This is a genomic window from Modicisalibacter radicis, assembly GCF_900961225.1.
Classification (GTDB): domain Bacteria; phylum Pseudomonadota; class Gammaproteobacteria; order Pseudomonadales; family Halomonadaceae; genus Modicisalibacter.
Genome location: NZ_CAAHFN010000131.1, coordinates 1 through 111568 on the forward strand (window position 1 = coordinate 1; position 111568 = coordinate 111568).

112 protein-coding genes (1 of these 112 cut by a window edge) are annotated in these 111568 nt (G+C 64.5%); 50 read left to right on the forward strand and 62 right to left on the reverse strand.

All coding sequences use genetic code 11. The features are described 5' to 3' along the window. Positions 1 to 216 precede the first annotated feature (216 nt). A complete protein-coding gene (locus HR9077_RS20065) occupies positions 217 to 945 on the reverse strand; it encodes an SDR family oxidoreductase (protein WP_136069073.1) in 729 nt (242 codons plus the stop codon). A gap of 174 nt (positions 946 to 1119) precedes the next feature. Between HR9077_RS20065 and HR9077_RS20070 the strand changes: the two genes are divergently transcribed. Further along, positions 1120 to 2013, forward strand: a complete 894-nt coding sequence (locus tag HR9077_RS20070; protein ID WP_136069074.1) for an AraC family transcriptional regulator — start codon at positions 1120 to 1122, stop codon at positions 2011 to 2013. 93 nt (positions 2014 to 2106) lie between these two features. On the opposite strand, the gene HR9077_RS20075 is transcribed toward HR9077_RS20070, so the two are convergent. After that, the gene (locus tag HR9077_RS20075; RefSeq protein WP_136069075.1) at positions 2107 to 5214 is read right to left on the reverse strand and encodes an efflux RND transporter permease subunit; all 3108 of its coding nucleotides are present in this window, start codon (positions 5212 to 5214) and stop codon (positions 2107 to 2109) included. Continuing rightward, the gene (locus HR9077_RS20080; protein ID WP_210725990.1) at positions 5211 to 6359 is read right to left on the reverse strand and encodes an efflux RND transporter periplasmic adaptor subunit; all 1149 of its coding nucleotides are present in this window, start codon (positions 6357 to 6359) and stop codon (positions 5211 to 5213) included. Before HR9077_RS20080 ends, HR9077_RS20075 begins: the two co-directional genes overlap by 4 nt. Before the next feature lie 246 nt (positions 6360 to 6605). Between HR9077_RS20080 and HR9077_RS20085 the strand changes: the two genes are divergently transcribed. From HR9077_RS20085 to HR9077_RS20100, 4 genes are all read left to right on the forward strand, one after another. Next, positions 6606 to 7424, forward strand: coding sequence for a MipA/OmpV family protein (locus tag HR9077_RS20085; protein ID WP_136069077.1), 819 nt, complete (start codon positions 6606 to 6608; stop codon positions 7422 to 7424). Next, entirely contained in the window at positions 7424 to 8110 is a 687-nt protein-coding gene (locus tag HR9077_RS20090) for a response regulator transcription factor (RefSeq protein WP_136069078.1), read from the forward strand. Before HR9077_RS20085 ends, HR9077_RS20090 begins: the two co-directional genes overlap by 1 nt. Beyond that, positions 8079 to 9452 (forward strand): sensor histidine kinase, encoded by a 1374-nt coding sequence (locus HR9077_RS20095; protein WP_136069079.1) that lies wholly within the window; start codon positions 8079 to 8081, stop codon positions 9450 to 9452. Before HR9077_RS20090 ends, HR9077_RS20095 begins: the two co-directional genes overlap by 32 nt. A gap of 176 nt (positions 9453 to 9628) precedes the next feature. Then, positions 9629 to 10168 carry an isochorismatase family protein gene (locus HR9077_RS20100; protein WP_136069080.1) on the forward strand — a complete coding sequence of 180 codons (540 nt, stop codon included), beginning with the start codon at positions 9629 to 9631 and terminating at the stop codon, positions 10166 to 10168. 72 nt (positions 10169 to 10240) lie between these two features. Here HR9077_RS20100 and map read toward each other — a convergent pair whose 3' ends face one another. The 4 genes from map to HR9077_RS20125 all read right to left on the reverse strand — a co-directional run bounded on the left by map (position 10241) and on the right by HR9077_RS20125 (position 14043). Then, positions 10241 to 10990: a type I methionyl aminopeptidase gene (gene map, locus HR9077_RS20105; protein WP_136069081.1), complete on the reverse strand. Its 750-nt coding sequence runs from the start codon at positions 10988 to 10990 to the stop codon at positions 10241 to 10243. 437 nt (positions 10991 to 11427) lie between these two features. Continuing rightward, complete coding sequence (locus tag HR9077_RS20115) at positions 11428 to 12741, reverse strand: PQQ-dependent sugar dehydrogenase (protein WP_136069082.1); 1314 nt, start codon at positions 12739 to 12741, stop codon at positions 11428 to 11430. Next, entirely contained in the window at positions 12738 to 13166 is a 429-nt protein-coding gene (locus tag HR9077_RS20120; RefSeq protein WP_136069083.1) for a DUF2231 domain-containing protein, read from the reverse strand. Before HR9077_RS20120 ends, HR9077_RS20115 begins: the two co-directional genes overlap by 4 nt. Positions 13167 to 13383: 217 nt before the next feature. Beyond that, entirely contained in the window at positions 13384 to 14043 is a 660-nt protein-coding gene (locus HR9077_RS20125; RefSeq protein WP_168381008.1) for a GntR family transcriptional regulator, read from the reverse strand. A 171-nt stretch (positions 14044 to 14214) separates the two neighbouring features. On the opposite strand from HR9077_RS20125, the gene HR9077_RS20130 reads away from it, so the two are divergent. The 4 genes from HR9077_RS20130 to HR9077_RS20145 are packed head-to-tail and all read left to right on the forward strand — an operon-like array spanning position 14215 to position 19739. Next, positions 14215 to 15585, forward strand: coding sequence for a glutamine synthetase family protein (locus HR9077_RS20130; protein ID WP_136069085.1), 1371 nt, complete (start codon positions 14215 to 14217; stop codon positions 15583 to 15585). 9 nt (positions 15586 to 15594) lie between these two features. Next, on the forward strand, positions 15595 to 16884 hold the full coding sequence (locus HR9077_RS20135; RefSeq protein WP_136069086.1) for an NAD(P)/FAD-dependent oxidoreductase: 1290 nt from the start codon (positions 15595 to 15597) through the stop codon (positions 16882 to 16884). 57 nt (positions 16885 to 16941) lie between these two features. After that, a complete protein-coding gene (locus HR9077_RS20140) occupies positions 16942 to 18306 on the forward strand; it encodes a Na+/H+ antiporter NhaC family protein (protein WP_136069087.1) in 1365 nt (454 codons plus the stop codon). A gap of 23 nt (positions 18307 to 18329) precedes the next feature. Further along, on the forward strand, positions 18330 to 19739 hold the full coding sequence (locus tag HR9077_RS20145; protein ID WP_136069088.1) for an NAD(P)/FAD-dependent oxidoreductase: 1410 nt from the start codon (positions 18330 to 18332) through the stop codon (positions 19737 to 19739). 69 nt (positions 19740 to 19808) lie between these two features. On the opposite strand, the gene HR9077_RS20150 is transcribed toward HR9077_RS20145, so the two are convergent. Next, on the reverse strand, positions 19809 to 20816 hold the full coding sequence (locus HR9077_RS20150) for an NAD(P)-dependent oxidoreductase (RefSeq protein WP_136069089.1): 1008 nt from the start codon (positions 20814 to 20816) through the stop codon (positions 19809 to 19811). Between the two features lie 106 nt (positions 20817 to 20922). Here HR9077_RS20150 and HR9077_RS20155 point away from each other — a divergent pair, with 106 nt between their 5' ends. The 4 genes from HR9077_RS20155 to HR9077_RS20170 all read left to right on the forward strand — a co-directional run bounded on the left by HR9077_RS20155 (position 20923) and on the right by HR9077_RS20170 (position 24845). Further along, positions 20923 to 21528 (forward strand): TetR/AcrR family transcriptional regulator, encoded by a 606-nt coding sequence (locus tag HR9077_RS20155; protein ID WP_136069090.1) that lies wholly within the window; start codon positions 20923 to 20925, stop codon positions 21526 to 21528. Between the two features lie 252 nt (positions 21529 to 21780). After that, positions 21781 to 22272 (forward strand): 2-thiouracil desulfurase family protein, encoded by a 492-nt coding sequence (locus tag HR9077_RS20160; protein WP_136069091.1) that lies wholly within the window; start codon positions 21781 to 21783, stop codon positions 22270 to 22272. A gap of 43 nt (positions 22273 to 22315) precedes the next feature. Further along, positions 22316 to 24049, forward strand: coding sequence for a mechanosensitive ion channel family protein (locus HR9077_RS20165; RefSeq protein ID WP_136069092.1), 1734 nt, complete (start codon positions 22316 to 22318; stop codon positions 24047 to 24049). A 34-nt stretch (positions 24050 to 24083) separates the two neighbouring features. Beyond that, the gene (locus HR9077_RS20170; protein WP_136069093.1) at positions 24084 to 24845 is read left to right on the forward strand and encodes an alpha/beta hydrolase family protein; all 762 of its coding nucleotides are present in this window, start codon (positions 24084 to 24086) and stop codon (positions 24843 to 24845) included. A 185-nt stretch (positions 24846 to 25030) separates the two neighbouring features. On the opposite strand, the gene HR9077_RS20175 is transcribed toward HR9077_RS20170, so the two are convergent. Together HR9077_RS20175 and HR9077_RS20180 are read right to left on the reverse strand one after the other, a co-directional pair. After that, the gene (locus HR9077_RS20175; protein WP_136069094.1) at positions 25031 to 25660 is read right to left on the reverse strand and encodes a Vgb family protein; all 630 of its coding nucleotides are present in this window, start codon (positions 25658 to 25660) and stop codon (positions 25031 to 25033) included. 43 nt (positions 25661 to 25703) lie between these two features. Next, positions 25704 to 26681 carry an HTH domain-containing protein gene (locus HR9077_RS20180; protein WP_244613385.1) on the reverse strand — a complete coding sequence of 326 codons (978 nt, stop codon included), beginning with the start codon at positions 26679 to 26681 and terminating at the stop codon, positions 25704 to 25706. A gap of 593 nt (positions 26682 to 27274) precedes the next feature. Between HR9077_RS20180 and HR9077_RS20185 the strand changes: the two genes are divergently transcribed. Continuing rightward, positions 27275 to 27706, forward strand: coding sequence for a VOC family protein (locus tag HR9077_RS20185; RefSeq protein WP_168381009.1), 432 nt, complete (start codon positions 27275 to 27277; stop codon positions 27704 to 27706). A gap of 163 nt (positions 27707 to 27869) precedes the next feature. Here the strand turns inward: HR9077_RS20185 and HR9077_RS20190 are convergent, their stop codons facing one another. Genes HR9077_RS20190 through HR9077_RS20200 form a run of 3 tightly spaced genes read right to left on the reverse strand, consistent with a single transcriptional unit; the run spans position 27870 to position 30810 of the window. Then, the gene (locus HR9077_RS20190; protein WP_136069095.1) at positions 27870 to 29342 is read right to left on the reverse strand and encodes a sodium:solute symporter family protein; all 1473 of its coding nucleotides are present in this window, start codon (positions 29340 to 29342) and stop codon (positions 27870 to 27872) included. Continuing rightward, on the reverse strand, positions 29335 to 29556 hold the full coding sequence (locus tag HR9077_RS20195; protein ID WP_136069096.1) for a DUF3311 domain-containing protein: 222 nt from the start codon (positions 29554 to 29556) through the stop codon (positions 29335 to 29337). Before HR9077_RS20195 ends, HR9077_RS20190 begins: the two co-directional genes overlap by 8 nt. Before the next feature lie 48 nt (positions 29557 to 29604). Next, positions 29605 to 30810, reverse strand: a complete 1206-nt coding sequence (locus tag HR9077_RS20200; RefSeq protein WP_136069097.1) for an amidohydrolase — start codon at positions 30808 to 30810, stop codon at positions 29605 to 29607. Positions 30811 to 30942: 132 nt separating this feature from the next. Here HR9077_RS20200 and HR9077_RS20205 point away from each other — a divergent pair, with 132 nt between their 5' ends. The 3 genes from HR9077_RS20205 (at position 30943) to HR9077_RS20215 (ending at position 33146) form a co-directional block, all read left to right on the forward strand. Continuing rightward, positions 30943 to 31866: a LysR family transcriptional regulator gene (locus HR9077_RS20205; protein ID WP_136069098.1), complete on the forward strand. Its 924-nt coding sequence runs from the start codon at positions 30943 to 30945 to the stop codon at positions 31864 to 31866. Between the two features lie 135 nt (positions 31867 to 32001). Next, positions 32002 to 32397: a hypothetical protein gene (locus HR9077_RS20210; protein ID WP_136069099.1), complete on the forward strand. Its 396-nt coding sequence runs from the start codon at positions 32002 to 32004 to the stop codon at positions 32395 to 32397. Positions 32398 to 32603: 206 nt separating this feature from the next. Continuing rightward, entirely contained in the window at positions 32604 to 33146 is a 543-nt protein-coding gene (locus HR9077_RS20215; RefSeq protein ID WP_136069100.1) for an ATP-binding protein, read from the forward strand. A gap of 573 nt (positions 33147 to 33719) precedes the next feature. Here the strand turns inward: HR9077_RS20215 and phnP are convergent. The 13 genes from phnP to phnC form a co-directional block, all read right to left on the reverse strand. After that, entirely contained in the window at positions 33720 to 34475 is a 756-nt protein-coding gene (phnP, locus tag HR9077_RS20225) for a phosphonate metabolism protein PhnP (RefSeq protein ID WP_136069102.1), read from the reverse strand. Further along, positions 34472 to 35089: a ribose 1,5-bisphosphokinase gene (gene phnN / locus HR9077_RS20230; RefSeq protein WP_136069103.1), complete on the reverse strand. Its 618-nt coding sequence runs from the start codon at positions 35087 to 35089 to the stop codon at positions 34472 to 34474. Before phnN ends, phnP begins: the two co-directional genes overlap by 4 nt. After that, positions 35089 to 36231, reverse strand: coding sequence for an alpha-D-ribose 1-methylphosphonate 5-triphosphate diphosphatase (locus tag HR9077_RS20235; protein ID WP_136069104.1), 1143 nt, complete (start codon positions 36229 to 36231; stop codon positions 35089 to 35091). The genes phnN and HR9077_RS20235 overlap by 1 nt, the downstream gene beginning before the upstream one ends. After that, positions 36228 to 36953: a phosphonate C-P lyase system protein PhnL gene (phnL, locus tag HR9077_RS20240; protein WP_136069105.1), complete on the reverse strand. Its 726-nt coding sequence runs from the start codon at positions 36951 to 36953 to the stop codon at positions 36228 to 36230. The genes HR9077_RS20235 and phnL overlap by 4 nt, the downstream gene beginning before the upstream one ends. An 11-nt stretch (positions 36954 to 36964) precedes the next feature. Then, complete coding sequence (gene phnK, locus HR9077_RS20245; RefSeq protein WP_136069106.1) at positions 36965 to 37771, reverse strand: phosphonate C-P lyase system protein PhnK; 807 nt, start codon at positions 37769 to 37771, stop codon at positions 36965 to 36967. After that, the gene (locus HR9077_RS20250) at positions 37768 to 38601 is read right to left on the reverse strand and encodes an alpha-D-ribose 1-methylphosphonate 5-phosphate C-P-lyase PhnJ (protein WP_136069107.1); all 834 of its coding nucleotides are present in this window, start codon (positions 38599 to 38601) and stop codon (positions 37768 to 37770) included. Before HR9077_RS20250 ends, phnK begins: the two co-directional genes overlap by 4 nt. Further along, positions 38598 to 39695, reverse strand: coding sequence for a carbon-phosphorus lyase complex subunit PhnI (locus tag HR9077_RS20255; RefSeq protein ID WP_136069108.1), 1098 nt, complete (start codon positions 39693 to 39695; stop codon positions 38598 to 38600). The genes HR9077_RS20250 and HR9077_RS20255 overlap by 4 nt, the downstream gene beginning before the upstream one ends. Next, positions 39680 to 40297, reverse strand: coding sequence for a phosphonate C-P lyase system protein PhnH (gene phnH / locus HR9077_RS20260; RefSeq protein WP_136069109.1), 618 nt, complete (start codon positions 40295 to 40297; stop codon positions 39680 to 39682). The genes HR9077_RS20255 and phnH overlap by 16 nt, the downstream gene beginning before the upstream one ends. Further along, positions 40294 to 40725: a phosphonate C-P lyase system protein PhnG gene (gene phnG / locus HR9077_RS20265; RefSeq protein WP_136069110.1), complete on the reverse strand. Its 432-nt coding sequence runs from the start codon at positions 40723 to 40725 to the stop codon at positions 40294 to 40296. The genes phnH and phnG overlap by 4 nt, the downstream gene beginning before the upstream one ends. Then, positions 40722 to 41459, reverse strand: a complete 738-nt coding sequence (gene phnF, locus HR9077_RS20270) for a phosphonate metabolism transcriptional regulator PhnF (protein WP_136069111.1) — start codon at positions 41457 to 41459, stop codon at positions 40722 to 40724. Before phnF ends, phnG begins: the two co-directional genes overlap by 4 nt. A gap of 29 nt (positions 41460 to 41488) precedes the next feature. Continuing rightward, positions 41489 to 42283 (reverse strand): phosphonate ABC transporter, permease protein PhnE, encoded by a 795-nt coding sequence (gene phnE / locus HR9077_RS20275; protein ID WP_136069112.1) that lies wholly within the window; start codon positions 42281 to 42283, stop codon positions 41489 to 41491. A 48-nt stretch (positions 42284 to 42331) separates the two neighbouring features. Beyond that, complete coding sequence (gene phnD / locus HR9077_RS20280) at positions 42332 to 43363, reverse strand: phosphonate ABC transporter substrate-binding protein (protein WP_136069113.1); 1032 nt, start codon at positions 43361 to 43363, stop codon at positions 42332 to 42334. A 73-nt stretch (positions 43364 to 43436) separates the two neighbouring features. Next, a complete protein-coding gene (gene phnC / locus HR9077_RS20285; protein WP_136069114.1) occupies positions 43437 to 44267 on the reverse strand; it encodes a phosphonate ABC transporter ATP-binding protein in 831 nt (276 codons plus the stop codon). A gap of 387 nt (positions 44268 to 44654) precedes the next feature. Between phnC and HR9077_RS20290 the strand changes: the two genes are divergently transcribed. Continuing rightward, complete coding sequence (locus HR9077_RS20290; RefSeq protein ID WP_136069115.1) at positions 44655 to 45503, forward strand: putative RNA methyltransferase; 849 nt, start codon at positions 44655 to 44657, stop codon at positions 45501 to 45503. 215 nt (positions 45504 to 45718) lie between these two features. On the opposite strand, the gene HR9077_RS20295 is transcribed toward HR9077_RS20290, so the two are convergent. Further along, positions 45719 to 46420 (reverse strand): GntR family transcriptional regulator, encoded by a 702-nt coding sequence (locus HR9077_RS20295; protein WP_136069116.1) that lies wholly within the window; start codon positions 46418 to 46420, stop codon positions 45719 to 45721. A 59-nt stretch (positions 46421 to 46479) separates the two neighbouring features. Continuing rightward, positions 46480 to 48279, reverse strand: a complete 1800-nt coding sequence (locus HR9077_RS20300) for an IlvD/Edd family dehydratase (RefSeq protein WP_136069117.1) — start codon at positions 48277 to 48279, stop codon at positions 46480 to 46482. A 195-nt stretch (positions 48280 to 48474) separates the two neighbouring features. On the opposite strand from HR9077_RS20300, the gene HR9077_RS20305 reads away from it, so the two are divergent. The 9 genes from HR9077_RS20305 to HR9077_RS20345 all read left to right on the forward strand — a co-directional run bounded on the left by HR9077_RS20305 (position 48475) and on the right by HR9077_RS20345 (position 57436). Beyond that, positions 48475 to 49446, forward strand: a complete 972-nt coding sequence (locus HR9077_RS20305) for a tripartite tricarboxylate transporter substrate binding protein (protein ID WP_136069118.1) — start codon at positions 48475 to 48477, stop codon at positions 49444 to 49446. Between the two features lie 46 nt (positions 49447 to 49492). Next, positions 49493 to 49999, forward strand: a complete 507-nt coding sequence (locus HR9077_RS20310) for a tripartite tricarboxylate transporter TctB family protein (protein ID WP_136069119.1) — start codon at positions 49493 to 49495, stop codon at positions 49997 to 49999. A gap of 102 nt (positions 50000 to 50101) precedes the next feature. Beyond that, positions 50102 to 51607 (forward strand): tripartite tricarboxylate transporter permease, encoded by a 1506-nt coding sequence (locus HR9077_RS20315; protein ID WP_136069120.1) that lies wholly within the window; start codon positions 50102 to 50104, stop codon positions 51605 to 51607. A 24-nt stretch (positions 51608 to 51631) separates the two neighbouring features. Further along, positions 51632 to 52753 carry a mandelate racemase/muconate lactonizing enzyme family protein gene (locus HR9077_RS20320; protein WP_136069121.1) on the forward strand — a complete coding sequence of 374 codons (1122 nt, stop codon included), beginning with the start codon at positions 51632 to 51634 and terminating at the stop codon, positions 52751 to 52753. A 25-nt stretch (positions 52754 to 52778) separates the two neighbouring features. After that, a complete protein-coding gene (locus HR9077_RS20325; RefSeq protein ID WP_136069122.1) occupies positions 52779 to 53708 on the forward strand; it encodes a dihydrodipicolinate synthase family protein in 930 nt (309 codons plus the stop codon). Next, on the forward strand, positions 53701 to 54717 hold the full coding sequence (locus tag HR9077_RS20330; RefSeq protein ID WP_136069123.1) for a 2-hydroxyacid dehydrogenase: 1017 nt from the start codon (positions 53701 to 53703) through the stop codon (positions 54715 to 54717). Before HR9077_RS20325 ends, HR9077_RS20330 begins: the two co-directional genes overlap by 8 nt. Beyond that, positions 54717 to 55874, forward strand: coding sequence for an alpha-hydroxy acid oxidase (locus HR9077_RS20335; RefSeq protein WP_244613387.1), 1158 nt, complete (start codon positions 54717 to 54719; stop codon positions 55872 to 55874). The genes HR9077_RS20330 and HR9077_RS20335 overlap by 1 nt, the downstream gene beginning before the upstream one ends. 82 nt (positions 55875 to 55956) lie before the next feature. Continuing rightward, entirely contained in the window at positions 55957 to 56406 is a 450-nt protein-coding gene (locus HR9077_RS20340) for an Rrf2 family transcriptional regulator (protein ID WP_348532939.1), read from the forward strand. A 127-nt stretch (positions 56407 to 56533) separates the two neighbouring features. Continuing rightward, positions 56534 to 57436 (forward strand): NAD(P)/FAD-dependent oxidoreductase, encoded by a 903-nt coding sequence (locus HR9077_RS20345; protein WP_136069227.1) that lies wholly within the window; start codon positions 56534 to 56536, stop codon positions 57434 to 57436. Positions 57437 to 57791: 355 nt separating this feature from the next. Here the strand turns inward: HR9077_RS20345 and HR9077_RS20350 are convergent, their stop codons facing one another. Next, on the reverse strand, positions 57792 to 58415 hold the full coding sequence (locus HR9077_RS20350) for an MSMEG_1061 family FMN-dependent PPOX-type flavoprotein (protein ID WP_136069126.1): 624 nt from the start codon (positions 58413 to 58415) through the stop codon (positions 57792 to 57794). 91 nt (positions 58416 to 58506) lie between these two features. Between HR9077_RS20350 and HR9077_RS20355 the strand changes: the two genes are divergently transcribed. After that, the gene (locus HR9077_RS20355; RefSeq protein ID WP_136069127.1) at positions 58507 to 59280 is read left to right on the forward strand and encodes an AraC family transcriptional regulator; all 774 of its coding nucleotides are present in this window, start codon (positions 58507 to 58509) and stop codon (positions 59278 to 59280) included. Between the two features lie 268 nt (positions 59281 to 59548). Then, positions 59549 to 60439: a DMT family transporter gene (locus HR9077_RS20360; protein ID WP_136069128.1), complete on the forward strand. Its 891-nt coding sequence runs from the start codon at positions 59549 to 59551 to the stop codon at positions 60437 to 60439. 63 nt (positions 60440 to 60502) lie between these two features. Here HR9077_RS20360 and HR9077_RS20365 read toward each other — a convergent pair whose 3' ends face one another. From HR9077_RS20365 to HR9077_RS20375, 3 genes are all read right to left on the reverse strand, one after another. Further along, the gene (locus HR9077_RS20365) at positions 60503 to 60700 is read right to left on the reverse strand and encodes a LysR substrate-binding domain-containing protein (protein WP_244613389.1); all 198 of its coding nucleotides are present in this window, start codon (positions 60698 to 60700) and stop codon (positions 60503 to 60505) included. Positions 60701 to 60805: 105 nt separating this feature from the next. After that, the gene (locus tag HR9077_RS22400; protein ID WP_348532941.1) at positions 60806 to 61033 is read right to left on the reverse strand and encodes an RES family NAD+ phosphorylase; all 228 of its coding nucleotides are present in this window, start codon (positions 61031 to 61033) and stop codon (positions 60806 to 60808) included. 39 nt (positions 61034 to 61072) lie between these two features. After that, on the reverse strand, positions 61073 to 61492 hold the full coding sequence (locus HR9077_RS20375; protein ID WP_136069130.1) for a DUF2384 domain-containing protein: 420 nt from the start codon (positions 61490 to 61492) through the stop codon (positions 61073 to 61075). Between the two features lie 136 nt (positions 61493 to 61628). Here HR9077_RS20375 and HR9077_RS20380 point away from each other — a divergent pair, with 136 nt between their 5' ends. After that, entirely contained in the window at positions 61629 to 61937 is a 309-nt protein-coding gene (locus HR9077_RS20380; protein ID WP_136069131.1) for a class I SAM-dependent methyltransferase, read from the forward strand. Here the strand turns inward: HR9077_RS20380 and HR9077_RS20385 are convergent. Continuing rightward, positions 61853 to 62815 (reverse strand): LysR family transcriptional regulator, encoded by a 963-nt coding sequence (locus HR9077_RS20385; RefSeq protein ID WP_136069132.1) that lies wholly within the window; start codon positions 62813 to 62815, stop codon positions 61853 to 61855. The two genes, HR9077_RS20380 and HR9077_RS20385, sit on opposite strands and share 85 nt — an antisense overlap. 138 nt (positions 62816 to 62953) lie before the next feature. Between HR9077_RS20385 and HR9077_RS20390 the strand changes: the two genes are divergently transcribed. Continuing rightward, a complete protein-coding gene (locus tag HR9077_RS20390) occupies positions 62954 to 63694 on the forward strand; it encodes an SDR family oxidoreductase (protein ID WP_136069133.1) in 741 nt (246 codons plus the stop codon). Positions 63695 to 63720: 26 nt separating this feature from the next. Continuing rightward, on the forward strand, positions 63721 to 63939 hold the full coding sequence (locus HR9077_RS20395; RefSeq protein WP_136069134.1) for a tautomerase family protein: 219 nt from the start codon (positions 63721 to 63723) through the stop codon (positions 63937 to 63939). Between the two features lie 69 nt (positions 63940 to 64008). Here the strand turns inward: HR9077_RS20395 and HR9077_RS20400 are convergent, their stop codons facing one another. Beyond that, positions 64009 to 65235 carry an MFS transporter gene (locus HR9077_RS20400; RefSeq protein WP_136069135.1) on the reverse strand — a complete coding sequence of 409 codons (1227 nt, stop codon included), beginning with the start codon at positions 65233 to 65235 and terminating at the stop codon, positions 64009 to 64011. A gap of 403 nt (positions 65236 to 65638) precedes the next feature. Here HR9077_RS20400 and tmpT point away from each other — a divergent pair, with 403 nt between their 5' ends. The 3 genes from tmpT (at position 65639) to HR9077_RS20415 (ending at position 67951) form a co-directional block, all read left to right on the forward strand. After that, positions 65639 to 66307: a thiopurine S-methyltransferase gene (tmpT, locus tag HR9077_RS20405; protein ID WP_136069136.1), complete on the forward strand. Its 669-nt coding sequence runs from the start codon at positions 65639 to 65641 to the stop codon at positions 66305 to 66307. Positions 66308 to 66660: 353 nt separating this feature from the next. Continuing rightward, positions 66661 to 67446 carry a hypothetical protein gene (locus HR9077_RS20410; protein ID WP_136069137.1) on the forward strand — a complete coding sequence of 262 codons (786 nt, stop codon included), beginning with the start codon at positions 66661 to 66663 and terminating at the stop codon, positions 67444 to 67446. A 211-nt stretch (positions 67447 to 67657) separates the two neighbouring features. Next, positions 67658 to 67951 carry a hypothetical protein gene (locus HR9077_RS20415; protein WP_168381010.1) on the forward strand — a complete coding sequence of 98 codons (294 nt, stop codon included), beginning with the start codon at positions 67658 to 67660 and terminating at the stop codon, positions 67949 to 67951. Between the two features lie 238 nt (positions 67952 to 68189). Here HR9077_RS20415 and HR9077_RS20420 read toward each other — a convergent pair whose 3' ends face one another. Continuing rightward, complete coding sequence (locus HR9077_RS20420) at positions 68190 to 68591, reverse strand: hypothetical protein (RefSeq protein ID WP_136069139.1); 402 nt, start codon at positions 68589 to 68591, stop codon at positions 68190 to 68192. Positions 68592 to 68833: 242 nt separating this feature from the next. Here HR9077_RS20420 and HR9077_RS20425 point away from each other — a divergent pair, with 242 nt between their 5' ends. Beyond that, positions 68834 to 70111: a dicarboxylate/amino acid:cation symporter gene (locus HR9077_RS20425; RefSeq protein ID WP_136069140.1), complete on the forward strand. Its 1278-nt coding sequence runs from the start codon at positions 68834 to 68836 to the stop codon at positions 70109 to 70111. Between the two features lie 35 nt (positions 70112 to 70146). Here HR9077_RS20425 and HR9077_RS20430 read toward each other — a convergent pair whose 3' ends face one another. The 6 genes from HR9077_RS20430 to HR9077_RS20455 all read right to left on the reverse strand — a co-directional run bounded on the left by HR9077_RS20430 (position 70147) and on the right by HR9077_RS20455 (position 76173). Next, positions 70147 to 70917 carry an HAD-IIA family hydrolase gene (locus tag HR9077_RS20430; RefSeq protein ID WP_136069141.1) on the reverse strand — a complete coding sequence of 257 codons (771 nt, stop codon included), beginning with the start codon at positions 70915 to 70917 and terminating at the stop codon, positions 70147 to 70149. Positions 70918 to 71119: 202 nt separating this feature from the next. Further along, the gene (locus HR9077_RS20435; RefSeq protein ID WP_136069142.1) at positions 71120 to 72136 is read right to left on the reverse strand and encodes a proline racemase family protein; all 1017 of its coding nucleotides are present in this window, start codon (positions 72134 to 72136) and stop codon (positions 71120 to 71122) included. A gap of 69 nt (positions 72137 to 72205) precedes the next feature. Continuing rightward, complete coding sequence (locus HR9077_RS20440; protein WP_136069143.1) at positions 72206 to 73486, reverse strand: TRAP transporter large permease; 1281 nt, start codon at positions 73484 to 73486, stop codon at positions 72206 to 72208. Beyond that, positions 73483 to 73980 carry a TRAP transporter small permease gene (locus HR9077_RS20445; protein WP_136069144.1) on the reverse strand — a complete coding sequence of 166 codons (498 nt, stop codon included), beginning with the start codon at positions 73978 to 73980 and terminating at the stop codon, positions 73483 to 73485. The genes HR9077_RS20440 and HR9077_RS20445 overlap by 4 nt, the downstream gene beginning before the upstream one ends. Positions 73981 to 74040: 60 nt before the next feature. Further along, on the reverse strand, positions 74041 to 75027 hold the full coding sequence (locus HR9077_RS20450; RefSeq protein ID WP_136069145.1) for a TRAP transporter substrate-binding protein: 987 nt from the start codon (positions 75025 to 75027) through the stop codon (positions 74041 to 74043). Positions 75028 to 75177: 150 nt separating this feature from the next. Then, positions 75178 to 76173 carry a GlxA family transcriptional regulator gene (locus tag HR9077_RS20455; RefSeq protein ID WP_244613390.1) on the reverse strand — a complete coding sequence of 332 codons (996 nt, stop codon included), beginning with the start codon at positions 76171 to 76173 and terminating at the stop codon, positions 75178 to 75180. Between the two features lie 213 nt (positions 76174 to 76386). On the opposite strand from HR9077_RS20455, the gene HR9077_RS20460 reads away from it, so the two are divergent. After that, entirely contained in the window at positions 76387 to 77007 is a 621-nt protein-coding gene (locus HR9077_RS20460; protein WP_136069146.1) for an NUDIX hydrolase, read from the forward strand. Positions 77008 to 77041: 34 nt separating this feature from the next. Here HR9077_RS20460 and bglB read toward each other — a convergent pair whose 3' ends face one another. The 3 genes from bglB to HR9077_RS20475 are packed head-to-tail and all read right to left on the reverse strand — an operon-like array spanning position 77042 to position 80288. Further along, entirely contained in the window at positions 77042 to 78139 is a 1098-nt protein-coding gene (gene bglB / locus HR9077_RS20465; RefSeq protein ID WP_210725991.1) for a beta-galactosidase BglB, read from the reverse strand. Positions 78140 to 78154: 15 nt separating this feature from the next. Then, positions 78155 to 79279, reverse strand: coding sequence for a TRAP transporter substrate-binding protein (locus HR9077_RS20470; protein ID WP_136069147.1), 1125 nt, complete (start codon positions 79277 to 79279; stop codon positions 78155 to 78157). Next, positions 79254 to 80288: a LacI family DNA-binding transcriptional regulator gene (locus HR9077_RS20475; protein WP_136069148.1), complete on the reverse strand. Its 1035-nt coding sequence runs from the start codon at positions 80286 to 80288 to the stop codon at positions 79254 to 79256. The genes HR9077_RS20470 and HR9077_RS20475 overlap by 26 nt, the downstream gene beginning before the upstream one ends. Before the next feature lie 121 nt (positions 80289 to 80409). Between HR9077_RS20475 and HR9077_RS20480 the strand changes: the two genes are divergently transcribed. The 6 genes from HR9077_RS20480 (at position 80410) to yghU (ending at position 87351) form a co-directional block, all read left to right on the forward strand. Beyond that, the gene (locus tag HR9077_RS20480; protein ID WP_136069149.1) at positions 80410 to 80919 is read left to right on the forward strand and encodes a TRAP transporter small permease; all 510 of its coding nucleotides are present in this window, start codon (positions 80410 to 80412) and stop codon (positions 80917 to 80919) included. 1 nt (position 80920) lies between these two features. Continuing rightward, a complete protein-coding gene (locus tag HR9077_RS20485; protein WP_244613391.1) occupies positions 80921 to 82243 on the forward strand; it encodes a TRAP transporter large permease in 1323 nt (440 codons plus the stop codon). A 27-nt stretch (positions 82244 to 82270) separates the two neighbouring features. Further along, complete coding sequence (gene kduD, locus HR9077_RS20490; RefSeq protein ID WP_136069150.1) at positions 82271 to 83011, forward strand: 2-dehydro-3-deoxy-D-gluconate 5-dehydrogenase KduD; 741 nt, start codon at positions 82271 to 82273, stop codon at positions 83009 to 83011. 32 nt (positions 83012 to 83043) lie between these two features. Next, positions 83044 to 83880: a 5-dehydro-4-deoxy-D-glucuronate isomerase gene (kduI, locus tag HR9077_RS20495; RefSeq protein ID WP_136069151.1), complete on the forward strand. Its 837-nt coding sequence runs from the start codon at positions 83044 to 83046 to the stop codon at positions 83878 to 83880. A gap of 2 nt (positions 83881 to 83882) precedes the next feature. Then, positions 83883 to 86336, forward strand: coding sequence for a hypothetical protein (locus HR9077_RS20500; RefSeq protein WP_136069152.1), 2454 nt, complete (start codon positions 83883 to 83885; stop codon positions 86334 to 86336). Between the two features lie 139 nt (positions 86337 to 86475). Then, complete coding sequence (gene yghU, locus HR9077_RS20505) at positions 86476 to 87351, forward strand: glutathione-dependent disulfide-bond oxidoreductase (protein ID WP_136069153.1); 876 nt, start codon at positions 86476 to 86478, stop codon at positions 87349 to 87351. 159 nt (positions 87352 to 87510) lie between these two features. Here yghU and HR9077_RS20510 read toward each other — a convergent pair whose 3' ends face one another. Continuing rightward, the gene (locus HR9077_RS20510) at positions 87511 to 87897 is read right to left on the reverse strand and encodes a septal ring lytic transglycosylase RlpA family protein (protein WP_136069154.1); all 387 of its coding nucleotides are present in this window, start codon (positions 87895 to 87897) and stop codon (positions 87511 to 87513) included. A 306-nt stretch (positions 87898 to 88203) separates the two neighbouring features. Between HR9077_RS20510 and HR9077_RS20515 the strand changes: the two genes are divergently transcribed. Next, positions 88204 to 88959, forward strand: a complete 756-nt coding sequence (locus tag HR9077_RS20515; protein ID WP_244613400.1) for an RsiV family protein — start codon at positions 88204 to 88206, stop codon at positions 88957 to 88959. A 40-nt stretch (positions 88960 to 88999) separates the two neighbouring features. Here HR9077_RS20515 and HR9077_RS20520 read toward each other — a convergent pair whose 3' ends face one another. Beyond that, positions 89000 to 89254 carry a hypothetical protein gene (locus HR9077_RS20520; protein ID WP_136069156.1) on the reverse strand — a complete coding sequence of 85 codons (255 nt, stop codon included), beginning with the start codon at positions 89252 to 89254 and terminating at the stop codon, positions 89000 to 89002. 514 nt (positions 89255 to 89768) lie between these two features. Here HR9077_RS20520 and HR9077_RS20525 point away from each other — a divergent pair. Beyond that, positions 89769 to 91223 (forward strand): catalase, encoded by a 1455-nt coding sequence (locus HR9077_RS20525; RefSeq protein ID WP_136069157.1) that lies wholly within the window; start codon positions 89769 to 89771, stop codon positions 91221 to 91223. 92 nt (positions 91224 to 91315) lie between these two features. Here HR9077_RS20525 and yejK read toward each other — a convergent pair whose 3' ends face one another. From yejK to HR9077_RS20540, 3 genes are all read right to left on the reverse strand, one after another. Further along, positions 91316 to 92323 (reverse strand): nucleoid-associated protein YejK, encoded by a 1008-nt coding sequence (gene yejK, locus HR9077_RS20530; RefSeq protein WP_136069158.1) that lies wholly within the window; start codon positions 92321 to 92323, stop codon positions 91316 to 91318. A gap of 155 nt (positions 92324 to 92478) precedes the next feature. After that, positions 92479 to 92796, reverse strand: coding sequence for a hypothetical protein (locus HR9077_RS20535; protein WP_136069159.1), 318 nt, complete (start codon positions 92794 to 92796; stop codon positions 92479 to 92481). Between the two features lie 368 nt (positions 92797 to 93164). Next, entirely contained in the window at positions 93165 to 93767 is a 603-nt protein-coding gene (locus HR9077_RS20540; RefSeq protein ID WP_136069160.1) for a class I SAM-dependent methyltransferase, read from the reverse strand. A gap of 658 nt (positions 93768 to 94425) precedes the next feature. Between HR9077_RS20540 and HR9077_RS20545 the strand changes: the two genes are divergently transcribed. Beyond that, positions 94426 to 94548 carry a maltose acetyltransferase domain-containing protein gene (locus HR9077_RS20545; protein ID WP_136069161.1) on the forward strand — a complete coding sequence of 41 codons (123 nt, stop codon included), beginning with the start codon at positions 94426 to 94428 and terminating at the stop codon, positions 94546 to 94548. 206 nt (positions 94549 to 94754) lie between these two features. On the opposite strand, the gene HR9077_RS20555 is transcribed toward HR9077_RS20545, so the two are convergent. The 3 genes from HR9077_RS20555 to HR9077_RS20565 form a co-directional block, all read right to left on the reverse strand. Next, positions 94755 to 95801 (reverse strand): aldo/keto reductase, encoded by a 1047-nt coding sequence (locus HR9077_RS20555; protein ID WP_136069162.1) that lies wholly within the window; start codon positions 95799 to 95801, stop codon positions 94755 to 94757. A 194-nt stretch (positions 95802 to 95995) separates the two neighbouring features. Next, positions 95996 to 96184, reverse strand: a complete 189-nt coding sequence (locus tag HR9077_RS20560; RefSeq protein ID WP_136069163.1) for a DUF3008 family protein — start codon at positions 96182 to 96184, stop codon at positions 95996 to 95998. 234 nt (positions 96185 to 96418) lie between these two features. Then, the gene (locus HR9077_RS20565; RefSeq protein ID WP_136069164.1) at positions 96419 to 97147 is read right to left on the reverse strand and encodes a YebC/PmpR family DNA-binding transcriptional regulator; all 729 of its coding nucleotides are present in this window, start codon (positions 97145 to 97147) and stop codon (positions 96419 to 96421) included. A gap of 272 nt (positions 97148 to 97419) precedes the next feature. Between HR9077_RS20565 and dbpA the strand changes: the two genes are divergently transcribed. The 3 genes from dbpA (at position 97420) to HR9077_RS20580 (ending at position 100830) form a co-directional block, all read left to right on the forward strand. Continuing rightward, complete coding sequence (gene dbpA / locus HR9077_RS20570; RefSeq protein ID WP_136069165.1) at positions 97420 to 98817, forward strand: ATP-dependent RNA helicase DbpA; 1398 nt, start codon at positions 97420 to 97422, stop codon at positions 98815 to 98817. A gap of 205 nt (positions 98818 to 99022) precedes the next feature. Further along, positions 99023 to 99886, forward strand: a complete 864-nt coding sequence (locus HR9077_RS20575) for a PA4780 family RIO1-like protein kinase (protein ID WP_136069166.1) — start codon at positions 99023 to 99025, stop codon at positions 99884 to 99886. Between the two features lie 80 nt (positions 99887 to 99966). Further along, positions 99967 to 100830: an urea carboxylase-associated family protein gene (locus HR9077_RS20580; protein WP_136069167.1), complete on the forward strand. Its 864-nt coding sequence runs from the start codon at positions 99967 to 99969 to the stop codon at positions 100828 to 100830. A 59-nt stretch (positions 100831 to 100889) separates the two neighbouring features. On the opposite strand, the gene HR9077_RS20585 is transcribed toward HR9077_RS20580, so the two are convergent. The 10 genes from HR9077_RS20585 to rhmD form a co-directional block, all read right to left on the reverse strand. Beyond that, positions 100890 to 101504, reverse strand: coding sequence for a hypothetical protein (locus HR9077_RS20585; protein WP_136069168.1), 615 nt, complete (start codon positions 101502 to 101504; stop codon positions 100890 to 100892). A 112-nt stretch (positions 101505 to 101616) separates the two neighbouring features. Next, on the reverse strand, positions 101617 to 102981 hold the full coding sequence (locus HR9077_RS20590) for a GntP family permease (RefSeq protein ID WP_136069169.1): 1365 nt from the start codon (positions 102979 to 102981) through the stop codon (positions 101617 to 101619). 183 nt (positions 102982 to 103164) lie between these two features. Continuing rightward, the gene (locus tag HR9077_RS21950) at positions 103165 to 103341 is read right to left on the reverse strand and encodes a hypothetical protein (RefSeq protein WP_168381011.1); all 177 of its coding nucleotides are present in this window, start codon (positions 103339 to 103341) and stop codon (positions 103165 to 103167) included. A 5-nt stretch (positions 103342 to 103346) separates the two neighbouring features. Beyond that, positions 103347 to 104879: a purine-cytosine permease family protein gene (locus HR9077_RS20595; RefSeq protein ID WP_244613392.1), complete on the reverse strand. Its 1533-nt coding sequence runs from the start codon at positions 104877 to 104879 to the stop codon at positions 103347 to 103349. A 35-nt stretch (positions 104880 to 104914) separates the two neighbouring features. Next, positions 104915 to 106354: an aldehyde dehydrogenase gene (gene aldA, locus HR9077_RS20600; RefSeq protein WP_136069170.1), complete on the reverse strand. Its 1440-nt coding sequence runs from the start codon at positions 106352 to 106354 to the stop codon at positions 104915 to 104917. Between the two features lie 46 nt (positions 106355 to 106400). Next, positions 106401 to 107198, reverse strand: coding sequence for an HpcH/HpaI aldolase family protein (locus tag HR9077_RS20605; RefSeq protein ID WP_136069171.1), 798 nt, complete (start codon positions 107196 to 107198; stop codon positions 106401 to 106403). A 9-nt stretch (positions 107199 to 107207) separates the two neighbouring features. Then, on the reverse strand, positions 107208 to 107996 hold the full coding sequence (locus HR9077_RS20610) for an SDR family NAD(P)-dependent oxidoreductase (protein ID WP_280178457.1): 789 nt from the start codon (positions 107994 to 107996) through the stop codon (positions 107208 to 107210). Beyond that, on the reverse strand, positions 107993 to 108898 hold the full coding sequence (locus HR9077_RS20615; RefSeq protein WP_136069172.1) for an amidohydrolase family protein: 906 nt from the start codon (positions 108896 to 108898) through the stop codon (positions 107993 to 107995). Before HR9077_RS20615 ends, HR9077_RS20610 begins: the two co-directional genes overlap by 4 nt. Before the next feature lie 5 nt (positions 108899 to 108903). Continuing rightward, complete coding sequence (gene rhaM, locus HR9077_RS20620) at positions 108904 to 109227, reverse strand: L-rhamnose mutarotase (RefSeq protein WP_136069173.1); 324 nt, start codon at positions 109225 to 109227, stop codon at positions 108904 to 108906. Positions 109228 to 109243: 16 nt separating this feature from the next. Beyond that, positions 109244 to 110428 carry an L-rhamnonate dehydratase gene (gene rhmD, locus HR9077_RS20625; RefSeq protein ID WP_136069174.1) on the reverse strand — a complete coding sequence of 395 codons (1185 nt, stop codon included), beginning with the start codon at positions 110426 to 110428 and terminating at the stop codon, positions 109244 to 109246. Between the two features lie 277 nt (positions 110429 to 110705). On the opposite strand from rhmD, the gene HR9077_RS20630 reads away from it, so the two are divergent. Beyond that, on the forward strand, positions 110706 to 111568 hold the 5' portion of the coding sequence (locus HR9077_RS20630; protein ID WP_136069175.1) for a LysR family transcriptional regulator. 103 nt of this gene lie beyond the right edge of the window; the window shows 863 of its 966 coding nt (coding positions 1-863); it begins with the start codon at positions 110706 to 110708; the stop codon falls past the right edge of the window.

Sequence of the window (111568 nt, forward strand, 5' to 3'; positions counted from 1 at the left end):
CGGGCATCTTCCAGTCGAACCTCGGCGGTGGCGGCAACGACGCCTACGCGGGCAACGCGAACCGCGGCGCCCTGGAGGCGGCCTTGCAAGGCAAGGTCCATGATGAGCTCGAACTCTACGCCGAGCGCGAACGGGCCTCGTTGCAAGCGGCGCTGCAGATGTTGCCGCGCTGACCCGGCTGTCCGGCCCTGGCGGCGGGGCATGCCCGCCGTCAGCTCAAGTGCTGCTGGCGCTAGGGCGAACGACGATCTCGTTCACGTCGACATCCCGGGGCTGTTCGATCGCGTAGCGAATGGCGCGCGCGATCGCGTCGGGCTTCAGGGCGATGGCCCGATAGGTGTTCATCGCCTCGGCGGCGACCGGATCGGTAATCGTCGAGGCGAGTTCGCTCTCCACCACGCCGGGGTGGATGCAGGTGACCCGGAGCTTGTCGTTTTCCTGCCGCAGGCCGTCGGAAATCGCACGGACGGCGAATTTCGTGGCGCAATAGACGGCTGCCGTCGGCACGACGCTCAAGGCGCCGACAGAGGCGATGTTGATGATGTGGCCCGCGCCCCGTTCGTTCATCTCGGGCAGCACGGCGGCGATGCCGTTCAACACGCCCTTGATGTTGACGTTGACCATCCGGTCCCATTCGTCGACCTTCATCGAGCTCATGAGAGACAGCGGCATGATGCCCGCGTTGTTGACGATGACGTCGACGCGCCCCCAGGCCTTGCGGGCGGCGTCGGCGAAGGCACGGACACTGTCGCGGTCGGTAACGTCGAGGGCGCGGGCGAGGGCGATGCCGCCGCTTGCCTCGATCTCCGCGGCAAGGTCACGAAGCCGGTCCATGCGTCGGGCACCCAGCATGACCCTGGCCCCCGCGCCACCCAGTTCGCGTGCGATACCCGCGCCGATACCGCTGGAGGCGCCCGTGATCAGAATCACTTTGTCGGAAAGCATCGTATAGTCTCCATTCCGTGTGTCGAGGTCGGCGGCCCTTGATTAAGCCGCAGACATCACTATCGGAGGAAAGGAGGGGCCGGCAGTAGTCCGTGTTTCCGGATTTCTTGCACGATTCTCCAAGCCGTCTACCCGGGGGTGGAAAAGCACAGCGGCCTGAAAAAGGATTGCGCCATGCAGGATCTTCACGAACTTTCCGGCCTCATCGAGCGTCATGCATCGGCTGACGGGGTGACCGCGACACCTGTTCCACGGGTCGCGCTCTTGCGCTCCAGCGCCCCGACCACGCCATTGCACACGCTGTACGACCCGTCCATCTGTCTTGTCGCGCAGGGGCGCAAGCGTGCCTGTCTCGCGGGTGTCGAATATCTTTACCGGGCCTGCGAATACCTCATCGTGGGCGTCGATCTGCCGGTCATCGGGGCCGTCATCGAAGCGAGCGCGAATGCGCCCTATCTCTGCTTCAAGCTGCAGCTGGACCGAAGCGTGCTCGTCGACATGCTGCCCGGCCAGCAGGGGGAGCGTTCCGGCCCGCCGATCTCGATCGCCCCGGCGACGCCGGAGCTGATCGATGCGGCCGTTCGGATGCTGCGATTGCTGGATACGCCCGACGATATCGGCGCCTTGGCGCCGCTGATCGAGCGCGAGATCCTGCATCGTCTGCTGAACGGGCCGCAGGGCGCCATCCTGCGCCAGATCGCCGTCGTCGAAAGCCGGCTTTCGCGAATGCGCGACGCCATCCAGTATCTCGCGGAGCATTTTCACGAGCCGTTTTCCGTCGAGGACCTGGCGGGGCGAGTGGGCATGAGCCTGTCGTCCTTCCATGATCAGTTTCGCCAGACGACGATGATGACCCCGCTCCAGTTCCGCAATCACCTGCGCTTTCAGGAAGTCCGCCGGCTCATGCTGAGCGAAGGGCTGAGCGCCGCCGAGGCCGGGTTTCGTGTGGGCTACGAGAGTCCCTCGCAACTCAGCCGCGATTATGCCCGGATACACGGCATGCCGCCGAAGCAGGATGTCGCGCGGCTGAAACGCCTGCTGACCGCCGAGGCGGCTGTCGGTGTATGAAGCAGGCGTGGCGGCGGGCAGGGATGATGCGCTGGCTCTTCTTCCTCTTTGCAAAATCCACTCTACAGCGTCAAGAGCGCCGTAAAACGGTGTTCATCGAAGCGGACTATCTGCTCGGCTGGGTACCGGATGCTTGCTGCCAAAGTGCCGGACAGTCCATTGCACGATGTCATCCACGTAGCTATACACCACCGGGATCACGAGCAGGCTCAGCAACGTCGAGGTGAGCAGGCCGCCGATCACGACGATCGCCATCGGCGCGCGGAAGCTGGGGTCGGCGCCCCAGCCGAGCGCGATCGGCAGCATGCCGGCGCCCATGGCGATGGTCGTCATCACGATCGGGCGGGCGCGCTTGCGGCAGGCGTCGATGATCGCGTCCCGGCGCGCCAAGCCATGATCGCGGCGGGCGATGACGATGTAGTCGATCAGCAGGATCGAGTTCTTGGTCGCAATGCCCATCAGCATGATCAGCCCGATCATCGAGGGCATCGACAGCGCCGAGCCCGTGACGAACAGTGCCAGGAAGGCGCCCGGGACCGAGAACACCAGCGCGGCCAGAATGGTCGCTGGCTGGACGAAGTCCTTCAGCAGCAGCACCAGCACCATGTAGATGCACAGCACGCCGGTCAGCATCGCCAGGCCGAAGCCGGACGCGAGCTCGTCCATCTCTTCGGCGTCACCGCTCGATGCCCGCGTCACCCCCGGCGGCAGTATCTGCAGACTGGGCAGCGCGAGTGCCGCCTGTTCCACCTCACCCAGCTCCCGGCCGTTCAATTCGACCTCGAAGTTGATGTTGCGCATGCGGTCGTATCGCGTGATCTGCGAAGGGCCGCTGCCGATTTCGAGGGTGGCGACGTTCTCCAGCGGTACCGCTCCACGCGCACCGGGTACCGGGAGCTGCTTGAGCGTCTGAAGGTCCTCGCGGGCGGCATCGGCGAGCCTGACGACGATGGGCACCTGGCGCTCGCTCAGGTTGAGCTTGGCGAGATCCTGGTCGTAGTCGCCCAGCGTGGCGACGCGCAGTGTTTCGGCGATCGCCGCCGAGGTGACGCCCAGGTCGGCGGCGCGCGCGAAATCGGGCCGCACGAGAAGTTCGGGGCGTGCCAGGCCCGCGCTCGAGATGACCGCGCCGATGCCGGGAATCGTGCGCAATTCGCGCTCCACCCGCTGCGCATGCTGCTCGAGTATTCGGCTGTCTTCGCCGGCGAGTACCAGCTCATAATTCTCGCTCGAGTCGCCCTCGCCGACGTTCACGCGCACGCCGGGCAGCGTTGCAAGCTCATCGCGGAACTGTGCCTCGATCGCCTGTCTTTTCAAGCCCGGGCGGTCGTCGCGGTGGGTCAGGTTTATCGTCAGCACGGCGGTGCGGACATCAGCGCCTGAAGCGCCCGCCGACTCGGTCGGATCGTCGCCTGAGTTGCCCGCGCCGATCGCCGTGTAGACCCTTTTCACGTGCTCGTGGTGCTGGAGAATGTTCCGCGCCCGTTCGGTGAGCGAGAGCGTGTCGCGCAGCTTGCTGCCGGGCGGCAGCGTGAGGGTCACCTGGGTTTGCGAATTGTCTTCGGGGGGAATGAAGGCACCGGGAAGCGTCGCGGCGATCGCCAGCCCGCCGACGAAGAAAGCCGAGGAGCCGACGATCACCAGCAGGCGATGGCGCAGGCACCAGCGCGCCCCCGCCAGGTAGACACTCATCCAGCGCGGCTCGCGCTTGGCGTGCGGCTTCGGCGCACGCAGCAGGTAGGCCGCCATCATCGGCGTCAGCAGGCGGGCGACGACCAGCGAGAAGAACACCGCGGTCGCCGCCGTCCAGCCGAACTGCACGAAGAACTTGCCGACGATGCCGCTCATGAACGCCGTCGGCAGGAACACCGCGATCAACGCGAAGGTGGTCGCGACGACCGCCAGGCCTATCTCGGCGGCGGCATCCATCGCCGCCTGGTAGGGCCTCTTGCCCATCAGCAGGTGGCGCTCGATGTTCTCGACCTCGACGATGGCGTCGTCGACCAGGATGCCGATCACCAGTGACAGCGACAGCAGCGTCACGATGTTGATCGTGAAGCCCATCAGGTACATCGCCGCGAAGGTGGGGATCGCCGACAGCGGCAACGCGACCGCCGCCACGAAGGTCGCCCGCCAGTCGCGCAGGAACAGGAACACCACCAACACCGCCAGCGCCGCCCCCTCGTAGAGCAGCCACATCGAGCCCTGGTAGTTCTCGACGACGGGGTCGACGAGGTTGAGCGCCTCGGTGACGGTGACGTCGGGGTGCCTTGCCTTCAGCTCATCGAGCGCGGCGCGCGCCCCTTCGGCGACCTCGATCTCGCCGAAACCCCGCGCACGCGCGATCTCGAAGCCGACCACCGGTTCGCCGTTCAGGAGTGCGGCCGAACGTGGTTCGGCGACCGTGTCGGAGACGGCGGCCACCCGGCCGAGCTTGATGCTTCGGCCGTCGCCCAGGGTGATGTCGAGATCGGCCAATTGCTCGGCGGTCTGCACGGTGGCGATCGTGCGCACGGAATGCTCGGCATCGCCGAGATCGACACGCCCGCCCGACGCCTCCTGCTGCACCTGGCTCAGCTGTTGCGAGATGTCCGCCGCCGTCGTGCCCAGTGAGAACACCCGCGCCGGATCGAGATCGATATGCACCTCGCGGGTGACGCCGCCGACCCGCGAGACGGCGCCGACGCCAGGGACCGCGAGCAGGGTCCGGCTGAGCGTGTCGTCGACGAACCACGATAGCGCCTCGTCGTCCATGCGCGACGAGGCGACCGTATAGGTCAGGATCGGCCTGCCGGAGAATTCCACCTTCTCGATCACCGGGTCGCGCAGGTCGGCCGGAAGGTCGGCGCGTACGCGGGCGACGGCGTCGCGAACGTCGTCGAGGGCCTCCTGCAGCGGCTTCTCGAGGCGAAACTCGACCGTGACGATCGCGTTGCCGTCGGTCAGGGTGCTCGTGATGTGATCGACCCCCTGCATCGTCGCGATCGAATCCTCGATCCTGCGCACCACATCGGTTTCGAGCTGCGCGGGCGAGGCGCCGGGTAGCGAAACCGTCACGCTGACTGCGGGTATCTCGACGTCGGGGAATTCCTGGATCTTCATCGTGTGAAAGGCCATCAGGCCGGCGAATGTGAGCACGATGAACAGCAGCACGACCGGGGTGGGATTGCGGATCGACCAGGCGGAAACGTTGAGGTTCATGGCGTTTCCTCTGCTCGGTTCATGGCATCCAGCGATGATGGATCCTCGACCACGCGAACCAGATCGCCATCGCCGAGGAAGGCGCCTCCGGAGGCGACCACTGGAGCCGACGCCTCGATGCCGCCGGCGATCTCGATGCGCTCTCCCACACGCCGGCCCGTCGTCACCTTGGTCTGTACGACCCGGGAGTCCGTGCCGAGACGCATCACGTAGCTGAAGCCGTCACGCAGCAGCACCGCGCTTTGCGGCAGGGTCATGGCCCGGCTTGTGCCGAGTTCGAACTCACCGCGTGCGAACATGCCCGCCCGAGCGACGTCGCTTGCCGGTAGATCGACATAGACCGTGCCGTTCCGGGTGGATACGTCCACGAGCGGAGCGATCGTGCGTACACGCCCCTCCAACTCGCCGCCTCCCGGCAGGGTGAGCCTGGCGACCTGACCGGGTTGCAGCTTGGCGAGGTCGGACGCTGCGACTTCCGCGCGCCATTCGAGCCGGCCACCCCGGACCAGTCGGAACAGTTCCTGACCGGCGGGAAGCACCGCGCCGAGCGTGGCACTGCGGGACGAAATCACGCCATCGTCGGGGGCGAGAACCTGGGTCTGGGCCATGCGCAGCTGCTGCGTCCTTTCGTCCGCCTGCGCTGCCTCCAGGCGTGCCTGCGCGGTGCGCTCCGAGGTGAGGTATTGTTGGATCTGCTGCGCCGTCATCGCGCCGCTCGCCTGCAACTTGCGGGCGCGCTGTGCGTTCTCCCTGGCTTCGGCCAGTGCAGCCTCGGCCTCGGCGACGGCGGCGCGGCTCCGCGCGAGTTCGGCGCTGACCATGTCGGATGCGAAAGTGGCAAGCACCTGGCCGCGCCGGACGACATCGCCGACGTTGACCTCGACGCTGGCCAGACGCAGGCCGTCCGTCTCGTTGCCGATGATGGCCTCCTGCCAGGCCATGATGTTGCCATTGGCGGGTAGCCGGATCGGCAGCGTGGCGGGGCGTAGTGTCGTGACCGCCACGCTCAGGGCGGGCTGCGTGACCGTCGCTGTGGCCTGCTCTTCACCTGCGGCGTCGCGGGTGGCATGCAGAGTCCATGCGACAGCGACGAACAGGATCGCAGCGATCACCACGGCGGCCGCGAATGCGCGTAGTCTACTCATCATTGCGCTCCCTGCTTGTCACGCAGCATTGCCGAGCACCGGCGGGACAAGAAGGCAACGGGAATGAAACCGGGGTATGAAATCATGCGGTGTCCTCGTCTCTCATGGGACGGGACTATCCGGCAATGCGTCTTGCGGAAGACTTACCGGCAGCTCGCAGCGATCGATAGACTTTCGGTAAGTTCCCAGTAAGAGGGCGGCTGCGAAAGTGGAGCTGTATCTTTCAACATCATGCGAGAAAACCTCATGCCTCTATCGTACCTGCCTGCCTCGATCTTCCCTGGTTCCGCCTCGCGCAAGGCGGCCGTATCAATGCTTGCCGTCGGGCTCTGCGCACCGATGACGACCTTCGCCGGGGAGCCGGCCGAGGACGGGTCGACATCCTGGGCGCTGGGCCTCGGCGTGATGAGCGAGCAGGAGCCTTACACCGATATCGATCGGGAAAACACCCCGGTACCGTTGCTCGAGGTCGAGAACCGCTACATCCATCTGTTCGGCCCGCAGATCGAATTCAAGCTGCCGAGTGTCGATATCAATGACTCCCAAGCGCTCAACTTCGGCATCGTCGCCGAGTACGATGAAAGCGGCTACGAGGAGGGCGACGCCGATATCCTCGATGACATGAGCGATCGCGATGGTGGCTTCTGGGCGGGCGCCAAGATGGAGTGGGAAAGCGAGCTGTTCGAGGTCAGCGCCGAATGGCTCGCCGACGTCTCCGGCAACAGCGACGGACAGCGCTTCGATCTTGGCCTGGAGAGGACGTGGCAATTCGGTGAACACGTGATGCTCACTCCGCGCCTAGGGGCTACTTGGCATGACGATAAGTACATTGACTATTATTTCGGGGTACGCGACAGCGAGGCCCGCGCTGGCCGTCCCGCCTACTCGGGAGAGTCCGGCGTCAGCACCGAGCTGGGCGTGCGTGGCGCCTATCGGTTCAATAGCCGCCATGCCGTGCTCATGGATGTCGAGGTGACGAGCCTCGCTGACGAAATCAAGGACAGCCCGCTGGTGGATCGCTCGACCACCAACGCCGTGTTCGTTGGCTATATCTACAGTTTCTGATGAGCCGAGTACTTCTGATCGAGGACCATGACCGGCTGGCCGGGCTGGTGTGCAAGGGGCTGGCGGCCGCCGGCATCGCCGTCGATGTGGCCGGCCGCATCGACACCGCCTGGGCGGCCATCCAGCAGATGCCCTATCAGGGCTTGATCCTAGATCGAGGGTTGCCGGACGGTGACGGCCTCATCCTGCTGCAGAAGATGCGCCACGCCGGTCTTGGCGTGCCGTGCCTGGTGCTGACGGCACGCGATGCGCTGCATGACCGCGTGGCGGGCCTCGAAGCCGGCGCCGACGACTATCTGCCCAAGCCGTTCGCCATGGACGAGATGGTAGCGCGCGTGCGGGCCTTGCTGCGCCGCCCCGTGGCACTCCACGCGCTCGATCCCAGTCACGACGACCTGACGCTGCGTTCCGAGACCGGCGTGCTGTGCAGCGGCGAAGAGAGCGTCACCCTGGCCCCGGCGGAACTGCACATCATGCAACTGCTCTTGCACAAGCACGATGAGGTCGTGCGGCGCGGCGCGCTGGAAGCGGCGGCCTGGGGGCTGAGCGAGGCGGTCACGCCCAACGCCCTGGACGTGGCCCTGCATCGACTACGTCGCAAGCTGCTCGCCATCGGATCGCGCCAGCGGATCGTCAACGTCAGAGGGCTGGGGTATGCGCTTCGCGAAGGTGATGCCACTGAATAGTCTGCGATTCAAGGTCCTGCTGGCCTATGTGGCGGGCCTGGTGCTCAGCATCACGCTGCTCGTGATCGCGGCGACTGCGTTGCTGCAGAGCAACTTGCTGGCGCGGATGGACCTGGCCGATGCGGCCGAGGGGCTGGTGGACAATGTCCAGTTCGACAGTCGCGGTCGGCCCGTCGGCTTCGACGCCAGCATGAACGACCGCGCCTGGCTGTACGAAGGCCCGCAGAGTGAAACGGCCTATCGGATACTGGATGACGCCGGGAACGTGGCCGTCTTTTCGAGCGCAGGAGAGGCGTTCTGGCCGGTCGACGGCGATCCTCAGCGATTGGCGCGGGGCAACTTCACCTTCGAGCATGAGGGAAAGACCTACTACGGCGCCACACAGCCCCTCGCGCATGAGGGGCGAAGGTGGTATCTGCAATTCGCGGTCAGTGCGAGGTTCCTGGATGTCGTCTATATCGTGGCCTTGCCGCAGGTGGTCGCTGGCGTGGCGGTGTTCAGCGTCGTCTTGTTCGTCGCCTTCGGGTTGTGTGCCTATATCACCCTGCGCTATACCCTCAAGCCGTTGCGCGACGTCTCGGAGTCCGCGGCGGCCATCTCGCCGCGTTCGATCAACGCCCGACTGAAGACGGACGCGGTGCCCGCGGAGATCACGCCGCTCGTCGACAGCTTCAATCGCGCCCTGGAGCATCTCGAACGGGGCTATCGCGTGCAGCAGGAGTTTCTTGCCAACGCGGCACACGAATTGAAGACGCCACTGGCGTTGATCCGTGCCCAGATCGAGTTGAGAGAGGATGCCGGGAACGACCGCGACTCGCTGTTGAGCGACGTCGAATACATGACGCGGCAGGTTCAGCAGCTTCTGCTCCTGGCCGAAGCGAGCGAGGCGCACAACTATAGCTTTGCCGTCGTTTCGGTGCAGGAGATCGCCCACGAGGCTGCCGCCTACCTGCAGCGCATGGCCGAATCAGCCGACGTGCACCTGACGGTGCGCGCTGTCGGGGACGTGAAGTGGAGGGCCGATCGCGCCGCCTGCTTCACCCTGCTGAAGAACCTGCTGGAAAACGCCATTCAGCATGCGCCGGCCAAGACATCGGTCTGCGTGGAGATCCAGGGCGAGACGATAACGGTGCGGGACAGGGGGCCGGGTGTTGATGTCGCACAACTTCCCCTGTTGTCCGAGCGGTTCTGGCGTGCCGCGCATCGGCGAGATATCGGGGCCGGACTCGGCCTGTCGATTTGCCAGGAGATCGCTTCGGCGCATGGCTGGCTGCTGGCGGCCGAACGGGCCGAGCCGGGGCTGAGGTTCCGGGTGTCGAATGGAAAGGGGGCAGCGACCTAGCATGCACTGCCAGAATGGCACGTGCAGTTTGTCGATCGTCGTCATGGCCTGATACCGGGCGACCAGCCGCTGTCTGGAGTCACCGGCCCGCGGTGGTTGAACGATTTCAATATGCAGGCTATTTGTCCTTGGCAGCCTGCTCCCTCTAGCCCATCCGAAAACGAACCGGAAACGATATGCCAACGTTATGCGATGCTGCGCGCTCCGTGCTAATCCTCGTCGACTTTCAGGAAGGGCTGTTGCCGGTTATCCAAGAGGGCGAGGCCGTCGTCGAGCGAGCGGTGATTCTCGCCAGGGCGGGGAGAGAACTGGGCGTACCCGTCCTGGCGACCGAACAGAATCCCGAAGGCCTGGGCGCGAACCATCCCCGGATTCGTCAGACGAGCGATCGCACGCTGGCCAAGACCTGCTTCGATGCCAGCAGCCAGCCCGGCTTCTTGTCCAATATCGAGCCGCATCGGGACGAGCTGATCGTTGCGGGTTGTGAAGCCCATGTCTGCGTACTGCAGACCGCACTCGGGCTAATCGAGCACGGCTACCGCGTCCGGCTGGTGGCAGATGCCGTTGGCTCACGGCGCTCGTCGGACCGGGAGCTGGCAATCGCTAGAGCCGGGGCCGCCGGTGCCACGGTGGTGACGAGTGAAATGGTTATCTTCGAATGGATGCGGCATAGCGAGCACCCGGCATTCCGCTCGGTGCTACGACTCGTGAAGTGAGGGATACCGACGCGATTCCTGGTCGCTCGGCTCGACATGCCAGTGATTGGCTTCCAGGCGAACGGAGGGGGATCACCCCGGCAGTGTAACGACGATGGCCCTGCGCTCCGTGGCGACGACCGTGTGCTCATACTGCACGACGGGGGCACGGGGCTCGCTGTAGAGTGTCCATCCGTCATCCCCTTCGGCGGCCCGGAGCCCGCCCCTGGACAGGAACGGCTCGACGGTCAGCACGAGCCCCTTGTTGATACGCCGCTTGTCGCCCCGGGTGGGCCAGGTCGCGATCTCTTGGGGATATTCGTGCAGCGATCGACCCACACCGTGGCTGGCGAGATTGCGGATCAGCGTGTAGCCCCGCTCCGAGGCAAAGCGCCCGATGGCCTTGCCGATGCCCGCCAGCGGCTTGTCGCTGCCGACCCTGGCAATGCCGATCTGCATGGCGCGCTTGCCGTCATGGCAGAGACGCTCCAGCGCGGGATCCACCGGCGCGACACGATAGGTAGACCCGGTATCCGCGAAATAGCCGTTCTTCGAGGCCGATACGTCGATGTTGACTAGGTCGCCCGGCGCGATGACTCTCTCGCCCGGGATGCCGTGGGCGATCTGCTCGTTGACGCTGATGCAGGTCGTTCCCGGAAAGCCGTAGCAGGATTGCGGCGCCGACACGGCGCCCTCACGCTCCAGTAGCGCCTTGCCGATCTCATCCAGCTCCCGCGTCGTCATGCCGGGCTCCATCGCCTTCGCCATGGCGCGCATGGTGTTGGCGACGATACGGCCGATTTCCTTCAGCCCGTCCAGTTCGGCTTGCTTGGTGATCGTCATTCTGCGGTCTCTTTCGAAGTCGAAGCCAGTTTACCGGCTAACGCCGGGGATGTGCCGTAAAAACCGTCATCGTCGCGAGCCGGGCCGGCGGTTGGCCTCGGGGTACTGCATCATGATCATGGCGGTGATCGCGCATTTCCATTGCTGAAGTGAAGCGCCGGAATACAGGATAGGCAGGGTGCCGCCCGGGACTGATCCGGTGTCATTCAACAAGCGGGCTCGGGCGGTGCGCGCAAGGGCGCGCTCAGCTGCACGGTGAAAGGTGAACGCGTCATCATCAAGGGGCGTGTTGCGCCTTACCTGAAGGGTATGCTGACGCTGCCCGATTCACTACAGGCTCGGTAGCGTTACTGCCTCGAACGCCCTCATCGGCTTCTGCGCCAAGCCAGCGAGATGACGCGGCGCGTCATCTCGCTGTTCGCTTCACGCCATGCAATTCACTGCTCGCCCTCCCGCGTCACTCGCCAGATGGTGTTGGCAAGATCGTCGGCGATGATGACGGCGCCGTCCGGGGCGACGGTAACGCCGACGGGCCGGCCGCGCGTTCTGCTGTCGCTGGTGAGAAATCCGGTCACGAAATCGATGGGATCGCCGTCAGGTCGGCCGTTGCTGAAAGGCACGAAGACGACCTTGTAGCCGACGGGATCGGAGCGGTTCCAGCTGCCATGCTCGCCGATGAACACACCTTCCGTGAAGTCGCCGCCCACGGCGGGTGTGGCGAAGTCGAGGCCGAGCGGGGCGACGTGCGAACTCAGGCTGTAGTCGGGCATGATCGCCGACGCCACCTTTTCGGGTTTCTGCGGACGCACGCGCGGGTCGACATGCTGCCCCCAGTAACTATAGGGCCAGCCGTAGAAACCGCCTTCCTGCACGGCGGTGAGGTAGTCGGGGACCAGGTTCGGTCCAAGTTCGTCGCGCTCGTTGACCACCGTCCAGAGCTGATCCGTGTCCGGCTGGATGGTCAGCGCCGTGGGGTTGCGCAGACCGGTCGCGTAAGGCTTGTGCGCGCCGGTCTCGGCGTCGATCTGCCAGATCTCGGCCCGGTCGACCTCCGCCGCCATGCCGCGCTCGGTGATGTTGCTGTTGGAACCGATGCCGACATAGAGAAATTGCCCGTCGGCGCTCGCGGTCAGCGACTTGGTCCAGTGGTGGTTGATCCGCGAGGGGAGCTGCGCGACCACCTCCGGCGGGCCACTGGCCTGGGTCTGGCCCCGCTGGTAGTCGAACTGCACCAGCGCATCCTGATTGGCGACATACAGAGCGTCGTCCACCAGGGCGAGCCCGTACGGCGCGTTCAAGTTGTCGGCGAAAACCAGCTGATTCTCATAGGTGCCGTCATCGTTGCTGTCGCGCAGCAGGGTCAAGCGATCGCCGCTCTCGACCGAGGCGCTGCCTTGCGACTGGATAATGCCGGCAATGAAGTCCTTCGGCCTGGATTTCGGGGCATTGCCGCCGCCTTTGCCTTCGGCCACCAGGATGTCGCCGTTGGGCAGCACCAGTGTCTGGCGCGGTATCTTCAGGTCGGTGGCGATGGCCGTGATCGTGAAGCCGTCGGGCACCGTCGGTTTCCGGTCGCCCCATGGCGCCGGCTCGGGCACCGTCATGTCGGGCAGCAGCCCTCGCTGCGGCTCGGGCAGGGTCGGGTCGGCCCCGTACTGGCGTTGCGACTCGGCGGCTTGGGCGATTCCGGCGGCCAGAACAATCGACAGGCTCGAGAGAGAGGCGGCATGACGGATGCTGGAAAGCTTCATTTCCGACCTCCGGTTTCACGGCTGGCAAACCCGATCCAGATCGCGGCAAACGCGAGTACCGCAACGACCATCGAGAGCACGAAACCCGTGGGCATCATGCCCCAGGCATCCCTGGCATGAACCAGGGCATTGACGAAGCTCAGTATCCAGGTCACCAGCAGCAGCACGAAATAGGCGACGGCAAGACCGCGGCTAGCGGCGGGGCGGAATATTCCGATGAGAGCGGCTATCAGTGCGAAGCCGTTGAAGACGAGGCCGCCGGCGATCAGCCAGGAGGCGAAATGGCTCCACTGGACGTTGTAACTCGTCGAGTAGGCGTAATCGCTCAACGCGGCGCCCAGAAAGAGCGGGAAGGCTCCGGCGAGTAGTAGGCCATGAAATGGATTCTGCCCGCTCCGAGCCGGTCGTTCGGCAGTGGCGACCATGGCAAGCTCCTTTTGCTGATCAAGCGAAGACGCGCCGCCGGGGTGGCTGGGGTCTTCTCCTGGCGGTCCATTCGGCTGGAGTGTAGTCGACGCGTTGAGCATCCAACAAAGTGCCGTGCGATTCGCTCCAGGCGCTGGTGCCTGCAATGTATCGGCCAGTGGACCGGCATGCGCTCCGAGCCACTTTCTTGCGGAAGCAGGCTTGCGGAAGTACGCGCTATCCCAGCAGCATCATGCCTTGTTCGATATCGGCAGCGATCGCCCGACAGAAAGCCTCGCGATCGTCGCGTTTGAGCGCCTCGGTCACTTCGCGATGATGATCGTCGGCGATGCTCGACGCTCCCCAGCGCATGCAGATGTAGCGCATGCTTGGCCCGTACTGCAGCCAGAGGATCTCGACCAGCGGCAACAGCACCCGCGAGTGGCTGAGGCGGTAGATATGGAAGTGGAACTGGTAGTTGCCGCGCATGTAACGCACGAGATCGCCCTGTTCGATGGCGGCGTTGATCCCGGCGTCGATTCGCTCCAGGGCCTCGATATCGGCAGCGGCGATGTTGACGAATGCCTGGCGCGAGATTTCGGTTTCCAGGTTCTGGCGCGCATACAGCACTTCGTGGAAGCGCTCGCGGCTCAACTCGGGGACGATGATCTTGCGGCTGTCGGAGAACACCAGTGCTCCCTCCGTGACCAGCCAGCGCACTGCCTCCCGTGCCGGCATGGCACTGGTGCCGTATTCCGCGGCTATACGCCGGATCGAGATCACCTCGCCGGGCGAGAAGTCTCCCTCGCATAACCGCACGCGCAAGGCCCGGTGCAGGCGGGTCGAAGCGGTGTCGGGCGAAAACGCATCGCGATGGGCGGTCACTGCTGTGGTCATGCCGTTGGCCATTGTCATTTCGCTTGTTGCGGGTCAGCGGTGCTGGCTAGGCAGCCTATCCTAACTCAGCCACGCGATCACGACGCCTTGTGAGCATTGCAGGCCTTTGCTAGTGTGATCACACGCGTGTGATCACACTGACTCCTAACAATACAATAGCGAGAGCGATCCATGTCGCAACCTTCACCCTCGCATGCCGTTCACGATGCCGAGCGCCTCAACGGACACGCTGCCAGTCAGCGGATCGACGTGCTCTGTGTCGACATGAACGGCATCCCGCGCGGCAAGTGGGTACCCGCCGCGCAGCTCGACAAGGTGCTGGCCGGGCAGGTTCGCCTGCCGCTTTCGACCCAGTCGCTGGATATCTGGGGCGAGGACAACGATGCCCTCACCGGGCTATCGCAGTCCATCGGCGACCCGGATGGCGTCTGCCGCGCAGACGAGCGCACCTTGTCCCCGCTACCGTGGGCCAACGGTCATCAGGTTCTCGCCACCCTGCACGACCTGGACGGCACACCGAGTTTCATGGATCCGCGTGCCATCCTGAGCGCCGTGACCGAGCGATTCCGCAAGCACGGCTGGACGCCGGTGGTCGCCATCGAGCTGGAGTTCTACCTGCTCGACGCCAGTGAACGGCAGGCACTGAGACTCATGCCGCCTGCCTCGCTGTGTCCTGGTGGCGTGCCCCGGGGGCAGCAACTCTATGAAATGGACGCGATGGAATCGCTGAGCGAGGTGCTCGGCACCATCCGCGCCTTTGCCGAGGCCCAGCAGATACCGGCGGACACCTTGATCGCCGAGTTCGGCCCCGGTCAGTATGAGGTCAATCTGTGGCACCGCCCGGATGCCCTGGCCGCCGCCGACGATGCGCTCTGCTTCAAGCGCCTGGTGGCTCAGGCCGCCAAGCGCCACGGACTGGCCAGCACTTTCATGGCCAAGCCCTACACCGAGCAGGCGGGGTCTGGCATGCACCTGCATATCAGCGTGATCGACGATGCCGGGAACAACGTCCTGGACGAAGCCAACGGCGCCGGGCATCTCGAGACCGCCATCGGGGGCGTGATGAGCAGTCTGCTCGATGCCCAGGCGATCCTCGCCCCACACGCCAATTCCTATCGGCGCTTTCAGCCGGACTGCTTCGCACCGATCGAGTGCAACTGGGGCCGCGACCATCGCGGCGCGGCGGTGCGCGTACCGGAATGGCGCGGTTCCGGCGCGCGACTGGAACATCGCGTGGCCGGCGCCGACGCCAACCCCTACCTGGTTGCCGCGGCACTGCTCGGCGGTGTCCTGCAGGGGCTCGAGCAACGCATCGTGCCGCCGCCCGCCATCGAGGACGAAGCCAGCTCGCCGCAGCGTCCCGAGTGCCTCACCCACGACTGGCTCGCCGCCATCGAGCGCTTCGCCGTCTCGCCGGCCATGGCCGACATCTTCGGCGCCGAGTATCGCGATCTCTACGCCAAGGTGAAGCGACACGAGGCCCAGCGCACGTTGGCCATGGTCACCGACATCGATCGCCAGATCTATCTCACTCGGTTCTAAGGAGAAGACATGAACCAGGCACGCTGCGCTTCCTACTATGCCGCGTCGATCGTCGAGGAGTCCGACTATCCGCGCCTGGAAGGCGAGCACCGGGTCGACGTGGCGATCGTCGGCGGCGGCTTCACCGGCGTGGCCACCGCGGTGGAGCTGGCCGAGCGCGGCTACCGCGTCGCCGTCGTCGAGGCTCACAAGATCGGCTGGGGCGCCAGCGGGCGCAACGGCGGCCAGGTCACCGGCAGCCTCTCCGGGCAGGACGCCATGGCCCGGCAGATGCCGCGCACGCTGGGCGACGCCGCCGGCGACTTCGTCTGGAACCTGCGCTGGCGGGGCCATCGAATCATCCGCGAACGCGTCGCGAAGTACGCCATTGCCTGCGATCTCAAGCACGGCCACCTGCAGGCAGCCTACAAGCCCGGCCACATCAAGGCGTTGCGCCAGGATTTCGAGGAGTCCAAGCGCCATGCCATCGGCGAGCACATCCATTGGCTGGACGGGGACGCGGTGCGCGACGTGATCGGCACCGGGCTCTACCACGGCGCGATCCGCAACGATTACAACATGCACCTGCACCCGCTGAACCTGTGTCTCGGCGAGGCGCGTGCCGCGGCAAGCCAGGGCGCGCTGATCTTCGAGCGCTCGCCGGTGGTGCGCATCGATCACGGCGAACGCCCCGCCGTGATCGGCGAGCATGGCCGCGTCAGGGCGGACAGCGTGATCCTCGCCGGCAACGCCTATCACCGCCTCGAGCGCAAGCAGCTGAAGGGCAAGTTGTTTCCGGCATCGCTGGGCATCGTCACCACCGCTCCGCTGTCGGACGAGCAGGTCCAGGCAATCAACCCGGAGGACCTGGCCGTCTACGACACTCGCTTCGTGCTCGACTACTACCGCCTGACCGCCGACAAGCGACTGCTGTTCGGCGGCGGCGCCAACTACTCGGGCCGCGATTCGGAGGACATCGCTTCTGAGCTGCGCCCGCGCCTGGCGCACACCTTCCCTCGGTTGAAGAACATCGCCATCGATTTTCAGTGGCAGGGCATGGCGGGCATCGTCATCAACCGGGTTCCCCAGCTCGGCAAGCTCTCCGACAACGTCTACTACGCCCAGGGCTACTCCGGCCACGGCATCGCCACCTCGCACATCGTCGGCGAGATCATGGCCAACGCCGTGGCCGGCAGCCTCGAGGAGTTCGATGCCTTCGCCAAGGTCCGCCATATCCGCGTTCCGCTCAACGAGCGGCTGGGCAATGCCCTGCTGGCCACCGGCATGTGGTATTACCAGCTGCTCGAGAAGCTGAGATAGCAGCTCTTCCCCGTCATTCACACAGTGCACAACAACAATTCACTAAGGTGAAACACGATGGAATATGACAATTTTCTGGTCCTGCTGCCCACGGCGATCGTTCTGATACTCGCGCTGTGGACGCGACGCGCCCTCGAACCCCTGGTCCTGGGGGCCTTCATCGGTACCTTGATGATCGACCCCGGCAATGCCTTGAGCAGCCTCACCGAGGATCTGCTCACGGTGATGACCGATGAAGATGTCGCCTGGGTCATCATGGTCTGCGGCCTGATGGGCAGTATCATCGCGTTACTGCTCAAGTCCGGTTCCTCCCGGGCCTTCGCCGACAAGCTGATGCGCTATACCACCAGCAAGCCCCGCGCGCTGCTGGGCTGCTGGATAATGGGCATCATCCTGTTCGTCGACGATTACCTGAATTCGTTGGCCGTCGGCACTTCCATGCGCAAGGTCACCGACCGCTTCAAGACATCCCGTGAGATGCTGGCCTACGTCATCGACTCCACCGCGGCGCCCATCAGCGTGCTGATTCCGATCTCGACCTGGGCGGTCTTCTTTGGTGCGCTGCTCGAGACCAACGGGGTCGCGGAGGATGGTCAGGGCGTCTGGACCTATATCCAGGCCATCCCTTTCATGTTCTATCCCTGGGTCGCCGTGATCCTGGTGCCGCTTTTCATCTTCCGCTGGATTCCCGCATTCGGCCCCATGAAGAAGGCCGAGCGGCGTGCCGAGGAGAAGGGCCAGTGCGTGCCGCCCGGTGCAGAACACATCGACGATGAAATCGCCCACCTCGAAGCGGACACCCGGACTAAAGGCAGCATATGGTCCTTCCTGCTGCCCATGGCCTCGCTGGCCTTCTTCACCTGGTGGTTCGATCTCGACTTCCTGATGGGCATCTTCGTGACCCTGGCCGGGATGATCGTGGCTTTCATCGGGCTGAGGAAACTGACCCCCAGCCAGACCTTCGACAACATCCTGGAAGGCTTCAAGTCGATGATGGATGCCCTGGCGGTACTGGTCGCCGCCTTTCTGTTCAATGAGGTGAATACCTCGCTAGGGCTGGCCGACTACGTCATAACCACGGTCGAGCCGCTGGTCAGCGCCGAGATGCTGCCGTTCATCATCTTTACCGTGATGGGCTTCGTCTCCTTCGCCACTGGTTCCAACTGGGGCGTGTTCGTGATCGTTCTGCCGATCGTCGCCGTGCTGGGCCAGAACCTGGGCGCCGACATGACCCTGGTGATAGGCGCCACGCTCTCCGCCAGCACCTTCGGCAGCCACGCGTGCTTTTATTCCGATGCCACGGTGCTGACCGCTCAAGCCAGCGGCTGCACGCCGTTCCAGCATGCCTTTACCCAGTTGCCCTATGCGGCCCTGGCGGGATGTATCGCCGCCGCGGGTTACCTGGCGCTGGGATACATGTGATCACCGACCTTGGCAGGTACTCCATGCGCGAAGACGCGAGTTGCAACTTCTGGACCTCCATGCTGCCCGAACGGCCCTCATCGCGTCCGCGCCTGGCCGAAGATGTACAGGCCGATGTCGTCATCGTCGGTGCCGGTTTTACCGGGCTATGGACCGCTTACTACCTGAAGCGCCTTGCTCCCGAGCGGGAGATCGTCGTGCTCGAGGCCGAGCGTGTCGGTCATGGCGCCTCGGGGCGCAATGGTGGCTGGGTAATAGGCAACCTCGCCGGACTGGAGCGGCATATCGGTAGCTTGCCACGCGAGGAGCGCCGTGGCTGCTGTGCCCTGGTCGCCGACAATGTCGACGAGATCGGCCGGGTGCTGGCGCGCGAGCAGATCGACGCCGACTACAACAAGGACGGCGCGATCTATGCGGCGGCTCGCTATCGGGACCAGATCGCCATCCAGCGGGGCTATCTGCGGCAACTGCACGAACTCGGCCACAGCGAGGCGGACTGCATGTGGCTCGACGCCCGGCAGCTCGAGGAGAGGGTCCGCTTCCGCGACGGCTACGGCGGCATCTACCATCGCCAGGTAGCCACCGTGAACCCGGGCAGGCTGGTCACCGGCCTGGCCGAGGTCGTCGAACGCCTGGGCGTGACGATCCACGAGCACAGTCGCGCCACCGCCCTGGGACGACACGAAGTGAGAACCCGTGATGGCAGCGTCGAGGCGGCGACGATCGTCTGCGCCACCGAAGGCTACGCCGACCGCTTTCATGACTTCAAGCGTCACGTCATTCCGGTGCAGAGTCTCGTCATCGCCACCGAACCGCTTTCGCAAGCCACGTGGGAAGCGGTCGGCATGTCCGAGCGACTCGCCTTTTCCGACGCCAGCCGCCTGATCAATTACGGCCATCGCACGGCCGACGGGCGCATCGTTTTCGGCGCCCGCGGCAACTATCGGTTCGGCGCCAGGCCCAAGGACGACCAGGCGATCAGCGACGACGCCATACGCATGCGGCGCGACCTGCTGGTGGATCTCCTGCCTGCACTGGAGGGGGTCAGGATCGATTACGGCTGGGGTGGTTCGCTGGGGCTGTCGCGCAACTTCCGCCCGCATGCGATTTTCGACCGCGCCAGCGGTCTTGCCACGGCGGGCGGCTATGCCGGCGAAGGCGTGGCCGCCTCGCATCTGTTCGGGCGTACCCTGGCGGACCTGATCCTGGGGCGCGATACCGAACTGGTGCACATGCCGTGGGCCTTCATCGACGCGAGTCACCGCCAACTGATCAAGCGCTGGGAGGGCGAGCCGCTGCGTTGGCTCGCCGCCCAGGCGATCACCTACAGCTACGCCGGGGAAGAAGCGTTGATGCGTCGCGACCGGCCGGCGCCGCTGATCAAGCCGGCAATGAAACGCGTGAACGATTACTTCGCCTCGATCATCGAGTAAGAGGCCGAAGCCTGGAGTCCGCTTGCGCCGGCGAGGCGAAACAGGCCCGGCGTCGCGCCGGCGCAAGCGTCACGATGCCTCGAGTTGCAGAATCTCTCCGCCAGCCTGCTGGAACCGATCAAAATAATACCGCGAGTCCAGTAGCTGACAGGGAAAATAGAGCCCCGGCGGCGTAGCCGGCTTGCCGTCGAGCCCGGTGAGCCGCTCGAGCACCAGGGCGACGCCGAGCCCCGTCAACGGCATCTGTCCTTGCGGGTGAACGACCGCATGGCGGGTGGTGAGAGGCTGGCCATCGAGATCGATGCCGCGGATCTCGATCAGAATCTCGGTCGACATCGGCTCGCCACCGGCGTGTTTCGAGTCCTCCCTGATCGCCAGATTGAATTCGACGTTGGATGCACTGGTCTCGGTCGCGAGCGCCACGACATCGTGCGGCGAGAGCGCCATGGCGGTCAGCGTCGTGCCGTCGATGGTCTGCAGCTCAGCCTCGAGATCGTCACCGTGACGCCAGACCCAGAGGTCATTGCGACGTGCTTGAATGGCAGGGACCGTCCGTGTCTGGCGCTCGAGATCGTCAAACCCGGCAGGCCCGGTTTCGTCCCGTTCGCCGAGAACTGCCCCCAAGCGAATGGTAGCGACTCGCCTGAACGACTTGGCGAATTCGAGTGTGGGAATCGTCGTCGCACCCACCAGCCACTCGGTGCCGAGCACGACCGGCGCAACATCCGGCTTGTGCATGTATGCCGCGACTTCGGGGCCGACCTCGTGAATGGCCGGCGAAATACTGAGGTAGGGCACGCCGCGCGTCTGGGCGAAACGCAGCGCGGCGGTGGTCGTGTCGGTGAAAAAGATCGCGACGGCGCCGACCGGGCGTTCACCGAGCCCGAGGTCGGCGGCAGTCAGGTCGATCTTTACGCCCTCGGCATTGCCGATCTCGGCCGCGACTTGCTCGGCCCTGGCGAGATCGCGACCGCCGATCAATAGCGGTGCCTGGGGATGAGCGGTACGCAGAAATCGAGCCGTCCAGCGGCCGACGATGCCCGAGCCGCCGAGAAGCAGAATGGGATCCTGTAACATGGTCGAACCTCCCTGAGGATGAAACCTACCATTGGTAGCTATAAGCTACTTTCAGTAGGTTTTCAACATCGAGAGACAACGTGGCGAACGAGATGAGACGAACGACATGAGAAACGCAGCCAGGGAAACGGCCTCCCGCAGGCTTTCCAGAGCCGAGCGTCGGCGTCAGCTGCTCGACACGGCGCTGGCGATCGTCCGGGAAGAGGGGGCGGATCGCTTGACGCTGGGGCATCTGGCCGCGCGTGCCGGGGTCTCCAAGCCGGTCGCCTACGATCATTTCGGCAGCCGCTCGGGTTTGTTGATCGAGCTCTACAAGCTGATCGACGCGCAGCAGTCGAGTGCGCTTCGCGACGCGCTGACCGCCGGAGAGCGGAGCCTCGAGGAAACCGCCGAAATGCTCGCCGCCGCTCACGTCCACTGTCATGCCGACACCAGCGGGGAGTGGCACGCCATCGGCGCGGCGCTGGCGGGAAGCGAGGAAAAGGAGGCGGTCTATCAGGAGCTGCTCGACGGCTACGTCCAGCTGTTCGCCGCGGTGTTGAAGCCGTACTGCGGGCTGGCCGATGGCGAACTCGAACGACGCTGTATCGGATTGATCGGCGCGGGGGACGCACTCTCGGCGGCGATGGTGCGCGGTAACTGCAGCGAGGCCGAAGCGGCAAAAGCGCTTGCCGCCCTGATCCGGGGTGGGCTGTACGCGCCTGCGCGTTGATGCCACGCCCCCGGTTGCTGAACGCGCTTGCCCCGGCCAGCAGCCAATCACTGGACGAGCCGATACCCGGTGCGCTGTACTGGACCGATCACTGCCCCGGGAAGCCTGTGGCCCGGATCGGAGCGAGCCGGTGGCGGGAATCCGGCGGGCCGTGGTTCAGCCAACTGGCGGAGGGGCTTGCAAGTGATAGGTGCGCCAACGTTCCGGGCCGGAGGCCTGGCTGTCCGGTGATAGTGATTGCGGAGAGATTGCATGCAAAAAGTGCTGGTCAGTGCTTGCCTTTTGGGCAGTCGCGTACGTTATGACGCCGGGTCGCTGACGGCGTCTTCGGAGATTCTCGATCGCTGGATCGGCGAGGGACGCGTGGTGTCCGTGTGTCCTGAAGTGATGGCGGGCATGAGCATTCCTCGACCCGCCGCCGAGATCGCGGGCGGCGACGGCACGAGGGTGCTGGCCGGCCGGGCGCGGGTGATCGAGGAGACGGGCGGTGAGGTGACCGAGGCTTTCAGGGCAGGTGCCGAGATGGCGCTGGCCTTGTGCCGTCGGCACGCCATACGTGTCGCGGTGCTGGCCGAGAAGAGCCCCTCCTGCGGCAGTCGCGAAATCTACGCTGGCGATTTCTCGGGGCGTCGGCTGCCTGGCATGGGTGTCACGACTGCCCTGCTAACGGCGCAGGGTATCGCTGTGTTCAGCCAGCATGAGATCGCTGCCGCGCAGCGTGCGCTGAGCCTGGCTGCCTCATGACCGAACAATGCCATGGATGACCCACTGAATCGGTAAGGGACGTATGAAGAAAAATGGCTCATGGCGACTATGGCTGGTGACCGTGGTGGCGCTCGCCGTTACCAGCCCGTGTGTGGCGCAAACGCAGGGCGAAGAGAGCGAGGCGACGCGCTGGTTTACCGTCGAATCGCTGAACCCGGGACTGGGCGATCCCCCCGAGGCGGTCAAGCGAGCAACGCCTCGGGAGACGATCCGGAGCTTTCTGGAACTCACCGAAAAGGACGACCTCGCCACGGCGGCCCATTTTCTCAACCTTTCCGAGCTGACCCCGGCGGAGCAGCGCAAGCGGGGAGGGCAGTTGGCCAGACAACTGGCCGAGGTGCTCACACGCGGCGAGTGGCTCAATGTTTCCAGCCTTCCCGGGCGCCAGGATGCGGCCATCGAGGACCCGTCGGGCCAGCATCCCCAGGCGGGAGAGCCGCGCCGGAACATCAAGCTGGCCTCGCTCACGGCCAAGGGCGAGATCTACGACATCCGCCTGGGCCGGTACCGGGAGGGCAACGAGGAGCCGGTCTGGCTGATCATGCCGGACAGTGTCTCGTCAGTCCCGTTGCTCTATGAGGAATACGGCCCTTCCCTGCTGGAGGAGTATATCCCGGGGCGCTTCAAGGCCTCGTTCGGGGTGCTCAAGATCTGGGAATGGATAGCCATTCCGCTGGTTCTGCTGGCGGTTGGTCTGGTGGGGCTGTGGGTCTACAAGCTGGTCGGAGTCGCGGCACGCTGGTTGCCTTCCGGCGCACCCAGCATCTTCGCCGGTCGAATCAAGATGCCCACGGCGCTTATCGTCATGTCGCTGGTCACCCAGATGCTGCTCGACTATGTGGTGTCCTTCTCGGCGGTGGCGACCACCTCGTTTCGGGTGCTGTTGATCGCCATTCTGGCCTGGGGGGCCGGTACGGTAGCGCTGCGCCTCGTCGATACCCTCATGCTGAGGCTGACGCGGCGTCTCATGGGTCAGATCGATGACACCAAGCCCAGGGACGAGCGCAAGTTGCTGACGACGCTATACGCGTTGCGGCGGATCATCATCCTGGTCGCGGTTACCGCTGTTTCGGTCTATGTGCTGAGCCAGGTCCGGCTCTTCGAGACGCTGGGGATAACCCTGCTGGCCTCGGCCAGTGTGCTGACGGTGCTGGTGGGGATCGCGGGCCAGGCCGTGATCAGCAATATCCTCTCTTCATTTCAGCTGTCGTTGGCGAAGCCCATACGCATCGGCGACCTGGTGATGTTCGAGGGCCAGTGGTGTTACGTGGAGGGTATCTTTTATACCTTCATCCGCTTGCGGGTCTGGAACGACCGGCGCCTGATCGTGCCGGTCACGTACTTCGTCTCGAGGCCCTTCGAGAACCTGTCGGTCAAGAGCACCAAGGAGTACAGGAGCCTGGAGCTGGTCCTTCATCTGAGTGCCGATATCCAGTGCATCAGGGAGAAGTTCCTGGAGTATGCCCAGGCAGAGGACAGCGTCATCGAGCATCATAAGCTCTGTTGTTACGTGACGGGGCAGACCGAGAGAGCCCAGACGGTCGTCTGCTACCTCATGACGTCGGACCCCTTCGCCGGCTGGATCGCCGAGATGCATGTCCGGGAGAAGCTGATGGCCTTCATCCGCGATGACCATCCCGAGTGGTGGCCGAGAGAGGTGACGGTCATCAGCGAACGGGACGTCGCGCTTGGCGAGACGCCAGGCAACCGCGCGGCAACGGCCGCGGACAGAGCCGATGAAAGGCCATCCGAATGAGTAACCAGCAACGTATGAACTGGCGAGGTCGAGCATGACATTGAACATCGTCCGACGGTTGATCCCCGACTGGGGCACGACCTACGGGCCGCCCGGCGACGGCCCCTTTCCGGGCGTCATGATTCTGCATGGTTCCGAAGGCGCGTGGTCGGGCTGGAGCCACCGCAATGCGGTGATCCTGGCGGCGCACGGCTTCCTGGCCTTTCCGTTCGGCTACTCCCGGGGCGGCAATGCCTGGAACGCCGGCAGCATCGGCGAGGTGCCACTGGACCGCAGCGTGGAGGCGCTCGATGCCCTGCGTGCCTTTCGCTTCGTCGGTGACCGGGTAGGGCTTTATGGCGTCTCCCGGGGTGCCGAGCATGCCTTGCTGCTGACCTCGCTGATGCTTCGCGATGGATTGCCGGGTGTAGCCGATGCGGTGGCCGCCCATAGCCCCCCGGATGTGATCTGCGGCGCTTTCGACGCTCGTGTCTTTCGCGATGCGGGCGACCCCGGCTGGCAGGCCTGGGACGGCGCCCAGCGCGCCTGGACATGGCGCGGCTCGTCCGAAACGCTGCTGCCCACCACGCCGATCGAGATCGAGCGTCATGCCGGCCCGCTGTTTCTCAGCCATGGAACGGCTGACAGAGTCTGGTCGGTGGAGATGACCCGTCGGCTCGAAGCGCGGCTGCGCGCCCACGGTCGTGCCCCCGAGGTTCATTACTACGAGGGTGAGGACCACATACCCCGCAGCGAAGCCGAGAATGAGCACCACGCCCACCTGGTGGACTTCTTCGAGCGCCACCTGAGGTCTTGAATCATCCGTGCCCGCGGGATTGGCACCGGCTGCAGTCGAAAGAGCGCTTGCGCAGCCAACTGGGGGAAAAGGCTCATGTACCAGGCTAAGTCGACCGCGGGCAGAGCCGATGAAAAGCCATCCGAATGAGGCCGACCGTCAGGCGGTGGCGAACGCCACCCCTGACGCCATCGACGTGAGTCGTCTTATCGGGGGCGGCGGACGCTTCGCACCATCCCGCTGTTGCCGCCGCCAAAGAAGAACTGGTCGACGCCATTGGACTCGAGCCCCGAGACCTCCGCGCCGGTCGGCATCTCCAGCATCGCCAGGACCTCTCCCGTCCCGGGATCGATGTGCCTGAGCTCGCTCTCGTCGCCTTCCCAGGTGCCATGCCAGAGTTCCCCGTCGACCCAGGTGACGCCGGTCACGAAGCGGTTGGATTCGAGGGTGTGAAGAATTTCCCCGGTTTGCGGGTCGATTTGCTGGATTCTCCTGTTCCGATACTGCCCGACCCAGAGCGCGCCTTCGGCCCACGCCAGTCCCGAGTTGCCGCCTTGGGGGGCCGGTATCGTGGCGACGACACGGCCGGTTTCCGGATCGATCTTCTGGATGCGGTCTTCCGCGATCTGAAACAGATGCTGGCCGTCGAAGGCGGTACCCGCATGCGCGACGACATCGATCGAGCGTAGTGTCTTCCCGCTCGCCGGATCGAGCGCGTTCAGCTTGTCTCCGGTGGCGAACCAGACATGCTGGCCGTCATAGGTGACGCCACTTATGCCCTCGACGCCGGGGAAGGGGCCATATTCACGAAGAACTTCGGCTGTTGAACGATTCATGGTTTTATCCTTGCAGGTCTAATGGCTCAGTACAGACCTCAGCCTAGTGACCCGGTAGCGGAGCCGGGAGTAACAAGGTTGTCGTGAATCCCGGCACCGGTGGCGTTATCCAGCGCCTTGCCCGCCCGCGACCGAACGACTGAACCTTGCCTGATGCCGCCAATGCGTCGAGTGCCCGCTGCACGGTGCGCTGGCTGACGCCGAGCGCCAGCGCCAAGGCCGCGCTCGACCACGGCTCGCCGTCGGCAAGCAGGGCGAGCACTGTGGCATGCTTTTCTTCGATCGGCCGCGCCAGTACGACCACCTCGCGTGCACCCTGCGGTGCCAGCACGAACCCTCGCGTCGTCGCACTCACGGTGGCCAGTCCATCCAGCGCCGAGCGGAGTCGTCCTATTTCGACCCGTAACCGCACGCGATGCGACGCGTCGGCGAACTTCGTTCGAAACGCCCGCTCGATGAGCATGGCCCTGGGCACGTCGTCAGGCCAGGCCTCGCCCAGCAGGCGCGCGAGCGCGAACAGCACCGGGCGCCTTGCGAGCGAGACCTCGCCATGGCCATCACGCACGCGATGGCGGCAGGCATCCACGACCAGTGCCTTCGAGGCCAGCAACGCTTCGACCTCTTCGAGCAGCAGGGATCGCGCTTCGCCGTGTGCAATCAGGCGTGCTGCGGGGGCGATCAAGACCCGGGCAGCGCATTCCACCTCGGCCGTCAGCGCAGCGATGCCGGCTTCGTGAGCGGCACGTTCGGCCCGGACGAGTGCGGTGCGCGCTGTATCCGTGCGCAGGCGGCGTAGCGCGATGCCCGCCACCACGAGCTCGTGGGCCGCGCTCAGTGCGGGTGGCAAAGCCCCGGAGTCGAGCCCGGCCAGCATTTTCTCCGCGGAGCCAAGGCAGCCGATCAGCAGAAGGCGCCGGGCCTCGAGATACCGTGCATGGGCGGCGTTTACCCGGTCGCCATGGGCTTCGAGGGTCGCCTGCGCCGTTCTCGGGCCAGTCGAGATCGCGACAAGCGAGCGCAATCTCGGTCTCGGCGACGACGCATCGCGCGCGGGCCACGACCTCCTTGGGGCCGAAGGCGCGTGCCGCGCGCCGCAGGAGACGTTTCGCGCGTGCAAGATCGCCCAGCTGCGCCATCGCGATGCCGCGGAGCGCGAGTGCAGGCGCATCGTCGCGCAGCGCGACCCGGTTCAATGCACCGAGAGGATCACCCGCCGCGAGCGCATGCGCGGCGGCCGTGATCAGCGAGTCCATGGGGATTTTGCCACGCCAGTTGCTCCGTCTTTCGATCGCCCGGTATTCACTGTATCTCATGGTCACGAGGCACTGACCACAGCGGGAACAGAACGAACCAGGGCATTTGGCGAAAGGCGAGGGTGAACGGTCCATGGGACGCGGAGACCATGGGGATCAGGGTATTCGTGCTGCCGATCTCTCTCGAATGGCCTACCCTTCTGGGGCCGATAGGATGCGTCTGGCTGACCGCCGCCGCCGTATCGTTTGCCGGGCTGCCTGCGAATGCTGCAGGTGGCATCTTGCGTGCGCCTGTTCGATCCGCGCACCGATGACGGAGCAAGGAAGGACGATTGGACATCGACTTACAGGGGGTGGCGTCATGGAACAGCGCGTGAGCCTGGTCACGCTGGGCGTATCCGATCTGGCGCGAGCGCGCCGTTTCTACGAGGCCGGGCTGGGCTGGCGGGTCGGGCAGGCGGTCGAGGGCGAGGTGGTCTTCTTTCAGCTCAATGGCCTGATCCTGTCGTTGTTTCACCGCGATGCCCTGGCAAGGGATGCCGGTATCACTCGCCCCGGGGCCGGGTTCGGCGGTATCGCGCTCGCCTACAATGCCCGCAGTCGCGAGGACGTGGACGGTGTGCTGGCCGAGGCCAGACGGGCCGGCGGAAACTTGATAAAGCCCGCGCAGGAAACCAGTTGGGGCGGCTACTCCGGCTACTTCACCGATCCTGACGGCCACCTCTGGGAAGTGGCCCACAATCCCTATTTCCCCATCGACTCCGAGGGGCGAATCTCGCTGGGCAGTGAATAGCCGAACGCCTTGTTGGCGTGGTCCATCCCGGCGGTCTTTACCCCTGGCGCCGGGATGGCTTGTCGGGTCGTGCTTGAGCGAACCCGCATCGTCGTGATCCGGACGTCGCGCCATGGCCGGCGAAGCCCACAGCCGTCGCGGCGGGCTCGCGCGGGATGGTGCGTTACTGCGGCGTCAGGGATTCGGCGGGCGAACGCGTCTCGACGCGCTTCGAAGCGAAGCTGACCCCGATGAAGAAGGCCGTGTTGACGACCAGCCCGCAAAAGCCCGGATGCCAGCCGAAAGGCGCGCCGCCGACGAACTGGTAATACAGGGTGACCACGGCGCCGATGGCCAGGCCCGTGAAAGCCGCCATGCGCGAGGCGCGTCGCCAGAACAGCGCGCCCAGCAGCATGGGCAGCAATTGCACCACGATGCCGTAGGCGCCGAGCAGCAGCGAGACCAGCGAGGCGGGATTGACCAGCGCCAGCAGGTAGGCGGCCAGCGAGATGACCACCACGCCGGAACGGGTCAGCTTCAATACCTGCGCCTCGGGCAGGTCGCGACCGACGGGGAGGTTCTGGCCGATGTCCCGGACCAGGATCGTCGCCGAGGTATGGGCGAGATTGGCCGCGGTCGACATGGCGGCGGCCAGTGCGCCGGACAGGGCCAGGCCAATCAGCCAGGGCGGGAAGTCCGCCATCTCCACGACCAGCGTCAACAGCACCTCGTCAGGTGAGTCGAGCGGCCGATCGGCCAGAAGAACGACCCCGGCGAAGCCGATGAACAGCAGCGGGATCAGCAGGTAGCTGTACAGCGGGTAGAGAATGAAGACCCGCTTGAGGGTGCGTTCGCTGCGCGCACTGTAGAATTTCATGAAGATGTGCGGCCACATCACGCATCCCAGCGCGCTGACCAGGATAGCGGTGGAGAAGGCCCCCCAGCCCATGCCCTGGGCGCCCGGCATGGTCAGGTACTCCGGTGCTTCCCGCTGGATCTGGCGGAACATCTCGCCGACCCCGCCGAAGAACTGATCGGCCGTCGCTAGGCCCAGGAACCACGCGATGATGACCATCATCACGCCCTGCAGCAGGTTGGTCCAGCCGATGCCCTGCAGGCCGCTGGCATAGACATACGCGGCGACCACGCCACAGGCCAGCAGGCTGCCCAGCCAGAAGGGGACGATCCCCGAGGTGGCGGCCTCGAACAGCATGCCGGCGCCGGCGATCTGGATGGTCAGGTAGGGGATCATCGCCAGCACGCTGATGATGCCGATGAACAGCCCGAGCAGATTGCCGCGGGTGGGGTAGCAGGCCGCCAGGAACTCGGCCTGGGTCAGAAAGCCATGCCGGCGGCCCAGCCGCGAGATGTAAGGGGCGATGAGCCACCATACGATGACCGCCAGGGTCAGGTAGGCGATGATGTAGAGTGCCGGGACCCCCTTGCCGTATGCCCATCCTGGCGCGCCGAGAAAGGCGAACGCGGAGAAGATCTCCGCACCCAGGATGAAGAACAGCACCAGCAGCCCCACATGACGCCCGCCCGCGACGTAGCCTTCGAGCGAGGAGCTCTGGCCCGCGTTGGCGCGCAGTCCGACGACCAGCACGAGGAGCAGATAGCCCAGGGTCAGGCCGGTGATGATGACGGAGTCACTCATCTTCCACCTCCTCGCCGGCTTCCTGACGATAGGCGATCACCAGCCCGACGAACAGGATGAAGACCCAGGCTATGTACCAGAAGATGAAGAAGGGCAGGCCCATCACCATCGGCTCGATGCGATTGGCGATCAGGGCGCCTGGCCACACCATGGCGAGTGTGCAGACGCTGAAATAGAGGAGCATGCCCTTCGAGGGCAGAGAGTTTCGAGACATCGTGACGACCTCATTGTTGTTGGCGACGAGGGTTTGGCGCGTGATGCTTCAGGTATCGCTGTTCGGCTCCGCCAGCGACGCGAGGGCGATCGCCGTGAGTAGCCGGCAGCCAGTGGGAATCATGGCGTCGTTGAAGTCGAAGCGGGCATTGTGCAGGGGCGGGGTGTCCTCGCCCTGGCCGGTGCCGAGGAAAAAGTAGGCGCCGGGACAGTGCTCCAGCATGAAGGAGAAATCTTCGCCACCCAGGCTGGGCGCGACGTCGCGGATGAGCGAATCCTCGCCCAGCGTCGCGCCGACCAGGTTCTCCACATGGTGGACGGCGGGCTCGGCATTGATCGTGGCGGGAAAGATGCGCTGGTAGTCGAGTTCTATTTCGCCGCCATGGGCCGTCGCCACGCCCGCGCAGGTGCGGCGAACCGCCTCTTCCAGGCGCTGCTGCGTGGCCGTGTCGAGGGTACGGGCCGTGCCGCTGATCCGGACCTCGTCGGGGATGATGGCGAACCCATCGAGATCACCCCCCTGAAGGCCGCACAGGCTGAGGGCGGCCGGCGAGAGCGGGTCGATGTCCCGCGAGACGATGCTGTGCAGTGCCTGGATCAGCGCGCCGGCCATGCGGACCGGATCCGTCGAAAGATGCGGGTTGACCCCGCCATGCCCCCCTCGACCACGCACGGTCATGTCGAGGCGATCGGTGGCGGCCATGATGGCGCCGGTACGTATGGCGACCTTGCCGGCCGGCAGGGCGGGCCAGTTGTGCAGGGCGTAGATGGCGTCCATGGGGAAACGCGCGAAGAGGCCATCCTCGACCATCGCCCTGCCACCGCCGAGCCCCTCCTCGGCGGGCTGGAACACCAGGTGCACGGTACCCGAGAAATCGCGATGCTCGGCCAGGTAGGCGGCCACGCCAAGCAGCATGGTGGTATGGCCGTCGTGTCCGCAGGCGTGCATGACGCCGGGCTGCCGGGAGGTGTGGTCGTGGCTCGACTGCTCGTGAATGGGCAGGGCATCCATGTCGGCCCGCAAACCGACGCGACGTCCGTTGTCGGGGCCTCGTCCGGTGACGGTAGCCACGATGCCCGTCTGGCCGATCCCGCTCTCGAACGGGAGTTCCAGTCGTTTCAGTTCGTCGGCGACGCGGGCGGCGGTGCCGTGTTCCTGAAAGCCCAGCTCGGGGTTGCGGTGCAGATCCTGGCGAATCCGGGCCAGTCGGGGGTGCTGCTCGTCGAAGAAGCGGGGATCGAGAAAGTCGGTCATGACGCCGTCTGTTGTTGTGGGTGGCAACGTCAGCGTGGCGTATTGCCAGCCATCGTTAAAATCGTTTTATTGTCAGGTTTCCATGCTATTTTTTGATGGCAGGCAAAATGTCGGCGACACAGCAGGCCCCTGATGGATTTCAAGCAGCTACGTTACTTCATGGCGGTCGTGGAGGAGGGCAAGATATCAGCGGCCGCCGCTTCCCTGCCGCTGGCCCAGCCGGCGTTGACCCGGCAGCTTCAGCTACTCGAGGAGAGCGTGGGGGCTGCATTGCTTCGCCGGTCTCGTCAGGGCGTGACGCTGACCGCGGCGGGAGAGGCCTTTCATCGCGATGTGGGGCGGTTGCTGAGCGATTTCGAGCAGGCGAAGCGCAACGCCCGGCGCGTCGCGGACGGGCAGTTGGGCCAGCTGCGCCTGGGCGTGACGGTCATGCATCTCTGGGTGCCCAAGATCACGCAACTGCTCAATGCCTTTCGGCACCACTATCCCGAGGTGACCCTGAAAGTGGTGTCGCTGCTGTCGGGGCCGCAGATCGACGCGCTGCGTCGGGACCAACTGGATGCGGGGATCCTGTTCTTCCCCCCGGAAGACGATGTCAGTCTCTGTTACCACCGTCTCTATGACGACCGCCTCGTCCTGGTCACCCGCGCCGGGTCGCGCCTGGCCGAACGACCGCCGCGCCGCCTGGCGGAACTCGACGGCGAGGATTTCATCTGGTTCGATCGCAGCGCGACACCCACCTATCATGACCGATTGATCCACGCCTTTCAGCGTGCCGGGTTTACGCCCCATGTCGTTCAGGAGGGGACCGACAATGCCACCATGCTCTGCCTGGTCGCCGCCGGCATGGGCTGCACCATCCTGCCGGAAATGACCATGGCGGGGGCGCCCGCGGGCGTGGTCTGCCATCGACTGGAGGACCTCGAGCTGTCGCTGCCCCTGATGCTGGTGTGGCGTCGGGATGCGAGCCTGCCCGCGGTACATCGGCTGATCGAAGTGGCGGAATCGCATGACCTGCTGTTCGTCGGGCCTGATGCCGCCGACGCGACGCGTTAGCGCGCTCATCGCCGCGGCGGTCGGTTCGGGGGCCGAGGCACCTGCCGGACATTGCCGCTGCCAGCGGTAGTGATCTGGATTCATCCGTTACGGGGCCGCCGGTGGCCGACAAACACTCATGCCCTGGAGATTCGCATGTTCTTCACGCTACTGCTGGCCACCCTGGGTATCGCCATCGCCGTATCGACGGGGGCGGTGATGCTGTTCAACAAGCCTGTCGGCAAGATCCTCGCGCGAATCGTGAAGGACGAAATCAGTGCCGCCTGGCATCGGTACATCACCTTCGCCGGCTTCGTGGTCGGGGTTTCAGGCGGGGTGCGAATCTACGACCTCGAGCGGTACATCAGCGCGCCTCACCGGGATGCCGAGGTACTGACGCTCACCGCCGAGCGCTGGACCCTGGAGGTCTACCGCACGATCATCGAGACGCTCCAGAGCATCGCCTGGGTGTATCTGGTCGTGTTCATCGTGGCCCTGCTCGCCTATGTGATCGTCAGGGGCCTGGAGCTGCGCCGTGGCCCGGAGGAGTAGCGAGCCATCTATCCTTCCGTGTCACTGCGGTGCGTGGAGGGACCGGCACGGGGGCGTAGCAGGCCGAAGGGCGTAAACGCCATGGCGGTCCGGAGACTAGGTGTCGGCTCGCGCTTTCGCTACGCTTGCCGACAAGCGTGGCGAAAGCGCGACGATCATGAACATGCAGGAGCGTTTATCCGATCACTGTCAGTAGGCGGTTGAGCATGGCCCATCGCATTCACATATTTGGTGCATCAGGTTCCGGGACGTCGACGCTGGGGGCGAACCTTGCGAAGGAGATTGGCGGGTGCCATCTCGATACGGACTCGTACTACTGGCACAAGACCGATCCACCCTATACGCACAAGCGCGAGCCATCAGAGCGCGTGGCCATGATCGAGCGCGACATTCAGGGCAAGGAACACTGGGTCCTGTCTGGCTCGATCTGTAGCTGGGGTGATCCTCTGCTGCATCACTTCACACTCGCCGTATTCCTCTATCTTGATCCGGCCGTTCGGATGGCTCGAATAGCTGAGCGCGAGCGAGCGCGGTACGGCAATCGGCTTCTACCGGGGGGCGATATGCACGGACAACATCTCGAGTTTATGGACTGGGCAGCCAGCTACGATCATGCGAAGGCGCCAATCCGTAGTCTTGATCTGCATGAGCGCTGGATGTCGGGATTGACCTGCCCGGTCTTGCGCTTGAACTCCGATAGTCGAGTCGAGGAGTTGTGCGACGAGATCGTTAACCGGGTGGCCGCCTGAGATGGAACTGACTTGTGACTGTAAAAACATCACGATCAACGTGGTGAAGCCTTCCCAGGTGACGATCTGCAATTGCTGCATATGCAGTCGTTACCAATCCTTATGGGGCTATTATTCACCCGATGACGTGCAAGTCACAATCGGGAGACTCGGCATACAGGGATACTTCCGCGGAGACCGGGAGATTGAATTTGTGCGCTGTGCAAGCTGTGGCTGCGTGACTCACTATCGTACCCTTCCGGAAGACAGCGACCCCTTGGTAGCCGTGAACTTCCGCATGATGGCTGAAGATCAGCTGAAAGATATTCCGATAAGATATCATAATGGAAAAGATGCCGACTAAAGGCTGATACAGGCAACACCGACGTCGAGTGTCACAAGGGGCGATTCAGCTCAATCATCGAGCCACAATGCCATTGCGGACGTAGAGTTGGAGCTTGACCTTCCTGTACCAATGAGTGGTCTATGCATCGTCAAGGGCGCGGAGTATCCAAAGTCCTATCAATTCAACACTCACACCGGCAAGCGTTATTTTTGTGTCGATTGCGGCATCTACAGTTCAGAGCCGGAGGATCAGAATTCGATTTCCAGGCCGTCCGCCGCCAATGACACGTTTGGCGGCAGATGCAGTGGCTCATGCATGGCACAGGCGTCGAGTTCGTGGCTGAGGTGGGTCAGCCAGGCCTGGCCGGGGGCCAGGCGGTCGACGATGGCCAGCGCCATGTCGAGGTTGTTGTGGTTGCGCGGTGCCTGATGGCCGGCGGGGTGGGTGGCGTCGAGGATCACCGCATCCGGTTGCCACTGGCGCAGGAAACGCTCGGTATCACCGGGCAGGCCGAGTGTATCGGTCAGGTAGGCCAGCTTCGTACCGAGCCCGGCGATGCAGTAGCCCAAGGTGGGTTTGCTGTGGTTGAGGGGCACGGGAGTGACTTCAAGGCCATTGAGCGACAGTGGCCGAAAAGGCTTCAGTCCGGGCTGGAAGGCCAGGATTCCCGGATTCTTGTGCAGGTCGGCGCAACCCTGGGCATCCTTGGGGCCATGGACGGGAATCGGTGCGCCCGTGCCCCAGCGCAGGTGGAACAGTCCCTGGACGTGATCGGCATGGTAGTGGGTCAACAGGACGGCCGCGGGGCGCTCGCGCTCGCAACTCTCGGCGAGATCCATGCGCCCGGCATCCAGCAGGATGCGGGCCCCGTCGACACGGATTTCAGCGCAGCACGGGCCGCGCCGGTGACAGCTCAACACACGGGCCCGCTGGCAGGCCGGGCAATCACAGCCGAATCGCGGTACCTGTGCGCTGTCCCCGGTGCCCACGAAGCGCAACCTCATGCCGGGCACTCCGCCAAGAGCAAGGCCTGAAGTGCTGCAACGGTATGCGGCAGTTCACGGCTGTTATCGATGCGGGCGATTCCGTCGAGCGTCGCCTCCAGTTGCCGATGACGGCGCAAGCGCGCCTCGATCTCGTGCCGCGTCTCTCTGCCGCGCCGGATCAGGCGTTCCCGCAGCACCGAGGGTTGCGCGGTCACCAGCACCGGCAGCAATCGGTCGCCGAAGCGCTCGCGTGCCGTGGCCAGGGCACGCCGACTGCCGTTGACGATCACCACCTGGTCGCGCTCCAGCCAGGCCGGGATCTCGATGCCCAGGCCATAGTCGAGACCATGCGCGTGCCAGTCGAGGCAGAACAGGCCCAGGCGCCGCCGTCGTTCGAATTCTTCCGCCGTCAGACTCACGCAATTCTCGCTCGTGCCGCTGGGGCGCGTGATATAGCGGTGGGCCACCAGCCATTCGGGGCGATGCCGGCGCACTTCGTCGAGCAGGCTGTCCTTGCCGACCCCGCTGGCGCCCATCAGATAAACGAGGCGGGCTCTTTTCGCACCCGTTTCCGTGCGTGTTTCGGCACCTGCTTCTGTGCTTACTTCAGAATCTGGATCCTTGCGAAGCATCAATGCACCTGTCGTCCGCGAGACCATGCCCGTTGCAGCATCGGGTGGCCGTCGATCAGTCGCACGCGCAACAGGTCGGCACGCAGCCCCGGGGCGAGACGCCCCCGGTCGGTGAGGCCCACGGCCTCGGCCGGTTGGCGCGCCGCCGTCGCGACCGCGCGGGGCAGGGTATAGCCGCCTTCCATCCGAGCGACCCTGAACACGGCATCGAGCAGCGCCGCCGGGTAGTAATCGGAGGACAAAATGTCGAGCACGTCGAGTTCGACCAGTGTCGCCGCCGCGATGTTGCCGGAGTGCGAGCCGCCGCGCACGACGTTGGGCGCACCCATCATCACCGCCATGCCGGCGCGATGCGAGGCCTCGGCGGCTTCGCGGGTGGTCGGGAATTCGGCCACGCGCGTGCCGTACTCCCGGCTCTCGGCGACGTGCTCCAGGGTCGCGTCGTCGTGACTGGCCAGCGCCAGGCCTCGCTTGTGGCATTCGCCGGCGATGGCCTGGCGGTGCTCGGCACTGTAGCGGCGGCTGTTGGCGAGCTGTTCCGCGACGAACGCTTCGAGCTCGGCGTCGTCGAGGCCGTACTTGCCCTGGTAGTAGGTGCGGTAGGCGTCGAACGAGGCGAACTGGCGCTGGCCCGGGGCATGATCCATCAGCGACACCAGGCCGAGCAGCGGCAGGTCGGCCAGCTCCTGGAAGCGCCGCAGGGTCTCGGGCTGGCTGACCTCGCAGCGCAGGTGCAGGCGATGGTCGACCCGGGCCAGCCCGTCGTCGACGATGTCGCCGATGGCGGTGCACATCTCGTGCAGCGCAAGATGACGCATGCCGTCCTTGTTGACGTCGCCGATCGACACGGCATCGAACACCGTGGTGATGCCGCTGGCCGCCATCTGCGCGTCATGGGCGAGTGCCGCCTGACGGCTCGGCCAGGCGACCCTGGGGCGGGGCTGGAAGTACTTTTCCATGTTGTCTGTGTGCAGTTCGACCAGGCCGGGCAGCAGATAGTCGCCATCACAGTCGATCGCTGCCGAAAGCTGGCTGGGCGCGGTATCGATACCGACGATCATGCCGTCGCGGATCACCAGGCTGCCCGAGACGACTTCGTCGTCGAGCACCAGTCGGGCGTGGGTAAGGATCTGTTCGCTCATGAGTGCTGCCCCGGAAAACAGGTGGTCTTGGCCATCAGGTGGTCGTCGAGTGGCAGCAGGCGATCCGCCACCTGGCTGCGCACGTCCTCGTCGTGAAAGATGCCGAGCATGGCGGTGCCGCGCGCCTTGGCCTCCTTGATCAGTGCGACCACTTCGGCGCGGTTGGCGGCATCGAGCGAGGCGGTGGGTTCGTCGAGCAACAGCAGGGGATGCTCGCCGATGAAGCCGCGGGCGATGTTGACGCGCTGCTGTTCACCGCCCGAGAAGGTGCCGGGCGGTAGTTGCCAGAGCCGTTCCGGCAGGTTGAGGCGGGCCAGCAGCGTCTCGGCCTTGAGACGTGACTCCCGGGCATCGGCGCCGCGCGCCAGCAATGGCTCCATTACCACCTCGCAGGCCGAGACTCGGGGTACCACGCGCAGGAACTGACTGACATAGCCGATCACGTCACGCCGCAGCGGGTGCCAGGCGTGAGCGGGGAGTTCGGTCAATTCCAGCGGGCCGTCGCTGAAGTGCAGTTGGATACGGCCGCGCCGGGCCAGGTAGTTGCCGTAGAGCATCTTGAGCAGCGTGCTCTTGCCGATGCCGCTGCGCCCGGCCAGCACCAGGCATTCGCCGGCTCGCAGTTCGAGCGACAGGTCGTGCATGACTTCCAGGGCGGTACCGCCCTGGCCATGCAGCACGAATCCCTTGTGCAGATTCTCGACGGTGAGTAAGGCATTCATGATCGGGCTCCTCAGGGGGTCAGCACCGACGACACCAGCAACTGCGTATAGGCATGCTGCGGGTCGTCGAGAATCTGATCGGTCAGGCCGGCTTCCACCACCCGGCTGCGGCGCATCACCAGCAGGCGATGCGAGAGCAGGCGCGCCACGGCGAGATCGTGGGTGACCAGCACCACCGACAGGCCGAGCTGGCGTACCAGGGTGCGGATCATGTCGAGCAGGCGTGCCTGCACGGAGACGTCGAGTCCGCCGGTGGGCTCGTCCATGAACACCAGTCGCGGTCGGGTGACCAGGGTGCGGGCGATCTGCAGGCGCTGCTGCATGCCGCCCGAGAAGGTGTGCGGCGCGTCGTCGATGCGCGCGGGGTCGAGCTCGACCTGACCCATCCAGTCCTGGCCGGTGACACGCAACTGCCCGTAGTGACGCTGGCCCAGGGCCATCAGGCGCTCGCCGATATTGGCGCCGGCGGACACGTCCATGCGCAGGCCGTCGCGGGGATTCTGCTGGATCAGTCCCCACTCCAGGCGCAGCAGCGCGCGGCGGCGCGCCTCGCTGATCGCGTAGAGGTCCAGCGTGTCGTCGTTCTCGGGGTAGTAGGTCACATGGCCGGTATCGGGGGCTTCCAGGCCGGCCAGCACCCGCAGCAGCGTCGACTTGCCGGAGCCGGACTCGCCGACGATGCCCAGCACTTCCCCGGCATGCAGGCGAAAATCGATCGCCTGGCAGCCCTTGTCGGGGCCATAGAGCCGGCTGACGTCGTGCACATCCAGCAGGGCGGGACGCTCCAGGTCGGGCCTGGAAAGAACGGAACGCTTCATGCCACCTCCCCGCGGCGTGTCAGGCAGTGATCGGTATCGGAACAGACGAACATGCGGCTGCCGGCATCGTCGGTGATGACCTCGTCGAGGAAGCTGGTTTCGCTGCCGCACAGCGCGCAGCACTCGTTCCAGGACTGGATCTCGAAGGGGTGGTCCTCGAAGTCGAGGCTTTCCACCCGGGTATGGGGCGGAATGGCGTAGAGTCGCTTCTCGCGGCCGGCACCGAACAGCATCAGGGCCTCGTTCATGTGCAGCTTGGGGTTGTCGAACTTGGGGATGGGCGAGGGGTCCATCACGTAGCGATCGTCGACCTTGACCGGGTAGGCATAGGTGGTGGCGATATGACCGTAGCGGGCGATGTCCTCGTAGAGCTTGACGTGCATCACCCCGTACTCCTCGAGGGCATGCATGAGCCGGGTCTCCTGCTCGCTGGGTTCGATGAAGCGCAGCGGCTCGGGAATCGGCACCTGGAAGACCAGGATCTGGCCATGGCGCAGCGTCGCTTCGGGGATGCGGTGACGGGTCTGGATGACGTCGGCCTGTGCCGTCGCCGTGGTGGTCTCGACTCCGGCAACACGCTGGAAGAAGGCGCGGATGCTGACCGCGTTGGTGGTGTCGTCGGCGCCCTGGTCGATCACCTTGAGCACGTCGTCGCCGCCCAGGATGCTGGCGGTGAGCTGCATGCCGCCGGTGCCCCAGCCGTAGGGCATGGGCATCTCGCGGCCGCCGAAGGGTACCTGATAGCCGGGGATCGCCACCGCCTTGAGCAGCGCGCGGCGGATCATGCGCTTGGTCTGTTCGTCCAGGTAGGCGAAGTTGTAGCCGTTCACTGGCTATCCTCCTCGTCGGGTGCCGCTTTCTGGCCTTCCGCATGGGCACGTCGCAGCCGGCGCAGCAGCTCCAGTTCGGATTGAAAATCGACGTAGTGCGGCAGCTTGAGGTGCGAGACGAAGCCCGAGGCCTCCACGCTGTCGGCATGGGCAAGCACGAACTCGGCCTGCTGGGCCGGGCTGCCGATGGGTTCGCCGAGTTCCTCGGCACGCAGGGCGCGATCGACCAGTGCCATGGCCATGGTCTTGCGTTCGTTGTGGCCGAAGGCCAGCCCGTAGCCACGCGTGAACTGGGGCGCGGCCTCGCGGGAGCCGCCGAACTGGTTGATCATCTGGCACTCGCTGACCGGGATTTCGCCGATGCAGACGCACTCGCCGAGTTCCTCGACGAAGATCTCGACCTCCACCTGGCCGAGGCGGATCTCGCCGGCGAAGGGATGGTTGCGCCCATAGCCGCGCTGGGTGGAATAGGCCAGCGAGAGCAGGTAGCCCTCGTCGCCACGCGCCAGCATCTGCAGGCGGGTGGCACGGTCGAGGGGGTAATCCGGCGGGTCGCGGGTGATGTCGCCGGGCTCGAGGCCGTCATCGGTTTCCTGCTCGATCAGCCCTTCGGCATCGAGCAGTTCGAGGATCTGCGGGCAGTGTTCCAGCGCCTGTTCGGCACGTGCCGGCGTCGCTACCTCGCCCTCGGCCAGTTGCATGAAATCCAGCAGTCGGTGGGTATAGTCGTAGGTCGGGCCGAGGATCTGGCCGCCGGGAATATCCTTGTAGGTGGCGCTGATCCGGCGCTCGACGCGCATCGCGCTGGTATCGAGCGGTTCGCTCACCGCCAGCCGCGGCAGGGTGGTGCGATAGGCGCGCAGCAGGAACACCGCCTCGATGGTGTCGCCACTGGCCTGCTTGAGTGCCAGGGCGGCGAGCTCCGGGTCGAACAGCGAGGCCTCGCTCATCACGCGGTCGATGGCCAGGCGAAGCTGCTGCTGGATCTGCGCGACCGACAGTTCTGCCAGGTCACGATCGCCACGCCGGCGATCGGCGAGCGACCGATGGGCATTGGCGATCGCCTTTTCGCCGCCTTTCACTGCGACATACATGGGCGATCCTCCGTCAGGCGTTTTTCGATCCGGGTACTGCGGGGAATGGCCGTCAGCCGGGTGTCACAGGTCAGCAGGGCATCGAGGCCCCGGGGAAACCGGGTGCGATTGCGCGCCAGGCATTCCATCAAGGCCTCGTCATCGCCGACATCGAGCCGGCGCCATCCGGGAATGCCGGGGCCGCTGAGCTGCCACGGGCCGTGATCCGCCAGGCGGTCGAGCGCGACAAGCAGGGTCGTGCTGCGGTCGGGATACTCGTCGCTGCCGGTGGCGAAGGCGATGCCTTCGACCAGGGCGGTGGGCGTGACCAGGGCGAAGTCGGCGCTGGCCGGGTCGTCGGTCAGGCGACAGCCGGCATGGAAGGCGAGCGCTTCGCGCAGCGCCGGCGAGTCGAGCTCGCGAGCGATCCAGACGCGGGTGTCGAGATCGCACAGCGTGAGCATCGCGCCCCACAGTGCGGCGCCGATCGGGCCATCTTCCGGCGGGGCGGCGACGTCCAGGAGGTGCAGCGTGCCGGGTTCCGACATCGCTTGGAGAAGCTGGCGGAACAGCCGCTGGCTATCGTGTACGGGATCGTTCAGGCCGGGCCAGAGCATGCTCATTCCCCCCTTACCATGGTGAAGAAATCCACGCGGGTCGCGGCGGCGGTGCGTGAGGCCTCGGCGTGGCGGTTGGCGATTTCGTCGGCGAGCGGGGCGATGAGTTCGCCGTCGATTCGCTCGCGAAGGTCCTCCTGTTGCGCGCAGGCGTCGATGAGTGCGATCAGCTCGGCGTGGCGCAGGTCGCGACCGCGCACCCAGCCGTGCCCCAGGGCACCGTCCTCCAGCGTCACGCTGGCGCGGGTCAGGGTCATCTCCCCCAGGTTGAAGGCATTGCCGGTGGCGCCCACGCGCCCGCGGACCATGGCCATGCCGATTTCCGGACCGCGTACGCAGCGATGGGGTCGGGCGATGCCGAGCGCGCTCCAGCGGGGCTCCAGACGCTCGCGGGGTGTCAGCGACAGTACCCGCTGACGTTGGGATCGAGTCATTGAGAGACCTCGTCGATGTCGTTGAAATCGATGTGATAGGCGAGTCGGTCGGCGCGGGCCCGGCCGACCGAAATTTCCACCAGCGTGCCCTCGGCATCGACGTTGTCGCTGGCGAGTTGCAGAAGCGGGGCGTTGAGCGGGCAGTGCAGCAGGCGTGTATCGTCGCGGTTGGCACGGTCGGCCTCGATTCGCACACGGCGGCGATACAGGCGCAGGTCGTAGTGCTGCTTGAGCAGCGTCCGGGTCGAGCCGCCGCGGTAACGGTGCGTCCAGTCCGGCAGGCGGCGATCGTCGAACCAGTGGCGCAGCAACAGCACGGGCGAATCGTCGACATGGCGCAGGGTGTCCACGCACAGCAGCGGTTCGTCGGGACGCCGGCCGAAGCGCTGGGCGATGGCCTCGGGGGGCACGCACAGGCCCTGCTTCAGGCACTGGGTTCGCGTGGCGATGCCCTGTTCGGCGAGATTCTGGGTGACCTTGCTGCCGGCATTGACGGCGTAGTCGAGCCGACGGTCGACGACCTGGGTGCCACGACCCTGATGGCGGGTCACCATGCCCGCGGCGACCAGTTCGTCCAGCGCCCGGCGAACGGTATGGCGATTGACGTCGAAGCGCCTGGCCAGCGCCGCCTCTGCGGGCAGCAGGTCGCCGGGCCGATAGCTGGCGCGGACCTCGCGCGCCAGGGTGTCGGCGAGGGTGCGGTAACGCGGTGCCTGGGTGAGTTGTCTAGACATGTTGCTCCCTGAAAAAGCGCGGCCGACGTTCAGATGAAGCGCTTGCGCACGGTCTGTGAAGCCATGTCCAGCACCGTCACGGCGACGATGATCACCAGCATGATCGTGGCGGTCTCGGTGTACTGGAAACCGCGCATGGTTTCCCACAGCGACACGCCGATGCCGCCGGCACCGACCATGCCGAGCACCGTGGCCGAGCGGATGTTCGACTCGAAGCGGTAGAGGCTGACCGATATCCACAGCGGCAGGACCTGGGGGATCAGGCCGAAGACGATCTCCTCGATCCGGCCGGCACCGGTCACCCGGATGCCCTCCATGGGGCCGGCCTCGGTGGCCTCGACGGCCTCGGAGAACAGCTTGGCGAGCACGCCGGTGGTGTGGACGAAAAGCGCCAGCGTGCCGGCGAACGGGCCGAGCCCGACGGCGACCACGAACAGCATGGCGAAGACCAGTTCATTGATGGCGCGGCAGGCATCCATCAGCCGGCGCATTGGCTGGTAGACCCACCAGGGCACGAGGTTGTCGGAGGACAGCAGGCTGCACGGGACGGCAAACACGATGGCCAGCAGCGTGCCCCAGATGGCGATCTGTATGGTGACCAGCATCTGGTCGATGTAGTAGCCGAGGTTGGCGAAGCTGGGCGGCACGAAGTCGTTGGCCAGCGTGGCCATGTTGCCGGCGTTCTCGATCAGCAGCCCCGGCTGCATCTCGGTGCCTTGCCACGCCCAGCCGAGCACGGCCAGGGCAATGCCCCAACCGGCCAGGTTGAGCCAGCTGCGCTTGCCCGGGGTGCTGGCGGTCATCGAAGGTGTCTGGCTGTTCATGAGGGCTCCGGGCGAAGGGCGCGTGGCCCTTCGCATCGCTCGCTGGGGTTACTGGGTCGCCATGGCCGTGGTGTTTTCGCCGGCTTGCTGTTTTGCGGCTTCGCGGGCCTGCAGGCGTTCGTCGAGTGACGCCAGCTCGGCATCCAGTTCGGCGAGGCGGGCCTGCCTGTCGTCGGCGTCCAGCGAATCATCCGCGGCCACCTGGGCGCGCTGCTTGAACAGTTCCAGTTGGCGGATCGGCAGCAACTGATCGTTATCGGACGGATCGAAGTGCGACCACTGCAGCGGGGCGAGCTTCTCCTGCTCTGCCGGTGTGTCGCCGTAGGCCATGAAGAATTCGCGCATGCGGGTCTTCAGGTCCTCGGGCAGATCCTTGCGCCAGACCAGCGGATCGGATGGAATCAACGGGGATTTCCAGATTACCTTGAGCTGCTCGGCCTTTTCGGGATGCGCCATCTCGAGGCGCTCCATGCTTTCGGTGTTGAACGTGGCGACGTCGACCTGCTTGTTGGCCACCGACAGCGCGTTGGTCTCGTGGTTGGAGTTCAGGGTGCGCTTGAAGGCCCGGGTCGGGTCGACGCCATTCTTGGCGAAGATGTAGTAGCCGGGTACCAGGTACCCCGAGGTCGAGTTGGGATCGCCATTGCCGAAGGTCAGCTCGGAGGCATTGGCGAGAATCTCGTCGACGCTGTCGTAGGGGCTGTCCTGGTGGACGATCATCAGGCTCCAGTAGCCTGGCTGGCCGTTTTCCGGCACGGTCTGGGCGAAGATCTCGCCGTTGGCACGGTCGACCGCTTCCATGGCGGACTTGTTGCCATACCAGGCCAGGTCGATCTTGTCGAAGCGCATGGCCTGGATCACCGCGGCGTAGTCGGTGGCGAAGAACGGCTTGACCTCGACGCCGAGCGCTTCGGACATGTCGGCCAGGAACGGCTTCCACAGCGGTGCCTGGTTCTGGCTCGATTCCGTGGAGATGATGCCGAAATTGAGCGTGTCGTCGGCAGCCAGGGCCTGCTGGCCGATCAGGCCAAGGCCGGCTATCAGGGGAAGGGCCATACGGCCAAGGGAACGCATCTTCATGTTCGGACTCCGGGGTCGGGGGTGGCGAAGTGTGAGTTCGGGGTGAATGGCCGGGCAGGCCGTGGCATGACGCCTAGCTCGCAGCGGCGCGCAGCGTTGCTGGCTGCACGGGCGTGGCCGATGGCCGGTGGAGCGCGTTAAGCCCTGCGTTTTCGTAGAGCGTCTGCAGGCGGGCGTCGGTGAGCTGGGCGATCGGGCCGTCGTAGTAAAGGCGGCCCTGCATGAGAGCGATCGCTCGCTGGCAATATTCGCGGGCGTACTCGACCTGATGCAGGGTAATCACGACGGTGCGACCGTCTTCTTCATTGATGCGCTTGAGCATGTCCATGACTTCTCGCGCGCTGCGCGGGTCGAGGGAAGCGATCGGCTCGTCGGCGAGAATCAGCTCGGCTTCCTGCATCAGGGCGCGGGCGATGGCGACGCGCTGCATCTGACCGCCCGAGAGGGTATTGGCGCGCTGGCCGGCGAGCTCCTCGAGGCCGACACGCTTCAGGGCACGCAGGGCCATGGCTCGCTCCTCGACCGAGAATCGACCCAGCAAAGCCCGCCAGCGCGGCATGCGACCCAGGCGACCCACCAGCACGTTGGTCAGGACACTGAGGCGCCCGGCGAGGTTGAACTGTTGAAAGATATACCCGGTGCGGCAGCGTTCGGCGCGGCTGGCGCGAACGAGCTTTCCGCCGCGCTGAATGTCGCGCCCCAGTACGTGAATGCAGCTCTCGCCCTGTCGGTTGGCACGCGTGAGCCCGACCAGATGACGCATCAGGGTGGATTTGCCCGATCCGGACGGCCCGATGAGTGCCACCCGCTCGCCCTGACGAATCTCGAAGCCGACATCCTGCAGGACCGGGTGATGGCCGAACGTCTTGCTGAGCTGTTGTACTGCGATGGTGATCAGCGACATAACGCCTCCTTGATCTGTCAGGCGCTAGTCTGGCGGCGTTATATGAAGAGGGGTTGTCTAGACAATTTCGGTTTGATGAAAAGATGGAGGGCGATTACGTCGAGCCAGTGGCGGCCCCGATTTCATGGGTAATGAAAATAACGGGTTACGGAAAATGTTATAAACTTGTTATCCAACTGAAAGCGTCGCGTCATAACCGGGCCGCTGCGAAGCGGTGTCGTGACATTGCCTCCCTCCCGGATCGTCACGCATCACCCGAGCAGCTTGCCACGTCGAGTTCAATAGCGAGTGATCGGGAAGATGAGGGCCCCGGCTGCTGTGGTAGGCTGGTTTCATGTCAGCCACGCCGTATCCACCGACCCTCCAGACAAGTGCGCTTGAGCGACCATGAGCATGACGCCTTTTCAGGCGCTGGCCTGTCCCCTGGACGGCGAGCCCCTGCAGAAAAATGACACCTCCTGGCGGTGTGCCAGTGGCCACAGTTTCGATATCGCTCGCCAGGGCTACGTGCATCTGCTGCCGGTGCAGAACAAGCGCTCGCGGGACCCGGGCGACAGCAAGGAGATGGTGGCGGCGCGTCAGCGCTTTCTGAATGCCGGCCATTACCGGCCGATCGCCGAGGCGGTCAGCCGGGCCGCGCTGGCGGGGCTGCCGACCGATGCCACGGCCCACTGCCTCGATGCCGGTTGCGGGGAGGGCTATTACCTGCGCGAACTGGCCGATGCCGCCGGCGAGCAACCGCTGGCACTGCTGGGGCTGGACATCTCCAAGTGGGCAGTGCTTGCCGCCGCGAAGCAGGACAAGCGCGCCAGCTGGGTGGTGGGCAGCAACGCCAGGCTGCCCGTGCAGCCGGGCACGCTCGACCGGCTGCTGTGTCTGTTCGGTTTCCCCGTGCACGGCGAATTCACCCGGGCGCTGAAGCCGGGCGGCCAATTGCTGCAGGTCGATGCCGGGCCAGATCACCTGCGTGAACTGCGCGAGATCATCTACCCGACCCTGAAACCTGAACGCACGAGCGAGACGGCCGCGCCGGAAGGCTTTACGCCGCTGGCCACCGAGACGATCCGCTATTCATTGGCACTCAGCGGTGCGCAACCGATCGCCGATCTATTGGCGATGACGCCGCATCTCCATCGCGCCAGTCACGAGGGCCGGGAAAGGGCGGCGTCCCTGGAGTCGCTGACGGTCGGCGTGGACGTGCGCCTGAAGCGTTTCGTGCGCGATGCGGCGGACTGATCGCCGCCATGGCTGGTCATGGCGTGGCGCCGGGACCAAGCCGGCCTGGCGAGCGAAGTCGTTCTCCCGCTCGAAGCCGGTCAGTGTGCGCTGACCGGGATCGTCGGTCGTGGTGGACCGCTCCGGAGCCGGGCTTTGATATGCCCGCTCGGGGAAATAGGCCTGCTTCGGACCGATAGCGATGCCCACGTTGCTGATGAGTTCATGACCGATCGTCATGAATAAGTGTGTTGGTAAAGTTCCAAGTAGCGATTTTTGGAGGGTAGCAGGTGCTGGCGGCACAGCTCGGCCAAGCGTTGGCGGTCTTCGTCACGAATGGCGTCGATCATGGCTTGATGCTCGTCGCGGGCCTGGACCAGGGAGTCGCGGTCGGTGATGGCGATAAAGCGGATGCCATGGGCCTTCTGAGCGAATTCGTTGATGGTGGCGTAGAGGTAAGCGTTTCCACAGACCCGGAACAGGGTGCGGTGGAAGGCGATGTTCATATGAAATACCTGTCGTAGGTCGTGGGCATCCACGGCCTCGCTGTGGCGTCGATGGACCGCTTCCAGTTCTGCAAGCCATTCAGGGGGAGCCGGTAGGGGGAGCGCGTTTACCGCGGCCAGCTCGAGGATCTCGCGCATGGCGTAGATATCCTCGACCTCTTCCGGCGGGTAGCTCCTGACGAACGCGCCACGGTTTTTGATGCGTTCGGTCAGGCCGATGCTGTCGAGTTGGAAGAGGGCCTGGCGGACGACATGCCGTTTGCAGTCGAAGCGCTCCATCATGGCCTCCTCGACGAGCCGCTCACGTGGGTGCAGGCGGCCGAGTACAATGTCCTCTTCTACTGCGGCCACGATGTCATCGACACCGTTTGCGGGTGCAGAGGCTTGGGTTTCGGCGTCGTCTGAGGTGAACGGCTGTACGGTTCGGCTCATTATCGCTTTCTCACCATTCATTGCAGGACGGAGGAAAGGAAAGTGTATCAAGCTCGCCTTCAGGCTTCATGCTGCCTCGGTACCCGGCAGGTGGGTTCCGGGCGGCAGGCGCGGAAGTCACAGCCCTGCTCGGCTTGAAGGATCTGCTCCATGAACAGGCGTCGATAGCCCAGCAGTGGAGTGCCACTCTCCTCGGCCTGAAAAGCCTGGCGTCGTGAGTCGAGTTCCGCCTCGTCCACCTCCAGGTCTAAACGGTTGTTGGCGACGTCCAGCGAAATGAAATCTCCGTTGCGCACCAATCCCAGCGGGCCGCCCTCGTAGGATTCCGGGGAGACGTGGAGCACGATGGTGCCTGCCGCCGTGCCGCTCATGCGCCCGTCCGAGATGCGCACCATATCCTTGACACCCTGGGCGGCGAGCTTCTTGGGTATCGGTATGTAGCCCGCCTCGGGCATGCCCGGCGCTCCTTTTGGCCCGATGTTTTGCAACACCAGCACATCGTCGGCCTGTACATCCAGGGCCGGGTCATCGATACGCTTGGCCAGATCCTCCAGCCCGGTGAACACCACGGCGCGGCCGCGGTGTGTCATCAGCTCGGCCGAGGCAGCCGACTGCTTGATGATGGCGCCGGCAGGGGCCAGGTTGCCACGCAATACGGCGATACCGCCCTGGGCGTAGATGGGATCCTTCCTGGGGCGCACGACTTTCTGATCGATGAGATGCACGGCGGCATCGATGTTCTCACCCAGGGTGAGGCCGTTGATGGTCTTGGCTTCCAGATGCAGCAGCGGTTTTAGCTCGCGCAGCAGGGTGGGCAGGCCGCCGGCTCGGTGCAGATCCTCCATGTAACCCTCTCCCGAGGGTTTGAGATCCATCAGTACGGGGGTCTCCTGGCTCATGCGATCGAACGCTTCAAGGTCGATATCGATGCCCAGGCGACCCGCAATGGCGGTCAGGTGAATCAGGGCATTGGTTGAACCTCCCAGCGCAAGCAGTACGCGCAAGGCGTTTTCGAAGGCCTCGGGCGTGAGGATCTGGTCAGGAGTAATGCCGGCATGGGCGAGTGCCACGGCCCGGGCCCCGGACTGCTCGGCGATGCGTTGACGGTCGGCATAGACGGCCGGCGCGGTGGCACTGTTGGGCAGCATCATGCCCAGGGTCTCGGCAAGGCAGGCCATGGTGCTGGCGGTGCCCATCACCGAGCAGGTGCCCACTGTGGGGACCAGTTTGTCGTTGACTTCATTGATCTCCGTCTTATCGATGTCCTTACCACGATAGGCGGCCCAGTAGCGGCGGCAGTCGGTGCAGGCGCCGACACGCGTACCACGGTGCGAACCAGCGAGCATGGGGCCGGTGACCACCTGTACCGTCGGGACACCGGCGCTGGCGGCGGCCATCAACTGGGCGGGGACGGTCTTGTCGCAGCCGCCGATCAGCACCACGGCATCCATAGGCTGGGCACGGATCATCTCTTCGGTATCCAGCGCCATGAGATTGCGCAGGTACATGCTGGTGGGGTTTGCGAAGGACTCGTGAAGGGTAATGGTGGGAAAGTCGACCGGCAGACCGCCGGCGAGCATTACGCCGCGCTTTACGCTCTCGACAAGCCCAGGGACGTTGCCGTGACAGGCGTTGTAGCCGCTGTAGGTGTTGGCGATGCCAATGACCGGGCGGGAAAGGGCGTCGTCGGTGTAGCCCATGCCCTTGATGAAGGCCTTGCGCAGGAATAGCGAGAATTCCGAGTCGCCATAGTTGGTCAAGCGGTTGGACATGCCCAATGTACGCTTGTCGGCCGGCTCCTGACGTTCGTTGTCTTCGCCGTTGCTACCGTTGTTGCCGTTATGAAAGTCCTGGCTCATCGCGGTTTCCTCTGTCTTGTTCGCGGCTTGTCGGAGGGCCCGTTGACACGGTTCTTGAACGCTAGGCTAGGCTGTTCAGAGATAATTGACAAGATTATTGACAATCTTGTTGATGACGAACTACGTTGGATCGTGCAAGCACGACTTGCGCGCCAATGTGCAGCACAACGACAAACAGCACTTGAGGTAATAACGATGAAAATGCGTGGAGCTTACGCCGCTACCCTGCTATCTACCCTGATGCTTTCCGGAGCCGCTCAGGCGGAGTATTCGGCAGCCGACGAGATCAAGGTGCTTCAAGGGTTCAAGGCGGGTGGAGGCAGCGATGCCTTGGCTCAGTTGACCCAGCCGTTCTTGCGGGAATCGCTGGGCGTAGAGTTCATCAATGAGTATCTACCCGGGGCCACCGGGGCCATCGCCTGGACCCGCCTCACCAAGCAGTCGCCTGTCGATGGCAGCGTCGTCAGCATCACCAACACCCCGATGTTGATGACGAACTACATCATGAACGACTCGATCCATTACTCGATCGACGAGCTGACACCGATCGCCAACGTGGTGACCGACCCGGGCATTATCGTGGTGCCGAAAGACAGCCCTTATAAGACCGTGGAGGACTTCTTCGCCGCAGCCAAGGAACGCCCAGGTGAAATTACGGTAGGCAACTCGGGTGTCGGCGGGGATGACTTCTTCTCCACCATCATGATCGAGAAAGCGACCGGCCTTTCCTTCCAGAAAGTACCATTCCAGGGCGATGGGCCTTCGGCCACGGCGGCCTTGGGCGGCAAGATCGATGCCAGCTTCAATAACCTCGGCAACGTCTACGGGCACATCAAATCGGGTAGCTTGAGGCCGTTGGCGGTGTTTACCCGCGAGCGTCTGGATATCCTTCCTGACGTGCCCACCGTGATGGAGAAAGACATCGACGTAGTGGCGGGCTCTTCGCGCGGGTATAGCGCACCGGCGGGCATCCCGGATGAGGCTCGCAAGGAGCTTATCGCTGCCTTCGAGGCCCTCAAGGAGAACGAAGACTTCAAGAAGACTGCTCAGGAACGTGCCATGAATCTCGACATCCAGACCGGCGACGACTACGGCCAGATGATGCAGGAGATGGAAGGGCAGTTCGAAGATATCTGGGCCGATGTCAAGGATGAGGTCAACCAGTAAGGCACTGGGCTAGCAGCGGAATACGGCGATCGACAAGGGGTGTGAGATGAATGTAAGCCGTCTGGTTCTGGGAGTATTCGCCATTGGCTTGGCAGCGACCTTCTATGTCACTGCGCTGGGTTACCCCGATAAGGCGGCGAACATGCCCCTGATCTATTCGGTGGTCGTGGCCCTGCTGGGAACGGCCATGGTGGGCCAAGAGTTGTTCAGCACCATGCGTCGCCGCCAGATGTCGGCCAATGGGACAGCGCCTTCCATCCCCGATGATGTCACCCCGGAGGAGACAACCGTCAGCGGGCGGGCCGATCGAAGCAAGCCATGGAAGGCTATGCTGGCCTTCCTGCTGGCCGCGCTCTACCTCTACAGCATTTCGATATTGGGGTATCTGGTCGCCACTGTTGGCTTCATGGTCGTGGCCCTGGCGATGATCGGACACGTCTCCTGGCGCTTCGCAGCAATAGGCATCGTGCTGCTGGTCACGGTGGTGTGCGCGGTTTTCATCGGCTTTCTGGGCCTGCCGGTGCCGCTACTGCCGCCAATGCTTTCCTTGTAACGACAAACTTGGCATGCCTTCTTCCCTGCTTCGCGTTGCCTGGACAGGGCGTCGCAGTGGTTGGGAGCGTATGTCTGACGCCGGCTCCTGGAGTCTAGCCATATGGATAACCTCGTTCTGGTGGGCCTGACCAACGTCATTACGTTCACCAATATCTCCCTGATACTAGGCGGCACCTTGCTGGGTCTGTTCGTGGGAGCCATGCCAGGGCTCTCTGCGACTATGGCACTGGCGCTATTGCTACCTTTGACCTTCGGCATGGATCCCGCTACGGGGCTAAGCATGTTGGCCGCGCTTTATGTGGGGGCTTCTTATGGTGGTTCGATCGCCGCCATTCTACTGCGCACACCTGGCACGCCTTCGGCCGCGGCTACGGTGCTCGATGGCTTTCCTCTGTCGCAACAGGGCCAGGCCGGGAGGGCGTTAGGGGTCTCGCTCTTTTCATCCTTTATCGGTGGCCTGATGAGCGGCATCGCGCTGCTCACCGCGGCGCCGTTGCTTGGGGTGCTGGTGCTCAAGTTCGGCCCGATAGAGCTGTTCGCGATCGCTGTTTTGGGCATCACCATCATTGGCTCTCTCTCCCAGGGCTCGGTAGTCAGTGGCCTGCTCTCCGGTACCTTGGGGTTACTGGTGAGCACGGTAGGCATGGATCTAATCACCGGAACGCCACGAATGACCTTCGGCATCATCAACCTGTTCTCGGGCATCGAATTTACCGTAGCGCTGATCGGCCTGTTCTCGATCCCCCAGGCGCTGATACTGATCGAGAATGCCCATGGTCCCCAGAAGGTTGCAAGCAAGATTACCGACAGGTTAGTTCCGCCATTCGCCGAGATTCGCCGCTTGCTACCCAATATTTTCCGCTCCGGCGGTATTGGCATCATCACCGGCCTTATTCCGGGAACCGGCGGCGATACTGCCAGTTGGTTCGCCTATAACGAGGCCAAGCGATTCGCCAAGGATAAGAGCCGCTTCGGCAAGGGCGACATCGCCGGGGTGGCGGCTCCTGAATCGGCCAACAATGCGGTGGTGGGGGGTGCCTTGATACCCACCATTGCCCTGGGCATCCCTGGCAGTTCCTCTACCGCGATCCTGTTGGGTGCGCTGATGGTACAGGGAATCCTGCCGGGGCCTAACTTGCTAACGGACTATGGCGATGTCACCTACACCCTGATTTGGGCGGTGATTTTCGCCAACGTTGGCCTACTGCTGGTGGGGCTGCTGTTCACCCGGCTATGTGTAAGCGTAACGCGGGTGCCTGATAGTTTCGTGGCCTGCTCCATCATCACGCTGTGCGTGATCGGCGCCTTTGCCATCAACAACAGCCTGTTCGAGGTTGGGTTGATGCTGGGGTTCGGACTGTTCGGTTACTGGATGAACAAGGCCGGCGTATCGCCGGCGCCAATGGTGATCGGGCTGATTCTGGGGCCGGTCATGGAGACCAGTTTCCAGCAATCGATGCTGATCGGTCAGAACAATCTCAGCATCTTCCTGACCAGCCCGATCGCCGTAGTGCTGCTGTGCATTGCGGTCTTTTCGGTGCTGCAGGCCACGCCATTTTTCCGCTGGTTGCGAGTCGCGCTGCGCGCGCGTACTCAGGCGGAGTGATCGCCCCCATACGAGGATTTCAGCATGACAACGATAACCGAGGTGCGTGCCCGGACGGTCAATGTGCCGCTGGACAATCCCACAAGCTTTTCCAATCGTCAGGTTCTCAAGCGCGATTACGTGTTGGTCGAAGTGGCGGGCGATGACGGGCATGTGGGCATCGGCTTCTGCTATGGCGGCAACAATGCCGGTTCGCTGGTGGCGAATGCGGTGAGGGAGCTGCTGCGTCCGGTGCTGGTAGGGGCGGACGCCCATACCACCGAGGCGCTATGGCAGGCGATGTATCAGGAATCGCTGCTGCACGGCCGCTGCGGTTCGGTGATGCGGGCGATCAGTATCCTGGATACCGCGTTGTGGGATCGTAACGCCCGAGCGGCGAACCTGCCGCTCTACAAGTATCTGGGTGCCAGCAATACGCACAGCGTGCCGGCTTATGCCAGTGGAGGCTACTACCTGGATGGCAAGTCGCCCGAGATGCTCGGTGAGGAGATGGCCGGCTACGTGGCAAAGGGCTTTGCGGCGGTAAAGATGAAGGTAGGGCGCGAGGACCTGGCCGGTGAGGAGGCACGACTGGCGGCGGTGCGCGAGGCGGTGGGTCCCAACGTGCAGGTGATGCTCGATGCCAACAATGCCTGGCGGGATCTGCCTTCGGCGCTGGTCTTCATGCGCATGGCCGAACCCTATGATCCGTTCTGGATCGAGGAGCCGTTCAGTCCCGATGACACCGACAACCATCGTCGCCTGGCGGAGCGCACACCGGTGCCGGTGGCCACCGGTGAAATCGAGGCTGGACGCTGGCGCTTCAAGGAGCTGCTCGACAAGGAAGCGGCCATGATCCTGCAGACCGATGCGGCGGTGTGCGGAGGCATCACTGAGTTTCGGCGTATTGCCGCAACGGCGGCCAGTTTCGGTGTGGACATTTATCCGCACTGGTTCCACGACCTGCATGTTCATCTGGTGGCCTCGGCGCCCAACGTGAACATGGTGGAGTTCTTTGCCGACGACCAAGTGCTCAACTTCCGACGCCTGGTGGATACACAACTGGAGTTCGCAGACGGGCACCTGATACTGCCCACCACCCCGGGGCTCGGCTTCGGCTTCGATCAGGCTGCGCTGGAGCGTTACGCCATCGAACCTTGGCACTAACGACCTTACAACAAGGAGGAATGTCATGTCCCAATCGCGTGGAGACGTCTGGTCACCAGTTATTACGCCCTTCGGCGCCGACTTGGCGCCGAACTCCCAGCGTTTTGTATCGCACTGCCAATGGCTGGCCTCGAACGGAGTCGGGCTGGCAGTGTTCGGCACCAACTCCGAGGCCAACTCAATGACGGTGGCCGAGAAAAAGGGGCTGCTGGAAGCTCTGATGGAGGGTGGTGTCGATCCCTCCAGGGTGATGCCCGGCACCGGTAACTGCGCGATCGGTGACTGTGTGTCGCTGACCCGCGAGGCGGTGGCGGCAGGCTGTGCCGGCGTGCTGATGTTGCCGCCGTTCTACTACAAGGGTGTCAGCGATGAAGGCCTGTTTCGCTACTACAGTGAAGTGATCAACCTTGTCGGAGATTCGCGCCTGCGGATCTATCTTTACCATATCCCGCCGGTCACTCAGGTGCCGCTTTCGCTCGAACTGATCGAACGGCTACGCGATGCTTTCCCAGGCATCATGGCCGGCATCAAGGACAGCGGCGGTGATTGGGCCCACACCCAAGCGCTGACCGAGCGCTTTGCCGGGCAGGATTTTGCCGTGTATGCGGGTAGCGAACGGTATCTGTTGAATACACTGCGGGCCGGCGGCGCTGGCTGCATCAGTGCCACTGCCAACGTCAATCCGGCGGCCATCGTTGAGTTGGCGCGGCATTGGCAGGAAAGCGATGCCGACGAGCGTCAGCAGCGCCTTAACGTGGTGCGAGACCTGTTTGAACAGTACCCCCTGATTCCTGCCATGAAAGCGGCGACGGCCCACTTTTCGGGAATGGACGATTGGCGGCGCTTACGCCCGCCCTTGGTAGAGCTGGAGGAGCAGCGTGCCTCTGAACTCGTGTCTTCGCTTAAAGCGACAGGTTTCCGGATGGAAGGCGTGGGTGAGGCGAGCCATGGCTGAGCAAACGAAAACGTGGCGTATTGTCGCCGTACGGCGGCTCAGTAAGGCCCACCTTGAGGCTCTTTCCGAGGTTGCCGAGGTCGACTACTTCGAGAATGTGGACGAATCAAATCGCGCTGATTTCATGGCAGCGCTTTCCAAGGCCCATGGCCTGATCGGGGGCAAGCTGGATCTTGATGAGGCGATGCTGGCCGAGGCGTCGGCACTGCAAGTAGTATCGACCATTTCGGTGGGCTATGACCACCTGCCTCTCAAGGCCATTAATCGACGTGGCATTTTACTTTGCAATACGCCAGATGTGCTTACTGAAACCACCGCCGACACGGCCTTCGCGCTGATCATGGCGACTCAGCGGCGGCTGGTGGAGCTGGCCAACCTGGTACGCGAAGGGGAGTGGAAAACGCATATCGGCCGCGAGCACTTCGGCGTCGACGTGCACGGCAAGACACTGGGCATCGTGGGAGCAGGACGTATCGGCGCGGCCATTGCCCGGCGTGGAGCGCTGGGTTTCGAGATGCCCATACTCTACACGGCCGCTTCATCCAAGCCGGCGCTTGAACGGGACCTGAGGGCGCAGCGGCGCGACCTCGATGGCCTGCTGGCTGAAGCGGATATCGTCTGCTTGAGCGTGCCCTACAACGACGCAACCCATCACCTGATTGATGCCGATGCCCTGGCGCGGATGAAGCCTTCCGCGGCACTGGTCAATGTAGCGAGAGGCAAGGTGGTCGACGAGCCGGCGCTGATCGAGGCTCTGTGCTGCGGTAGGATTCGTGCGGCAGGGCTCGATGTCTTTGCCGAGGAGCCGCTGCCGGCCGACTCGCCATTGGCGACCATGGACAATGTCGTGACCACGCCGCACATCGGCTCGGCGACCCATGAAACCCGCGAAGCCATGGCACAGCTGGCGGTCGATAACCTGGTGGGGGCATTGACCGGTAGCGGCCCGCTCAACGCCGTCAATGAGGATGTCTGGCGGCGGACTGTCGCTGAAGCCAAGGGGGTATGATGTCCCGTCGGCTGGAACAAATCCTGAGCCTCGACGATTTCGAGCGGGCTGCTCGACGGCATTTGCCACGGCCGCTCTTCGGTTACGTGGCCAGTGTGGCCGAGGATGGCGGTACCGCACGAGCCAGTCGTGAGTCCTTCGATAAGTACGCGTTTCTGCCGCGGGCACTGGTGAATGTCTCCGCAGTGTCCACCGAAACCGAGCTCTTCGGACAGCGCTATGCCTACCCTTTCGGCATCGCGCCCATGGGCATCAGTGCCCTGACGGCCTATCGCGGCGATCTTGTACTGGCGCGGGCGGCGGCCGATGCCGGGATCCCCATGATCGTTAGTGGCACCTCGCTGATTCCCATGGAGGCGCTGGTGGGGCCGGGCGGCTCGGACTGGTTCCAGGCCTACCTGCCCGGGAGCCCGGAAGGGATCGACGCCCTGCTGGCGCGCGTCGAGCGGGCCGGGTTCGGCAAGCTGGTAATCACCGTAGATTACGCCGTGCCGCCCAATCCCGAGAATCACCGGCGTGCCGGCTTCTCATCGCCGCTGAGGCCCAGTCTGCGCCTGGCCCGGGACGGCATGGTGCGACCGCGGTGGCTATTCGGGACCTTCCTGAGGACCTTGTGGCGTCATGGGGTACCGCACTTCGAGAACAACGCTGCGACACGCGGCGTGCCGGTGCTCGCAAAGAACGTCAATCGTGATTTCTCGGGCCGTCGCCATCTCGACTGGTCGACCCTTGAGCGGGTTCGGGCGCGCTGGAAGGGGGCCTTGGTGGTAAAGGGCATCCTGCACCCCGAGGATGCACGGCGTGCTGTGAACGCCGGGGCAGATGGCTTGATTGTCTCCAACCATGGGGGTCGTCAGCTCGATAACACCGTGGCACCGCTGACCATGCTGCCCGAGGTATTGGCGGCGGTAGATGGAGCCGTGCCGGTAATGATCGACGGTAGCTTTCGCCGCGGCAGCCAGGTGCTCAAGGCTCTTTCGTTGGGAGCCAGTTTCGTATTTCTGGGGCGGCCCTTTAACTACGCGGCCAGCATCGCGGGTGAATCGGGTGTGGATAGGGCCGTTTCGCTGCTTGGCGCCGAAATAGAACGCAACATGGCATTGTTGGGCGTAACAGGTGTGGAAGAATTGACTGCCGATCTGTTACGGCGACCTTGACCTATGCCCATCAAGAGATGGCCTCTGCTGTCACCGTATCGCCATGTTAATCTGCCCCTCCAGTTTTCGAATGACGAACGCCGTGAGAACCGATAGCCGTCTTTCCCGCATGCTTCACGTGCTGCTGCACATGGCACGCCAGGACCAGCCCATCAGTTCCGAGCAGATCGGGACGATGCTGGACACCAACGCCGCCGTGGTGCGGCGGACCCTGGCAGGACTGCGCAAGGCCGGCTACGTACGCGCCGAGAAGGGCCGCAACGGCGGCTGGCGGATCGGCTGCGACCTGAACCGCGTCACGCTGCTGGACGTGCACAACGCCGTTGGCGGGCCGCGCATCTTCGCCATCGGCACCGACCGCGAGAATCCCGATTGCGCGGTCGAGCAGGTGGTCAACGCGGTGATCTTCGACGCCATGCGCGAGGCGGAGGCGTTGCTGATCGCGCGCCTGGGGGCGGTCACGCTGGCCGAGCTGGCGAGTCAGTTCGACGAGATCGCCACGCGTAATGGCTATCGGTTTCCCGCTCACTGATCCTTCTACCTTACTCAAAACCGTCCCCCCTGCACCGCCCTGAAACGGCGCATTGACGTTTGTATCTTTTAATGTATCAATAAAAGATACATATTTATTTGAACGGATCGAGGGCGAGGTCATGATCATGACGTTCGATGCAGTGATTATCGGTGGCAGCTACGCGGGGATGACGGCGGGATTGCAGTTGGCGCGGGCGCGGCGGCGGGTTCTGGTCGTCGACGCCGGCGAGCCGCGCAATCGCTTCGCCTCCCACTCGCACGGCTTCCTGACCCAGGACGGCACGCCGCCGGCGGAAATTGCCGCCGAGGGGCGCAGTCAGTTGATGGAGTACGCGACGGTCGAGTGGCGCTCGGGGCGGGTGGAATCCGTCACCGGCGCGGCGGATGACTTCTCGGTGGCGCTGACCGAGGGCCACACGGTCAAGGCGCGGCGCGTCATCCTGGCGGCGGGGGTGAGCGATGAACTGCCGGATGTTCCCGGCCTGGCCGAGCAGTGGGGCCGGCGCGTCTTTCATTGCCCCTACTGTCACGGTTTCGAACTCGGACGGAGCGGCATCGGCGTGCTGGCGAGTTCCGAACTTTCGATGCATCACGGCCTGATGCTGCCGGACTGGGGCGAGACCACGCTGTTTCTCAATGATGCCTTCGAGCCCGATGCCGATCAGTTGACCCAACTGGGCGCGCGCGGCACGCGGATCGAGCGGGGCGTGGTGGAACGCCTCGCCGGACGGGACGAACCGAGCACGGGGCTCGAACTCGCGATGCGCGACGGCCGGGTCTTTGCGCTTTCCGGCCTGTTCGTGGCGCCGCGCATCCGGCTCGGTCCGCTGGTGACCCGGATCGGCTGCGAGCTGGAGGAGACGCCGATGGGCGAGGTGGTCAAGACCGATGCGATGCAGGCGACCTCGATTGCCGGCATCTTCGCCTGCGGCGATGTCGCCCGTGCGGCGGGCTCGGTCACCTTCGCCGTGGCGGATGGGGCGATGGCCGGGCTGGCGGCGCATCGCTCGCTGATGTTCGGATTGTAACTGGGGGAGGTGGCGGGTTACCTCGAGCGTGACGCAACGCCTCGCTGAACGAACGACCGTTTCCGGGAGGTGTGCCTGAATCGCTTCGTGCGTGATGCGGTATGATAAGCCGCAGGTCGTCGAGCTGTGCCGTAGTCAAGTCGTTTCCCAGGTTGAGGCTGCGTCATGCCCTTATGGCAGCAGGCCAAGGCAGTGATGCCGGGTACGGGGACGGCGCGCTCTTCCGCGAGCGCTTGGTGCTCAGTTGCGCGAACTGGCAGCAACTGGTGGAAGCGGATGAACCGAAAACCGGCGCTTGATGAAGCCGTCCGATTCAATGTCACGCCCCCCTTGGTGCATGGAGAAAGAAGGGGGCTCAGCCGTAGAGATCGTTCCGCATCGCGTGATCGTACTTCGCATCGATTGCATCGGCGATGGAAGCATCCTGCTTGGTCATGGCGGCCAGCATTTTCCCTGGCGTCGGTAGGCTCTTGCGGTCGATCAATGAAGCTGGGTTCCATAGTCGGGCCCGGTTCACCGCCTTTCCACAATGGAACAGCACTTCGTCCACCGTCACGACGATAGCGGTCTTGGGCGTCTTCGTCCCTTCCGCCAATTGGGTGCGAAGATCCACGTCATCAGTGATGCGGCCGTGTCCATTGATCCGCATGAAGACGTCAAGGCCTGGGAACAGGAACAGCATGCCCAAGCGGTCGTCTTCCCTCAGGTTTCGCATGGACTCGATGCGATTGTTGCCCGGCCAATCGGCAAAGGCGACCGTCTTTGGATCCAGCACCTTGACGAAACCCGGTGGGCCGCCGCGGGGCGAAGCATCCAGCCCCGTCTCGCAACCAGTGGCGAGGCAGAAGAAGGTCGCCTTTGCAAGATACTCGGCATGAAATGAGATGAGTTCCGGCATGACCGCCTTCTGGATGTGGTCCAGCGGCGGGTCATAAAGTCGGTCGAGATCAGGTGTGGAAAGGGGGCTCTGCTGGGTCATTTGCTGACTCCTATCTCCTGTTGCAAACATCCTAGCGGGTGACCGGAGGCGGCGCTAAGCTATGGCAGCCAATCAATAGCGAGATGATGCCATGGATGAAGAAAGGTTCGTCCTCGCCGTGAGTGATACTTGCGAACCGATCATCGTCGCCATCTATGAGACGCCGGCGGAGCATCGCGACATGGGCATGCACAGTCATCCGCGTGGCCAACTCTCCGGCCTGCGGCGGGGCCTGCTTACGATAGGCACGGAGGCTGGTGCTTGGGTCGTTCCCGCCGACCAAGCGGTCTGGCTCCCTCCCCATCAGCCGCATTATGGCTATACCCATGGCGCGGTGGAGAGCTGGAGCTGTTACATTGCCGAAACTGCCTGTTCGAAGCTGCCGGACCGACCCTGCACGATCAAGGCGTCGGGACTTTTGCGCGAGGCCGTGATCCGTGCTTCGCGTTGGCAGGGGCGGGAAATGGACGCGGGACAATGGCGACTCGCCATGGTTCTCCTCGACGAGCTTTGCGCCGCCCCCAGCGAACCCTTCAATCTACCGATGCCGAGCGATCCCCGCCTCGTCCTCATCGCGCGAGCCTTGCTTGACGATCCGGGCGATCGGCGCGGGATGGCCGCATGGGCAACATGGGCGGGGATATCGGAGCGCACAATGAGCCGCCGCTTCGTGGTAGAGACCGGTTACAGCTATACCGTCTGGCGGCAGCGGGCGCGATTGATGCGCGCGTTGGAGATGCTGGCCGAGGGCACCCCGGTCACGACCGTCGCTCTCGATCTCGGTTACGACAGTGTCAGCGCCTTCATTGCTTTGTTCAAGCGAATGCTAGGAGTGACGCCGGCAGTCTATTTCAGCACTGTCTAGAGATAAACCCAGTGCGTTGTTCAGTGGCAGCCGGATGGGGATATGGCATCCGCCGTGATCGTCTACCCCCGGTTACGGGGGAAGATGCCGAACAGATCCGCACCACGATGAGCATGAACGAGCATCGCGGCGGTGGTCAGCGGGTCGCCGACTGGCCTTAAGCTTATCGCTCCACTAACGTATCGGGCTCATCAGCGTTGGTGCAGCCATCCTTGAAGGCTTGTGTACACCGGCGCATCTCTCATGGCTTCTGCCAGGTGGCTTTCTCGTGCCCATTCGCGCCGTCATCTATCTGTGTGTGGTGATCCTGCTGTTCGCCGGCAATCTGCTGGTCGGCAAGCTGGTGACCGCCAGCTTGCCGCCGCTGACGCTGGCGCTGGGACGGATGCTGGTGGTCTTCGTCGTGGTGCTGGTCTGCTTCGGTCACGCCGCGTGGCGGCAGCGTCACGCCCTGCGACAACAGGCCAGGGCGTTGACGGTGATGGCCATCACAGGGATGGCGCTGTTCAACGCCACGCTCTACTCCGCGCTCGAGACGAGCGAAGCCACCAACGTGGCGGTGCTGGAGAGCATGATTCCGGCGGTGACGGCGCTGGTGATGGCGCTGTTCTTCCGCGAGCGCCTGGGTGGCCTCAAATGGACGGGTATCCTGATGTCCGCGTTCGGAGCGGCCTGGGTGGTGGCGGAGGGTAATCCGCTGGCGATCCTGCAGCGCCTTCAGGTCGGCGATGCCTTCGTGGTCGGGGCCATCGCTTCCTGGGTGCTCTACACGCTGGCGGTGCGCCAATGGCTGGGCCGCATTCCCTTCTATGCGTCGCTGGTGCCCATGACGGGGATCGCGGTGGCATTTCTAGCGCCGCTGGCGGTATTGGAGAATATGCTGCTGGATGCTTCGTGGCATCTCGATGGCCAGGCCCTGGCGGCGATGCTGTACCTGGGCCTCGGACCGTCGTTTGTCGCGCTGCTCTGCTACAACCGCGCGCTGCTGCTGGTCGGTCCGAGCCGTACCGCGACCTCGCTCAATCTGCTGCCGGTGGTGACGATGGTGCTCGGCTATGGACTGCTGGGTACGCCGATCACCCTCAGCCAGGTAGTGGGCGCGGCCGTGGTGATTGTCGGGGTCTCGCTGGTGACGCTCAATTTGCCCCGCGGTCGGTGAAGCAATCGCAGACGTCTCGGCGGATCGTCGCCTGGTTCGTGAGGTAGGTGTATCTCGCTTTGGCTAGATCGCTTGACGGCTATTGGCAAAGCGTTCGGCATAAAGATCGGCCAGCCAGTCGGCGAATACCCGCACCCGGGGCGAAAGCTGACGCCGGTGCGGGTAGACCAGATGGATCGGCAGCGTCGGCTTCTCCCATCTTTCCAGCACTTCCACCAGGTCGCCGTCGGCCAGCGCCTGCTCGAGATGAAAGCGGGGCACCTGAATCAGCTCGCAACCCTTGAGCGCGTTGGACGACGTAATTCTCGATGTCTTGCAGGTCTCAGGTGGAGATAGAGGACTGTGTGACAGGAAACGATGCCGCAGTTACGGCCAGGAAGTTTGGTCGACAGGCAACTGGCCGTCAGGGTCGTAAGCATCGAGCTTGTCCCGGTCGCCCAGTGCGTCGGTGTAGACCACAAGATTTACACCGCCCGGGTTGGCCATCGATGGAAACAGAATTCCGCTGGCGCCAGCCTCCATGGCCAGGTCGCCGAGCAACCAGCTGGGCGGCACCAGCCCCGCTGGTTGGCGCGATTGCCCAGCGGGGGACATGGACACGATAAGCCGGTTGGTCTGTCAGACTGGTAAGGATCATCCAGCCGCGCCCGCACCAATCGATTGGACGTAGCGCAATAGATCCTCTGTTCGGCCCTCACTGACCAACTGCTCAGGTGTCTTGTAGTCGAATGCGCTAACCGGCTCGTTGCGAAACCAGAACGCGGCATCATGAAAGCTGCCATTTATCTCGGCGGCGGCGCCCATGATGCGTACGGCGTCCCGTAGATAGGCTTGCAGCTTCTCGGCCCCTTGGGCACGGTTCACCGTTACGCGATGCACGTGAGCCCGGGCAGCCAGCGTCTGAACATCCATGCCCAGGGCAAGGCAGAACATCCTCGGACTGATGATGGGGCTCTTGGCGCGGCGTGCTCGGGCTTTCAAGTCAGCAATGAACTGGTCGAAGGTATCGGGAGCATCATAGTCAGACGGCTCGATGATTGCTTCAGCACTCATAGCCAAATCCCTCTACAGAAATGCAGCGTTTTTGCTACATATATGCATCATACCCCCGCTGTCCATCATCGTTCAACCTTTCGGCCGTGTGCTAGCGTCGGAACGCAGCCCTCAATAAGTAGGTGGCCCGGTCGACTTGGTCTATGATCGCGCCGCATTGGTTGCCTTTCCGCCCGCGATGAGGCTCGCCTACGCCGAACATGGCCTGGCGCTGACCGATGGCGCGCCGCAACTGCTGATCACTTTCGAGTATGACTCTGCCGAGAAAAATGGCCCGCCGTTTCCTGTGCCGCCCGAGGAGGTCGAACGCCACTACGCCGAGCGTTACGCGACTACCGAACTGTCGCGCAAGGACGTGCTTCAGGATTCGCTCAATTTCCGCGAAGCGGGCGTCTCACGTTTCGTGGCGGTGGCCTGGCGGTTAGTGCCAAAGCGTTCGGCATAAAGATCGGCCAGCCACTCGGCGAATACCCGCACCCGGGGTGAAAGCTGTCGCCGGTGCGGGTAGACCAGATGGATCGGCAGCGTCGGCTTCTCCCATCTTTCCAGCACTTCCACCAGGTCGCCGTCGGCCAGCGCCTTCTCGAGATGAAAGCGGGGCACCTGAATCAGCCCGCAGCCGCTTAGCGCGCTGACGACGTAATTCTCGGCGTCGTTGACGGTCATCCAGCCACCAGCGGCGAAGGCGCGGGTCCGTCCATCGACCAGCAGTTCCAGTTCGGCGTCCGGCGCCCTGTTTCCCGAGACGAAGCGGACCGCGTGGTGATCGCGCAGCGCCTCCGGCGTCTCGGGCGTGCCCATCCGGGCGAGATAAGCGGGGCTGGCGCAGATGACCTGCGGGAGCTCGGCCAGTTTTCGGGCGACGAGTGTCGAGTCGCCCGGCGTGCCGCCTCGCACCGCGCAGTCGACCCCTTCGCCGACCAGATCGACGAGCCGGTCGCCGCTGGTGACGATCAGTTCCAGGCGAGGGTAGCGAGCGTGAAAGTCATCGATGCGCGGTAGCACGATCCGGGTGGCGTGAGTGCCGTGGAGTTCGATGCGCAATACACCGCTGGGATTGCTCGCCACCGGTTGCAGGATCGCTTCGGCGTCCTCGAGTTCCGCCAATAGCTGCACGCAGCGCTCATGGTACGCCGCGCCTTCCGATGTCGGGCGCACCTGCCGCGTGGTGCGCTCCAGCAGGCGCACGCCGAGGCGGCTCTCCAGTTGCTGAATCGCCAGCGTGGCGGTCGCACGGGGGATGTCGAGCGCATTGGCCGCCTTGGTGAAGCTGCCGCGCTCGACGATGCGCACGAAAAGCGTCATGGCATCGAAACGGTCCATTCGATTGTTCATCTCCTCTGAATAGTGTTGGCAGATTAGCGGATTTATCCAGCTGGAAGAAATGCCAATACTGTCGCCACGCCACTCGGTTGCGTGGCTTCGTTTTGCCGACAACCCCATTCCTGGAGACATCGAATCATGACTGATGCAACGCAAAAGGTCGCTCTGGTAACCGGCGCCTCTCGCGGTATCGGCCGCGCCATCGCACAAAAGCTCGCCGCCGACGGCTTTGCCGTGGTGGTCAACTATGCGGGCAGCGATTCCCTCGCCGAGCAGGCCGTGGCCGATATCGAGGCCCGGGGTGGCCGGGCGCTGGCGGTGCAGGCCGACATCGCCGACCCGGATGCGGTGGGGCGCTTGTTCGCGCAGGCGCTGGAGACGTTCGGGCGGCTCGACGCGGTGGTCAACAACGCCGGGATGATGCAGATGGCGAAACTGACCACCGACAACGTCGCCGTTCTCGACAAGACATTGGCGACCAATCTGCGCGGCAGCTGGCTGGTGATGGCGAAAGCCGCCGACGTGCTCGAGGAGGGCGGCCGCATCATCGCGCTCTCTTCCTCGGTGCTGGGGAAATCGTTCCCGGGGTACGCCGCTTATATCGCCAGCAAGGCCGGCGTCGAAGGGCTGGTGAAGGTGCTGGCCAACGAGCTGCGTGGCCGGAAGATCGCGGTCAATGGCGTGGCGCCGGGGCCGGTGGCGACCGAGCTGTTCTTCGCGGGCAAGAGCGAGGAGCAGGTCCAGTCGATCGCCAACCTGGCGCCGTTCGAGCGTCTGGGCCAGCCCGATGAAATCGCCGATGTCGTGGCGTTTCTGGCCGGGCCGCAGGGCGGCTGGGTCAATGGCCAGATCCTGCGCGTCAACGGCGGCATGGTCTGAAACCGATCTTTTCGAGGATAGAAACAATGCCATTTGCCAACTACAAGTTTCCCGAGGGCATCCTGGATCACGCCCGCAAGGAAGAGATCGTCCACCGCACCACCGACCTGTTCGTCGAGTATTTCGGCGAGGCGGTGCGCCCCTACACCATGGTGCTGGTGGAGGAGGTCGCCGATGGCGGCTGGGGGCGCGCCGATGAAACGCTGACGCTGGAAAAGATGGGGTTGCCGCCCAGGAGAACGTGATCCTCGCCCGCCAGAACACGCCGCCGGTCGCGACCGGCGGCGTTTAGGAGCATGCAGACCACCATCACGTCATTCGCCACGGTCGCGCGCCCGCCGCGCCTGCAACACCAGCCATCCCCCGATCGTCGCGGCCACGATGCCGGCTGCGGCACCCACCGCCATGGCCCAACGCGGGCCGGCCTGATCGGCTATCCAGCCGACGATGGGGGCACCGATGGGCGTGCCGCCCATGGTGACGGCGATGCGCAGGGCCATGATCCGACCGCGCATCGAGGGTTCCGTGGAGAGTTGCATGAGCGCCGTGGCAGCGGTCATGAAGGTCAGTGCGGAAAGACCGATGACCGTCAGCGCCGCGGCGAACAGGTATTCGTTGGGGGCGAACGCCGCCGCTGCACAAAAAATGCCGAAGCTCAGGGTGGCGAAGCACAGCAGGCGCACCCGCGGGCGCTCGCGGCGGGCGGCCAGCAGCGCGCCGATCACCGAGCCGACCGCCAGGCAGGAGGTCAAAAGCCCGTATTGGCCCGCATCGCCGTGAAAGACGCTGACCGACATGGTCGAGATGTAAATCGGGAAGTTGAAGCCGAAGGTACCGATCAGGAACAGCATCAGCAGCATTGCCATCAGGTCCCGGCGCCGCCAGACGTAGCGGAAGCCTCCGGTCAGGTCGCCGGCCTTGCGCGGCGGGCGCGCGGCGGCGTGCAGTTCCTGGACGCGCAACAGGCACAGCGACCCGAGTACGGTGGCGAAGGAGATGGCATTGATCAGGAACACCCAGCCGGTGCCGACGGCGGCGATCAGCAGCCCGGCCACGGCGGGGCCGACCATGCGCGCGGCGTTGAACGAGGTCGAGTTGAGCGCCACCGCGTTGGAGAGGTACTGCTCGCCGACCAGGTCGTTGACGAAGGTCTGTCGCGCCGGTGCATCGAAGGCGCTGACGCAGCCCAGCCCCAGGGCGAAGGCGTAGACCTGCCACAGCGTGACCACGCCGCTGACGGTCACCAGCCCGAGCCCCAGCGCCAGGAGGCCGAGCAGGGCCTGGGTGAGCATGATCAGGCGGCGGCGATCGACATGGTCGGCCGCATAGCCGGTCAGCGGCAGCAGCAGCAGTTGCGGCCCGAACTGCAGGGCCATGGTGATGCCCACGGCACTGGCGTTGTGATCGGTGAGTACGGTGAGTACCAGCCAGTCCTGAGCGACACGCTGCATCCAGGTGCCGACGTTGGAGACCAGCGCGCCGGCGGCCCAGACCCGATAGTTGTAGATACGCAGCGAGCGGAAGAGGCGGGTGTCGCTCATGGACGGCACGGCGTTCGGGCGGCGCGGGCTCTGCTGTTTCGGGAATGACGACCGGTCGAGGGCCGGGGACTGGCGGTATCGCGGTGAATGAACGGCATGGGGCTGACGCGGGACTCCTTGTCTCGGGGCCGGCGCGTGTCTCTGCACCCGGCGCGGCATTTGATTAGTCACCTCACAGACTACCAGATTTGCTTCGGGGAGATTCGGGCCCGCCGCAGGCGTATCCCCGAGCAAGGGCACTCTGCTGATGACACCGACATGCAAGCGAGTCACTCAACCAGCGGCAGATGGTCGCGCTGATGAAGCCCTGAGGAAGGCGAGAGTCGGGGCGTTATCGCGATAAGTGCCTTCCCCGGGCGGATTGACCATAATCGGCTTTCATCCCGCCACCCGGAGTTCCTCGATGGAACAGGCGTTCTGGCACGACCGTTGGCACAATGACCAGTTGGGTTTTCATCTTCCCTTCGTTCATCCGATTCTCACGCGATTCCTCCCCGACTATGCCTTGCCCGCCGGCGCGTGCGTCTTCGTGCCGTTGTGCGGCAAGACGCTGGACATCGGCTGGCTGCTGGAACAGGGCCATCGGGTCGTCGGTGCCGAACTGAGCGAGCTGGCGGTGAGTCAGTTGTTCGCCGAACTGGGCGTCGAGCCGCAGATCGAGGCCTGGAGGGGTGGTCGGTGCTTTCGACACGGCGATCTGACGGTCTTCCAGGGCGATATCTTCGCGCTGGAGCCCGGCGAGGTGGGAACGGTGGACCTGGTCTATGACCGGGGGGCGCTGGTGGCGATGCCGGCGGCGATGCGCAAGACCTATGTCGCCCAGGTGTTGACCTTTTCCGATGACGCGCCACAGCTGTTGATCAGCTTCGAATTCGATCCGCGCGAGATGGATGGGCCGCCATTCCCGGTCTTGCCGGACGAGCTGAAGCGGCTCTATGTCGATGCCTTCGGGCTTTCCGAGCTATCGCGCAAGGACGTGATCGCGCATCAGCAGCAGTTTCGCGAGGCCGGGGTGACTCGCTTCGTGGAAGTGGCCTGGCAATTGCTCCCCACGACCGTGCGTGGCGTCTGATCGGTCGGCAGCATTCGGGAAGGCTCGATCCGCATGGTGTGGGTCCGCCCCGATCGGCTGTCAGATATCCGGTGCTTTGCCATCGTAGATGGAACCGACGAGCTGCATCGGTAGGCGTGCTTGTCACCCTCTATTTATCCGGCGTAGCACGCCCGGGTTTTCTTCAGAGCGATCGACAGTCCTTGAACGAGGTTTGTCGGTAGGATGTACACGGCCAGCGCCAGGGGGAGCAGCAGGGCAGCCAGGGCTGCCGTGGTATTGATCCGAGTGTTCCATTGCACGGCGTTATCAGGAGTGATTATATTTCTCATCGTTGGTTTTGCTGACTGTTTATCGTTGATCTGGGGGATGCCGTGAATAAACCGAAAATGCGCTATCTGTTGTCCATGGGCTTGATCGGCATCATCGGCTGTAGCCTGAATGCGACAGCGGAGGTGGGTGATCGTGTGTTGAAGTCATGCCTGGCTCCAGACTTTGATCCGGCCGACGGGGTGCCCTTCGTATCGCTGGATTCTCCCTTGTACCCGGTAATGGAGAAAAAGGTGGATCGGCTCGCCAGCCAAGACAATGCCACCTCAATGGAGGCGATCGGGGCGCAAATGGGCGAGGCGCGAATGATGACTCTGTTCGCCTCGCTGCCCATGAACGGTATCTTTTTCGCGCTGGCCACCGCCATGTGTGATCACGACCTTTATACGCAAAACGGCTGTGAAGGCATGTCGATGGCGTTTGGTGGCAAGGCGACGCTGGAAGACGTGACGATGGACGATGGGCAGCTAAGCTACGTCCTTCGTGGCCTGAAGGACGACTTGGTAGCCCGGGTCGTGATCGGAGACAGCGATTATAACAACGTCACGATGTCGGTAACGGAGGACGGCGAACGCACGGACTACGAATTGACTCGGGACGCCGATGGCACGGAACATTACCGGGCCGAAAGCAGCAGTGGCGATGCCACCCAATTCCTCGAGCGTCCGGACTGCTCCGGCACTTTTGCCCAGCGCAATACCCGGGATGGCAGCCTGGATAGCACGGTCGACTTCGAGTGGACACCCGCCAAGAGCGACGCCATGAGCATCCAGTGGACGGAGTGTCGATACGAGGATGGCGAGAAAACGTGCAGTAGCGGCGAATTCTGAGAATAAGGCTGGTTCGTTGACGGCCGGCGTCATGGCTGGCGACGTTAGTCGTCAGGGGGCATCTCATCAGGTTATCGGACTCGCGGGGTGATGGCCTCGCTCCCTGAGTCGAGACCGAGCCCGCCGATGTCCAGGATCAGGCGCCGGGGACGACAAAGGTCTTCACCTGCGCCCTGTCGGCGAGCCGGATCCCGAAGCCCGGGTGACCATCTTGCCGACGTTACCGAACGGGTGCGGTTCGTCTACCGGAATGAAGATCGGCCCGGCGCTGGATTCGTGCAGTCTGGATCGTCAAGCACGGCATCAAGATGACCGGCATGCCAGCCTGTGGACCACGCACGAGAACGAAAAACTCTGGGAGATCGTGGCGTTCCTGCAGAAACTGCCCGACCTCACCGAACGGCAATACAATGATTGGATAACCCCGCCAGAACGTCTTCAGGTCGGCAGGCCGAGCATGGACAAGCGCAGGATGATGGCCATGAGCACGAGTACGGCGACATGAGTGGCATGGCGGTGTCGTCTTCGTCTACCCAATCGCGAGCCTCTCGCGAGGACGGTCACGATCATGCTCATGGTGACACGGCGGGATCGCCGGCCAGGGCGGAGCATTCCGCCGGCGCATCGACCTCGGCCGATCGGGAAGAACCCGCGGCTGATGAGCACTACGCGGATGGCCATACTCACTGATGAACGTATCGGTCAGATCGTACTACCGAACCTGGCCCTTCTAAGGAGGGAGCTTACCAGCCCAGCCAGCTACGTAGCCGCCGACCCAGGGAGGCGGGATCGGCCACTGCGCGGTCGGCATTGCCCGATAGTCGCTCGGAGGCGAGCTTGAGCGGCGACATGATCGCCTCGAGATGGTGCTGGCAGAGCCGGTGATTGACCGAAGCGGGGCATTGCGCCATCAGCAGGCCGCAGTGATAGATGGCGGTATCCAGCGCTTGGCATACCCCCGTGAAGGGAGTGGCCTCCTGGCGGCAGCGGCGCAGTTCACCGGAGAGCATCTGCAGCATCTGTGCATCCAGCCAGCATGGCGTGTCGTCCGCCCTCGACGAGGCCGCTACCGAGGCCTGGATGGCCTGAAAGGAGACATGCAGAAAGACACAGGTGTAATACAGCTGGGAGCGTTCTGCGTTCATGGGGCACCATAGCCAGAATCAATGAGACTGATTCGCATTTTTGTTGAAAGGCGGCCTGCTGTCAAATAGTCACCGGTGCATCAACTCGTCCTGGCCGAAGATGACCGGGAACGTCTTTGAAATCTAATAGTTAACGACCTATATTGCCGTGACCAATGCGCCGGGGCGGAAGCCTCGAAAGCCATGCTCGGCAGACCGGCCATCGTTGATCTGCCGCACCCCCTAGCTGGCGGAGACCTGACATGACATCGCTTGTGACTCCCCTGTGGCGGGGCTATCGCGACAGCTCGCTGATCATGCGGGTGACCATCGCCCTGGTGCTTGGCGTGGTGGTCGGCCTGGTCGGCGGGCCGGGCGTCGCCGAGGTGCTGTCACCGCTCGGCGATCTGCTGATGCGGTTGTTGAAGTTCATCATCCTGCCCATCGTGCTGTTCACCCTGATCGTGGGCGTCAACCAGGGCAAGGCCGGCAGCCTGGGGCGGCTCGGCCGCAAGGTCTTTCTTTTCTATCTGGCGACATCGGCGCTGGCCATCGGCGTGGGCCTGCTGGTCGCCACGCTGTTCTCGCCGGGAGAGGGCATGACGCTGGATAGCGAGGCCTCGATGTCGGTACCCGACAACCCGGGCATCCTGCAGGTGGTGCTGGGCATCGTGCCGGACAACATCGTCGCCGCCTTCGCCGGGCAGGACCTGCTGGGCATCCTCTTCACCGCGCTGGTGTTCGGCCTGGCCCTGGCGCGATTGCGCCGGTCCGAGTCCCAGGGCGTGCTGGGCGAGCGGCTCTATGGCATGTTCGAGGCGCTCAATGCGGTGACTCTGAAGGTGATGGGCGGCATCCTGCACTACGTGCCGGTCGGCGTGTTCGCGATCGTCGCCGGTACCGTGGCCAACCAGGGCGTCGACACCCTGCTGTCGCTCGGTGACATGGTGGCGGTGCTGTACGTGGCTCTGGGCGTGCACCTGCTGGTGTATATCGGCCTGATGCGGCTGTTCGGCGTGCCACTGCTGGCTTTCTTCCGCGAGGCGCGCACGCCCATGGCGACCGCCTTCGCCACCCAGAGCAGTTCTGGCACGCTGCCGCTGACCCTCGACGCCGCGCAGCGCCTGGGCTTGCCGCGCAGCCTCTACGGTTTCAGCCTGCCACTGGGCGCGACGCTGAACATGGATGGCGCGGCGATCCGCATCGCCATCTCGGCAGTGTTCGCCGCCAACGTGGTGGGCGCGCCGCTGGACTGGACGAGCATGCTGCAAATCGTGGTGGTGGGAACGCTGATCTCGGTGGGCACCGCCGGGGTGCCCGGCGCGGGCATCGTGATGATCGCCACGGTATTTACCCAGGTGGGGTTGCCGATCGAGGCGGTGGCGCTGCTCACCGCCGTCGACGCGCTGGTCGGCATGGGCTGCACGGCGCTCAACGTCACCGGCGATCTGGTCGGCACGGCGATCATCGGCCGCAGCGAGGGCGAGCGCATCGATACGGCGGGCGCACAGGCGTCATCGGCATCGGGCGGCGGTGATTGAGCTGGCCGGTTTCTGAGCTGGTGCCGCTCCAGGGGCTAGGCCAGCAGATCCGCCACCGAGTCGAGAATCTCCCGCGGGCGGAAGGGGTAGTTCTGGATGTCCGCCTGGGTGGAGATGCCGGTCAGCACGAGTACCGTGTGCAGGCCGGCCTCGATGCCGGCGATCACGTCGGTGTCCATGCGGTCGCCGATCATCCCGGTGCGTTCCGAGTGCGTGCCCAGCTTGTTCATCGCCGAGCGGAACATCATCGGGTTGGGCTTGCCGACGTAGTAGGGTTCGCGCTTGGTGGCGGCGGTGATCAGCGCCGCCACCGAGCCGGTGGCGGGCAGCGGCCCTTCGGGGCTGGGCCCGGTGACGTCGGGGTTGGTGGCGATGAAGCGCGCACCGCCATTGATCAGCCGGATCGCCCGGGTGATCGCCTCGAAGGAGTAGGTGCGGGTCTCGCCGAGCACCACGAAATCCGGGGCGACGTCGGTCATCACGAAGCCGGCCTCGTGGATCGCCGTGGTCAGCCCGGCCTCGCCGATCACGAAGGCCGAGCCGCCGGGGGCCTGGTCGCGCAGGAAGGCGGCGGTTGCCAGCGCCGAGGTCCACAGGCGATCCTCGGGCACGTCGAGGCCGACGCGCGCCAGGCGGGCGCTCAGATCGCGCGGCGTATAGATGGAATTGTTGGTGAGCACCAGAAAGGGCGTGCCCGTCGTGCGCCACTGCTCGATCAGCTCGGCCGCGCCGGGCAGGGCGTGGTCCTCGCGGATCAGTACGCCATCCATGTCGGTGAGCCAGCAATCGATCGTGCGTTCGGTCATCGCCTGTGTCCCTGTCAGCTAGTGAATAGGATTCAGAATACGGATATGCAGGCCGCTCTGCAGCCATCGTGATCGCTCATTTGTCGGAAGGAGGGGACGTTGACCGGCGGGGAGCAGGGCGGGAAAGCAGGACGCGACGATTCCCTAAGGCATCGACACCACCCCCGATTGCCGGAGGTGGTGGCTTCGGTGCAGGAGCGGGTCAGCGAATCACGAACCCGCGCCCTACCGGATCGCGCTCGTCGATCAGCCACTTGGCGTAACCGACCAGCTCGGCGGTGCCTTGCACGCTGGGACGAATGGCACGGTAGCCGCCGATTTCCGTTTCGCCGAGGATCTCGCCGGTGAACCGGCCGCTGCCGAGCAGGCCCTCGGAGTAAATGGGCCGGCCGACCTCCAGCTCGTCGCGGGCATGGAACATGGCCATCATCGCGCTGGTGCCGGTGCCGCCGGGTGAGCGGTCGAGCTTGCCGCCGGAGAACACGTGCACGTTGCGGTAGAGCGAGTCGGGCTGGGAACCCTCGTGCCAGAAGGTGACGAAGTTAAGGCCGTGGATGTGCGGGTGGGTCGGGTGACGGATCTCCATGCGCTCGTTGAACTCGGCCTTTACGGCTTCTCCGGCTTGGGAGAAGTAGCTGCCGTTCTCGGCGCAGATGGGCTGCTTGTCCGAAGGCACGCGGATGATCGCGAAGAAGTTGCCGCCGAACACCAGGTCGGCCTTGAGCGTGCCGAGGCCGGGCACCTCGACCGGAATGTCCTGCTCCATGACGAACGCAGGAACGTTCTCGAAGCGGGTCCAGTGCACCTTGTCGGCATCGGCCTTCACCTCCGACACCACGGTGCCGGCGGTGGTCTCGAAGCGGATGCGGCTGATGCCGTCCTCCCGTGGCGGCGGCGCCAGGCGGTGGGCGACCATGGCCATGGAGAGGGCGATGGTGCCGTGGCCGCACATGTCGACGAACTGCTCGCCGTCGATCCACAGCATGCCGGCATCATGCTCGGCGTCGGAAGGGGGCGTGAGAAACACCCCGAACATGTGCTGATGACCGCGCGGCTCGCGCATCAGGCTCGTGCGCACGTGATCGTGGTGCTGCTGCAGGTAGCGGCGCTTGTCCAGGATGTCGCCCCCGAAGGGGTAGGGGATGCCACCATGGATGATGCAGGTGGGCTCGCCTTCGGTGTGGGTATAGATGACATCGAGGAACTGTTGGTTGTTCATGAAGCGTTTCCTGTGTGGACGACTGCGATTTGTGAGCGAGTTCTTGTACGTGCTTCGAATGGCTGTCCGCTAAAGACCGAACAAGCGGGGCACACTCATGACCAGGCCCTCGGGCCAGACGATGACGGCGAGCAGCACGAACAGCATCACGGCGATGAAGGGCAGGTTGGCGTAGGTGATGCGAATCACGTCCACCTTGGCGATCACGCTGGTGATGAACAGCGCCGCGCCCACCGGGGGCGTCTGCTGCCCGATTCCCCAGCACAGGATCACCACCATGGCGAACTGCAGCGGTTCGATACCCAGCAGTTGCACGCTGGGCAGGAACAGCGGCACGACGATGAACATCATGGCGATGCCGTCGAGGAAGGTGCCGGCGATGATCAGCACCAGGCTGAGTATGAGCAAGAATCCGATCGGCCCCAGGTCGAGCGCGGCGACGGGCCCCAGGACGAGTTCGCCGAGGCCCTGGTAGGTGAAGGTGTAGCCAAGGGTATGCGCGGCGGCGGTCACGAACATGACCGCGCCGGTCAGCACGGCGCTCTCCACCAGGGCCCGATAGATGGCGCGCAGCGACAGTGACCGGTACAACAGCGAGCCGGCGAGGATGCCGTACGCCACGGCGATGGCCGAGGCCTCGGTGGGGGTGAAGATGCCGCCCAGGATGCCGCCGAGGATGATGAACGGCATCATCAGGGCCGGCAGGGCGCTGACGAAGGTTCTGCCAAGCACCCCGAGTGAAAAGGCCGACTCCACCGGATACTGGCGTTTCACCGATATCCACCAGGCCATCGTCATCAAGCCGGCGGCGGTCAGGACGCCCGCGATCAGCCCGGCGGCGAACAGTGCCCCCGTCGACAGGCCCATGTAGGCGCTCAGCAGCACCATGGGCACGCTGGGCGGGATGATGATGCCGATGGTCGACGACGAGGCGGTGACGGCAGCGGTGAAGGGCGCCGAGTAGCCGCGCTTGACCATCTGCGGAATCATCACCCCGCCGACGGCGGCGGTATCCGACATCGAGGTGCCGCTCATGCCGGCGAAGAACATCGAGGTGAGGATGTTGACGGCGGCCAGTCCGCCGCGAATGGCGCCGACCATGGCGCGCGCCAGGTCGATCAGGCGCGCTGATATGCCGCTGTGGTTCATGATCTGGCCGGCCAGGATGAACAGCGGCACCGCCAGCAGCGGGAAGGACTCGGTGCCGCGGTACATGCGCTGAACCAGCACCAGCATGTCGATGCCCGAGTAGGCCAGTACGCAGATCGACACGAGGGTGAGGGCGAAGGCGATGGGCATCGCCAGGCCGATCAGCATCAGCAGGGCCAGCAGGATGAACAGCAGGATCATGGCGAGGTCTCCTCCAGAGCGGCCTGGTGAACGGCGTCATAGGGAGGCACCTTGGCCCTGACGGCGGCGATGCACTGGCGGATGAGTTCGAGCAGCATGCCGGCCCCGGCGATCGGCACGGCGCAGTAGAACAGCCACTGGGGAGCGCCCAGCATCAGCGTGCTGCGGTGCGCGAAGGTCAGTGTCTGTTCGATGCCCCAGATCAGCATCACCACGCACACCACGCCGATCAGCGCCTGGTTGACGAAGAACAACCCCCATTGAGCACGACCGGGCAGCCGGGCGGCGATCACGTCGATGCGCAGATGCGCGCCCTGGCGCAGGGCGAGATAGCCGCAGAAGAAGGTGACGTAGACCAGCAGGCCAATCAGTACTTCGGCACTCCACGACAGCGAGGCGTTCAGCACGTAACGCGCGACCACTGCGGTCAGGGCCAGCAGGGTAATGGCAGACAACAGAAGTGCCGCGACCGCTTCGAAAAGACGATCAAGCATTGCGAGGCTCCCGGTGAGATGGCGGGCCGGGCAGGCCCACCAGAAGAGGGACGGCGTCGATCAGGGATGGTTGGCGATGCGCTCGACCAACTCGCGGGCATCGTCCGACATGTCTTCGGTGAACGAGTCCCAGAGCGGCCTGGAGGCTTCGATGAAGGCCTCGGTGTCGACCTCGTTGACCTGCATGCCGTTTGTCTCGACCAGTTCGATGACGCGCTGATCGGCACTTTCGCCGAAGGCCACGGTTGCGTCGAAGGCCTTGCTGCCGCCCTCCAGCAGCGCCTGCTGCGCCGCTTCCGGCAGGTCCTGGAAGCGTTCCTCGTTCATCAGCAGGAAGCCGACGGTGTAGACGTGACCCGAGAGCGAGAGATAGTCCTGGACCTCGTAGAAGCGGCTGGCCTCGACCTCGACCAGCGGGTTCTCCTGGCCATCGAAGACGCCGGTCTGCAGCGCGGAGTAGAGTTCGGGATAGGGCAGGGGCGAGGCGTTGGCGCCATAGGCGTTGAACATCTCGACGCGCTGACGGCTTCCCGGGGTGCGGATGCGCAGACCGCTCAGGTCCTCGGGCGTTTCGATGGCGCGGCTATTGTTGGTGATGTGGCGAAAGCCGCCCTCGTAGAAACCGATGACGCGGTAGCCCTGCTCGTTGAGCCGGCTCTTGAGCGTGTCGCCGAGCTCTCCGTTCAGCACGCTGGCGACATGCTCGCGGTCGCGAAACAGGTAGGGCAGTGAAAGGATGCCCATGTCCTCGTCGATCGTGGTGATCGGGGTTTCGATGGTCGCGATATCCAGCGTGCGGGTATCCAGGGATTCGATGTTGCTGATCTGATCGCCCAGGGAGCCGGAGTGGAACAGCTCGATCTCCACGTTGCCCCCGCTGGCTTCGGCGACATGCTCCGAGAGTGCGGTGAGCCCGGCCATCTGGATTCCCTGCTGGCTGCCGATGGTGGTGGCCCTGAGACCGATGTCGGCTGCAGCGGCGGGGGCGGTGAATCCGATTCCCAGGGCTACGGCGGTGAATAATCGCATGGACAGTAAATGCTTCATGGTGACGCTCCAGGATTGTTGTTGAGGAAGTAGGGTCACTCACGTGATCGGTCACGTGGTGCTAGCGTAAGACGCACCCGGCACGCGTTATAGAACGTTCAAGACGTTAAGTTGAATATTCAGGACATGGGCGCTCGAAGCCGCGATGATTCAGGAAAGGGCGGCTGGCTCGGCGCGTGGCAGGTCGGCCAGGCGGGACTGTCTCGGGCTATGGCCGTAATGCGCCGAGAAATCACGCGCAAGGTGGGCGGCATCGGCAAAGCCGCAGTCGGCGGCGATCTCGGCGATCGAACTGTCGGTGTGGTGCAGCAGCCATTCGGCATAGCGCAGCCGCATGGTCTTGAAGTAGCGCATGGGCGTGGTGCCCATCTCGCGCTGGAACAGGCGATCCAGCTGCCTGGGGCTCAGGTTGATGCGCTCGGCCAGTTCCTGGCTGTCCATTCGGGTATTGAGCGATTGTTCCATGGTCAGCACGGCGACCCGTACGCGCTCGTCGCGAATCTCGCTGATGGCCTCGAAGAAGTGGGTCTGCGGGGAGTTGGAGGTGCGCATGCCGTTCAGCATCATGTGGCGAATGGCCTGCTGGGCCTTGTCCGGCCCACACTCCCGCCGGATCAGGTGCAGCGCCATGTCGGTGGCCCCCGACGAGCCGGCGCAGGTGATGACGCGGGCCGATTGCAGGAACAGCCTGTCGGGGGTGGCGTCGATTTGCGGGAATTGCTGGCGAAAGTCGTTGATGACGTTCCAGTGTACGCAGACACGCTGGCCACCGAGCAGTCCCGCCCGGGCGATGGCGAAGGTGCCTGTGCATACGCCGATCAGCTTGACACCCTGTCTGGAGGCTTCACGGAGGTAGTGAGTGAGGGCCCTGTCCTCGTGCGGGTCGAGATAGTTGTTGCCGCCGCATATCGCGATGTGGGTGAACAGCCCCGGCTCACGATAGGGTGACTGCGGATGCGCTTCCAGGCCACAGCTCGAAGTGATCGGCCCTGGCCCCATGATCTGCCAACTGCAGTGGATCTGCCGGCTGCGGCCTCCCGTGTCGGCGGCGAGCCGCAGCGAGTCGATGAAACCGGCAAAGGCGTTCATGGTAAACAGCGGCAGCAGGATGAAGCCGACACGCAGCGGTGGATTTGGCGGATACATGTCCATGGCCCTCGTCACGACACTCATCACGGTGTGTACTCCATCGACCGAACCGGCACGCCAGGCGGGCGCGACGGATGCAGGCTTGAGAATACTTGCGTGAGCTGCAATCTTTGAACGTCTTCCCGGCGCGTTCGAGCTCACGGCTGCGAGTATGCGACGGCGTCGATCGAATGCTCATGGATATCACGTTTTCAATGCAGGATGCACGGCATGGCACACGACTGGGTTACCTTCGCCAAACAGCTGCGCTCGATCGCTCAGACGGGCCAGACCTACACCACCAACAAGTATGAACTCGAGCGCTATCGGCAGCTCGAGACGTTGACCAACCGGATGTTCGCGGTGCTCGCCGACGTTTCCATCGAGCGGGTCGAGAACTTCATCATTCCCGATGCCGGTTACGCCACGCCCAAGGTGGATGTGCGCGGCGCGGTGTTCGAGAACGGCCGTGTACTGCTGGTGCGCGAGATCAAGGATGGCCGCTGGGCATTGCCGGGCGGCTGGGCGGACGTCAACGAGGGGCCATCATCCTGCGTGCTGCGCGAGATCGTCGAGGAATCCGGCCATCGTGCCGCCAACCCGCGCCTGGCGATGCTCAAGGATCGTAGCCTGCACCCCTACACGCCGGTGTCGCCGGATCACATCTACAAGCTGTTCTACCTGTGCGACCACCGGGGCGGTGAATTCGTCGCCAACAACGAGACCGACGCCGCCGAGTTCTTCGCCCTCGACGATCTGCCGCCGCTCTCCGAGGGGCGCACGCTGGCCGAGGATATCCATCAGTGCTGGGAATTCGCGCAGTCCGGCGCGGCGGGCGTGTATAGCGATTGAGAGGCTGCCCTGGGCGAAGCGACCGGGGCGGGCGTTATCGTGCGTGGGCCTCGGCCTCGATGAGGCACAGCAGCGCCATGGACTGGCCATAGGCGGTCGGGTGCAGGGGAATGTCCCGGTAGAATTGCAGGTCGTGGCCCATGCGCGTGCCGTAGGAGACGTTGGCAACCACGCCATCGGGGCCGATATTGTCGACCACGGCACCGAGGGCGCGCTCACCGGCGCGTTGCCAGCTTGCATCGCCCAATCCCAGCCGCGCGCCCTTGAGAAGGGCATAGCCGAAAGCGGCCGTGGCCGAGATCTCTTCGTAAGACTGGCGATCGTCGATCAGCGTGCGCCAGGCACCGCTCTCGCACTGGTAGTCTATCAGTGTCTCGAGCTGCGCCTTGACCACCCAGGTCAGGTAGCGTCTTACCGGCTCATCGAGATCGGCCAGTTCCAGAAGATCGAGAATGCCCGCGGAGATCCAGGAATTGCCTCGTGCCCAGCGGGCCCGCGCAAAATTGTGGTTGCCGTCGAAGGTCCAGCCGTGAAACCACAGTCCGGTCTCTCGCTCGCAGAGATAGTGCGTGTGCACCAGGAACTGGAACGACGCTTCCTCGACCAGGTCGGGGCGTTGCGCGGCCTTGCCGTAGCTGGCCAGGAACAACGCCACCATGAACAGGGTGTCGTCCCACAGTTCGTGGTCGTTGATCTTGTCGGAGACGTCGTGTTGAAAACCGCCGCTCCGGGTCCGCGGCATCTCGAGCATGATCCGCTCGGCCCAGCCCCGCAGCGCCGGTTCCCAGCGTGGGTCGCGGGTCTCGGACCATAGCAGCGACAGCGCCAGCATCGGGGCGGTGGTGTTGACGTTCAAGGGAGGCAAGCCCTGGGCGAGCTGGCGCTCGTACCATTCCTCGAGCAGTCGCTTCGCGTCAACGGAGCCGGTGCGTCGCCAGAGTTGCGCAATGCCGTAGAGCCCGACCCCTTGAGGCCATTCCCAGCTGTCGAAACTGACATAGTCGCTGGCGGTACCGTCGAGGTTGGGTTCGTCGAAACGACCGTCGTGGCGCAGTCCGGTGAGGCCCTGAATGAGCAGGCTCACCTTGTCGGTCAGGTCGGTGTCGGAGAGTCCGAGTTGCATGGTCGTCATAGCTTGCCTGTGTCGTTACTGCGCTGAGATGATCTGGTCGAGGAGCGGGCCGAGCGCCGCGTCCTGTCGATATTCATCGATCAGGGGCTGAACGGCCTTGCGGAAGGGGCCCTTGTCGGGATGCACCACGGTGACCCCCATCGCCTTGGCCTTGTCGAGGGCCTCGTCCATGGCTTGGCCCCATATCTCCCGATGGGTCTCGGTGGCGTGCCTGGCCGCTTGCTCGACGATTCGGCGCTGCTCCGCGGTGAGCTTGTCGAGCGCCGAGTTGGACATGACCAGGAAGTCGGGGATGCGCTGGTGCTGATCGAGCGAGTAATACTTCGCGACTTCGCCATGTCTGCCGATGGTCAGGGCGGTCGGGTTGTTCTCGGCGCCGTCGATCACCCCGGATTGCAGCGCCGTATAAATCTCGCCATAGGCCATGGGAGTCGGCGTGCCTCCCATCTCCTCGACCATGCGGATCGAGGTATTGGAATTGATGACACGGACCTTGAGGCCCTGTAGATCCGCCGGCGTCTCGATGGGGGTCGACTTGGTGTAGAAGGAGCGTGCTCCGCTGTCGAAGAAGGTCAGCCCTTGAAAGCCGTTGTCTTCGGTTGCCGCGTAAACGGTGTCGGCGACGGGACCGCTCATGACATCGTAGAAATGCGCTTCGTCATTGAAAATGTAGGGCAGGGTGAAAACCCGGAAAATCGGATTGAAGTTCTCCAGGTTGGCGGCGCTGACGCGGGTGATGTCCACGGCGCCGTTCTGGAGTTGCTCCAGAACTTCTCTTTCCGAACCCAGCACGCCGTTGAGGAACAAGCGGATCGACACCTCTCCGTCGGTGCGCTCCTCGATCTCGTCGGCAAACTGTTGCAGCACGACGCTGGTCGGATGATCCTTCGACAGCGCATTGGCCAGTCGCAACCGGGTTTCGGCACCGGCCTGTGGCGAGACGAGGGCTAGGATCGAGGCGGTCGTGGCAATGAAGGCAAAGGCTTTCATGTCTGACTCCTTGAGGCTGGGCCTCCTCGACAGCGCGGGAGGCGATCGGGTGGCCCCCTTGGCGGCCACGGCGTGGCACTTACTATGAAACCGGTGATTGAAAATTTCCATATGAAATAAAATTTCATGATCCGACTCGAGTCGGGGCATGGCCGGAGGAGTCGCGGATCACCAGCTTGCACGAGAGCTCGACCCGACGGGCAATGAAGTCGTCGGCCAGGCAGTGTTCGCGCATGAGATCGACCGCCGCCTCGCCGATGCTGCGCATGGGCAGGTGGACCGATGTCAACGCGGGAGCCAGCAGTTCGCCTTGCGGCAGCCCATCGATGCCGACCACCGAGATATCCTCGGGAATGCGCAGCCCGCGCTCGCGAAGCGCATGCGTCACGCCGATGGCGAGACTGTCCCCGGCACACAGGATCGCGGTGAAGTCCACGCCCTCGCGATCCAGGCGCGCCAGGATCGCCTCGCGGGCCGCTTCCGCGGTCCACTCGCCGGTATCGACGATCATTTCCTGCCAGTGCGCTCGCACGTCCTCGGGCAGCTCATCGCACCAGCCCTCGCGGCGACGCGTGATGGTGCGGCGTCCCGGGTTGGTGCAGAACAGGATCCGGCGGTGGCCGAGACCGGTCAGGTGGCGGGTCGCCAGGGCGGCGGCAACGCGGTTGTGAGGCGCGACGCTGGATAGCTGCATCGTGGGGTCGTCGCCGTTGACCAGCACGATGGGCTTGGCGACGTTGCGGGCCTGCGCCAGCACGATATCGTCATCGACGGTGAGGAACAGCAATCCCGCCACGTCTTCGTCGGCGACGGCCTCCTCGATGACGGCCAGTTCGTGCTGTGGGGCGGCCACGCTGCGCGTCACCAGTTCCATGTCCAGTGCCGCCGCACGCGCACGAATGCCCTCCAGCACATGAGCGGTGAACTGGTTGCGCTGATAGTCGAGCATGGCCGCGGTACTGGCCAGCACGATCACGCGGTGCCCGGCCATGGTGGTCGGCTGGTAATAGTTCTTTTCCCGCGCGGCCGCGAGGATCTTCTCGCGCAGTTCGGGGCGTACGCCAGGCGTTCCCGACAGGGCGCGCGAGGCGGTGCTGGGCGAGACGTTGCAGTAGGCCGCGAGATCGCTCAGGCGCAGGCGTTTTCCGGGAGTCTTCATGGCTACCTCGGGATGAAATATTTTTTCATATTGAAAAGCATTGCGCACTCATTGCAAGATCAAATTTCCAATCCGATGCATCCCCTTGCCGGGGCCGGCGGAGCCATTGGGAGTGCGCGTCATGCTGAAGAACGTGAAAGTCTGGACCGAGCGGGCACTACTCGCCGTCATGGCCGGCATGCTCACGATCATGGTGTGTCTGATGCTCTGGCAGGTTTTCACCCGCTATGCCCTGGGCGTGCCGGCACTCTACACCGAAGAGACATTGCGGTTTCTGATGATCTGGATGGCGTTGCTGGGGGCCGCCTACTGCTTCGGCGCCGAGCGCCATCTGGCGCTCGGGCTGGTGCCGGCCATGCTCGCGCCTGGCGGTCAACGCGTGCTCTATGTCTTCAACGCGCTGATCGTCATCGTGTTCGCGGTCGTGGTCCTGTTGCTGGGCGGGATCAAGGCCAGCCAATCCGCGATGAGCCAGGTCTCGCCGATCATGCAGATCCCGATCGGCTACGTGTACCTGATCCTGCCGCTCTCCGCCGTACTGACCTGCCTCCTCCAGGGCGTGAACTTGTTCCTTGTCCTGACTGGCCGGAAACGTACCCCATTCGATGCCACTGAGGTCGAGGAGGTCTAGGATGGCGTTTCTCACGGATTTGATGGCCGATCCCGTATCTGCCGCTCTTGCGCTGTTCGGCGTTTTCTTCCTGCTGCTTTTCCTCAGCACCCCGATCTCCGTGGCCATCGCGATGTCCTCGATTCTGGTGGGGATGGCCTACCTGCCGCCCGATACGCTCTTCTTCGTGGCAACGCAGAAGATGTTCTCGGGGCTCGACAGCTTCACGCTGCTGGCGATCCCTTTCTTCATCCTGGCCGGCGATATCATGAACAAGGGCGGCATAGCGATTCGCCTGATCGACCTGGCCAAGCTGATCGGGGGGCGGCTGCCGGGCGCGCTGGCCCATGCCAACGTCATTGCCAACATGCTCTTCGGCGCCATTTCAGGTTCCGCCATTGCCGCCGCGGCAGCGGTGGGCGGCGTCATGGGTCCCCTGCAGCGCAAGGAGGGCTATACGCCGGCCTTCTCGGCTTCGGTCAACATCGCTTCGGCGCCGACCGGCATCCTGATTCCGCCGAGCGGGCCGCTCATTCTCTATTCGCTGGTCTCGGGCGGCACGTCGATTTCGGCGCTGTTCGTTGCCGGCTACCTGCCCGGCATTCTCATGGGGCTGTCGGTGATGGGGGTGGCTGGCGTCGTCGCCGCCAGGCGTGGCCACCGCAGCGGCGCACGGGCCTCGCGTCGCGAGGCGGCACGTATCGTCCTCCGGGCGCTGCCGGCCGTGGCGATGATCGTGGTAGTGATTGGCGGCATCGTCATCGGCGTCTTCACCGCGACAGAAGCGGCGGCGGTCGCGGTCCTCTATGCGCTGGCCCTGTCCCTGATCTATCGCCTGGCGACCTGGCGGGAATACCTGAGGCTGCTGTGTGATTCGGCGGTGCTGACGTCATCGATCCTGTTCATGATCGCCGCTTCGGGCATCATGTCCTACGTCATGACCCTCGCCGGCATCCCCGACGTGATCGCCGACATGATAATGGTCTTCGATAGCCCCATCGCCGCTTTCCTGCTCATGAACCTGTGCCTGCTGGTCATCGGCTTCTTCATCGACCTGACGCCGGCGGTATTGATCTTCGCGCCGATCTTCTTGCCCATCGCCCAGCAGCTCGGCATGGATCCGGTCCAGTTCGGGATCATGCTGATCTTCAACCTCGGGGTCGGCTCGATGACGCCCCCGGTGGGTAGCGTGCTCTTCGTCGGCTGTTCGGTGGCCGGCGTGCCGATCGAGCGCATCATCCGTTCCATTCTGCCCTTTTTCGCGGTGCTGATCCTGGCACTGCTGCTCGTCACTTACGTTCCGTGGCTATCACTGGCCCTGCCGCGGTTCTTCGGCCTCATGTGAGGGCCCAACCTGGCAAAGGAGTCCCCTATGTCCCGCTTCTCCCTCGAAGGACGCACGGCGCTCGTCACCGGCGCCAATACCGGCATCGGGCAGGCCATTGCGGTGGCGATGGGTGCCGCCGGTGCGACGGTGATCTGCGCCGGGCGCCGCTCCACCGAAGCGACAGTGAAGGCGATCCAGGACGACGGCGGCGCGGCGGAGGCGCTGCATCTCGATCTGGCGGACCCCATGGCGGCGACTCCGCTATTCGAAGACCGCGAGATCGATGTGCTGGTCAACAATGCCGGAACCATCCGGCGTGCCGAGGTCACGGACTTCACCGAAGCCGATTGGGACGCCGTGCTCGATATCAATCTCAAGTCGCTGTTCTTTACCTCGCAGGCCTTCGGCAAGGCCATCCTGTCGCGTGGCGGTAGCGGCAAGATCGTCAACATCGCCTCCCTGCTCAGCTTTCAGGGCGGCATTCGCGTGCCGTCCTACACCGCTTCGAAGCATGGCGTGGCGGGACTGACGAAACTGCTGGCCAATGAATGGGCCGCCAAGGGCATCAACGTCAACGCCATCGCGCCGGGCTATATCGCGACGAACAATACCGAAGCGCTCAGGAACGACCCCGAACGGTCACGGGCGATCCTCGACCGCATCCCCGCCGGACGCTGGGGCGAAGCACACGATATCGCCGATAGCGCCGTGTTCCTGGCCGCGCCGGCCTCCGACTATGTCCACGGCGCCATCCTGAACGTGGATGGCGGTTGGCTGGCGCGCTGACCTACACCACTCGAATCCGCAGGAGGCAAGAGATGAGCACGATGATCAAGTATGGCGCCGGACCCGGCCAGATCGATGGCATGTCCACCAGCGCGTTGCGCGAGACGTTCATGGCCGAAGGGCTGTTCCGGGAGGGCGAGGTTCGCTTTGCCTACACCCACCTGGATCGCATGGTGGTCGGCGCGGCGGTGCCGGGCAGCGAACCGCTTCAGTTCGGCGACGGTGCCGATGTCGGCACGACGCACTTCTTCGATGCACGGGAGATGGGGATTGCCAATCTCGGCGGCGCCGGCTGGATCGACGTCGACGGCGTGCGCCACGAGCTCGCCAACCGCGACGTCCTGTACGTCGGGCGTGGCGCCAAGTGCGTCACGCTGGGCAGCGACGATGCCGCTGCGCCGGCGCGCTTCTACATGAATTCCGTGCCCGCGGGCGCCGACGTGCCGCATCGCCTGATCCGCCGCGCCGACGCCAAGGTCGTGACCATGGGCGACGAGGCCCGGAGCAACGTACGCTCGCTGGCCATGTACGTGCATCCGAAGGTCGCGCCCTCCTGCCTGCTGCTCATGGGCATCACCGATCCGGCCCCGGGCTCCATCTGGAACACCATGCCGCCTCATCTGCACGAGCGGCGCATGGAGGCCTACTGCTATTTCGAGCTGGCCGAAGAGGATCGGGTGATGCATTTCATGGGCCGCCCCGACAATACCCGTCATCTGGTGGTGGCCGATGGCGATGTCGTGCTGTCGCCGGCCTGGTCGATCCACATGGGCGCCGGAACCGGCCCTTACGCCTTTGTCTGGGGCATGACCGGCGAGAACCAGGCCTATGAAGATGTCGACCCCGTGGCCGTGCGGAGCCTGCGCTGATCATGTATCTGCACAACGGAGAGCCGCTGACCTACTGGCAGGCCATGCCACTCGAAGCCGAGCCCTATGACGTGGCCGAGGGCCCCATGGAAGGGGAGATGGATTCGACCTTCTTCCTGACCCGGGACAAGAACTGGATCCCGCATACCTATCCCTGTCGCACGGCCTACATTGCCGAGTGCCGCGACAGGGAGCCCGGGAATCGGCCGTTTCCCGACTGGTCGGCCGCGCACGACGTGCTGCCGATGGGGTCGTCGTTTCTGGACCTGTCGGGGTTCTGGTTCCGTGCCACCCGCATCGTCGGTTGGGCGCGTACCGTCGTGCATGCCCAGGCGGCGGGGCCGGCGCGCTTGCGTCTCGGTATCTGCGGGGCCGCCAAGGCGTACGTCAACGGCCAGCCCGCGGGATGGCTGGCTCCGGCCAGCCGTAACGCCCTGGGCGAGGTGGAGTTCGAGGCTGAACTCGTCGAAGGCGAGAACGAGATCGCCATTCAGTTCGAGGATCTCTGCGAACGCGATGCGGTCATCCGTGTCTCGCTGACCTGGCTTGGCGGGCCGCCGGCACGTGCCGGTTACCCATTCGCCGCCGCCTGCGAAACGGTTCGGAGCGTGGAGGCTGCGCTCGAAGCGATGCATCTGGATCGGGCCGTCTATGATGGCGAGGATGTCGTGCTGGTCTGCCCCAGGCCTTTTCCCCATGACGCCACGGCGCAGGTCGAGATCGCCGGTCATTTCATGTCCCATGGCAGGGACAGGGCTTCGCTGAGTATTCCCGCCGGCATGGAGCGGGCGCTTGTCTGCGCTTCCCGGACGTTGCCCGCTGATTATCGCTATTTCGACGTCACGGTCAGCTGCGGCGGCTTCACCACCACCGTGCGCCTGGGTGCCGAGATCTCGCATCGCTCGGCGATCGGTCCCGCCCCCGATAGCCTGGACGAACGGATCGCCGAGACGCTCTCGTGGATCGCCGCGAATGCCGAGCCCGATACCGAGCGCGCGCTCGCCTGCGCGGCCATGGGCGGCGAGGAAATGCTGGCCGCGGCCGAGCGGATCATCGCGGGTGAACTGCCGGCCATCGAAGCTTGCCACGATTGCGCCGACTTCTCCCTCATGCCGCTGCTCTGGGCGCGAATCGCTCATGCCGACGGGCTGTCCGACGAGCTGCTGGCGCGAATCGACGCGGCGATACTCGGCTACCGGTACTGGATGGACGAGCCCGGCAACGACGTCCAATGGTATTTCTCCGAAAACCATGCGCTGCTCTTCCATACGGCGTGCCATCTTGCCGGCGACCTGCTGCCCGAGGCGCGTTTCCAGCGCTCGGGACGGACGGGGGCGGCGCAGCGCGAGGCAGGTCGCGAGCGCCTGGAGCGCTGGTTCGATCATTTCGAGGCGGCGGAAATGGCCGAATTCAACTCCGCCCCCTATTTTCCCATCGACCTCAAGGGGCTTACGGCACTGCATGCACTCAGTCCCGATGCCGGCATTCGGCAACGCGCGGCGCGCGCCATTGCCCGCCTGGTCGAGGTGGTGGCCAATTCGGCGCATCACGGGGTCATGACCGGCGCGCAAGGACGCAGCTACCAGCATTCGCTGTGCGTCGCGGATACGCTGGAGCTGACGGCGCTGTCACGCCTGCTCTGGGGGAAGGGCAGCTTCGGGGCGCATGTCCATTGCCTGGTTCAGTTGGCGCTCTGTCTTCGCGATTACGGGCTCGACCTGCCGGCACTCGCCGACCAGGCCGACTGGAAGGGTACCCGGGGCAGGGAATGGACGTTCTGGCAGGGGCAGAACGGCTTCGCCAGGCTTTATCACTACAAGACCGCCGAGACCGCTCTGGGGAGCGCCGCCCTCTACCGGTGGTTCGAGTGGGGGTATCAGGAAACGCTGGTCCATGCCCGTATCGGTCGCAATGCCGATGCGCAGGTCTGGATCAACCATCCCGGCGAGATGGTGCAGGCGGGGTTCGGGCGGCCCTCCTACTGGGGCGGTTCGGCAAGCATTCCGCGGGTACAGCAATACCGGAACCTGGCGGTCGTGGTCTTTTCGGGGCACGAGGGGCAGGCCGGGTTCACGCATTGCTGGTTTCCCACGCTCGCCTTCGACGAATGGCGCCTCGGACAGCACCAGGCGGTGGCACGCTCGGGCGAGGGGCTGCTGGCCCTGCGAGCCAGCGGGTCGCTTCATCTCGTGGAAAGCGGGGGGTCGGCCAATCATGAACTGCGTCTGTCGGGTCGCAACGGCATCTGGGTGTTGCGCCTCGGCGCCCACGACACGCTGGAGACCTTCGAGTCTCGCCACGCGCTGCATGTCGAGCGCGGCGAAAAGGCCTATGTCATCGACGATGCGGAATATGGCCGTGTCGTGTTCCGTGATGACGGCACCGTCGCGGCGGAAGGGCGCGAGCTTGACCCCCGGGCCTGGACCCTGGCCGGCGAGGTCCGCGAACTCGCATGAGCCCGGGGTCGAAAGGCGGCGGGTCGATTCGTGGTCGAATGTTAATAATTACTAGGCTACCTTGATGGTCATCAAGCCGGCCGTCGGCGCCGGGCGATCGTCCGGAGCCGGGCTGGACCCTCGTCAGCAAGGAGCCACCATGAGTCAGGAAAACGCGTATACCCCGCCGAAGGTCTGGACCTGGGAGAAGGAGAGCGGCGGCAAGTTCGCCAGTACCAACCGGCCGATCGCCGGGCCGACCCACGACAAGGAACTGCCGGTCGGTGAGCATCCGTTCCAGCTCTATTCGCTGGCCACGCCCAACGGGGTCAAGGCCGGGGTGATGTTCGAGGAGCTGTTGGCGCTCGGCCACGAAGGCGCCGAATACGACGCCTGGTTGATCGATATCGGCGAGGGCGATCAGTTCGGCAGCGGCTTCGTCGCGGTCAACCCGAACTCCAAGATCCCTGCCTTGATGGACTACGGCACGCCGGAGCCCACCCGGGTGTTCGAGTCCGGCTCGATCCTGCTTTATCTCGCCGAGAAGTTCGACGCCTTCCTGCCCAGGGCACATGCCGCGCGCGCCGAAACCCTCAACTGGCTGTTCTGGCAGATGGGCAGCGCGCCGTTCCTGGGCGGCGGCTTCGGCCATTTCTACGCCTATGCCCCGGAGAAGCTCGAGTACCCCATCGACCGCTACACCATGGAGACCAAGCGCCAGCTCGACGTGCTCGATCGGCGCCTGGCCGAGAACCGCTATCTGGGCGGCGACGAGTACACCATCGCCGATATCGCCAACTGGGCGTGGTATGGCCAACTGGTACTGGGGCGGCTCTACGACGCGGCGGAGTTCCTGCAGGTGCAGGAATACGAGCACGTGATGCGTTGGGCGAAGGAGATCGACGCCCGGCCGGCGGTGCAGCGCGGTCGCATGGTCAATCGCACCTTCGGCGAGCCGGAGACCCAGCTTCACGAGCGTCACGACGCCAGCGACTTCGAGCTGAGGACCCAGGACAAGCGCGAGGCGCGGGGCTGATTCCGGCGAACCGAAGCTCGCTCGGCGAAGACCACGACGCCCGGCACCGGAGAGGAAGCCGGGCGTCTCGTTCGGAAGGCCACGAACACTGGAACGACTGCAGGCCAGGGCCTGGGCGGCGCTCCGCTGGTCGCGGTAGAGCTATCGGCTCATCGGGCGTCAGTTGATCTGGGTGATCAATACCGGGACGGTGCCCCGCTTGAGCATGCCCAGCTTCTTGGCGGCGCGCTTGGAGAGGTCGATGATCCGGCCCTCGACGAAGGGACCGCGGTCGTTGATCAGCACCTCGACTTGCTGACCGGTGTCCGCGCGGGCGACCAGTACCTTGGTGCCGAAGGGCAGGTCCGGGTGCGCCGCGGTCAGCGCCTGCTGGTCGAAGGTATCGCCGCTGGCGGTGCTGGCGCCCTGCAGACTGTCGCTATAGTAGGAAGCGATGCCGCGTTGGGTCTTGCCGTCGGCGCCGCTGGCCTGGGCGATCCCGGCCGAGCCGGCCATGATCAGGGCGGCCAGGCCGCAGCGTAGCAACAGATGGGATTTGCTTCCCATGGTTCTTGCCTCATTGTGCTCGGCTAGCGAGTCTTGCGTCCATCGATGCGATGAGGGGCCGGTTGGCGCTGGGATAGTAACCAGCTTTGCCGTTGCCGGCAACTTATTGCCGGATCGACGACATTGGCATCCTGGAAATGACGTTCGCGCAACCCTGTCGGCATGCCCCCGAGAGCGGGCTCATCGCTCGCACGTCACGGGACGCACTGACGCCAACTCAGGCGGGCCGGTCATGGGTCGGAAAGACATGGAAAGCACGGAGCGGAATCGATGGCGAGGGGATTACGACACGCGGTCTTGTTGAGTGTGGGGTGGGTGGCTCTCGGTGGCTGCCAGGCGCCGGGGGCGTCATACGATGGCGTGGGCATCGCCTACGAGCCGGTCGAGGCGAGTTTCACCGAATCGGGGTGTCCGCCGTCGCGTTGCGCCACGGTGACGGTCAGCGCGCTGCGCTTTCCCGATTTCCCGGCCTTGAGCGAACGGCTGCGCGGGGAATTGCTTGCCATGGGGATGGGCATCGGCACTGGCGAGCAGGCGCCGGCCGAATCCTGGGAGGGCTATGCACGGGACTTCATGGCCCAGGCCCAGGCCAGCCGCCGGCTGGTGCCCGCGCTGAATGCCGCCAGCCAGGCGCGGCTCGAGGCAAGCGTCTACGCGCGGCACGACGATCTGTTGATCGTCGAACTCGATGGCTATGTCTATCACACGGGCCAGGCCCACGGTCTGCCGCTGACCTCGTTCATGGTCATCGATGAGCGTCTGGGGCGGGTGGTCGATGTCGACGACATGCTGATCGACGGTCGCGAGGGGGCCTTCCAGGAGGCGTTGACCCGTGCCCACCGGCGCTGGCTCAAGCGAATCGACGCCGACGCGGCCTTCATCGAGAACTGGCCGTTGAGCGGCACCCGCAATGTCGCGCCACTCGAGACGGGCTGGGTCGTCCGCTACAACGTCTACGAGATCGCGCCCTATGCCGCCGGACAGCCGGAGCTGCGTATCCCTAACGACGAACTGGCGGGCATCGTCGAGCCGCGCTATCTGGGAAGCCGCACGGGGCGCTAGCCGGTTCGAGGGCCCGGCGCGAGCTGCGAGGTCGCTTGCCTCAGGCGCCTTGAGCCGACCCGTGCAGTCCCTGGGCGATGAATTCATCGGCCAGGGCCCGTGAGGCCAGCGCGAACTCGACCCGTGCCGCCGCCAGTGCGCTGTGGTCCTTCGAGGCAACATCACGCTCCAGCCGGTCGAGGTTGGCCTTGGCGCGTGCCAGGCGGCCAGCCAGGGCCGTGGCGAGATCGGCGTTCGCGATGTCGCTGAGCGTAGAAGGCGACATGGCAATGCCATTGGGCAGTTCGATCGACATGATGGCTCTTTCCAGGGTGCTGCTAGCGTCGCGGTCGTTAGCGTTCGAATGTAACCGATCATGCTGTCTGCGCAACGCTCGGTCCAGTCGATAGTATTAACGACTGCCGGTAAAGGATCTTGAATTCGAGCCAGCCGCACAGGGGCTGTAGACAGTCCACGGGCGATGAAATTTCATCATGGCATGGATCGGTCGAGACTATGAGGCGGCATTGTCCGCTTGGCTGACGCTATCTCCGGGCTCGCTGCATGCGCGGGCTGGCGGCTTTTCGACGCGTCGCCGGGTGGCAGGCCGGAGGCGTGTCGGTGCGGTCGCCGAGCGTTGCCGGGGTTTTTCGGTCGGTGGACAGCCGGTGCGTTTGGTCACTATACCTAGACGGGCTTGCACGGCATGGCCCGTGTGAATCAGACGTCAGACGCTCAAGGTCGCGGGGCTGTAACCCGTGCCCTCGAAAGGCGGTCTGCCAGGAGCGTGGCCGCTTGGCCGCACTCAAATACCAGGGGGGAGATTTATCGTGACGAGCGACAATAATAAGCCGACGACAACCGATGCCGGTATTCCGGTAGCCAGTGACGAGCACTCGTTGACCGTCGGCCCTGACGGCCCGATCGTGATGCACGATCACTATCTCATCGAACAGATGGCCAACTTCAATCGCGAGCGGATTCCCGAGCGCCAACCCCATGCCAAGGGCGGCGGTGCCTTCGGCCGCTTCGAGGTGACCGAAGACGTCAGCCAGTACACCAGGGCCAAGGTGTTTCAGCCGGGTGCCCGGACCGATGTGCTGATCCGCTTCTCCACCGTCGCCGGTGAGCGCGGCAGCCCCGATACCTGGCGCGACCCGCGCGGCTTCTCCATCAAGTTCTACACCAGCGAAGGCAACTACGACATGGTGGGGAACAACACGCCGGTGTTCTTCATCCGCGATCCGATGAAGTTCCAGCACTTCATCCGTTCGCAGAAGCGGCGTGCCGACAACCACCTGCGCGATCACGACATGCAGTGGGATTTCTGGACGCTGTCGCCGGAATCGGCACATCAGGTCACCTGGCTGATGGGCGATCGCGGCATCCCCAGGACCTGGCGCCACATGAACGGCTATTCCAGTCATACTTACATGTGGGCGAACGCTCAGGGCGAGAAGTTCTGGGTCAAGTATCACTTCAAGACCGACCAGGGCATCGAATGTCTGACGCAGGAGGAAGCCGACCGGCTGGCCGGTGAGGATGGCGATTACCACACTCGCGACCTGTTTGAGGCGATCGATCGTGGCGAGCATCCGAGCTGGACGCTGTACATGCAGATCATGCCGTTCGCCGAGGCTGAGACCTACCGCTACAACCCGTTCGACCTGACCAAGGTGTGGCCGCACGACGACTACCCGATGATCAAGGTCGGCAAGCTGACGCTGGACCGCAACCCCACCGACTACCATACCGAGATCGAACAGGCGGCATTCGAGCCGAACAATCTGGTGCCGGGCATCGGCATCAGTCCCGACCGGATGCTGATCGGTCGCGTGTTCGCGTATGCCGACGCCCATCGGGCGCGGCTCGGCGTGAACTACAAGCAGATCCCGGTGAACTCGCCCCAGTCACCCGTCCACAGCTACAGCAAGGATGGCGCGATGCGTGTGCAGAACGTCTCGGATCCGGTCTACGCGCCCAATTCAAAGGGCGGGCCTAGCGCCGACGGCGAGCGCTATCCCACCGATTCGACCTGGGAGACGAGCGGCAACCAGATGCGCTCCGCCTACACCCTGCGCCGCGACGACGACGATTACGGCCAGGCCAACAAGCTGATCAACGAGGTCATGGACGACGCCGCGCGTGATCGGCTGGTGGCCAACGTGGTCGGCCACGTCAAGGGCGGCGTCCAGGAACCGGTGCTGTCGCGGGTCTTCGAGTACTGGCGCAACATCGACGAGACCATCGGGCGGCGCATCGAGGAGGGCGTGAAGCAAGGCTGATCGACGGTCCGCGGCCAAGGCCCTGATGGGTCGACGAGAGCCCGCCAACCGGTGTTGGCGGGCTTTTTCGGGCTTGGCTCACGGGGCGGGGCTCATTCGCGGCGCTGCTTGATCTGCTCCCTGAGCTGGCCGGGCACTTTCTTGATGATCAGCCGGTCCTGCTGTGCGTCGTATTCGACGCTGTCGCCCAGTAGATGCGAATCGAAGCTGATCGAGACGCCGCTGGCGCGGCCGGTGAAACGCCGAAACTGCTGCAGGGTGCGCTTGTCCGGCGGGATCTCCGGCGACAGGCCGTAGTCCTGATTGCGAATGTAGTCGTAGAAGGCCTTGGGCTGTTGTTCGTCGACCAGTTCGGAGAGCTGGTCCAGGGTGATCGGTTCGCCGCTGCGCGCCTGGTCGTTGGCATAGTCGATCAGTGCGTCGGTCTTCTCGCGACTGGCCTCCTCGGGCAGGTCCTCGCTCTCGACGTAATCGCTGAAGGCCTTGAGCAGAGTGCGCGTCTCGCTGGTGGCGTCCACGCCTTCCTCGCAGCCCAGCCAGTCGCGAAAGCCCTCGGCGAGTTTCTTGCCGCCGCGGTCCTTGTTGTAGGACACATACTGGCGCGAGGTGCCGGCCCGCATCTGGGTGAGGTCGACCCGCGCCGCCAGGGTCAGCTGGCCGAGGTTGATCTGACGTACGGGAACGACGCCGAGCGAGGCGTCGATGCCGTAACCCTCGCGATGATGCAGCAGTGCCAAGGTCAGATACTCGGCGTCGCCCTGGCGGGTGTGGGCGAACAGTACGTGGCCGCCCACGGGCAGGTGGTCGTCGACCAGCGTCTTGAGCCCCTCCGCCGCCTGGCGGGTGAAGGCGACGAAATCCCAGGTGGCCGCGTCGCCGCCCAGGTAGTTGGCTAGCATGGCGCCGAGCGTGTGAGCCGCTGCGTCGTCGGCGAAATATCCCCAGGCCTTGGTCTTGGCGTGGTAGCTGCCGTTCAGGCTGGCCAGCATCTCGTCCAGTGCCGGCGACGCGGACAGGGTTTCATCGGCCGCCGCGAGCGTGGCGGGCCGGTCGCTCGAGGACTTGTCGATGCGGTGAACGATGCTGTTGAGTGTCGGCATGGCGATCGCCTGGGCTGAACATGAGTCGGCGATGGTAACGCGCCGGCGGCGCGATCAGTAGTCATGGGGGGCGACTTCGGCCCACGTGAAAACACCCCAGACGGCCGAGGCCGAGTGGGGTGAGGTGCTCTTGCGACGCTACGCTCGATACCGGGCTACCGCTGGCGCTGGCAATCCTCCTCGAACAGGTCCGCCTTGGCGTGACGCATGACGTCTTCGCAGGCGGCTTGATGCGCGAGTTGGGTGAGCAGGCCCTGGGCCACTTCGAAACCCTTGCCCAGGCAGGTGTCGATATCCTGGCGGCTCACCTGAGGGGAGATGCTGCAATCGATCTTGAGCGTTCTACCGCCACCATCCAGCTTGTCGGCCAGCGCTCGAATGTGCCAGGCGATGCGCACTTTCCAGCTGGCCGATTCTTCCGCGCCGTCGTTTACGTTAAACGTGCACTGCCATTCAGGTCTGTATACCTTCATGAGAACCTCCGGTGCTGGCTTGGCAAGAATGATTGCTCGTGGTGTCCGCTCCGCTAAAAAGAATGATGCACCCCGATCATACCGGGTTTCAGCGCGGTGGCCAGGTTCCACGTTGCTGCGGCCGGGGCATGCCGCTGATTCCCGGCTTGTCGACCAGTCTGCCTGACGGTCCGGGCCGTCGGTTCGATGAATAGCGCACGAGGATGCCGCCATGCCCGGGTTTAGACCGCCCGCCGGCTGCGGCGAGCTAATCGCCGGTCGTCTCGTTTCCGCCATTCGCTGGCATGCTGCAGGTCGCCGGGGTTGTTGCAACGCGCTATGACGGGGGGTGCACCCCGGTAGCCGATGGCTCCAAGGCGCTCGGCGCGTTAAGGGCTGCAGCGATAGAAATGCGCGGGCAGGAAGTTCATCGGCTCGAACTCCCGCGTCACCTTGGAGAAGGTCTTGCGTAGCGAGGGCAGGATGTTGGGCGAGAACTGGTAGAGCAGGAAGGTGCCATCCGGCGAGATGACCTGCCGCGTTGCATCCAGGATGTTCTCCCGCGCCTCGTCGGGCAGCGTGCTGAAGGGGATGCCGGCGATCACGTAGTCGACCGGGCCGAGCCCGCGTTCGCTCAGGACTTGCTGGATATCGGCTGCCGAGCCATGTATGACCTGCATCCGCGGATCCGAGTAGGCGCTGTTGATGTAATCGACGAAATCCTTGTTGGTTTCGAGCACCAGCAGAATCGCCTCGGGATGCATCTGGCGCAGGATCTCCTTGGTGAAAGTACCGATGCCCGGGCCGTACTCGACCAGCACCCGGGTGCGTGCCCAGTCGACGTGACTCAGCATGCGCCTGACCAGAAAGGGCGAGCTGGGGATGATCGAGCCCAGCATCTTCGGGTGCTTGAAGAAATTGCTGGCAAACAGGGCGAATTGGCGACGCCGGGATTGTTGGGTGCTGCTTGCTGTCTGCTGCTGCTCGTCCATGGCTTACTCGTCTCGTCAGGGGAACTGGGTGCTTATCGTTATCTCACGGTATAGCACCGCTTCGGTGAGTAAAAGAATAGCAAGTCTCCGGCGTGCCGGCGTCGGCATCCAGGGGGCGCCCGAGAGAGGCCCGAACGGCGCAGATAAAGGGCGGGGTAGAAAACGGGCGCAAAAAAATGGGCCGCAGGGCGGCCCAAGGTACGCAGGGAACTGAAGGATCTTGCTGGCTGGTCGCCATGATGCTCGGCGGCCAGCGATAAGAGGAGGCGTCCTTGCCGGGTTCCATCCCTGCCTCGCCAATCCCTGGCGGGGTCAAGGACCTCCTGTCTGGAAAAGTGCCACTGGAAGGCGACTTTTTCAGTCTCATCTTATAGGGTGCGAAATTGATGCCAGAAACCATCGATTGTCTTTAAAAACAGTTGCTTAAAGGTTGTTCGGTGGGGGCGCTGCAGAAAATGGCGGGATTTGAGCCACGCAAGGGCGCCGGATCGTCTCCAAAAGCAGACGCCAAGGTGGGTGTTTTTTGAAAACTCATTAAAATCATTGGTTTGCAGTGTTGCCATAAAGAGACGGGGGTGGCGATGGAAAGGCATCCTCGTCGTGCGATCCGGAAGAATTGCGATAGAGTGCGCCTTGACGAGTCCAGCGGAGCGAGGCGATGACACAAGGTGACGAGTTGGCGAAGATGCTGGCGGGCGTACTCTACAACGCCGAGGACTCCCGCTTGCTGGCAGCACGCTTGAATGCCCAGGGAATACTGGCCACGTTTGTCCGGGCGTGAGCATCGGCGAGAACACCGTGGTGGGGGCCGGGCGCGTGGTCACCAAGGACCTGCCGGCCAATGTCGTGACCGCGGGCAACCCCTGCCGGGTCATCCGGCCGTTGCCTTGAGCGCGGGACTGGCCCTCGCCCGGCCCGGTTCTTCGCGCGACACCTGGACGCGAACGCCCGGCTCGTATTCGAACTGGGCGTTCGCGGGCGTGCCGTTCAGCGCTGGCGGGATTGGTCGATCTGCTGGCGGCGGTAGTCGCCCTGACGTTCGAACATCCATCCGGGGTACTCGGGGGGCAGCGCGCTGACGGCCTGCAGTTCGGCGAGTTCCTCATCGCTCAGCCTAACCTCGGAGGCGGCGATGTTGTCGTCGAGTTGGTCGATGCGCTTGGCGCCGACGATCACACTGGTCACCGCGCGCTGATGAAGCAGCCAGGCGAGCGCGATCTGTGCGACGGAGACGCCCTTCGCTCCGGCGATGCCTTGCATCACCTCGATACAGTCGTAGGCGCGCTCGACAGCGACCGGCGGGAAGTCGAAGGTGGTCCGGCGGCTGCCGGCTTCGGCCTGCTTGTCGCGACCGTACTTGCCGCTCAGCAAGCCGCCGGCGAGCGGGCTCCAGACCATCAGGCCGAGACTCTCGCTCTCCAGCAGCGGTACGATTTCGCGCTCCAGGTCGCGCCCGGCCAGCGTATAGTACGCCTGCAGCGATTCGAAGCGTGCCAGGCCATGGCGCTCGGCGATGCCCAGCGCCTTCATGATCTGCCAGGCCGCCCAGTTGGAGACGCCGATGTAACGCACGTGGCCATGCTCGACCAGCGTATTGAGCGCTCGAAGGGTCTCCTCGATCGGCGTGGCCGGATCGAAGCCATGTACCTGGTAGAGATCGATATGATCGAGCTGAAGCCGCTTCAGGCTGGCCTTCACGCCCTCCATGATGTGATAGCGCGTCAGGCCGCGGGCATTCACGCCAGGCCCGGTCTCGCCGAACACCTTGGTGGCCACGACCACCTCATCGCGTGCGATGTCAAGGTTTTTCAGGGCCTGGCCGGTGATCACTTCCGACTGGCCCTGCGAGTAGACGTCGGCGGTATCGATGAAGTTGATGCCGGCGTCGAAGGCGCGGCCGATCAGCTTGTCGGCATCGGCCTGCTGCAGATCGCCGATCTGGTTCCACATCTCCCCTTCGCCGCCGAAGGTCATGGTGCCGAGGCAGAGTTCGGAGACGAACAGGCCGGTATTGCCGAATTGTCTGTAACGCATGCAATGGCTCCTGTGCCGGGGGGACTTCAATACCCGCCTGGAGACCAGGCAGGGACAGCGCCCCTCAGTATGGTTCGTTCGGCGGCTGGCGGTTGGCTCGATCCTGTCGGGTTCATGCCCGATCCTGCGAAATCGCTCGTCCAGTGACAAGAACGCCGCCGAGGGCGCCCGGCGGCGTCACTGACCTTGCGCGATCAGGACTTCGCGTTGTGTTTCGGCTTATTCTTCTGCTTGGCGGAAGCCATCTTTTCCAACTCGTCTTCATCCATGGAGTCGTACATCGACTTCGCGGCGCCTTCCAGTTCGCTGGCCTTCTTTTCGCCACGCTTGGCGGCCAGTGCGGCCCCGGCGGCCATCTGCTGCGCTTCGGATTTGGCGGGCATCGTTGCAACCTCCTGTCATGACCTGAGCGCCGTTCCCGCGGCGCTCCCTTTGCTTGGCGAAATCCAGGCTGAGGACTTCATGTTCAGGTTAGTCAGCGCGTCGGGAGTTGGCCAAGAGAGTTGGCGCGGGCGATGGCCAGACCCTGGAAAACACCAAGCCCGGCTCGCATGGAGCCGGGCTTTTCAGCGCCGCAAGAAGCGGGGCGCCGGGAGAATGAACCCGGCCGAGGGAACTTACGCCGGCTCGGCGACTTCGGCGTTGTGATAGACGTTCTGCACGTCGTCCAGATCGTTGAGCATATCGAGCATCTTCTCGAACAGCGCCACGTCCTCGCCTTCCACCGGGGTGGTGGTCTGTGGCAGGAACTGGATCTCGTCGATCTCGAAATCGAGTTCGCCGAAGGCCTCGGTGAGTGCCTGCTTGGCCTTGGCGTAGTCGGTGTGCGGCGCGAATACGGTGATCCGGCCGTTTTCGTTTTCGATGTCGGTGACGTCGACATCGGCTTCCATCAGCGCCTCGAGCGCGGCTTCCTCGTCCTCGCCGGCATAGGCGAGGATCGCGCTGTGATCGAACATGTGGCTGACGCTGCCGGGCGTGCCGATCTTGCCCCTGGTCTTGTTGAAGCATACGCGCACGTCGCCGAAGGTGCGGTTGGGATTGTCGGTCAGGCACTCGACGATCACCATGCAGTTGCCGGGCCCGAAGCCCTCGTAGCGCGCCGGCGAAAAGTCCTCGCCGCCGCCGCCCTTGGCCTTGTCGAGCGCCTTGTCGATCACGTGCGAGGGGACCTGATCCTTCTTGGCCCGGTCGATCAGCCCGCGCAGCGCCAGGTTGCCGGACGGGTCGGTGCCGCCGGACTTGGCGCAGACGTATATTTCGCGGCCGTACTTGCTGTACACCTTGGTCTTGGCATCGGCCGTCTTGGCCATGGATTCCTTGCGGTTCTGGAAGGCCCTACCCATGTCTGTGTCCTGTCAGGTTGTCATCGACGCCTGGATTTTACGCAACATCGCCGCGCGGTGGCAGGCTTTCTTTCGTGGTAGAGACGGGGCCGTATCCGCGCCCCGGGGCGATAACCGGACAGCCGCGCGGCGATTCTGCTATTCTCGCGCCGATCGCCCTTCGTGCCTTCACTGGTTCAGCTTCCTCTTCAGCAAGCGCTCGTCCGACGAACGTCCTCATCCATGCCGTTGCCCGCCGATCGCGCTGTTGCCTCGTTACAGGATTCACCACCGTGTCCGATGCTACGCCCCAACTCGAGTTCGCCACGTTGCCGCTGGCGCCCGAACTGCTCGCCAACCTGGAGTCGCTGGGCTACCACGCGATGACGCCGATCCAGGCCGAGAGCCTGCCGGCGATCCTCGCCGGGCGCGACGTGATCGGCCAGGGTCAGACCGGCTCGGGCAAGACCGCGGCGTTCGGCCTGGGCCTGCTCGCGCGGCTCGAGGTCAGGGCGTTTCGCGTGCAGGCGCTGGTGCTGTGTCCGACCCGCGAGCTGGCCGACCAGGTCGCCGGTGAGGTGCGTCGGCTGGCGCGTGGCCTGGCCAACGTCAAGGTACTGACGCTGTGCGGCGGGGCGCCGCTCAAGCCCCAGCGCGATTCGCTGGAACATGGCGCGCATGTGGTGGTGGGCACGCCGGGACGGATCGAGGAGCACCTGCGCAAGGGCTCGCTGACACTCGACGCGCTGACCACACTGGTGCTGGACGAAGCCGACCGCATGCTCGACATGGGCTTTCAGGCGGCGATCGAGGCGATCGTCGGCCAGACGCCGGCCTCGCGTCAGACACTGCTGTTCAGCGCCACCTATGGTGCCGGCATCCGGCCGATCGCCGAGCGCATGATGCGCGAGCCGCTCGCCGTGGAGGTCGCCTCGACCCACGACGATACCAGCATCCGCCAGCATTTCTATCGGGTTGCCGACGAGGGTGCCCGCCTGCCGGCACTAGAGCGTTTGTTGCTCAGCCACCGCCCGGAATCCAGCGTGGTGTTCTGCAACACCAGGCGCGAGACCCGGCAGATCGCCGATGCCCTGAATGCGTCGGGTTTCAGTGCGCTGGCGCTCAACGGCGACCTGGAGCAGCCCGATCGCGACCGCATCCTGGCGATGTTCGCCAACAAGAGCGTGTCGATCCTGGTCGCCACCGACGTGGCGGCACGCGGGCTGGACATCGACGCGCTGGATGCGGTGTTCAATTATCAGATCGCCCGCGAGCTCGAGGTCCATGTGCACCGCATCGGACGTACCGGCCGGGCCGGTGGTCATGGCGTGGCCTGCACGCTTGTCGCCGACGGCGAACGTTACCGTCTCGAGAAACTCGGCGACTTTCTCGGCGAGTCGCTGGCCTGCGAGCCGTTGCCGCCACTGCGCGGCAATCCGCAGCCGTTCACGCCGCGCATGGCGACGCTGCAGCTCGGCGCCGGCAAGAAAGACAAGGTGCGCCCGGGCGACATCCTCGGCGCATTGACCGGCGAGGGTGGTATCAGCGGCGACCAGGTCGGCAGGATCCAGATCACCGATCGCAGCGCCTTCGTCGCCGTCGAGCGCGGCATTGCCCGCGCCGCGCTCGACCAGCTCGCCAACGGGCGGATCAAGGGGCGGTCGTTCCGGGCGCGCCGGGTCACCCGCTAGACGGTTTTCGTGGGAGCGAATTCATTCGCGATCGAGGCGGTTGAAACCATCGGGAATAAATTCCCTCCCACAAGACCATCCGAGCCATGCCTGGCGGGAGCGAACTCATTGAGATACCGGTGTGCCGTGAACCTCGCTGGCTTGGGCAAATCGGACGGCCATGCGATGCTGTGCCGATTGTCGGGTCATTACATACAAAGGTGATATGAAAGTACCCAAGAGACTCCAGCCCCTGGTCGACGACGGCCTGATCGACGAGGTCGTCAGCCAGTTGATGAGCGGCAAGGAAGCCCAGGTCTACGTGGTGCGCTGCGGCACCGAGCGGCGTTGCGCCAAGGTCTTCAAGGAGGCCAGCCAGCGCAGTTTCAAGCAGGCCGTGCAGTATCAGGAGGGCCGCAAGGAGCGCAACAGCCGGCGCGCTCGGGCGATGGCCAAGAAGACCCGCTATGGCCAGAAGGAGCAGGAATCGGCCTGGCTGAGCTCCGAGGTCGATGCGCTGTACCGGCTGGCCGCGGCGGGGGTGCGCGTGCCGCGCCCCCACGGCTTCGTCGACGGCGTGCTGCTGATGGACCTGATCAGCGACGGCGAGGGTGATGTCGCCCCGCGGCTCGGCGAGGTGACGCTGAGCCCGCAGCAGGCCCGCGACTACCACGACCGGGTGATCGCCGATGTGGTGCGCATGCTGTGCGCCGGGCTGGTCCATGGCGATCTTTCCGAGTTCAACGTGCTGGTCGACCGCGACGGGCCGGTGATCATCGACCTGCCTCAGGCGGTCGACGCGGCGGGCAACAACAGCGCGCCGATGTTGCTGGTGCGCGACGTCGACAACATGCGCGACTGGTTCGGGCGCTTCGAGCCGGCGCTGCTCGATACCGACTACGGCAAGGAGATCTGGGCGCTCTACGAGAGCGGCGAGCTGCATCCGGAGAGCCGGCTCACCGGGCATTTCGCGGCCGATACCCACAGCGTCGACGTGATGGAGCTGATGGCGGTGATCGACGACGCCCGCGAAGAGGCCGAGGAGCGTCGCGAGCGCGAGCGTGACGACATCGAGGACGACGACTACTGAGCTGTTGGGCGGGCGGTACGCAGGGACGACGCTGCTATGGTAAGGGCTGACCCTCAGCTTCGTCGTCAAGGAGACTCCGCATGGCCCACGTTCCCGCCGCCTACCAGGCGACCCAGGGCTCGCCGCTCGACATCGATCGTGAGTTCTATCGACGCATCGCCGAGGACACCGCCGGGCGTAGCCTCGTCGAGCGCCTGCGGGTACCGATCCGCGATGGCCGCGCCTGGCGGGTTCCCGCCGGCCATGTGTTTCGCATCTGCACCACCGACGGCCCGCAGGTCGGCGATCTCAACCTGTGGTCGCTGACCAACCCGCGCGAGCGGATGTGGGCCTCGCGCACCCGCCAGCTACAGCGCGCTCACGTCAGTACCTTCGACCGGCTATGGTCGAGCCTGCCCTACATCCGGCCGATGGCGACCCTCGTCGCCGACACGCTCGCCTGGTACGGCGTCGACGCCGACGGCGGACGCCTGCACGATCTGCTGGGCACGCGCTGCGACCCCTACGTCAATCGGTTGCTGGCCGGCGAGGATTTCGACTTCCACTGCCACTCCAACCTGACCCGCGCGGTGCTGCCTCATGGCCTCGACGAGCGCGACGTTCACGACGTGCTCAACGTCTTCCAGTGCACCGGGCTCAACGCCGACGACGAATACTTCATGAAGGCCTGCCCGGCGCGCCCCGGCGATTATCTGGAATTCTTCGCCGAGATCGACCTGCTGTGCGCGCTGTCGTGCTGCCCGGGCGGCGACCTGTCGCTGGAGCTGTGGGGCGCTACCGACGAGCAGTTGCTGGCGACCTGCCATCCGCTCGACGTCGAGGTCCATGCCCTCGATCCGGCGCTGCTCGAAGGCTGGCGACCGCCCGAACCCTCGGCCTATGCCGGCGGCCATGGCCTGCGCCTGGATGGCCCGGACTGGACGGCGCGCAGGGCAGGGCAATAAGCCGGCTGAGCGTTATCGTTCCGGACAGCGCTGTAACGACCGACTGAAAGAGCGCGCAGTCAATCGCTGGTGAACGACACGCCCTCGGAAACGGCTCTCAGCAGGTCCATGGCTTCGTTCCGGGAGTAGGGCGCCTCGCGGGGTGGGTCGTAGACGTCGCCGTTGGTGCCCTGCACGATCAGGTCGATGGCGTAGCAGACCCCGTCGATGACGGCGCGGTATCCCTCGATTCGCTGGAAGTGACTCATGCCGGCGTCTCCCAGCGTGAAGCCGTGGAAAGGCTGCCCACCGACGGTGATCGTCGAGGACATCGCCTGGGCATCGGGTGGCGGAAGCAAGCAGTCATCGACCGCCGCCGGGTTGCGGCTGGCGCCCAGGCGCCACAGGCCGGTCGTGATCTCGTTGGAGTCGGCAAGCGACAGCGTGATCAAGCGCTTGCCGGGCGCGCCGTCGGCAACCTGCCAGCTGCCGTTGTCGAAATGGCCGGCACTCGGGTCGTCTACCGGCTGCAACGAGTCGGTGTACTGCAATTCGATCGGGTAACCCGCTGGCGCGAAGGTCGTCTCATCGCGCGGCCGGGTATCGAGATCGTTGATAGTTTTCGGGTGCCCGCAAGCCGCCAGGATGACCAAAGGCAGCATGGCCAGTGGGGCCCGGTAAACTGTCGTCTTCATCCAACAACCTCTCTGCGGCGTCCATTCGTCGGCGGGCATCGAACACAAGAAGATGAAGTCTAGCAGTGGCCGGCTGCGGGCGGCACGGCCACTGCTGGAGCTGACCCCACCTTCAGGCCCAGAGCATCGCCCCTATCAGGGTCAGGCCGAGTATCGTCAGCGAGACCAGCGCTTCACCGAGCGTATAGGTCTTGAAACCGCCACGGACGCTGAAGCCCGCGAGCTGGGTGGTGATCCAGAAGCCGCTGTCGTTGACGTGGCCGATGCTGATGCCGCCGGAAAGCGCTGCCAGGGCGATCCACAAGGGATCGACGACACCGGTCGAGGCGGCGCCGGCCATGATGGTCATGGCCGTGATCCCGGCAACGGTGCCCGAGCCCTGGGCGATCCGGAAGATGGCCGCCAGGCCATAGGTCAGCAGGATCATGCCCAGCGCCGACTGGGTATCGTGGAACAGACTGTCGACAAGGTTCTGGCCGATCTGAGTCGTTTCGATCACCTTGCCCAGCGAGCCGCCGGCACCGGTAACCAGCAGCACCATGCCGGCGGTCTGCAGGCCGGTGGCGGCCGAGGTATCGCGTTGATCCCGGTTCATGGCGTGGGCGGCCACGGCGTAGGCGGCCAGGGCGCCGGCCATGAGCGCAACGATGCGATCGCTGATGAAGCCGATGAAGGGCGGGAGTTCGTCGCCGCCCAATACGCCCAGCTGTTGGCAGTAGTCATAGAAGGTACCGCTGAGAATCAGCAGGATCGGCAGGGCAATGGGTGTCAGGGCGTGCCACAGGGGGATGCTCGCAAACCCGGCCGGGCTTTCGTGGTCGTTTTGGTCGACGCCCACGGTGGCCACCTGCAGCTCGTCCTTGCGTGGGTTCCAGATGCCGCGATCGAGCAGCAGGAAATAGACCTTCATCACCACCAGGGCGGTGACCAGGCCGACGCCCAGGCCGGCGAAGGTCATGACCCCGATATCGAAGTCGAGAATGGTGGCGGCCGCCAGCGGGTTCGGGGTGGGCGGAACGATGGTGTGCGAGGTGGCGGCGCCGATCACCAGCGCGCCAATGGCGTAGGGCAGCGGCTTGCCGAGCGTTTTCGCCAGTGCCACGCCGAGCGGCACCAGGATCACGAAGGTGACGTCGAAGAATACCGGGATTGACAGCAGGAAACCGGTCAGGCCCAGGGCATAGAGTCCGGCGCCACGTGGAGCGCTCTTGACCAGCGTGTGGGCGATCTTGTGGGCGGCCCCCGAATCGCTCATCAGTTGACCGATGATCACCCCGAAGCCGATCGGCAGCCCGATGCCGGCCATGATGTTGCCGAAACCCTCGCTGATCGCGTCGACCGTGCCGGTCATGCCGAGCCCCATGGTCAGGCCGAGGTACAGGCTGCCGATGATCAGGCTGATCGCCGGGTTGAGCCTGGCATAAAGGATCAGTAGCAGAATCAGCACAATGGCAACGGCCAGATGCAGGACTTCCATGGCGTTAACTCCAGATTGTCATCGTTATAACAAACCCTGTCCTGTCGGTCGGGCGATGCCCGCCGATAGGCGACAAGATGGGAAGGGCGGCGAAGGTCCGTGGCCAGGGCAGGCCTGAGCGGTTATCGGCCCAGGCCCGCCAACGGCACGGAGGCGTCGTTCACCCGGTGGCGTGGGAGGCCGTCATGGCGCTTGACTCCGGCCCATCCATAACGGCGTGACGAGAAACCAGACCACCGTGACGATCAGCAGCGACCACTTCATCGTGGCATCGGCCATCGCATCGAAGAGATAGAGCATCGGGAATAGCACCGTCAGTACCAGCATCGCTAGCGAAACGGTCTGTAGCATCAGGCGCATGGGGATCACTCCCTTGTCGATGAGGTGGCGGAAGTCGGTGCGGCAGCGGTCACGTCCAGCGTGCCCGAGGCATGGGAGCGCCGGCTTTTCTGGGCCAGGAAGCTCAGGGCGATGAAAAGCAGCGCGGCAATGAACCAGCCGGGAAGCGCGACGAAGAAGATTTCGATGTCGGCAAACTGCACCAGGCCCAGGCAGATCGCCAGCGTGATCAGCCAGGCGCCCAATACCGGCATGGTCAGCGTGTGCCCGGCCTGTTCGGCGTAGAAGCGGGTCAGACCGAGCTTCGGAAGTACCCAGTAATCGATGAATATCACCGCGCCGATCGGCATCAGCAGCAGGCCGTAGAGCGCCACGAAGCCCAGCAGCTGCATCGCCACCCCCGGGAACATCGCCACGAAGGTGGTCAACAGCCCGGTGCCGATCGTGACCCGGAAGCGCGAGACATGCGGCACGATGGCCTGAAAGGCCAGCCCGGCGCGATAGATGGTCGGGTTGGCGGTGGTCCAGCCGGCAATGATCACGCAGATCAACCCCGCCACACCCAGCGCCTGGTCGGCCAGCGGGCCGGGCAGCGGGTTCGGAATGTTGCCGGCCCGGGCGGCACTGACGACTGCTGACTCCGACGTCAGCCCGGCCTGGTACATCTGGAAGGCGAACAGCATGGAAGCCGCCAGCCAGGCCATGAAGTGGCCCACGTACATGCCCGCGGCGGAGGCGATGCTGTACCAGCTCTTGCGGGCGAAGCGCAGCACCGACAGATCGGCCATGCCGACATGCATCGCCATGTTGGCGAACCAGGCGAAGAAGATCACATGCCAGAGGGTGAAGTCCGGCTGCCCGGGCACGTGCACCCCGGTCCAGATCGCTGTCTCGGCCAGTGCCCATAGGTCGCCGGCGGAGCCGACCTCGGTGCCGGTGGCATCGATGAACCATTTCAGCGAGACGATACCGAAACCCAGGAAGATCAGAACCATCCACGGGGCGGCGATGTTGGCGAACCAGGAAACGAAGCGATAGCCGTAGGCCGCCACGATGGTGATAAACGCACCCACCACGAGCACGGCGAGCACCCAGCCGAGGCTGTTGGGCGCCAGGTCCGCCAGGGTGGGTAGCGGGAAGCCGAACCACACCCCCACCGCGGTTGCCGACACGGTGATCATCGCGCCGGCCAGAAAGCAGAACGCCAGACCGTTGGCCAGGTTGTAGAGGATCACGGTATGGCGGCCGGCGATCTTCTCGAGCTGGTAGTAGAGCGTCAGGCGCGCCCGGGTACCGATGGGGGCGGTGAGCAGCATCCAGCTCAGTACCGCAAGCGCGTTGCCGACGATAAGGCCGACGACAACATCGAAGGCCGACACGCCGGCGAGCACGAACAGCGGGCCGATCATCAGTTCGGTACCGGCGGTATGCTCGCCGGCATACATGCCGATGAAGTTCTTGAAGCCGAGTCGTGATCGCTCGGGCACGGGCTGGCGTTCGTACTCGCCGCCGACGGCGGTCGGGTCGTTATCCGCGGTATCAGGGGTCATGTCGCTCATGGCGCATACCTCCATTGTTGTGATTGTCGTCGGGCTCAGGTCTCGAGATAGACCACATGGCTGCGGGTGTACTCGTAGAGGCCGTGCTTGCCGTCGGCGCCGCCGATCCCCGACTTGCGGGTGCCGGCGTGGAAGCCCTGCATTGCCTCGAAGTTCTCGCGGTTGACGTAGGTCTCGCCGTAGTCGATCTCGCGGCAGGCGTGCATGGCGCGGGCCAGGCTGCGGGTATAGACCGACGAGGTCAGACCGTAGTCGGAGTCGTTGGCGAGGGTGATCGCCTCGTCGAGATCGTCGACGATCTGGATCGGCAGCACCGGACCGAAGATCTCGCGGCGCATGATCTCCATGTCGCTGCGGCAGCCGCTGAGCACCGTGGGCTGGTAGTGAAAGCCGGCGCCCAGATCGGCGACCCGGCCGCCTGTCAGCAGTTCGGCGCCGTCCTGGGTGGCGCGTTCGACCATCGCGGCGACCTTGTCCAGCCCCTCGCGGTTGATCAGCGGACCCATCTCGATATCCGGCTGGGCCAACGGGTCGCCGTAGGTGGTATCGGCCATGGCGCGGGCGATCTTGTCGGCGAACTCGTCGGCGACGCCGCGCTGCACGTAGACCCGCTCGGCGCAGTTGCAGACCTGGCCGGTGTTGATGATCCGCGAGGCGCGAATGGCCTTCACGGCCAGGTCGATGTCGGCATCGTCGAGGACGATGGCCGGGGCCTTGCCGCCCAGTTCGAGGTTGACCTTGGTGATGTTGTCGGCGGCGCTGCGCATGATCCGCGAACCGGTATCGACGCTGCCGGTGAAGCTGATCATGTCGACCAGCGGACTCGCCGTCAGCGCCTGGCCGGTGCTGGCGCCGTCGCCGCTGATGACGTTGAACACCCCGGCGGGCAGCCCGACCTGGTCGAGCAGGCGGGTGAATTCGAAGCAGTTGTTGGGTGTCTCCTCGCTGGGCTTGATCACCACGGTATTGCCGGTGACCAGCGCCGGCGCCATCTTGCGGGCGATCAAAAAGAACGGGAAGTTCCACGGCAGGATGCCGGCGACCACGCCGAGCGGCTTGCGAAACAGGAAGATATTCTCGCCGGGGCGGTCGCTCTCGATGATCTCGCCTTCGATGCGCCGCGCCCACTCGGCCATGTAGTCGAGATAGTCGGCGGTGAAGTTGACCTCGACCTCGGCCAGCCCCGAGACCTTGCCCTGTTCCTCGGTGATCACTCGCGCCAGGGTCTTGGCCTCGCCGCGGATCCTGTCGGCAAGCAGACGCAGGTAGTTGGCACGCTCCACGGCGGGCAGCCGCGCCCAGGCCGGCTGGGCGTCGTGGGCCGCGCTCAGCGCCCGCTCGACATCGGCCCCGGCGGATGCCGGGACGCGCGAGAGGCGTTCGCCGTTGGCCGGGTTGCGCACCTCGAGGTAGTCGTTCGCCTCCACGAAGGTGCCGTTGATGTAGTTCCGGTAGGTCCTGTTATTGCCGTTCATGTCATGACTCCGTTGATTGTCGCCTTTATTGCGGAGGCGCCGCGGTTCAATAGGTGCTCGAAGAGCCCGGGGGCGGCGTATCGGACGTGTAGCGGGCCAGCGTCTGCCGGGCGGCCTGGCGCAGCAGGCTGATGTCGATGCCCACGGCGATGAAGTCGAAGCCCCACTCGGCATAGCGGCGGGCGTCCGCCTCGGCCGGGGCGAGGATGCCGGCGGCCTTGCCAGCCGCCCGGGTGGCCTCGAAGGCGCGGCGTATCATCGCCTGGACATCGGCGTGCCCGGGGTTGCCGACATGGCCGGCGCCGGTGGAGAGGTCGGCGGGGCCGACGAACACCGCATCGACCCCGTCCACGGCGGCGATCGCCTCGACGTTGTCGATGCCCGTGGGCGATTCCACCTGAACGATCAGGCACAACTCCCGGTGGGCCGTCTCGATGTAGTCGGCAACGGCGTCCCAGCGGGTGGCGCGGGTCAGGCCGCCGCCCACGCCGCGAATACCGTGGGGCGGAAAGCGCGTGGCGCGCACCAGCGCCTCGGCCTGCTCGGCGCTGTCGACCATCGGTACCATCAGCGTCTGGACGCCGATATCGAGCAGTTGCTTGATCAACGCCGGGTCGTGGCTGACCGCACGGACCACCGGCGCACTGGGATAGGGCGCCACGGCCTGTAGCTGGCCGAGCACCGCCGGTACCGGATTGGGGGCATGTTCGCCGTCGATCAGCAGCCAGTCGAAGCCGGTGGTGGCGAGGATCTCGGTGGCATAGGCGGTGCCGAAGCCGGCCCAGCAGCCATAGCGGGGCTCGCCGTCGAGCGCTGCCTTGAATGGGTTTCTGGGGAGTTCCACGGTCGGCTCCTATTGCAGGTTGACGAACATGCCGCCATCGACCAGCAGCGAGGCGCCGGTGACGTAAGCGGCCATGTCGGAAGCCAGGAAAGCGACGGGACCGGCCAGGTCCTCCGGCCGGCCCAGCCGGCCCAGCGGCGTGCGGCCGATCATGTAGTCGCGCTTTTCGGTGTCGGCCAGATCGTCCTTGTTGATGTCGGTCTCGATGGTGCCGGGCAGCACGGCATTGCAGCGGATACCGTAGGGGCCCAGCGCGATGGCGCAGGACTGCATCAGCGACACCAGCCCGGCCTTGGTCGGGGTGTAGTGGGTCTGCATGCCCCCGCCGACCAGCGCGCTGATCGAGCTCACCGCGATGATCGCGCCGCCGCGGCCCTGGTCCTTCATGCGGTTGGCCGCGGCCTGAACGGCGAAGTAGGCGCCGTTGAGGTTGGTGTTGACGGTCTCCAGGTAGGTCTCGCGGGGCATGTCCAGGAACGCGTGGAACGGGCAGATGCCGGCGTTGTTGACGAACACGTCGACGCCGCCGAAATGCGTGACCGCGGCGTCGACCAGCTTGTCGCCGGTGTCCGGGTCGCCGGCGGGGGCGCCGACTGCACTGGCGTCGCGGCCCAGCGCGCGAATCTCCGCGATCAACTCATCGACCAGCGGGCGGCTCGCCTCGCTGCCGCTGTAGCCGATGACCACGTCGGCACCCTGCCGGGCGCACTCGAGGGCGACGGCGCGACCGATGCCGCGCGAGGCGCCGGTGATGATGACGGTCTTGTCGTTGAGCAGCATGGCGGGCTCCTGAGTCATGAAGTCTGCGTCTCGTTGTTCGAGGGAAGGCGATAGAGGCGCCGGGCATTGTCGACGAACAGCGCCTGCTTCTCGTCCGGCGAGGCATCGGCGACGATGTCCGCATAGGCGTTCCAGACATCGGCGTAGCGGGCGTAGAGGCCATCGACCGGGAAGTTGGAGGCGAATAGGCAGCGCGCCACGCCGAAGGCGTCGATCGCCTCGAGGATCAGCGGCCTGACGCTGCCGATCGTCCAGTGGTGGTCGAGCATGCCGAAACCGCTGAGCTTGATGGCGACATTGTCGCGCTCGGCCAGCTCGCGCAGGCCGTCGCGCCAGGCCCGCCAGCCGGCCACGCCGTGGCGGTCGACGTACATCCCGGCATGATTGAGCAGGAACAGGGTCTCGGGATGCTCGCCGGCAAGGCGTGCCGCCTGCGGCATCTGGGAGGGATAGATCTGCAGGTCGAACGACAAGCCATGACGCTCGAGCAGGCGGAAATTGTCGCGCCAGCCCGGCTCGTCCATGTAGTGGCGGCCGACGTAGTCATAGTGCGGATCGGCGTGCACGTTGAGAATCTGGCGCACGCCGCGTACCCGTGGGCTCAGCGCGAGCTGCTCCTCGATCACCCGCGCGGCGTCCAATCGCGAGAAATCGGCGCCGATTACCAGTGCGGAGGGCAGGGTGTCGTCGTCGAGTCCCGCCAGCCAGCGGGTCTCCTTGACCGGGTCGACGGCGTCGGCCTCGATATGCACGGCACCGAGCAGGTCGATGTCGTCACTCTCATTGCACAGGTCGGCGGGGCCGTAGTCGCGGGCCATCGGCCGATAGTCGCCGAGCAGGTTGGGCTCGGGGTGCTCGAGCCAGGGCTGGTTGCCTAGGCCGAGGTTCCAGAAGTGCACGTGAGCATCGATCACTTGCATGGTCGTCATTCCTTGGGCAGTAACGTGAACACCTCGTCCAGCGCCACGCTCTGCGGCGAGGCGTCCGGTTCGGTGTCCATGATATCGGCCATGGCGTGCCACCAGCGCTGCATCACCGGCAACGCCGGCAGGTCGTCGACGCGGTGGTTCTCGGCGAGCCACATGAGCGCGAACAGGTGGCGCGACTCCGGGTCGAGGAAGATGCGGTACTCCTCGACACCCGCTTCGCGCAGGGCCTCGACCAGCTCGGGCCAGATGTCATCGTGACGCCGCCGGTACTCGGCTTCCTGGCCCGGCTGCAGGGTCATGCGAAAGGCGCGGATCGGCATCGCGGCGTTCTCCCGGTCAATGTTCGTAGGGACGGGCGAGCTGGCTTTCGGGATTCAGGCGCACCCCGAAGCCGGGCGCATCGAGCATTGATGCCCGCATGCGGCCGTTCTCCGGCACCGGCTCATCGAGCAGCAGCGGGTTGAACATCGGCACCACCTCGTCGGCCTCGGGCGCCATCATCAGGAACTCGGCGAACGGGCTATTGTGGCGGGTGATCACGAAGTGGTAGCTGTAGACAGAGGAGCCGTGCGGCACGACCAGCTTGTTGTGGGCGTCGGCCAGCGCCGAGATCTTGATCAGTTCGGTGATCCCGCCGCACCAGCCGACATCGGGCTGGATGATGTCGCAGCAGTCCATTTCCAGCAGCATGCGGAAGCCCCAGCGGGTCGCCTCGTGCTCGCCGGTATTGACCAGCATGCCCGGCGGCACCTTGCGCTTGAGTTCGGCATAGCCCCAGTAGTCGTCCGGCGGCAGGGCTTCCTCGATCCATTTGAGATTGAATTCGCGAGCGCCTTGGGCGAGCCGCGTGGCGTAGTTGATGTCGAGGCTCATCCAGCAGTCGAACATCAGCCAGAAGTCGTCGCCGACCTTCTCGCGCATGTCGGCGAGCTGGGCGAGATTCCTGGCGAGTCCTTCGTCACCCTCGGCGGGTCCGTGCTTGAGCGGCATCTTGCCGCCGATGAAGCCCATCTGCCGGGCCAGGTCGGGGCGCGCGCCGGTGGCGTAGAAGGTCAGCTCGTCGCGCACCGGGCCGCCGAGCATGGCATGTACCGGCTCTTGGCGAATCTTGCCGAGCAGGTCCCATAGCGCCAGATCGACGCCGGAGAGGGTGTTGAGCACCACACCCTTGCGGCCGTAGAAGAGCGTGGCGTTGAACATCTGGTCCCAGATCTTCTCGATGTCGGTGACCTTCCGGCCTTCGAGGAAGCGTGCCAGGTGCTTCTCGACGATGAAGGCGCCGATCTCGCCGGCGGTGGTCACCGCGAAGCCGACCGTGCCGTCGCTGGCCTCGACCTCGACGACCAGGGTGCCCAGCACGTTGAGCCCGAAGCTCTTGCGGGTCATGCGGAACTCGGGGTACTTGCTCATCGGTGTCGCGATCTGGCCGTCGATCCAATGGCCATCGCCCTGATCGTGATAGTCGGCACCGCCGCCGCGGACGGTATAGGCGCGAACCTGCTTGATGGTGGGCATCGGCATGGGCTGTCCTTTCGAATGGCTTCTGACAAATGACTTCTGACAAGTAGTGCGTGCTGGCAATAGATACGCGCTGGGGGGAACGCTGACCAATACACAAGTCGTCACGCTCGATACCTTTTGGGTATCGGAAGGCATCGACCAGCAGAGCCATGCGACTTACAGCCCGGCCTTGCTATACAGGGAGTACAAGCCAGTTAGACCAATGTCGCAGGGCTCGAAGCTGAGATAGACAGCCGTTATCGGTAGGCTGATTACCTCCTCGACCAGGAACGCTCCCATGTCGGATTCGACCCGCCAGGCGATGCTGCTCAATCGGCTGCGCTACAAGCACCTGCTGCTGATCGCCCTGCTCGATGAACATCGCAACCTGCACCAGGTGGCACGCGCGCTGAACATGTCGCAGCCGGCGGCGACGCGCATGTTGCGCGAGATCGAGGCCACCTTCGAGTGTCAGCTGTTCGAGCGCACGAGCCGGGGGGTCAGGCCGACCCGGCTGGGCGAGGTGCTGATCGAGTTCGCTGACAGTGCGTTGAACCGGCTCGGTCGTTGCGCCGAGGCCTTGCACCGCCATCAGCTGGGCGACCAGGGCCAGCTGGTGCTGGGGACGATCATGGGCGCGGCACCGGATCTGGTGGCGGAAGCGGTTATCGAGATGAAGCGTCAGCGGCCGTTGTTGCAGGTGCGCATGCTGGGCGAGACCAGCGACCAGTTGGTGGAGTTGCTGGCCCAGAACAAGATCGACATCGCCATCGCCCGCTACGTGACGGCACTGCAGCACAACCTGTTCGACTTCGAGTCGCTGGGTAACGAAACGATGCTGGCCGTGGTGCGTAGCGGCCATCCCCTGGCCAATGAACGCTCGCTCTCGTTGGCCACGCTGCTCGATGAATGGCCCTGGATCCTGCAACCGCTGGAAAGCCCGGCGCGCCAGGTTCTGGAAAAGGAGTTCGAGCTTGCCGGACTGATGTCGCCCCGCGATATCATCGAGTGCGGTTCGATCTTTGCCGCGTTGCAACTGGTCAAGCGCGGCGACGGTGTCCTGGCGATGCCCGAATCGGTGCTGCGCGACTATCTGGGGTTCGGTGCGATCAAGGCCCTGCCCATCGCGGTGGGCAAGACGCTATCGCCCTTCGGCATCCT

Coding starts and splice junctions, on each gene's coding strand:
- HR9077_RS20065 (WP_136069073.1), bottom strand. CDS start 945: ATGCTTTCCGACAAAGTGATTCTGATCACGGGCGCCTCCAGCGGTATC.
- HR9077_RS20070 (WP_136069074.1), top strand. CDS start 1,120: ATGCAGGATCTTCACGAACTTTCCGGCCTCATCGAGCGTCATGCATCG.
- HR9077_RS20075 (WP_136069075.1), bottom strand. CDS start 5,214: ATGAACCTCAACGTTTCCGCCTGGTCGATCCGCAATCCCACCCCGGTC.
- HR9077_RS20080 (WP_210725990.1), bottom strand. CDS start 6,359: ATGAGTAGACTACGCGCATTCGCGGCCGCCGTGGTGATCGCTGCGATC.
- HR9077_RS20085 (WP_136069077.1), top strand. CDS start 6,606: ATGCCTCTATCGTACCTGCCTGCCTCGATCTTCCCTGGTTCCGCCTCG.
- HR9077_RS20090 (WP_136069078.1), top strand. CDS start 7,424: ATGAGCCGAGTACTTCTGATCGAGGACCATGACCGGCTGGCCGGGCTG.
- HR9077_RS20095 (WP_136069079.1), top strand. CDS start 8,079: ATGCGCTTCGCGAAGGTGATGCCACTGAATAGTCTGCGATTCAAGGTC.
- HR9077_RS20100 (WP_136069080.1), top strand. CDS start 9,629: ATGCCAACGTTATGCGATGCTGCGCGCTCCGTGCTAATCCTCGTCGAC.
- map (WP_136069081.1), bottom strand. CDS start 10,990: ATGACGATCACCAAGCAAGCCGAACTGGACGGGCTGAAGGAAATCGGC.
- HR9077_RS20115 (WP_136069082.1), bottom strand. CDS start 12,741: ATGAAGCTTTCCAGCATCCGTCATGCCGCCTCTCTCTCGAGCCTGTCG.
- HR9077_RS20120 (WP_136069083.1), bottom strand. CDS start 13,166: ATGGTCGCCACTGCCGAACGACCGGCTCGGAGCGGGCAGAATCCATTT.
- HR9077_RS20125 (WP_168381008.1), bottom strand. CDS start 14,043: ATGACCACAGCAGTGACCGCCCATCGCGATGCGTTTTCGCCCGACACC.
- HR9077_RS20130 (WP_136069085.1), top strand. CDS start 14,215: ATGTCGCAACCTTCACCCTCGCATGCCGTTCACGATGCCGAGCGCCTC.
- HR9077_RS20135 (WP_136069086.1), top strand. CDS start 15,595: ATGAACCAGGCACGCTGCGCTTCCTACTATGCCGCGTCGATCGTCGAG.
- HR9077_RS20140 (WP_136069087.1), top strand. CDS start 16,942: ATGGAATATGACAATTTTCTGGTCCTGCTGCCCACGGCGATCGTTCTG.
- HR9077_RS20145 (WP_136069088.1), top strand. CDS start 18,330: ATGCGCGAAGACGCGAGTTGCAACTTCTGGACCTCCATGCTGCCCGAA.
- HR9077_RS20150 (WP_136069089.1), bottom strand. CDS start 20,816: ATGTTACAGGATCCCATTCTGCTTCTCGGCGGCTCGGGCATCGTCGGC.
- HR9077_RS20155 (WP_136069090.1), top strand. CDS start 20,923: ATGAGAAACGCAGCCAGGGAAACGGCCTCCCGCAGGCTTTCCAGAGCC.
- HR9077_RS20160 (WP_136069091.1), top strand. CDS start 21,781: ATGCAAAAAGTGCTGGTCAGTGCTTGCCTTTTGGGCAGTCGCGTACGT.
- HR9077_RS20165 (WP_136069092.1), top strand. CDS start 22,316: ATGAAGAAAAATGGCTCATGGCGACTATGGCTGGTGACCGTGGTGGCG.
- HR9077_RS20170 (WP_136069093.1), top strand. CDS start 24,084: ATGACATTGAACATCGTCCGACGGTTGATCCCCGACTGGGGCACGACC.
- HR9077_RS20175 (WP_136069094.1), bottom strand. CDS start 25,660: ATGAATCGTTCAACAGCCGAAGTTCTTCGTGAATATGGCCCCTTCCCC.
- HR9077_RS20185 (WP_168381009.1), top strand. CDS start 27,275: ATGGAACAGCGCGTGAGCCTGGTCACGCTGGGCGTATCCGATCTGGCG.
- HR9077_RS20190 (WP_136069095.1), bottom strand. CDS start 29,342: ATGAGTGACTCCGTCATCATCACCGGCCTGACCCTGGGCTATCTGCTC.
- HR9077_RS20195 (WP_136069096.1), bottom strand. CDS start 29,556: ATGTCTCGAAACTCTCTGCCCTCGAAGGGCATGCTCCTCTATTTCAGC.
- HR9077_RS20200 (WP_136069097.1), bottom strand. CDS start 30,810: ATGACCGACTTTCTCGATCCCCGCTTCTTCGACGAGCAGCACCCCCGA.
- HR9077_RS20205 (WP_136069098.1), top strand. CDS start 30,943: ATGGATTTCAAGCAGCTACGTTACTTCATGGCGGTCGTGGAGGAGGGC.
- HR9077_RS20210 (WP_136069099.1), top strand. CDS start 32,002: ATGTTCTTCACGCTACTGCTGGCCACCCTGGGTATCGCCATCGCCGTA.
- HR9077_RS20215 (WP_136069100.1), top strand. CDS start 32,604: ATGGCCCATCGCATTCACATATTTGGTGCATCAGGTTCCGGGACGTCG.
- phnP (WP_136069102.1), bottom strand. CDS start 34,475: ATGAGGTTGCGCTTCGTGGGCACCGGGGACAGCGCACAGGTACCGCGA.
- phnN (WP_136069103.1), bottom strand. CDS start 35,089: ATGCTTCGCAAGGATCCAGATTCTGAAGTAAGCACAGAAGCAGGTGCC.
- HR9077_RS20235 (WP_136069104.1), bottom strand. CDS start 36,231: ATGAGCGAACAGATCCTTACCCACGCCCGACTGGTGCTCGACGACGAA.
- phnL (WP_136069105.1), bottom strand. CDS start 36,953: ATGAATGCCTTACTCACCGTCGAGAATCTGCACAAGGGATTCGTGCTG.
- phnK (WP_136069106.1), bottom strand. CDS start 37,771: ATGAAGCGTTCCGTTCTTTCCAGGCCCGACCTGGAGCGTCCCGCCCTG.
- HR9077_RS20255 (WP_136069108.1), bottom strand. CDS start 39,695: ATGTATGTCGCAGTGAAAGGCGGCGAAAAGGCGATCGCCAATGCCCAT.
- phnH (WP_136069109.1), bottom strand. CDS start 40,297: ATGAGCATGCTCTGGCCCGGCCTGAACGATCCCGTACACGATAGCCAG.
- phnG (WP_136069110.1), bottom strand. CDS start 40,725: ATGACTCGATCCCAACGTCAGCGGGTACTGTCGCTGACACCCCGCGAG.
- phnF (WP_136069111.1), bottom strand. CDS start 41,459: ATGTCTAGACAACTCACCCAGGCACCGCGTTACCGCACCCTCGCCGAC.
- phnE (WP_136069112.1), bottom strand. CDS start 42,283: ATGAACAGCCAGACACCTTCGATGACCGCCAGCACCCCGGGCAAGCGC.
- phnD (WP_136069113.1), bottom strand. CDS start 43,363: ATGAAGATGCGTTCCCTTGGCCGTATGGCCCTTCCCCTGATAGCCGGC.
- phnC (WP_136069114.1), bottom strand. CDS start 44,267: ATGTCGCTGATCACCATCGCAGTACAACAGCTCAGCAAGACGTTCGGC.
- HR9077_RS20290 (WP_136069115.1), top strand. CDS start 44,655: ATGAGCATGACGCCTTTTCAGGCGCTGGCCTGTCCCCTGGACGGCGAG.
- HR9077_RS20295 (WP_136069116.1), bottom strand. CDS start 46,420: ATGAGCCGAACCGTACAGCCGTTCACCTCAGACGACGCCGAAACCCAA.
- HR9077_RS20300 (WP_136069117.1), bottom strand. CDS start 48,279: ATGAGCCAGGACTTTCATAACGGCAACAACGGTAGCAACGGCGAAGAC.
- HR9077_RS20305 (WP_136069118.1), top strand. CDS start 48,475: ATGAAAATGCGTGGAGCTTACGCCGCTACCCTGCTATCTACCCTGATG.
- HR9077_RS20310 (WP_136069119.1), top strand. CDS start 49,493: ATGAATGTAAGCCGTCTGGTTCTGGGAGTATTCGCCATTGGCTTGGCA.
- HR9077_RS20315 (WP_136069120.1), top strand. CDS start 50,102: ATGGATAACCTCGTTCTGGTGGGCCTGACCAACGTCATTACGTTCACC.
- HR9077_RS20320 (WP_136069121.1), top strand. CDS start 51,632: ATGACAACGATAACCGAGGTGCGTGCCCGGACGGTCAATGTGCCGCTG.
- HR9077_RS20325 (WP_136069122.1), top strand. CDS start 52,779: ATGTCCCAATCGCGTGGAGACGTCTGGTCACCAGTTATTACGCCCTTC.
- HR9077_RS20330 (WP_136069123.1), top strand. CDS start 53,701: ATGGCTGAGCAAACGAAAACGTGGCGTATTGTCGCCGTACGGCGGCTC.
- HR9077_RS20335 (WP_244613387.1), top strand. CDS start 54,717: ATGTCCCGTCGGCTGGAACAAATCCTGAGCCTCGACGATTTCGAGCGG.
- HR9077_RS20345 (WP_136069227.1), top strand. CDS start 56,534: ATGACGTTCGATGCAGTGATTATCGGTGGCAGCTACGCGGGGATGACG.
- HR9077_RS20350 (WP_136069126.1), bottom strand. CDS start 58,415: ATGACCCAGCAGAGCCCCCTTTCCACACCTGATCTCGACCGACTTTAT.
- HR9077_RS20355 (WP_136069127.1), top strand. CDS start 58,507: ATGGATGAAGAAAGGTTCGTCCTCGCCGTGAGTGATACTTGCGAACCG.
- HR9077_RS22400 (WP_348532941.1), bottom strand. CDS start 61,033: ATGTCCCCCGCTGGGCAATCGCGCCAACCAGCGGGGCTGGTGCCGCCC.
- HR9077_RS20375 (WP_136069130.1), bottom strand. CDS start 61,492: ATGAGTGCTGAAGCAATCATCGAGCCGTCTGACTATGATGCTCCCGAT.
- HR9077_RS20385 (WP_136069132.1), bottom strand. CDS start 62,815: ATGGACCGTTTCGATGCCATGACGCTTTTCGTGCGCATCGTCGAGCGC.
- HR9077_RS20390 (WP_136069133.1), top strand. CDS start 62,954: ATGACTGATGCAACGCAAAAGGTCGCTCTGGTAACCGGCGCCTCTCGC.
- HR9077_RS20395 (WP_136069134.1), top strand. CDS start 63,721: ATGCCATTTGCCAACTACAAGTTTCCCGAGGGCATCCTGGATCACGCC.
- HR9077_RS20400 (WP_136069135.1), bottom strand. CDS start 65,235: ATGAGCGACACCCGCCTCTTCCGCTCGCTGCGTATCTACAACTATCGG.
- tmpT (WP_136069136.1), top strand. CDS start 65,639: ATGGAACAGGCGTTCTGGCACGACCGTTGGCACAATGACCAGTTGGGT.
- HR9077_RS20420 (WP_136069139.1), bottom strand. CDS start 68,591: ATGAACGCAGAACGCTCCCAGCTGTATTACACCTGTGTCTTTCTGCAT.
- HR9077_RS20425 (WP_136069140.1), top strand. CDS start 68,834: ATGACATCGCTTGTGACTCCCCTGTGGCGGGGCTATCGCGACAGCTCG.
- HR9077_RS20430 (WP_136069141.1), bottom strand. CDS start 70,917: ATGACCGAACGCACGATCGATTGCTGGCTCACCGACATGGATGGCGTA.
- HR9077_RS20435 (WP_136069142.1), bottom strand. CDS start 72,136: ATGAACAACCAACAGTTCCTCGATGTCATCTATACCCACACCGAAGGC.
- HR9077_RS20440 (WP_136069143.1), bottom strand. CDS start 73,486: ATGATCCTGCTGTTCATCCTGCTGGCCCTGCTGATGCTGATCGGCCTG.
- HR9077_RS20445 (WP_136069144.1), bottom strand. CDS start 73,980: ATGCTTGATCGTCTTTTCGAAGCGGTCGCGGCACTTCTGTTGTCTGCC.
- HR9077_RS20450 (WP_136069145.1), bottom strand. CDS start 75,027: ATGAAGCATTTACTGTCCATGCGATTATTCACCGCCGTAGCCCTGGGA.
- HR9077_RS20455 (WP_244613390.1), bottom strand. CDS start 76,173: ATGTATCCGCCAAATCCACCGCTGCGTGTCGGCTTCATCCTGCTGCCG.
- HR9077_RS20460 (WP_136069146.1), top strand. CDS start 76,387: ATGGCACACGACTGGGTTACCTTCGCCAAACAGCTGCGCTCGATCGCT.
- bglB (WP_210725991.1), bottom strand. CDS start 78,139: ATGACGACCATGCAACTCGGACTCTCCGACACCGACCTGACCGACAAG.
- HR9077_RS20470 (WP_136069147.1), bottom strand. CDS start 79,279: ATGCCCCGACTCGAGTCGGATCATGAAATTTTATTTCATATGGAAATT.
- HR9077_RS20475 (WP_136069148.1), bottom strand. CDS start 80,288: ATGAAGACTCCCGGAAAACGCCTGCGCCTGAGCGATCTCGCGGCCTAC.
- HR9077_RS20480 (WP_136069149.1), top strand. CDS start 80,410: ATGCTGAAGAACGTGAAAGTCTGGACCGAGCGGGCACTACTCGCCGTC.
- HR9077_RS20485 (WP_244613391.1), top strand. CDS start 80,921: ATGGCGTTTCTCACGGATTTGATGGCCGATCCCGTATCTGCCGCTCTT.
- kduD (WP_136069150.1), top strand. CDS start 82,271: ATGTCCCGCTTCTCCCTCGAAGGACGCACGGCGCTCGTCACCGGCGCC.
- kduI (WP_136069151.1), top strand. CDS start 83,044: ATGAGCACGATGATCAAGTATGGCGCCGGACCCGGCCAGATCGATGGC.
- HR9077_RS20500 (WP_136069152.1), top strand. CDS start 83,883: ATGTATCTGCACAACGGAGAGCCGCTGACCTACTGGCAGGCCATGCCA.
- yghU (WP_136069153.1), top strand. CDS start 86,476: ATGAGTCAGGAAAACGCGTATACCCCGCCGAAGGTCTGGACCTGGGAG.
- HR9077_RS20510 (WP_136069154.1), bottom strand. CDS start 87,897: ATGGGAAGCAAATCCCATCTGTTGCTACGCTGCGGCCTGGCCGCCCTG.
- HR9077_RS20520 (WP_136069156.1), bottom strand. CDS start 89,254: ATGTCGATCGAACTGCCCAATGGCATTGCCATGTCGCCTTCTACGCTC.
- yejK (WP_136069158.1), bottom strand. CDS start 92,323: ATGCCGACACTCAACAGCATCGTTCACCGCATCGACAAGTCCTCGAGC.
- HR9077_RS20535 (WP_136069159.1), bottom strand. CDS start 92,796: ATGAAGGTATACAGACCTGAATGGCAGTGCACGTTTAACGTAAACGAC.
- HR9077_RS20540 (WP_136069160.1), bottom strand. CDS start 93,767: ATGGACGAGCAGCAGCAGACAGCAAGCAGCACCCAACAATCCCGGCGT.
- HR9077_RS20545 (WP_136069161.1), top strand. CDS start 94,426: ATGACACAAGGTGACGAGTTGGCGAAGATGCTGGCGGGCGTACTCTAC.
- HR9077_RS20555 (WP_136069162.1), bottom strand. CDS start 95,801: ATGCGTTACAGACAATTCGGCAATACCGGCCTGTTCGTCTCCGAACTC.
- HR9077_RS20560 (WP_136069163.1), bottom strand. CDS start 96,184: ATGCCCGCCAAATCCGAAGCGCAGCAGATGGCCGCCGGGGCCGCACTG.
- HR9077_RS20565 (WP_136069164.1), bottom strand. CDS start 97,147: ATGGGTAGGGCCTTCCAGAACCGCAAGGAATCCATGGCCAAGACGGCC.
- HR9077_RS20575 (WP_136069166.1), top strand. CDS start 99,023: ATGAAAGTACCCAAGAGACTCCAGCCCCTGGTCGACGACGGCCTGATC.
- HR9077_RS20580 (WP_136069167.1), top strand. CDS start 99,967: ATGGCCCACGTTCCCGCCGCCTACCAGGCGACCCAGGGCTCGCCGCTC.
- HR9077_RS20585 (WP_136069168.1), bottom strand. CDS start 101,504: ATGAAGACGACAGTTTACCGGGCCCCACTGGCCATGCTGCCTTTGGTC.
- HR9077_RS20590 (WP_136069169.1), bottom strand. CDS start 102,981: ATGGAAGTCCTGCATCTGGCCGTTGCCATTGTGCTGATTCTGCTACTG.
- HR9077_RS21950 (WP_168381011.1), bottom strand. CDS start 103,341: ATGCGCCTGATGCTACAGACCGTTTCGCTAGCGATGCTGGTACTGACG.
- HR9077_RS20595 (WP_244613392.1), bottom strand. CDS start 104,879: ATGAGCGACATGACCCCTGATACCGCGGATAACGACCCGACCGCCGTC.
- aldA (WP_136069170.1), bottom strand. CDS start 106,354: ATGAACGGCAATAACAGGACCTACCGGAACTACATCAACGGCACCTTC.
- HR9077_RS20610 (WP_280178457.1), bottom strand. CDS start 107,996: ATGACTCAGGAGCCCGCCATGCTGCTCAACGACAAGACCGTCATCATC.
- HR9077_RS20615 (WP_136069172.1), bottom strand. CDS start 108,898: ATGCAAGTGATCGATGCTCACGTGCACTTCTGGAACCTCGGCCTAGGC.
- rhaM (WP_136069173.1), bottom strand. CDS start 109,227: ATGCCGATCCGCGCCTTTCGCATGACCCTGCAGCCGGGCCAGGAAGCC.
- rhmD (WP_136069174.1), bottom strand. CDS start 110,428: ATGCCGATGCCCACCATCAAGCAGGTTCGCGCCTATACCGTCCGCGGC.